The sequence below is a fragment of the Streptomyces sp. NPDC055400 genome (assembly GCF_053644375.1).
Genome location: NZ_JBSHLM010000022.1, coordinates 14,523 through 124,017 on the forward strand (window position 1 = coordinate 14,523; position 109,495 = coordinate 124,017).

108 protein-coding genes and 20 pseudogenes (1 of these 128 running past the window's edge) are annotated in these 109,495 nt (G+C 68.6%); 55 read left to right on the forward strand and 73 right to left on the reverse strand.

Going from position 1 to position 109,495, the window contains the following annotated elements; translation table 11 throughout:
- Positions 1-251: 251 nt before the first annotated feature.
- From ACWIGU_RS41275 to ACWIGU_RS41320, 10 genes are all read right to left on the reverse strand, one after another.
- On the reverse strand, positions 252-437 hold the full coding sequence (locus ACWIGU_RS41275) for a hypothetical protein (protein WP_454406963.1): 186 nt from the start codon (positions 435-437) through the stop codon (positions 252-254).
- 137 nt (positions 438-574) lie between these two features.
- A complete protein-coding gene (locus tag ACWIGU_RS41280) occupies positions 575-859 on the reverse strand; it encodes a helix-turn-helix domain-containing protein (protein ID WP_454406964.1) in 285 nt (94 codons plus the stop codon).
- Between the two features lie 87 nt (positions 860-946).
- Complete coding sequence (locus ACWIGU_RS41285) at positions 947-1,228, reverse strand: hypothetical protein (protein WP_454406965.1); 282 nt, start codon at positions 1,226-1,228, stop codon at positions 947-949.
- 214 nt (positions 1,229-1,442) lie between these two features.
- A complete protein-coding gene (locus ACWIGU_RS41290) occupies positions 1,443-2,141 on the reverse strand; it encodes a GntR family transcriptional regulator (protein WP_454406966.1) in 699 nt (232 codons plus the stop codon).
- Between the two features lie 129 nt (positions 2,142-2,270).
- The gene (locus ACWIGU_RS41295; protein WP_454406967.1) at positions 2,271-3,203 is read right to left on the reverse strand and encodes an NAD(P)-dependent oxidoreductase; all 933 of its coding nucleotides are present in this window, start codon (positions 3,201-3,203) and stop codon (positions 2,271-2,273) included.
- Positions 3,204-3,317: 114 nt separating this feature from the next.
- Positions 3,318-4,715, reverse strand: a complete 1,398-nt coding sequence (locus ACWIGU_RS41300) for a GntT/GntP/DsdX family permease (RefSeq protein WP_454407159.1) — start codon at positions 4,713-4,715, stop codon at positions 3,318-3,320.
- A 107-nt stretch (positions 4,716-4,822) separates the two neighbouring features.
- A complete protein-coding gene (locus tag ACWIGU_RS41305; protein ID WP_454406968.1) occupies positions 4,823-5,341 on the reverse strand; it encodes a ribose-5-phosphate isomerase in 519 nt (172 codons plus the stop codon).
- 73 nt (positions 5,342-5,414) lie between these two features.
- A complete protein-coding gene (locus tag ACWIGU_RS41310) occupies positions 5,415-7,124 on the reverse strand; it encodes a dihydroxyacetone kinase family protein (RefSeq protein ID WP_454406969.1) in 1,710 nt (569 codons plus the stop codon).
- A gap of 129 nt (positions 7,125-7,253) precedes the next feature.
- Positions 7,254-8,192, reverse strand: coding sequence for a sugar phosphate isomerase/epimerase family protein (locus ACWIGU_RS41315; protein WP_454406970.1), 939 nt, complete (start codon positions 8,190-8,192; stop codon positions 7,254-7,256).
- A gap of 823 nt (positions 8,193-9,015) precedes the next feature.
- Positions 9,016-9,492 carry a MarR family winged helix-turn-helix transcriptional regulator gene (locus tag ACWIGU_RS41320; protein WP_384685821.1) on the reverse strand — a complete coding sequence of 159 codons (477 nt, stop codon included), beginning with the start codon at positions 9,490-9,492 and terminating at the stop codon, positions 9,016-9,018.
- A gap of 67 nt (positions 9,493-9,559) precedes the next feature.
- Between ACWIGU_RS41320 and ACWIGU_RS41325 the strand changes: the two genes are divergently transcribed.
- Together ACWIGU_RS41325 and ACWIGU_RS41330 are read left to right on the forward strand one after the other, a co-directional pair.
- Positions 9,560-10,483, forward strand: a complete 924-nt coding sequence (locus ACWIGU_RS41325; protein ID WP_454406972.1) for an alpha/beta hydrolase — start codon at positions 9,560-9,562, stop codon at positions 10,481-10,483.
- Between the two features lie 165 nt (positions 10,484-10,648).
- Positions 10,649-11,469 (forward strand): annotated as a pseudogene (locus ACWIGU_RS41330) (transposase); the annotation flags it as partial.
- 492 nt (positions 11,470-11,961) lie between these two features.
- Here ACWIGU_RS41330 and ACWIGU_RS41335 read toward each other — a convergent pair.
- Together ACWIGU_RS41335 and ACWIGU_RS41340 are read right to left on the reverse strand one after the other, a co-directional pair.
- Entirely contained in the window at positions 11,962-12,264 is a 303-nt protein-coding gene (locus tag ACWIGU_RS41335) for a nitronate monooxygenase (RefSeq protein WP_454407160.1), read from the reverse strand.
- Positions 12,265-12,303: 39 nt separating this feature from the next.
- Complete coding sequence (locus ACWIGU_RS41340) at positions 12,304-13,485, reverse strand: YbfB/YjiJ family MFS transporter (RefSeq protein ID WP_454406973.1); 1,182 nt, start codon at positions 13,483-13,485, stop codon at positions 12,304-12,306.
- Here ACWIGU_RS41340 and ACWIGU_RS41345 point away from each other — a divergent pair.
- The 6 genes from ACWIGU_RS41345 (at position 13,464) to ACWIGU_RS41370 (ending at position 17,086) form a co-directional block, all read left to right on the forward strand.
- Positions 13,464-14,519 carry a LysR family transcriptional regulator gene (locus ACWIGU_RS41345; RefSeq protein WP_454407162.1) on the forward strand — a complete coding sequence of 352 codons (1,056 nt, stop codon included), beginning with the start codon at positions 13,464-13,466 and terminating at the stop codon, positions 14,517-14,519. The genes ACWIGU_RS41340 and ACWIGU_RS41345 overlap by 22 nt on opposite strands.
- 141 nt (positions 14,520-14,660) lie before the next feature.
- Positions 14,661-15,467 (forward strand): MBL fold metallo-hydrolase, encoded by an 807-nt coding sequence (locus ACWIGU_RS41350; RefSeq protein WP_454406974.1) that lies wholly within the window; start codon positions 14,661-14,663, stop codon positions 15,465-15,467.
- Between the two features lie 51 nt (positions 15,468-15,518).
- Positions 15,519-15,923, forward strand: a complete 405-nt coding sequence (locus ACWIGU_RS41355; protein ID WP_454406975.1) for a tautomerase family protein — start codon at positions 15,519-15,521, stop codon at positions 15,921-15,923.
- A gap of 62 nt (positions 15,924-15,985) precedes the next feature.
- A complete protein-coding gene (locus tag ACWIGU_RS41360; protein WP_454406976.1) occupies positions 15,986-16,228 on the forward strand; it encodes a LysR family transcriptional regulator in 243 nt (80 codons plus the stop codon).
- Between the two features lie 44 nt (positions 16,229-16,272).
- A complete protein-coding gene (locus tag ACWIGU_RS41365; RefSeq protein ID WP_454406977.1) occupies positions 16,273-16,848 on the forward strand; it encodes a LysR substrate-binding domain-containing protein in 576 nt (191 codons plus the stop codon).
- Positions 16,832-17,086: a hexameric tyrosine-coordinated heme protein gene (locus tag ACWIGU_RS41370; protein ID WP_454406978.1), complete on the forward strand. Its 255-nt coding sequence runs from the start codon at positions 16,832-16,834 to the stop codon at positions 17,084-17,086. The genes ACWIGU_RS41365 and ACWIGU_RS41370 overlap by 17 nt, the downstream gene beginning before the upstream one ends.
- A 94-nt stretch (positions 17,087-17,180) precedes the next feature.
- On the opposite strand, the gene ACWIGU_RS41375 is transcribed toward ACWIGU_RS41370, so the two are convergent.
- The 5 genes and pseudogenes from ACWIGU_RS41375 to ACWIGU_RS41395 all read right to left on the reverse strand — a co-directional run bounded on the left by ACWIGU_RS41375 (position 17,181) and on the right by ACWIGU_RS41395 (position 18,663).
- Positions 17,181-17,420, reverse strand: a complete 240-nt coding sequence (locus ACWIGU_RS41375; RefSeq protein WP_454406979.1) for a hypothetical protein — start codon at positions 17,418-17,420, stop codon at positions 17,181-17,183.
- A gap of 133 nt (positions 17,421-17,553) precedes the next feature.
- A pseudogene (locus tag ACWIGU_RS41380) lies at positions 17,554-17,688 on the reverse strand (DUF1622 domain-containing protein); the annotation flags it as partial.
- The gene (locus tag ACWIGU_RS41385; protein ID WP_454406980.1) at positions 17,646-17,927 is read right to left on the reverse strand and encodes a hypothetical protein; all 282 of its coding nucleotides are present in this window, start codon (positions 17,925-17,927) and stop codon (positions 17,646-17,648) included. The gene ACWIGU_RS41385 and the pseudogene ACWIGU_RS41380, both read right to left, overlap by 43 nt.
- An 11-nt stretch (positions 17,928-17,938) precedes the next feature.
- On the reverse strand, positions 17,939-18,166 hold the full coding sequence (locus ACWIGU_RS41390) for a hexameric tyrosine-coordinated heme protein (RefSeq protein WP_454406981.1): 228 nt from the start codon (positions 18,164-18,166) through the stop codon (positions 17,939-17,941).
- Between the two features lie 92 nt (positions 18,167-18,258).
- Positions 18,259-18,663, reverse strand: coding sequence for a tautomerase family protein (locus ACWIGU_RS41395; protein ID WP_454406982.1), 405 nt, complete (start codon positions 18,661-18,663; stop codon positions 18,259-18,261).
- A 519-nt stretch (positions 18,664-19,182) separates the two neighbouring features.
- Here ACWIGU_RS41395 and ACWIGU_RS41400 point away from each other — a divergent pair.
- Both ACWIGU_RS41400 and ACWIGU_RS41405 read left to right on the forward strand, forming a co-directional pair.
- A complete protein-coding gene (locus tag ACWIGU_RS41400) occupies positions 19,183-19,374 on the forward strand; it encodes a DUF6381 family protein (protein WP_454406983.1) in 192 nt (63 codons plus the stop codon).
- A 301-nt stretch (positions 19,375-19,675) separates the two neighbouring features.
- Positions 19,676-20,008 (forward strand): hypothetical protein, encoded by a 333-nt coding sequence (locus ACWIGU_RS41405; protein WP_454406984.1) that lies wholly within the window; start codon positions 19,676-19,678, stop codon positions 20,006-20,008.
- A 25-nt stretch (positions 20,009-20,033) separates the two neighbouring features.
- On the opposite strand, the gene ACWIGU_RS41410 is transcribed toward ACWIGU_RS41405, so the two are convergent.
- Genes ACWIGU_RS41410 through ACWIGU_RS41420 form a run of 3 tightly spaced genes read right to left on the reverse strand, consistent with a single transcriptional unit; the run spans position 20,034 to position 22,303 of the window.
- Positions 20,034-20,741: a B3/B4 domain-containing protein gene (locus ACWIGU_RS41410; protein WP_454406985.1), complete on the reverse strand. Its 708-nt coding sequence runs from the start codon at positions 20,739-20,741 to the stop codon at positions 20,034-20,036.
- Between the two features lie 39 nt (positions 20,742-20,780).
- Positions 20,781-21,428 (reverse strand): FMN-binding negative transcriptional regulator, encoded by a 648-nt coding sequence (locus ACWIGU_RS41415; protein ID WP_454406986.1) that lies wholly within the window; start codon positions 21,426-21,428, stop codon positions 20,781-20,783.
- A 38-nt stretch (positions 21,429-21,466) separates the two neighbouring features.
- Positions 21,467-22,303, reverse strand: a complete 837-nt coding sequence (locus ACWIGU_RS41420; RefSeq protein ID WP_454406987.1) for an EamA family transporter — start codon at positions 22,301-22,303, stop codon at positions 21,467-21,469.
- A gap of 119 nt (positions 22,304-22,422) precedes the next feature.
- On the opposite strand from ACWIGU_RS41420, the gene ACWIGU_RS41425 reads away from it, so the two are divergent.
- Positions 22,423-23,007, forward strand: coding sequence for a helix-turn-helix domain-containing protein (locus tag ACWIGU_RS41425; RefSeq protein ID WP_454406988.1), 585 nt, complete (start codon positions 22,423-22,425; stop codon positions 23,005-23,007).
- On the opposite strand, the gene ACWIGU_RS41430 is transcribed toward ACWIGU_RS41425, so the two are convergent.
- The gene (locus ACWIGU_RS41430) at positions 22,956-23,378 is read right to left on the reverse strand and encodes a hypothetical protein (protein ID WP_454406989.1); all 423 of its coding nucleotides are present in this window, start codon (positions 23,376-23,378) and stop codon (positions 22,956-22,958) included. The two genes, ACWIGU_RS41425 and ACWIGU_RS41430, sit on opposite strands and share 52 nt — an antisense overlap.
- 69 nt (positions 23,379-23,447) lie before the next feature.
- Here ACWIGU_RS41430 and ACWIGU_RS41435 point away from each other — a divergent pair, with 69 nt between their 5' ends.
- Positions 23,448-24,143, forward strand: coding sequence for a TetR family transcriptional regulator (locus ACWIGU_RS41435; RefSeq protein ID WP_454406990.1), 696 nt, complete (start codon positions 23,448-23,450; stop codon positions 24,141-24,143).
- Between the two features lie 81 nt (positions 24,144-24,224).
- On the opposite strand, the gene ACWIGU_RS41440 is transcribed toward ACWIGU_RS41435, so the two are convergent.
- Both ACWIGU_RS41440 and ACWIGU_RS41445 read right to left on the reverse strand, forming a co-directional pair.
- Positions 24,225-24,443: a putative quinol monooxygenase gene (locus ACWIGU_RS41440; RefSeq protein ID WP_454406991.1), complete on the reverse strand. Its 219-nt coding sequence runs from the start codon at positions 24,441-24,443 to the stop codon at positions 24,225-24,227.
- Positions 24,444-24,482: 39 nt separating this feature from the next.
- Positions 24,483-24,602: pseudogene (locus ACWIGU_RS41445) on the reverse strand (hypothetical protein); the annotation flags it as partial.
- Positions 24,603-25,694: 1,092 nt separating this feature from the next.
- Between ACWIGU_RS41445 and ACWIGU_RS41450 the strand changes: the two are divergent.
- Positions 25,695-26,753 carry a zinc-dependent alcohol dehydrogenase family protein gene (locus ACWIGU_RS41450; RefSeq protein ID WP_454406993.1) on the forward strand — a complete coding sequence of 353 codons (1,059 nt, stop codon included), beginning with the start codon at positions 25,695-25,697 and terminating at the stop codon, positions 26,751-26,753.
- 671 nt (positions 26,754-27,424) lie between these two features.
- On the opposite strand, the gene ACWIGU_RS41455 is transcribed toward ACWIGU_RS41450, so the two are convergent.
- The 5 genes and pseudogenes from ACWIGU_RS41455 to ACWIGU_RS41475 all read right to left on the reverse strand — a co-directional run bounded on the left by ACWIGU_RS41455 (position 27,425) and on the right by ACWIGU_RS41475 (position 30,395).
- Positions 27,425-27,919, reverse strand: coding sequence for a cupin domain-containing protein (locus ACWIGU_RS41455; protein WP_454406995.1), 495 nt, complete (start codon positions 27,917-27,919; stop codon positions 27,425-27,427).
- A gap of 305 nt (positions 27,920-28,224) precedes the next feature.
- A pseudogene (locus ACWIGU_RS41460) lies at positions 28,225-28,548 on the reverse strand (RidA family protein); the annotation flags it as partial.
- Positions 28,549-28,683: 135 nt separating this feature from the next.
- Complete coding sequence (locus tag ACWIGU_RS41465) at positions 28,684-28,806, reverse strand: hypothetical protein (RefSeq protein WP_454406997.1); 123 nt, start codon at positions 28,804-28,806, stop codon at positions 28,684-28,686.
- A gap of 223 nt (positions 28,807-29,029) precedes the next feature.
- Positions 29,030-29,467: a hypothetical protein gene (locus tag ACWIGU_RS41470; RefSeq protein ID WP_454406999.1), complete on the reverse strand. Its 438-nt coding sequence runs from the start codon at positions 29,465-29,467 to the stop codon at positions 29,030-29,032.
- Positions 29,468-29,783: 316 nt separating this feature from the next.
- A complete protein-coding gene (locus ACWIGU_RS41475) occupies positions 29,784-30,395 on the reverse strand; it encodes a TetR/AcrR family transcriptional regulator (RefSeq protein ID WP_454407001.1) in 612 nt (203 codons plus the stop codon).
- A 144-nt stretch (positions 30,396-30,539) separates the two neighbouring features.
- Between ACWIGU_RS41475 and ACWIGU_RS41480 the strand changes: the two genes are divergently transcribed.
- The 4 genes and pseudogenes from ACWIGU_RS41480 to ACWIGU_RS41495 all read left to right on the forward strand — a co-directional run bounded on the left by ACWIGU_RS41480 (position 30,540) and on the right by ACWIGU_RS41495 (position 34,398).
- Positions 30,540-31,274, forward strand: a complete 735-nt coding sequence (locus ACWIGU_RS41480) for an SDR family NAD(P)-dependent oxidoreductase (protein ID WP_059133328.1) — start codon at positions 30,540-30,542, stop codon at positions 31,272-31,274.
- Positions 31,275-31,307: 33 nt separating this feature from the next.
- A complete protein-coding gene (locus ACWIGU_RS41485; RefSeq protein WP_454407004.1) occupies positions 31,308-31,931 on the forward strand; it encodes an NADPH-dependent F420 reductase in 624 nt (207 codons plus the stop codon).
- A gap of 22 nt (positions 31,932-31,953) precedes the next feature.
- Positions 31,954-33,117, forward strand: a complete 1,164-nt coding sequence (locus tag ACWIGU_RS41490; RefSeq protein WP_454407163.1) for an MFS transporter — start codon at positions 31,954-31,956, stop codon at positions 33,115-33,117.
- Positions 33,114-34,398: pseudogene (locus ACWIGU_RS41495) on the forward strand (RNA-guided endonuclease InsQ/TnpB family protein). Before ACWIGU_RS41490 ends, ACWIGU_RS41495 begins: the two are co-directional and overlap by 4 nt.
- A gap of 119 nt (positions 34,399-34,517) precedes the next feature.
- Here the strand turns inward: ACWIGU_RS41495 and ACWIGU_RS41500 are convergent.
- Positions 34,518-35,621 carry an Lrp/AsnC family transcriptional regulator gene (locus tag ACWIGU_RS41500; RefSeq protein ID WP_454407006.1) on the reverse strand — a complete coding sequence of 368 codons (1,104 nt, stop codon included), beginning with the start codon at positions 35,619-35,621 and terminating at the stop codon, positions 34,518-34,520.
- A gap of 123 nt (positions 35,622-35,744) precedes the next feature.
- On the opposite strand from ACWIGU_RS41500, the gene ACWIGU_RS41505 reads away from it, so the two are divergent.
- The 4 genes and pseudogenes from ACWIGU_RS41505 (at position 35,745) to ACWIGU_RS41520 (ending at position 39,139) form a co-directional block, all read left to right on the forward strand.
- The gene (locus ACWIGU_RS41505; protein ID WP_454407008.1) at positions 35,745-37,181 is read left to right on the forward strand and encodes an MFS transporter; all 1,437 of its coding nucleotides are present in this window, start codon (positions 35,745-35,747) and stop codon (positions 37,179-37,181) included.
- A 152-nt stretch (positions 37,182-37,333) separates the two neighbouring features.
- On the forward strand, positions 37,334-38,530 hold the full coding sequence (locus ACWIGU_RS41510; RefSeq protein ID WP_454407010.1) for a M20 metallopeptidase family protein: 1,197 nt from the start codon (positions 37,334-37,336) through the stop codon (positions 38,528-38,530).
- On the forward strand, positions 38,527-38,670 hold the full coding sequence (locus tag ACWIGU_RS41515) for a hypothetical protein (protein WP_454407012.1): 144 nt from the start codon (positions 38,527-38,529) through the stop codon (positions 38,668-38,670). The genes ACWIGU_RS41510 and ACWIGU_RS41515 overlap by 4 nt, the downstream gene beginning before the upstream one ends.
- 132 nt (positions 38,671-38,802) lie before the next feature.
- A pseudogene (locus ACWIGU_RS41520) lies at positions 38,803-39,139 on the forward strand (transposase).
- Between the two features lie 8 nt (positions 39,140-39,147).
- Here ACWIGU_RS41520 and ACWIGU_RS41525 read toward each other — a convergent pair.
- A complete protein-coding gene (locus ACWIGU_RS41525; protein WP_454407014.1) occupies positions 39,148-39,459 on the reverse strand; it encodes a hypothetical protein in 312 nt (103 codons plus the stop codon).
- Between the two features lie 392 nt (positions 39,460-39,851).
- Positions 39,852-40,373: a hypothetical protein gene (locus tag ACWIGU_RS41530; protein WP_454407016.1), complete on the reverse strand. Its 522-nt coding sequence runs from the start codon at positions 40,371-40,373 to the stop codon at positions 39,852-39,854.
- A 121-nt stretch (positions 40,374-40,494) separates the two neighbouring features.
- On the opposite strand from ACWIGU_RS41530, the gene ACWIGU_RS41535 reads away from it, so the two are divergent.
- Positions 40,495-40,779 (forward strand): hypothetical protein, encoded by a 285-nt coding sequence (locus ACWIGU_RS41535; RefSeq protein ID WP_454407018.1) that lies wholly within the window; start codon positions 40,495-40,497, stop codon positions 40,777-40,779.
- Positions 40,780-41,055: 276 nt separating this feature from the next.
- On the opposite strand, the gene ACWIGU_RS41540 is transcribed toward ACWIGU_RS41535, so the two are convergent.
- A complete protein-coding gene (locus ACWIGU_RS41540) occupies positions 41,056-41,868 on the reverse strand; it encodes a class I SAM-dependent methyltransferase (RefSeq protein ID WP_454407020.1) in 813 nt (270 codons plus the stop codon).
- 320 nt (positions 41,869-42,188) lie between these two features.
- A pseudogene (locus ACWIGU_RS41545) lies at positions 42,189-42,974 on the reverse strand (GNAT family N-acetyltransferase).
- Between the two features lie 287 nt (positions 42,975-43,261).
- Here ACWIGU_RS41545 and ACWIGU_RS41550 point away from each other — a divergent pair.
- Entirely contained in the window at positions 43,262-43,432 is a 171-nt protein-coding gene (locus ACWIGU_RS41550; RefSeq protein WP_454407022.1) for a hypothetical protein, read from the forward strand.
- 278 nt (positions 43,433-43,710) lie between these two features.
- On the forward strand, positions 43,711-43,911 hold the full coding sequence (locus ACWIGU_RS41555; RefSeq protein ID WP_454407024.1) for a DUF6381 family protein: 201 nt from the start codon (positions 43,711-43,713) through the stop codon (positions 43,909-43,911).
- 274 nt (positions 43,912-44,185) lie between these two features.
- On the opposite strand, the pseudogene ACWIGU_RS41560 reads toward ACWIGU_RS41555, so the two are convergent.
- The 6 genes and pseudogenes from ACWIGU_RS41560 to ACWIGU_RS41585 all read right to left on the reverse strand — a co-directional run bounded on the left by ACWIGU_RS41560 (position 44,186) and on the right by ACWIGU_RS41585 (position 47,312).
- Positions 44,186-45,035, reverse strand: a pseudogene (locus ACWIGU_RS41560) (IS5 family transposase).
- A 44-nt stretch (positions 45,036-45,079) separates the two neighbouring features.
- Entirely contained in the window at positions 45,080-45,418 is a 339-nt protein-coding gene (locus ACWIGU_RS41565; protein WP_454407026.1) for a hypothetical protein, read from the reverse strand.
- A 283-nt stretch (positions 45,419-45,701) separates the two neighbouring features.
- Positions 45,702-45,902 (reverse strand): annotated as a pseudogene (locus ACWIGU_RS41570) (cold-shock protein); the annotation flags it as partial.
- Between the two features lie 166 nt (positions 45,903-46,068).
- Entirely contained in the window at positions 46,069-46,212 is a 144-nt protein-coding gene (locus tag ACWIGU_RS41575; RefSeq protein WP_454407171.1) for a hypothetical protein, read from the reverse strand.
- A gap of 17 nt (positions 46,213-46,229) precedes the next feature.
- A pseudogene (locus ACWIGU_RS41580) lies at positions 46,230-46,424 on the reverse strand (transposase); the annotation flags it as partial.
- A gap of 33 nt (positions 46,425-46,457) precedes the next feature.
- Positions 46,458-47,312, reverse strand: a complete 855-nt coding sequence (locus tag ACWIGU_RS41585) for a class I SAM-dependent methyltransferase (RefSeq protein WP_454407028.1) — start codon at positions 47,310-47,312, stop codon at positions 46,458-46,460.
- A gap of 62 nt (positions 47,313-47,374) precedes the next feature.
- Between ACWIGU_RS41585 and ACWIGU_RS41590 the strand changes: the two genes are divergently transcribed.
- The 3 genes and pseudogenes from ACWIGU_RS41590 to ACWIGU_RS41600 all read left to right on the forward strand — a co-directional run.
- Positions 47,375-48,010 (forward strand): TetR/AcrR family transcriptional regulator, encoded by a 636-nt coding sequence (locus ACWIGU_RS41590; RefSeq protein ID WP_454407030.1) that lies wholly within the window; start codon positions 47,375-47,377, stop codon positions 48,008-48,010.
- 196 nt (positions 48,011-48,206) lie between these two features.
- Positions 48,207-48,338: pseudogene (locus tag ACWIGU_RS41595) on the forward strand (IS481 family transposase); the annotation flags it as partial.
- Positions 48,339-48,524: 186 nt separating this feature from the next.
- A pseudogene (locus ACWIGU_RS41600) lies at positions 48,525-49,346 on the forward strand (RNA repair domain-containing protein); the annotation flags it as partial.
- A 342-nt stretch (positions 49,347-49,688) separates the two neighbouring features.
- Here ACWIGU_RS41600 and ACWIGU_RS41605 read toward each other — a convergent pair.
- The 11 genes from ACWIGU_RS41605 to ACWIGU_RS41655 all read right to left on the reverse strand — a co-directional run bounded on the left by ACWIGU_RS41605 (position 49,689) and on the right by ACWIGU_RS41655 (position 64,303).
- Positions 49,689-49,913 (reverse strand): hypothetical protein, encoded by a 225-nt coding sequence (locus tag ACWIGU_RS41605; RefSeq protein ID WP_454407032.1) that lies wholly within the window; start codon positions 49,911-49,913, stop codon positions 49,689-49,691.
- Positions 49,910-52,636 (reverse strand): SpoIIE family protein phosphatase, encoded by a 2,727-nt coding sequence (locus tag ACWIGU_RS41610; RefSeq protein WP_454407033.1) that lies wholly within the window; start codon positions 52,634-52,636, stop codon positions 49,910-49,912. Before ACWIGU_RS41610 ends, ACWIGU_RS41605 begins: the two co-directional genes overlap by 4 nt.
- Before the next feature lie 1,031 nt (positions 52,637-53,667).
- Positions 53,668-53,916, reverse strand: coding sequence for an MmyB family transcriptional regulator (locus tag ACWIGU_RS41615; RefSeq protein ID WP_454407034.1), 249 nt, complete (start codon positions 53,914-53,916; stop codon positions 53,668-53,670).
- 246 nt (positions 53,917-54,162) lie between these two features.
- Positions 54,163-54,549 carry a hypothetical protein gene (locus ACWIGU_RS41620; RefSeq protein WP_454407036.1) on the reverse strand — a complete coding sequence of 129 codons (387 nt, stop codon included), beginning with the start codon at positions 54,547-54,549 and terminating at the stop codon, positions 54,163-54,165.
- Positions 54,550-55,571: 1,022 nt separating this feature from the next.
- Entirely contained in the window at positions 55,572-56,690 is a 1,119-nt protein-coding gene (locus tag ACWIGU_RS41625; protein ID WP_454407038.1) for an FUSC family protein, read from the reverse strand.
- Positions 56,691-56,796: 106 nt separating this feature from the next.
- On the reverse strand, positions 56,797-57,000 hold the full coding sequence (locus ACWIGU_RS41630) for a hypothetical protein (RefSeq protein ID WP_454407040.1): 204 nt from the start codon (positions 56,998-57,000) through the stop codon (positions 56,797-56,799).
- 425 nt (positions 57,001-57,425) lie between these two features.
- A complete protein-coding gene (locus tag ACWIGU_RS41635; protein WP_454407042.1) occupies positions 57,426-58,364 on the reverse strand; it encodes a hypothetical protein in 939 nt (312 codons plus the stop codon).
- A 12-nt stretch (positions 58,365-58,376) separates the two neighbouring features.
- The gene (locus tag ACWIGU_RS41640; protein ID WP_454407044.1) at positions 58,377-59,972 is read right to left on the reverse strand and encodes a GMC family oxidoreductase N-terminal domain-containing protein; all 1,596 of its coding nucleotides are present in this window, start codon (positions 59,970-59,972) and stop codon (positions 58,377-58,379) included.
- A complete protein-coding gene (locus ACWIGU_RS41645; protein WP_454407165.1) occupies positions 59,969-60,538 on the reverse strand; it encodes a DUF5987 family protein in 570 nt (189 codons plus the stop codon). Before ACWIGU_RS41645 ends, ACWIGU_RS41640 begins: the two co-directional genes overlap by 4 nt.
- A gap of 146 nt (positions 60,539-60,684) precedes the next feature.
- On the reverse strand, positions 60,685-61,281 hold the full coding sequence (locus ACWIGU_RS41650; protein ID WP_454407046.1) for a hypothetical protein: 597 nt from the start codon (positions 61,279-61,281) through the stop codon (positions 60,685-60,687).
- A gap of 781 nt (positions 61,282-62,062) precedes the next feature.
- The gene (locus ACWIGU_RS41655; RefSeq protein WP_454407047.1) at positions 62,063-64,303 is read right to left on the reverse strand and encodes a M4 family metallopeptidase; all 2,241 of its coding nucleotides are present in this window, start codon (positions 64,301-64,303) and stop codon (positions 62,063-62,065) included.
- Positions 64,304-65,155: 852 nt separating this feature from the next.
- Between ACWIGU_RS41655 and ACWIGU_RS41660 the strand changes: the two genes are divergently transcribed.
- From ACWIGU_RS41660 to ACWIGU_RS41670, 3 genes and pseudogenes are all read left to right on the forward strand, one after another.
- Positions 65,156-66,247: a helix-turn-helix transcriptional regulator gene (locus tag ACWIGU_RS41660; RefSeq protein WP_454407049.1), complete on the forward strand. Its 1,092-nt coding sequence runs from the start codon at positions 65,156-65,158 to the stop codon at positions 66,245-66,247.
- A 323-nt stretch (positions 66,248-66,570) separates the two neighbouring features.
- A protein-coding gene (locus ACWIGU_RS41665) for an IS5 family transposase (RefSeq protein WP_454407051.1) occupies positions 66,571-67,502 on the forward strand; the annotation gives its coding sequence in 2 pieces (ribosomal slippage) (positions 66,571-66,912 and positions 66,915-67,502; 930 coding nt in all).
- 563 nt (positions 67,503-68,065) lie between these two features.
- Positions 68,066-69,350, forward strand: a pseudogene (locus ACWIGU_RS41670) (RNA-guided endonuclease InsQ/TnpB family protein).
- A 284-nt stretch (positions 69,351-69,634) separates the two neighbouring features.
- Here the strand turns inward: ACWIGU_RS41670 and ACWIGU_RS41675 are convergent.
- From ACWIGU_RS41675 to ACWIGU_RS41685, 3 genes are all read right to left on the reverse strand, one after another.
- Positions 69,635-70,402, reverse strand: a complete 768-nt coding sequence (locus tag ACWIGU_RS41675; RefSeq protein WP_454407166.1) for a glucose 1-dehydrogenase — start codon at positions 70,400-70,402, stop codon at positions 69,635-69,637.
- A gap of 110 nt (positions 70,403-70,512) precedes the next feature.
- Positions 70,513-71,529 carry a zinc-dependent alcohol dehydrogenase family protein gene (locus tag ACWIGU_RS41680; protein WP_454407053.1) on the reverse strand — a complete coding sequence of 339 codons (1,017 nt, stop codon included), beginning with the start codon at positions 71,527-71,529 and terminating at the stop codon, positions 70,513-70,515.
- Between the two features lie 11 nt (positions 71,530-71,540).
- Positions 71,541-71,969: a hypothetical protein gene (locus tag ACWIGU_RS41685; RefSeq protein WP_454407055.1), complete on the reverse strand. Its 429-nt coding sequence runs from the start codon at positions 71,967-71,969 to the stop codon at positions 71,541-71,543.
- Between the two features lie 227 nt (positions 71,970-72,196).
- On the opposite strand from ACWIGU_RS41685, the gene ACWIGU_RS41690 reads away from it, so the two are divergent.
- Positions 72,197-73,099: a helix-turn-helix transcriptional regulator gene (locus ACWIGU_RS41690; RefSeq protein WP_454407057.1), complete on the forward strand. Its 903-nt coding sequence runs from the start codon at positions 72,197-72,199 to the stop codon at positions 73,097-73,099.
- Positions 73,100-73,155: 56 nt separating this feature from the next.
- Here ACWIGU_RS41690 and ACWIGU_RS41695 read toward each other — a convergent pair whose 3' ends face one another.
- Together ACWIGU_RS41695 and ACWIGU_RS41700 are read right to left on the reverse strand one after the other, a co-directional pair.
- Positions 73,156-73,500 (reverse strand): hypothetical protein, encoded by a 345-nt coding sequence (locus ACWIGU_RS41695; protein ID WP_454407059.1) that lies wholly within the window; start codon positions 73,498-73,500, stop codon positions 73,156-73,158.
- Between the two features lie 91 nt (positions 73,501-73,591).
- Positions 73,592-74,041, reverse strand: coding sequence for an aldo/keto reductase (locus ACWIGU_RS41700; RefSeq protein WP_454407167.1), 450 nt, complete (start codon positions 74,039-74,041; stop codon positions 73,592-73,594).
- A gap of 96 nt (positions 74,042-74,137) precedes the next feature.
- Between ACWIGU_RS41700 and ACWIGU_RS41705 the strand changes: the two genes are divergently transcribed.
- The 5 genes from ACWIGU_RS41705 (at position 74,138) to ACWIGU_RS41725 (ending at position 79,023) form a co-directional block, all read left to right on the forward strand.
- Positions 74,138-75,529, forward strand: coding sequence for an RraA family protein (locus tag ACWIGU_RS41705; RefSeq protein ID WP_454407061.1), 1,392 nt, complete (start codon positions 74,138-74,140; stop codon positions 75,527-75,529).
- On the forward strand, positions 75,526-76,863 hold the full coding sequence (locus tag ACWIGU_RS41710; protein WP_454407063.1) for a TRAP transporter large permease subunit: 1,338 nt from the start codon (positions 75,526-75,528) through the stop codon (positions 76,861-76,863). The genes ACWIGU_RS41705 and ACWIGU_RS41710 overlap by 4 nt, the downstream gene beginning before the upstream one ends.
- A gap of 27 nt (positions 76,864-76,890) precedes the next feature.
- On the forward strand, positions 76,891-77,166 hold the full coding sequence (locus tag ACWIGU_RS41715) for a hypothetical protein (protein WP_454407065.1): 276 nt from the start codon (positions 76,891-76,893) through the stop codon (positions 77,164-77,166).
- Between the two features lie 106 nt (positions 77,167-77,272).
- Positions 77,273-78,031 carry an IclR family transcriptional regulator gene (locus ACWIGU_RS41720; RefSeq protein ID WP_454407066.1) on the forward strand — a complete coding sequence of 253 codons (759 nt, stop codon included), beginning with the start codon at positions 77,273-77,275 and terminating at the stop codon, positions 78,029-78,031.
- Positions 78,032-78,057: 26 nt separating this feature from the next.
- Positions 78,058-79,023, forward strand: coding sequence for a cyclase family protein (locus tag ACWIGU_RS41725; protein WP_454407068.1), 966 nt, complete (start codon positions 78,058-78,060; stop codon positions 79,021-79,023).
- A 141-nt stretch (positions 79,024-79,164) separates the two neighbouring features.
- Here the strand turns inward: ACWIGU_RS41725 and ACWIGU_RS41730 are convergent, their stop codons facing one another.
- Positions 79,165-79,311 carry a hypothetical protein gene (locus ACWIGU_RS41730; protein ID WP_454407069.1) on the reverse strand — a complete coding sequence of 49 codons (147 nt, stop codon included), beginning with the start codon at positions 79,309-79,311 and terminating at the stop codon, positions 79,165-79,167.
- 355 nt (positions 79,312-79,666) lie between these two features.
- Positions 79,667-80,437: an alpha/beta fold hydrolase gene (locus ACWIGU_RS41735; RefSeq protein ID WP_454407070.1), complete on the reverse strand. Its 771-nt coding sequence runs from the start codon at positions 80,435-80,437 to the stop codon at positions 79,667-79,669.
- 162 nt (positions 80,438-80,599) lie between these two features.
- Between ACWIGU_RS41735 and ACWIGU_RS41740 the strand changes: the two are divergent.
- Positions 80,600-81,521 (forward strand): annotated as a pseudogene (locus tag ACWIGU_RS41740) (IS982 family transposase).
- Between the two features lie 146 nt (positions 81,522-81,667).
- Here ACWIGU_RS41740 and ACWIGU_RS41745 read toward each other — a convergent pair.
- Complete coding sequence (locus ACWIGU_RS41745) at positions 81,668-81,940, reverse strand: hypothetical protein (RefSeq protein WP_454407172.1); 273 nt, start codon at positions 81,938-81,940, stop codon at positions 81,668-81,670.
- Between the two features lie 148 nt (positions 81,941-82,088).
- Positions 82,089-82,325 (reverse strand): annotated as a pseudogene (locus ACWIGU_RS41750) (glycogen/starch/alpha-glucan phosphorylase); the annotation flags it as partial.
- Between the two features lie 631 nt (positions 82,326-82,956).
- Here ACWIGU_RS41750 and ACWIGU_RS41755 point away from each other — a divergent pair.
- The 5 genes and pseudogenes from ACWIGU_RS41755 (at position 82,957) to ACWIGU_RS41775 (ending at position 84,847) form a co-directional block, all read left to right on the forward strand.
- Positions 82,957-83,346, forward strand: coding sequence for a hypothetical protein (locus tag ACWIGU_RS41755; protein ID WP_454407072.1), 390 nt, complete (start codon positions 82,957-82,959; stop codon positions 83,344-83,346).
- A 182-nt stretch (positions 83,347-83,528) separates the two neighbouring features.
- On the forward strand, positions 83,529-83,732 hold the full coding sequence (locus ACWIGU_RS41760; RefSeq protein ID WP_454407074.1) for a helix-turn-helix domain-containing protein: 204 nt from the start codon (positions 83,529-83,531) through the stop codon (positions 83,730-83,732).
- Positions 83,733-83,868: 136 nt separating this feature from the next.
- Positions 83,869-84,075: pseudogene (locus ACWIGU_RS41765) on the forward strand (helix-turn-helix domain-containing protein); the annotation flags it as partial.
- Between the two features lie 196 nt (positions 84,076-84,271).
- On the forward strand, positions 84,272-84,496 hold the full coding sequence (locus ACWIGU_RS41770) for a hypothetical protein (RefSeq protein WP_454407076.1): 225 nt from the start codon (positions 84,272-84,274) through the stop codon (positions 84,494-84,496).
- A gap of 156 nt (positions 84,497-84,652) precedes the next feature.
- Positions 84,653-84,847, forward strand: a complete 195-nt coding sequence (locus tag ACWIGU_RS41775) for a DUF6381 family protein (RefSeq protein WP_454407078.1) — start codon at positions 84,653-84,655, stop codon at positions 84,845-84,847.
- A gap of 233 nt (positions 84,848-85,080) precedes the next feature.
- Here ACWIGU_RS41775 and ACWIGU_RS41780 read toward each other — a convergent pair whose 3' ends face one another.
- From ACWIGU_RS41780 to ACWIGU_RS41800, 5 genes and pseudogenes are all read right to left on the reverse strand, one after another.
- Positions 85,081-85,341, reverse strand: coding sequence for a hypothetical protein (locus ACWIGU_RS41780; protein ID WP_454407173.1), 261 nt, complete (start codon positions 85,339-85,341; stop codon positions 85,081-85,083).
- Between the two features lie 2 nt (positions 85,342-85,343).
- Positions 85,344-85,912, reverse strand: a pseudogene (locus ACWIGU_RS41785) (transposase); the annotation flags it as partial.
- 157 nt (positions 85,913-86,069) lie between these two features.
- Entirely contained in the window at positions 86,070-86,897 is an 828-nt protein-coding gene (locus ACWIGU_RS41790) for a citryl-CoA lyase (protein WP_454407080.1), read from the reverse strand.
- Positions 86,897-88,102, reverse strand: a complete 1,206-nt coding sequence (locus tag ACWIGU_RS41795) for a CaiB/BaiF CoA transferase family protein (protein ID WP_454407082.1) — start codon at positions 88,100-88,102, stop codon at positions 86,897-86,899. Before ACWIGU_RS41795 ends, ACWIGU_RS41790 begins: the two co-directional genes overlap by 1 nt.
- Positions 88,099-88,860 carry an IclR family transcriptional regulator gene (locus tag ACWIGU_RS41800; protein WP_454407084.1) on the reverse strand — a complete coding sequence of 254 codons (762 nt, stop codon included), beginning with the start codon at positions 88,858-88,860 and terminating at the stop codon, positions 88,099-88,101. Before ACWIGU_RS41800 ends, ACWIGU_RS41795 begins: the two co-directional genes overlap by 4 nt.
- 159 nt (positions 88,861-89,019) lie before the next feature.
- Between ACWIGU_RS41800 and ACWIGU_RS41805 the strand changes: the two genes are divergently transcribed.
- Positions 89,020-90,387: an MFS transporter gene (locus ACWIGU_RS41805; protein WP_454407086.1), complete on the forward strand. Its 1,368-nt coding sequence runs from the start codon at positions 89,020-89,022 to the stop codon at positions 90,385-90,387.
- Positions 90,388-90,440: 53 nt separating this feature from the next.
- Here the strand turns inward: ACWIGU_RS41805 and ACWIGU_RS41810 are convergent, their stop codons facing one another.
- Together ACWIGU_RS41810 and ACWIGU_RS41815 are read right to left on the reverse strand one after the other, a co-directional pair.
- Positions 90,441-90,590 (reverse strand): hypothetical protein, encoded by a 150-nt coding sequence (locus tag ACWIGU_RS41810; RefSeq protein WP_454407088.1) that lies wholly within the window; start codon positions 90,588-90,590, stop codon positions 90,441-90,443.
- A 103-nt stretch (positions 90,591-90,693) separates the two neighbouring features.
- Positions 90,694-91,083 (reverse strand): hypothetical protein, encoded by a 390-nt coding sequence (locus ACWIGU_RS41815; RefSeq protein ID WP_454407090.1) that lies wholly within the window; start codon positions 91,081-91,083, stop codon positions 90,694-90,696.
- A gap of 70 nt (positions 91,084-91,153) precedes the next feature.
- On the opposite strand from ACWIGU_RS41815, the pseudogene ACWIGU_RS41820 reads away from it, so the two are divergent.
- Positions 91,154-91,636, forward strand: a pseudogene (locus ACWIGU_RS41820) (IS982 family transposase); the annotation flags it as partial.
- A gap of 103 nt (positions 91,637-91,739) precedes the next feature.
- On the opposite strand, the gene ACWIGU_RS41825 reads toward ACWIGU_RS41820, so the two are convergent.
- Positions 91,740-93,017, reverse strand: a complete 1,278-nt coding sequence (locus tag ACWIGU_RS41825; RefSeq protein WP_454407091.1) for an IS701 family transposase — start codon at positions 93,015-93,017, stop codon at positions 91,740-91,742.
- 245 nt (positions 93,018-93,262) lie between these two features.
- Positions 93,263-93,532: pseudogene (locus tag ACWIGU_RS41830) on the reverse strand (DUF4307 domain-containing protein); the annotation flags it as partial.
- A gap of 248 nt (positions 93,533-93,780) precedes the next feature.
- On the opposite strand from ACWIGU_RS41830, the gene ACWIGU_RS41835 reads away from it, so the two are divergent.
- From ACWIGU_RS41835 to ACWIGU_RS41865, 7 genes are all read left to right on the forward strand, one after another.
- Positions 93,781-94,656, forward strand: coding sequence for a VTC domain-containing protein (locus ACWIGU_RS41835; RefSeq protein WP_454407093.1), 876 nt, complete (start codon positions 93,781-93,783; stop codon positions 94,654-94,656).
- Positions 94,653-95,330, forward strand: a complete 678-nt coding sequence (locus ACWIGU_RS41840) for a DUF4956 domain-containing protein (protein ID WP_454407095.1) — start codon at positions 94,653-94,655, stop codon at positions 95,328-95,330. Before ACWIGU_RS41835 ends, ACWIGU_RS41840 begins: the two co-directional genes overlap by 4 nt.
- Positions 95,330-97,060 (forward strand): CotH kinase family protein, encoded by a 1,731-nt coding sequence (locus tag ACWIGU_RS41845; RefSeq protein WP_454407096.1) that lies wholly within the window; start codon positions 95,330-95,332, stop codon positions 97,058-97,060. The genes ACWIGU_RS41840 and ACWIGU_RS41845 overlap by 1 nt, the downstream gene beginning before the upstream one ends.
- A gap of 158 nt (positions 97,061-97,218) precedes the next feature.
- A complete protein-coding gene (locus ACWIGU_RS41850; protein WP_454407098.1) occupies positions 97,219-97,971 on the forward strand; it encodes a response regulator transcription factor in 753 nt (250 codons plus the stop codon).
- Positions 97,968-99,677, forward strand: a complete 1,710-nt coding sequence (locus tag ACWIGU_RS41855; RefSeq protein ID WP_454407099.1) for a sensor histidine kinase — start codon at positions 97,968-97,970, stop codon at positions 99,675-99,677. Before ACWIGU_RS41850 ends, ACWIGU_RS41855 begins: the two co-directional genes overlap by 4 nt.
- On the forward strand, positions 99,646-100,461 hold the full coding sequence (locus tag ACWIGU_RS41860; RefSeq protein WP_454407100.1) for a fumarylacetoacetate hydrolase family protein: 816 nt from the start codon (positions 99,646-99,648) through the stop codon (positions 100,459-100,461). The genes ACWIGU_RS41855 and ACWIGU_RS41860 overlap by 32 nt, the downstream gene beginning before the upstream one ends.
- 44 nt (positions 100,462-100,505) lie before the next feature.
- A complete protein-coding gene (locus tag ACWIGU_RS41865; RefSeq protein ID WP_454407168.1) occupies positions 100,506-101,477 on the forward strand; it encodes a WD40 repeat domain-containing protein in 972 nt (323 codons plus the stop codon).
- Between the two features lie 171 nt (positions 101,478-101,648).
- Here ACWIGU_RS41865 and ACWIGU_RS41870 read toward each other — a convergent pair whose 3' ends face one another.
- The 4 genes and pseudogenes from ACWIGU_RS41870 to ACWIGU_RS41885 form a co-directional block, all read right to left on the reverse strand.
- Positions 101,649-102,047: a VOC family protein gene (locus ACWIGU_RS41870; RefSeq protein ID WP_454407102.1), complete on the reverse strand. Its 399-nt coding sequence runs from the start codon at positions 102,045-102,047 to the stop codon at positions 101,649-101,651.
- 117 nt (positions 102,048-102,164) lie between these two features.
- Positions 102,165-102,797: an SDR family NAD(P)-dependent oxidoreductase gene (locus tag ACWIGU_RS41875; protein WP_454407169.1), complete on the reverse strand. Its 633-nt coding sequence runs from the start codon at positions 102,795-102,797 to the stop codon at positions 102,165-102,167.
- A gap of 1 nt (position 102,798) precedes the next feature.
- Positions 102,799-104,025, reverse strand: a pseudogene (locus ACWIGU_RS41880) (IS701 family transposase); the annotation flags it as partial.
- A gap of 419 nt (positions 104,026-104,444) precedes the next feature.
- Complete coding sequence (locus ACWIGU_RS41885; protein ID WP_454407103.1) at positions 104,445-105,047, reverse strand: endonuclease domain-containing protein; 603 nt, start codon at positions 105,045-105,047, stop codon at positions 104,445-104,447.
- Between the two features lie 194 nt (positions 105,048-105,241).
- Here ACWIGU_RS41885 and ACWIGU_RS41890 point away from each other — a divergent pair, with 194 nt between their 5' ends.
- The 3 genes from ACWIGU_RS41890 (at position 105,242) to ACWIGU_RS41900 (ending at position 108,055) form a co-directional block, all read left to right on the forward strand.
- Complete coding sequence (locus ACWIGU_RS41890) at positions 105,242-106,480, forward strand: IS256 family transposase (protein WP_454407104.1); 1,239 nt, start codon at positions 105,242-105,244, stop codon at positions 106,478-106,480.
- A 250-nt stretch (positions 106,481-106,730) separates the two neighbouring features.
- A protein-coding gene (locus ACWIGU_RS41895) for an IS5 family transposase (RefSeq protein ID WP_454407170.1) occupies positions 106,731-107,590 on the forward strand; the annotation gives its coding sequence in 2 pieces (ribosomal slippage) (positions 106,731-107,076 and positions 107,076-107,590; 861 coding nt in all).
- 162 nt (positions 107,591-107,752) lie between these two features.
- Positions 107,753-108,055, forward strand: a complete 303-nt coding sequence (locus ACWIGU_RS41900; RefSeq protein ID WP_454407105.1) for a hypothetical protein — start codon at positions 107,753-107,755, stop codon at positions 108,053-108,055.
- Positions 108,056-108,095: 40 nt separating this feature from the next.
- Here the strand turns inward: ACWIGU_RS41900 and ACWIGU_RS41905 are convergent, their stop codons facing one another.
- Positions 108,096-108,533, reverse strand: coding sequence for a hypothetical protein (locus ACWIGU_RS41905; RefSeq protein WP_454407106.1), 438 nt, complete (start codon positions 108,531-108,533; stop codon positions 108,096-108,098).
- A gap of 407 nt (positions 108,534-108,940) precedes the next feature.
- On the opposite strand from ACWIGU_RS41905, the gene ACWIGU_RS41910 reads away from it, so the two are divergent.
- Positions 108,941-109,495, forward strand: partial view of a DUF6042 family protein gene (locus ACWIGU_RS41910; protein WP_454407107.1) — the 5' portion only. It continues 150 nt past the right edge of the window; only the first 555 of its 705 coding nucleotides appear in the window; the start codon lies at positions 108,941-108,943; the stop codon falls past the right edge of the window.

Consider the following 109,495-nt stretch of genomic DNA (forward strand, 5'->3'; position numbering starts at 1 on the left):
GCCTTTTTCCACCTATTCACACCCAAACTCCTAACCCCACTCACCTTGTTGGGGGGGGGGCGGGCCCCCCCGGGCCCCCCCGCCCCCGGGACATGAGAACGGGGTGGCCCCAGTGCCGTTTCAAAGTCCGGTTGCAGCCGCTGGAGCTCCTCTTCGGTTCCCTCTCCGCCCGCCCGGTCGTCCCGGTCTTCGTCAACGGCGTCGTTCGCCCGTTCACGTCCAGGCGCCGCATCCGATACACCTGTCCGGTTTCACACCCAGAACTTGATGGGCGCGGCGTAGCGCTTGCGGGCGTGGTGACCGCGCCGTCGCAATGCCCAGGTGACCGCCCTGGCAGCGGTTCTGCGCGACCCGAAGTCCAGCACTGCGCGGCAGGTGAACCAGATCGGCACCAGCAGTGAGGCGTTGTAGTCGGGCTGCCCAAAGCCGACGCGCATGAGCGCTCTCCACGCTTCCGATGGTCCAGTCGTCCTCGCTGGCGCGGCCGCAGTAATGACGCCGCGCGGCCCGTACAACCGATACAGGAAGTGGTGCGGGCAGGGAAGGGGGTGACCCGCGCTCAGCGGCGCGACAGCTACGAGGTGATGCTGCGGTGGCTAACCGCGCTGGCGCCGGGCGCCAGCGATGACCAGCAGTAACTGGATGGGCGCTTCGCCGCCCGCCGGCTAGGACCGCAGGTCTCCATGCGCCCGGAGCGGGGCCCGTCGAACAGGCCCGCCACGCTGTCGCCGCGCTGGTGACAGCACTCCCGCCAGGTGCGCGCAGTGGGCACCGTGCAGCCGAACCGCCGGGCAATGCGCGCGCCGGACATCCCTTGGGCGGCCAGCAGCGCGATGCCGGGCCCGATGTTCAGGTACAAGCTGAGAGCCTGTACCTGAACCTCGTGCCTTCTGATCAGGGCGTCGTTCGGCGGATCAGGCTGAGGGGCTACCGTTCGCCGAAGCCGTCACTGTGACTGTTGCGCGAACGGCTCGCAGGGGAGTTGTCGGTTTCTCCGCCGCGTGGTGATCCCATGGCTGATGAAGAGGACGATGCCAAGGGTGCCAAGACCCACCCCCGCGTAGCCGACGAGTTCTCCCCGGGCTTCATTCTTCCTCTCCTCGTCGTAGCTGAGGGTTTCGCCGCCGCTTGCGCTCGCGCACCACTGACCGGGTGTCATCGGGCTGCCGTCGCACTCGACGGCGTCACCATTGACGAAAGCCTCGGCGTTGATGAAGAACATGGTCATGCCGACGATGACCAGAGCACCGGCAAGAACTTTGAGCCATGGACGAGTCGTCAGAAGTCCCGCGGGCGCGGATCAGGAGGTGGCCGGTGGGGAGGGACGTCCCGGAGTCGGCCATGCCGTCACACCAGTGGGCGGCCCTCACTCGTTTCGAGGCCCGCCCACTGACTTTCCTGGCCGATGACGCACCGCTCGCCGCGCCAACCGCTGCCCTGCTCTACGTCGGATCCGCTGCAGTCTGGCCGAATGACCGGTGAGCCACGCCGTGAAGGTGCGTGCGCATGGCTGCTTCGCACGCCGCCGCGTCATTCTCTTCGAACGCCCGCAGCACCGCGGAGTGCTCGTCGAGCGCCTCCTCGGTGTCGTTGATGCGACCGCCGGTGAAGCGACGGAACCGCTGGATGTGGGCTCCCAGTGGGTCGATGGCCGCGGAGAGGAAGCGGTTGCCCGCGGCCGCGGCGATGGCGGCGTGGAAGGCGGAGTCGGCCTGCAGGTAGGCGCGGAAGTCGTCCGCCTCGTGCTGCTCCGCTGCCGCCGTCATCTCCCGGTGGTGCTCGGCCAGGACCTGCGCGGTTCCGGCCGCGTCCCGTTCACAGGCCTGTCGGGCGCTGTAGGGCTCGATGAGCAACCGTGCCGCCATGAGTTCGCGGAATCCGCCGTCGTCCAGGAGCGGCGCCACCGTGTAGCCGCGGTGCGGCACGCGCTGCACGAGGCCCGTGTTCTCCAGCTTGGCCAGCGCCTCACGGAGCGGTGTCGGCGAGACGTTCCAGTCCTTGGCGATGGTGTCGATCCGCAGAGGCGTCCCCGGATCCAGGCCTTCGTCGAGGATGAGGGCCAGCAGGGCCTCGTAGGCCTCGTCCATCAGGACCGTCCTGCCCAGCCCCGCCGGGCGCGCCGACCTGCCGACTGCTCCCATCGTCGTCGCCTCTTTCCGATGTGACCCCTGCCGCGGGGCCTGTTGTCCCAGCTGAACGCGCCGCATGCCGCGGCCGTCAGCTTATCCGGGGGAAGGGTCGGTCCTGTGCGCGGACCTGCTGGCCCCGGCTCACTTCGCGATGCGCGGGGAGAGCAGCGTCACGAGTGTGGAGTCGTCCTGTTCCCCCAGGCCCTGGCTCATGGCGAGCTGATAGAGCTGGTCGGCTGCGGCGGCGACCGAGGTGGCCACGCCGGCCTTCTTGGCGAGGGACACCACGATGTTCATGTCCTTGCGGATGATGTCGAGCCGGGATCGCAGTTCAGGACCGCCGGTGCCGTCCTCGGCGACCTCGTACTGCTGGACCATGCGCGGTCCGCGGTCGGCGAGCATGAACGAGGCCGCCGCGCCCTGGCCGAGGACGTCGACGGCGCGGTCCAAGTCGATGCCGAGCGCGCGGGCCAAGGCCAGGGACTCGGCAGCCGCCGCCGTGTGGATGCCGCACAGCAGCTGGTTCACGGTCTTCATGATCTGGCCGTCGCCGATGCGCGGGCCGACGATGTGCAGCGTTGAGGCGAGCCGGTCCAGGACAGGGCGGGCGGCGTTGAGGGCGGTGTCGTCGGCACCGGCCATGATCAGAAGGTCGCCGGTCCCGGCGCGCACCGCGCCGCCGCTGACGGGGGCGTCGACGAGGTGCACGCCCTGCTCGGCGAGGCGGGCGGCCACGGCCTGGACCGCGTCGACGCCCACGGTGGAGGTGACGACGACGACCGCGCCCTCGCGCAGTGCGTCCGAGGCACCCTGTTCGATGAGGCCGCCGCCGAACAGGCAGGACTCCAGTTGCTCCTGATCGCGTACGGCGATGACGACGACATCGGCGCCCTTCGCTGCGTCGGCGGGCGTCGTGGCGAGGGTGGCACCAGCGTCGGCGGCGAGCGTGCGGCGCTCCTCGAAGACGTCGAAAGCGTGGACCGGGAAGGCGCCGGCCAGGCGGGTGGCCATGGGCAGGCCCATGGCGCCGAGGCCGAGGACGGCGGTGACGGGAGCGGTGGTGTCAGCGGACATGAAGAGCTTCTTCCGTGCGGGTTGCGGCCGGGCGGGGCCGCGGGAACATTTTCTCTCGACGCCTGGTGCACGACGGCCGCGACCCGGGTGCAAGGTGCCGGAGCCGTCGCGGTGTCAGACGAGAACGGCGTACATGAGGAGCGACATGGCCAGGCCCATCACGGCGACGATCGTCGAGAGCACGGACCAGGTCTTGATGTTCTGGGCGACGCTCATGCCGAAGTACTCCTTCGACAGCCAGAAGCCGGCGTCGTTGACGTGCGAGAAGAACAGTGAGCCTGCGCCGACAGCCAGCGCGATGAGGGACGCCTCCACCGGCGGGGCGCCCGACGCCATCGGCGCCATGATGCCTGCGGCGGCCGTGGTGGCGACGGTGGCGGAGCCGGTGGCAAGCCGGATCAGCACGGCCAGCAGCCATCCCAGGACCAGGATCGGCATATGTGCCTCGGCGGCGGCCTTGCCAATGGCGTCCGCGACGCCGGTGTCCACGATCAGCTGCTTGAAGCCACCGCCCGCGCCGACGATGAGGAGGATGCCGGCGACGGCCGGCAGGCCTGCGGTGACGATCGTGCGGACCTCGGCCTTGCTGCGGCCGAGTCCCCAGCCGAAGAAGGCCATGGCGACGAGCACGGCGATGAACATCGCCACGAGCGGCGTGCCGAGGAAGTCGAGCAGGTGGTTGTACCAGGCGTCGCCGGGCACGGCGATGTCGACGATCGACTTCGCGAGCATCAGGACGACCGGCAGGGCGATCACGCCGAGCGAGCTGCCGAATCCGGGCCTGCGTGCCGCCGCGCCGTCCGTCTCGCGGGCGGCCATCAGCGACTCCACCAGTTCGGCAGGAGCCTCAGTGTGTACGCGCCGGGAGATGAACTTCGCGTACAGCGGGCCCGCGACGACGACGGTGGGGATCGCCGCGATGATGCCGAGCCCGAGCGTGGTGCCGATGTCGGCCTTGAGCGCGCTGACTGCCACGAGCGGGCCGGGGTGCGGAGGTACGAACGCGTGCAGGGTACCGAGTCCCGCCAGCGCGGGGACGGCCAGCAGAACAAGCGGCGTACGGGTGCGCTTGGCCATGACCACGATGATCGGGATCAGCAGCACGAGGCCGACCTCGAAGAACATGGGCAGGCCGATGATCGCGGCGATGAGCGCCATGGACCACGGGAGCAGGCGGGGGCCGGAGCGTGAGCCTATGGTGTCGACGATCTGGTCGACGCCTCCGGAGTCCGCGAGCAGTTTGCCGAGGACCGCGCCGAGGGCGATCAACGCGCCCGTGGAGCCGAGGGTCGCGCCCATGCCGTTGCTGAACGACTCCACGACCTTGGCCAGTTCGGTGCCGGAGCCGACGCCCAGGACGATGGATCCGCCGATCAGGGCGATGAAGGGGTGGAAGTCGAAGAGCGTGATGAGCAAGACGATCACGGCGATGGCGACGGCCACCATGGCGATGAGCCTTGAATCGTGCCCGGTCCAGGGCGCGGCTGCCAGTGGCACAGCGAACGGGGCCATCATGCGGGGTTGTCCTTACGTCGTTGTAAGAGGTGTCCAAAAGAGAGGGGTGAGACTCCCGCCCGGCAGCGGTCGGCCGGATCGGGGAGGTACGGATCCGGGCGTGGTCAGCGGCCGGAGCGGACCTCGCCTGCCTGGTCGGCGGCGCCGGTGTCGTAGGCATCGAGGGTCTGGACCTTCTCACCGGAGGGCGACGAGGCGTCGAACCGGTATCCGAGCCACTCACGGACCAGGCGGCGCGCCAGCTCGAGACCGATCACGCGCTGGCCCATGGTGAGTACCTGGGCGTCGTTGCTGAGGACGGCCCGCTCGACGGAGAAGCTGTCGTGGGCGGTCACGGCGCGGATGCCGCGCACCTTGTTGGCGCTGATGGCGACTCCCAGGCCGGTGCCGCAGAACAGCAGCGCGCGGTCCGCGCCGCCCTCGGCCACGAGCCGTGCCGCCGCGACGCCGATGTGCGGGTAGGCGGTGTGCTCGTCCTCTCCGACGCCGACATCGCTGACCGAGGCGACGCGCGGGTCGGCCTGGAGATCGGCCTTGAGGGCTTCCTTGTACGCGTAACCGGCGTCGTCGCTGCCGATGACGATGTGCAGCGGGGCAGGGGTGGAGTGGTCGGAGTGACCCATCGTCGGTTCCTGTTCGTGGTGGGTGGACCGGGGTGGTGAGTGCGGCACTGGACCGCGGTGTCCGGTGGGGCTGTTACTCGGCGAAGAGCTCGGCGGCGGTGCGCGCGCACAGGGCCAGGGAGAGGGCGCCGGCATCCGGCGTGCCGATGCTGCGTTCGGCCAGTGGCCGGGCACGGCCCAGGCGTGGGGTGAGCGCGGCGGTCGCCTCGGCGGCGGTGCTTGCTTCGGCGGCGGCCCGGGCGAAGGCGGTGACCGCATCATCCCCGCGCCCTACGGCCGCAGTGAAGGTGTCGACGAGTGGGGCGAGAGCGTCTACGAGTGTCTTGTCGCCCGGCTTGGCACCACCGAGGGAGGTGACGGCGTCGAAGGCGGCGCGGGCGCCGGTGGCCGCGCGCACCGCGTCGATCGGTGCGCTGTCGCCGAGTTCCTGGGCGAGAGCACGCAGCCCCACGCCCCACAGCACTCCGGAAGTGCCGCCGGCTTCGTCGGCCCAGGCATCGGCAGCGGCGCTGAGCAGCGAACGCGCCCCGGCCGCCCGGGAATCGGCCTTTTCGGCAGCGCGCACGGCGGCGTTGACGCCCTTGGTCATGCCGCGCCCGTGGTCCCCGTCGCCCGCCACCGCGTCGATGCGGCCGAGTTCGGCGGCGGCGTCGTGCAGTGCGGTCTGCAACGTGCGCAGGGTCGTGAGGATCGTGGTCGCGGCATGGCGTGACGGTTCGTCACCCTCGACGATCGGGGTGTCCGGCACGGCCTCGAGCAGCGCGCGCGGCTCGGCCGGGGCCTCGGGCAGCGGGATGCGGCGGAAGCCGGGGGCGTCGGCGGGCGCGCACCACCAGCGCTCGAGATCCTCGTCGAGCCACATCAGCGTCAGCGAGCAAGCGGCCATGTCCAGGCTGGTGACGAGTTCGCCCACCTCGGGCCGCACCACGGTGAGCCCGGCCGCGGTGAGGGCCTGCGCCACATGTCCCCACAAGAGGAACAGCTCTTCGTACTTGGTGGCACCGAGTCCGTTGAGGATCGCGGCGACGCGCGTGCCGGCCGAGGCCGGGCGCTCGGCGAGCAGCCGGTCCACGAGGATGCGGGCGATGTCCGGTGCCTCGGCCATGTCGGTGTCCTCGACGCCGGGTTCGCCGTGGATGCCGAGGCCGATGGCCATTTTTCCGTCGGGCACGGTGAACAGCGGGACGTCGGCGCCGGGCATCGTGCAGCCGGCGAAGGCGATGCCGAACGAGAACGTGGCGGCGTTGGCGTGACGCGCCGCCGCCTCGACGGCGTCCAGGGCGAGGCCTTCCTCGGCCGCGGCACCCGCGACCTTGACGACAGTGAAGTCGCCCGCGATACCGCGCCGTTCACCGTCCTGTTCAGCCGGAGCACTCGCCACGTCGTCGGTGACGAGCACCGTGCGGGTGTCGATGCCGGTGTCGTGCAGTCGCGCCTGCGCCATGCCGAAGTTCATGCGGTCGCCCGCGTAGTTGCCGAAGCAGTAGAGGACTCCGCCGCCGGCGTCGGCAGCCCGTGCGACGGACTCCGCCTGGCGGCTGGACGGTGACGTGAAGATGTTGCCGACGACGGCGCCGGCGGCCAGTCCGCTGCCGACCAGTCCGCTGAAGGCCGGGTAGTGCCCCGAGCCCCCGCCCACGACGACGGCGACCTGCCCCGCGGAAAGCGGCCTGCTGCGTATGACGCCGCCGGGCACGGGGGTGACGTGCTCAGGGTAGGCGGCGGCGAATCCGCGCAGCTGGTCCTCGCTGAAACGGGCGGGGTCGGAATACAGCCTGGTCATGGCGGGTGGGTCCTTGTCGGGAGGTGGGGTGCGCGCGTCGGTGCGCGCAAGGCAGGGCTCAGCGCGCCCGGATCCGGTGGCGGGTCCGGGCGGCTGTGCCGATGGGGCGGCGTCGGCGGCCGGTCGGGCTCAGGCCGCGGCTCGGCCGGGGAGGATGCGCCGCAGGTACTCGCGGTTGGCGGCGGAGACGCTGAGGCCGTCGCCGCCGTAGTGCTCCACACAGAACGCGCCGTTGAAGCCGTGAGCGAGAGCGATCTTGACCGCCTGCCGGTAGCTGACGAATCCCGACTCCATGGGAGCGGGGGACGTCAGCACGGTGCCTGTGGCGGGGTCCTCGACGCGGTAGTAGCTCTTCACGTGCCAGTAGTTGGCGTGCGGCAGCGTCTTGGTGACCATCGACTCCCATGACTCGATGGGGCGCTGCATACGGATGAGGTTGCCCAGGTCCGGATTGAGGCCGACGTTCTCCCGGTCGATGTCGGTGAGCAGGTCGACGGCCGAGTCCGCCGTGCCGAGGTACGTGTCCTCGTACATCTCGAGGGACAGCTCGACGCCCACCGAAGAGGCGTGGTCGGCGAGTTCGCGCAGCCGGGTCACGGCCTTCTGCCACGTCTCCCGGTCCCCGATCGGATCCTGAGGGCCCGGCACTGTCCAGAACCAGAGCACGGCCTGCTGCTCGGGCGTGAGCGGTCGGTGCAGACCGAAGGACACCAGCGGGACACCGAGAGCTGCGGCGGCGTCGATGGTGCGGTGAGAGTAAGCGAGGTTGGCGTCGCCGTCGACGGGATCGATGACGCTGCGGCGGATCGCGGAGATGGCGGGGGCGGTCAGGCCCACCTTGGCGAGCGCGGCGCGCAGTTCTTCGAGCCGGGCCGGGGCGAGGTCGCCGGGGCGCAGCCAGCCGTCGGTCAGATCGACCTCGGTGAACCCTGCGTCGACCACCTCCTGCAGGCTCTGCGCCCACTGTTCGGAGGTCTGGTCCTGGGTGGGGACACCATCAGGTCCGGTGTCAGGAAACTGCAGGAGGGCGGCGGCGATCGGCCAGGTCTCTGCGGTGTGAGTCAGCATCGGCTCCCTTTCTCTATTTCCTATAGGATCTATGATCGTGTCGGCTGTCAAGTGCGATCCACGTCGCATGGGGCACCCTGGGGGGTGACTCGAAATGATCTGTTCCGCTCGACCGAAGAAGATGCGCCACACCTCTTGACCTGTGACTTTCCGCGGGTGCATGCTTCCGGCGTCGTTTTGTAAACGCCGTGAACGTATCCGTCGGGCGGGCCCGCGCGCCTGAGGCGCCGCTGGTGGGCAGGCCCCCGATGCGGGAGCCCCCTGCATCTCTGGAGCGACACTTCGCTCTGTGCGGGGGACCCGGGTCCGAACACCCTGGCCGAGATAACCGGACCGTACGTCTGCGTCGGCACCGTCGCCCTCGCGACCTCATCGGCCTGGATCACGGCCAGAGCGACCAGCGCGACGTTGGAGAGGCGGAGCGGGATCCCGGCCGCTGGCCTGGCCGGGGCCAGCCTTCGGCCAGGTTTTCAACAGGTCTTCGCTCTTCACGAAGTGCGTGGTCGTGAGGGTGTCCAGGTCGGCTTCCATCGAGCCTTCGGGCCTCGAACGTCGGGCGGAGCGATGCCAGGCCTGGCATCGCGGTGATCAGCGTGGCGAGCCGCGTGAGGGTAGGAGACGGGGAGATGGGGGATATCAGTCCGTGAGCTTGAATCGCCGGGCAATCTCCTCGATGAGCGGCAGGCGTTCCGCCCATGTGGTGCTGCCCAGGCCTAGGGCTGGCCTAGGGCGCGTATCGAGTCGTGATCAATCCGCGGGATTCACCCTCGTAACGAACGCTGATCACGCGGCTACGGGCAGTCGCACTGGATGCGCAGGCCGGTCAGCCTGTGGGCAGGCCGATCTGGTCGCGTTCGAGTACAGAGCGCAACTCCGAGAAGATCTGTGCGGCGGCCAGTCCTGAGGGGCCGCCCAGGACGTCTGCGGTCAGCTCGGCCAGTGTTTTGGTGAAGGTCGCCTCCGCCGCCTCGACGAGTTGCAGGCCCCCGGCGGTCAGGTCCAGCAGTGATGAGCGGCGATCCGATGGATTAGTTCGCCGTATGACCCATGCCTGCTTCTCCAGGCGGTCGATGCCCTTGCTGGTCGCGCCGATCCCGATGGCGAATTCGGTGGCGAGGTCCGCGACCCGGGACCCGGGGTGGTCGCGCAGGAAGCGCAGGAACTCGAACTGCGAGGTGACGATCCCGTGCCGCTCGCGAAGGCGGTCGTTCAGCGCGTTGTAGAGGCGTGTCTCGCAGCGGACGAGATCGGCGAAGAAGCCCGGGAGGTCGATCGGGCCACGGCTTGACTTAGATGCCATGGCATATATTCTAACCTATATGCCTAGGCATATAGTTCTTTGGCATGCACTCGCGATGGAGGCGACAATGAGCAGGCAGCAGCGCGCGGAGATCGACGCGATGGTCCGACGGCCTCAGCCGGAGGCCCTTCGGTCGGTGGAGGAGATCCGCGCCGGGTTCAGGGCGATGATGGGGGAAATGATCGTCCCGGCTGGGATCCGTACCCGGACTGCGACGCTCGGCGATCGCCCCGCGGTGCTCGTCGAGCCGCTCGGCACTCCGAAGGCCGGGTCGATCCTCTACTTTCACGGCGGCTCTTACGTGGTCGGTTCACCGGAGACGGCGATGTCGCTGACGGGGAACCTGGTGACCAAAACAGGGTTCAGGGCGTTCTCCCTGGATTACCGGCTCGCCCCTGAGTATCCGTTCCCGGCCGCGATCGAGGATGGAGTGAGCGCCTACCGCGCACTTCTCGACAGCGGCGAAGACCCTTCGGCGATCGCGTTCGCCGGGGACTCCGCCGGCGGCGGCCTCACCGTCACCACCTGCCTCGCCGCCCGCGATGCGGGCCTGCCTATGCCCGCCGCAATCGTGGCGTTCTCCCCCGGACTCGACATGACCCGGACAGGCGAGAGCATGGACACCAAGGCGGGCATCGACCCGTTCTTCACGCGTGAGGGCCTGGAACACACCGGGACCATGTACCTTGCGGGACAGGATCCGCGTCAGCCCATGCTCAGCCCCGCCGCCCTCGCCGACCTGACCGGCTTCCCTCCGATGCTTCTGCAGGCGGGCACCAACGAAATACTCCTGGACGACTCCATACGCATGGCCACGCGCGCGAGGGAAGCCGGAGTGGACGTCATCCTGGACATCACCGCTGACGTTCCACATGTCTTCCAGGCGTTCACAGGCGTCCTGGACGAAGCCGACGAGGCACTGGACCGCGCCGCTCTCTTTCTCAGTCAGCACATCCGCATCAGGGGCACGGCACGCACGTCGGCGGGCTGAAGCCCGCAGGCGGTCTCATACGGACCACGGTCCGAACCCCAGGCCCTGGCTCGCCGTTCCTATTCCTGGCGGCCGGCACCCCACCTCGCTCCGAGGGCCGTTCAAGACTCCGGGGGTGCGTTCTCCGTGGGCGGTGGCTCATGCGGGGATGCTAGATCTTCTTACGTGACGCGAGTGCAACTGACCGACAACGAATGGGAGTTCGTCGAGCCGTACCTGCCGATCGGCGAGTATGGCCCGTACCCCGAGCGGCTGCGACAGCAGTTCGAGGGCGTGATCTGGCGGTTCAAGACGGGCGGGCAGTGGCGGGAGATGCCGACCGAGCTCGGCGCCTGGTCGACCGTCCACAACCGCTTCCGGCAGTGGCGTGACGCAGGCGTCTTCGAAGCCCTGCTGGACGGACTGATCACCGAGGCCGCGAAGCGGGGTGGGGTGGACCTGTCCCTGGTCAGCGTCGACTCCACCACTGTGCGCGCTCACCACGACGCTGCCGGGATGCATCTGGGCCAGGACGTCATCACCGCGCTGGAGAATGCCGCCGAGGAGGAGAAGGCCAGGCAAAAGGGGGCGACCCCGAAGGACAAAATGGGCAGGATGGCGGGATCGGACCCGAGCGGGAAGAGCGGCGACGCGTCCGACGGCGGCAGAAACTCCGCCTGAAGGCCGCGTTCCTCGGACGCTCCAGGGGCGGGCAGACCAGCAAGGTCCACCTCGTCGCCGACCGGAAATGCCGCCCCCTGGTGTTCGTCCTGACCGCAGGCCAGGCCGCGGACAGCCCGCAGTTCATCCCCGTGCTCAAGAAGATACGGGTCCGCGGGGCCGTCGGCGGCCCCCGCACCCGGCCGGGCGCTGTCGCCGGGGATAAGGCCCACTCGTCCCGCGGTAACCGGGCCCACCTGCGCAAACGCCACATCAGGGCCGTCATCCCGGAGAAGAAGGACCAGGCCGCCAACCGGAAGAAGAAGGGCTCCCGCGGTGGTCGGCCCGGACACCTGTCCCGCTGTGCAGTTGCCAGTGCAGTTGGTATTCCAGTCCAGATTGATGCCACCGAGCGCGGGGTCGATCGAGACTGCTGTAATGGTGATCCGCTCGTCGATCGACTTGCTGTCCGGGGCGAGCTGGAGCTGTTGATCCACGTTGAACTGGGCCTCCATCGGTGTGTCGTCCTTGACGACCGCAAACGTGAGAGGTGTCGTGCTCTTCAGGCACGCGGTATAACGGTCGTACACCGAGCCGGTGATGGGGCAGGAGCCCCAGGTGGCCTGAGCGACCATGGTGGCGGGGTCTTGACGGTCTTACTGACTACCGTCCCGCCGAAGTTCGCCGGAGGGCCGAGGTGACGCTCTGCAGCACGGTGCTCCCGGGCGGTGCGCAGGGCGCTGATGAGCCTGCGGTCGTGGATGTCGAAGGTGAAGGACACCCAGGGGACGGGGTCGGAGGTGAGCAGGTCGATCTTGTCCCTCCAGTGGTCGTCGTCCTCAATCGTGTGCGCGGGCAGGGTAAGCCCCTAACGGTCTGCCTCGGCCTGCATTGCTCGGGCGTAACTCCGGTATGCGCCATCGGAGATGGGGCCGGGTTGGGGGCGAACAGGTTGACGCCGAAGGCGACGCCTTCGGCGCGGGTGGTGTGGATCTGCCCGGCAAGGGCCGCACGGTCTTGTAGCTGCCGGCAAGGAATCCGAGGTCGCCTGCGCGGGCTGAGGCAGCAACCAGGGCGGGGGTGCTCGGTCCGCCAGCCATCGGGGCCGCGAGGAGGGGAAGGTCGGCGTCGAGGTCGGACATCAGGGCGCTCACGTCAACTCCTTGTGCAAGTTGGCGAGGTCAGGCCGCTGCGGATGCCGGGGCGAGGTGATGCGGGAAGCGGATGCAGACCGCAGCGGACGCGGCCGCGGCGGCGAGGACCATCACGCTGCCGAGCAGCAGTGCCTGCTGGTAGCCGTGGTGGAGCAGTGGGGCGGCCAGCAACGGGCCGAGGATCTGGCCGATGCTGTATCCAGCGGTCAACAGGGCCACAGCGCGGGGCACTTGAAGATGGCTGCCGATGGACAGGGCGATGGTGCTCACCCCCATGAACGTGGCGCCGAACAGGACGGCGGAGACGAGCGCGGACGTGGCGCCGCCGAGCAGTGCGGGCAGGGCGATGCCGACGGCCTGGATGGTCAGCGAGGTGAGGAGGAGGGCCGGTCGGGACCAGTGGCGGGCCAGGCGGGTCCACAGGGCACAGGAGGGCAGGGCGGCGAGGCCGACCACGATCCAGGCTCCGCCGCCGAGCCAGCCGCCTACGCCCTGTTGGATGGCGGCGACCAGGAAGGTACCGGCGATGATGTAGCCGATGCCCTCGAAGGTGTAGCCGGCTAGCAGGGCGAGGAACCAGCGGTGGGTGCGGGGCCGTTCGGTCTGCCCCGCTGCATGAGCCGTGGTAGGGGCGGCTTCCGGCTGCAGGGACAGCTGCCAGGCCAGTGCGCTCAGTGCCGCGGCGAGTGCGGCGCAGGTCCACCAGGCGGCCTGCCAGGTGGCGGCGGCCTGCACGGCGGCGACGAGCAGACCGGAGAGCGCGATCCCGGCACCGACTCCGCCGAAGGCCCAGCCGACCAAGTGGTGGGCGTGGGCCTGGAGGCGGGCGAGCATCGCGCTGGCGGCGATCACGAAGACCAGCGCGCTGGCGGCTCCGGCCGAGAGCCGCAGGATGCACCAGGCGTTGCCGTCGTGCGTGACCGGCATCAGCGCCATCGTCGCCACCAGGACAAGGAGCGATGCGCGCAGCGCCAGGGCGGACCGTACGAGACCCGGGGCGACGATGCCGGCCAGGGCGCCGGCGAGGTAGCCGACGAAATTCGCCGTGGCCAGGTTCGCCCCGAGCGCCGAGGAGAGCCCCGCCTGCTCGTGCATGAGGGGAAGGATCGGCGTGTAGACGAACCGGCCGATCCCCATCGCCACGGCGAGGGCGGCCGCCGCCTGAGCGACGATCGCCCACGGTGACGATGTTCTCGGGCTGGGCGGCATGGCCGGCGCTTTCCCGGTCGTGGGTGATGGCACGGCTGCTGACGACTTCACTGCTGGGGCACCTTCCTGGCGGCGTTCACGGGCCGCTGTCGACGCTAGGCAGTGCACGCGTGGCTGTGAAATGCTGGTTACGCTGCCGCTATGCGTCGCAGGCATGGATGAGCGAGAGGGCCGTCGAGGGTATGGATGTGGAACTGCGTCACCTTCGGGCCTTCACATCCGTGGCCCGCCACCGCTCGTTCTCCCGGGCCGCCGAGGAACTCCTGATCACGCAGCCGGCGCTGAGCCGTACGATTGCGCAATTGGAGGGCAAACTGAGCGTGCGCCTGCTTGATCGCTCCTCGCGGCATGTCGAACTGACCGACACGGGCGCGGAGTTCCTCGTGCAGGCCGAGCGGGTGCTCGCGGCTCTCGACGACGCGCTCGCGGTGGTCAGTCACCGCGTCACACTGCGGCTCGGCTTCAGCTGGCTGCTGCCCGACCCCTGGGCGCAGCAGACCGTCAGCCGCTTCGAGGAGAGCACGGGTGGGTCGGTCGCCCTGACCCGCACCGACGATCCGCTCCAGGCCCTGCGCCGGCACACCGTCGACATCGCCCTCGTACGTGGCGATGTCGACGTACCGCTAGGGGCGCGCGCCGTACGTCTGGCCGACGAGCCGCGTATCGCGGTGTGCTCCGAGCGCTGTGCGTTGGCGCGTGTCGGCTCTCTGGCCTGGTCGGACGTGCGGCACTGGCCTCTGGTCGTGAACACGGTCAGTGGCACCACCGGTCCCTGGTCGTGGCCGGCCGACCAGCGCCCGGACCAGATCATCGAGACGGCCAACTACGACGAGTGGCTGGAGACGGTGGCCGCGAACCGTGGCATCGGCATCGTTCCCGAGGTCGCGCAGCGCCGGACCCAGCACCCCGCCCTACGTTTCGTGCCCCTGACCGGCGCGCCACCGAGCCCGGTCAGCCTCGTCTACCTGGCCGACGCCCAGCGCACCCTGATCCGCCGGTTCCTGGACGCCGCCCTTGGGGCGGATTCGCAGTGACGCAGGTGGCGGCTCGCCCGTGAACTGCATCCATGCCTGTTATGCATGCGAGCGCCGTGCCAGGCATTTCCGGCCGGGCCAGGCAGCCACTAGCGTCGACGGGGCGACCGACAGCCCCCGGACCCTGCAGCGAGGACACCGATGAGCACGACACCACTGCCCCGCCAGGAATGCGCGATCACCATCCTGGGTGGCCCCACAGCCGTCATCGACCTCGGCGGGCTGCGCATCGTCAGCGATCCGACCTTCGACGAGCCCCGTGATTACGGGTATCTCGTCAAGACCATCGCTCCCGCCGTCGACGAGGACGGGGTGGGACCGGTCGACCTCGTCCTGGTCAGCCACGAGGCCCACGCGGACAACCTCGACGAACGAGGCCGCCTGTTCGCCAAGACCGCCCCGATGGTGCTCACCGGGCCCGCGGCCGCCGAGCGCCTGGGACCGCCGGCGGCCGGACTCGCCCCGTGGGCCAGCCACGGCCTGCCGCGCCCGGACGGCGGCGGCGATCTGACCGTGACAGCGGTCCCCGCGGTCCACGGCCCCGAGGACGGCGAACGCGACGCCGACGGGTACGTCAACTGCCAGGTCATCGGCTTCGTATTGTCCGGGCAGGGGCTTCCCACCGTCTACGTGAGCGGCGACAACGCCTCGATCCGTACGGTCGCGGAAATCTCCCGCAAGGTGCCGCGCATCGACGCCGCCGTCCTGCACGCGGGCGCCGCGCGCGTCCCGGCGAAGTTCGACGGCCGGCCGCTGTCCCTGGACAGCCGCAGCGCCGCCGCCGCGGCTGCCGTCCTCGGTGCAGACCTCGTCATCCCGGCCCACTACGACGGCTGGGCCCACTTCTCCGAAGGGCGGGCCGAGATCGAGCACGCCTTCTACGAGGCCGGTCTGTCGTCCTCACTGGCGGCCGCCGGTCACGGCACATGGGTGCACCTTCCTCGCTGACCTGCCCACCCCACAGGCCCTCCCGTATCACACGACTAAGGAGCCACCGGCATGCCTTTGGTGCGTATCGATCTCATCCGCGGCCGTCGCCCCGCCGACCTGCGGGCGATCGCCGACGCGACGCACCGAGCCCTGGTGGACGTCCTTGCCATCCCCGAGCGGGACAGGTTCCAGATCGTCACTGAGCACGATGCCGACCACGTCATCGCCCTCGATGCCGGACTCGGCTTCGAGCGCAGCGACCGGCTTGTGATGATCCAGATCTTCACCCAGGAAGGGCGCACCACCGAGGTCAAGCAGCGCGTCTTCCACACCATCGCCGAGCAGTTGGAGCCTCTCGGCATCGGCGGCGAGGACGTCTTCGTCTCCGTCGTCGAGAACGGGTCCCAGGACTGGTCCTTCGGCTTCGGCCGCGCCCAGTACACCGAGGGCCTTCTTCCGGTGCCCGGCCGCTGACAGCAGCGGGCCGGGTCGCGGCCCGCAGGAATGTTCTGGCCCCGGTTCGTGCGGAGGTCGACATGGAGCTTTCCGACCTGCGGGTCTTCCTGGCGGTTGCGCGCACGCGCGGGATCACCAGGGCCGCTCAGGAACTGCACACGGTGCGGTCCAACGTCAGCGCCCGCATCCACGCGCTGGAGAAGGAGCTCGGCGCCCGCTGTTCCGGCGCCACGCACGGGGCGTCGCTCTCACTCACGCGGGAGAGCAGCTGCTGCCGTACGCCGAGCGCATCAGCAGGCTCGTCGGCAAGGCGCACCATGTGATCGGCGACGACAGTGATCCGTGCGGGCCGCTGCGGATCGGATCCATGGAGAGCACCGCGGGACTTCGGCTTCCGGCGGCGCTCGCGGCCTTCAGCCAGGAGTGCCCCCGTGCCGACCTGTCGCTGATCAACGGCCCGACCGGGCAACTCGTCCGGGACGTCCTGGAGTTCCGCCTCGACGGCGTACTGGTCAGCGACCCGGTGCGGCGGCCCGATCTGATGCAGACCCCGGTGTTCGAGGAGCGCCTCGTCCTCGTCACCACACCCCGGGTCGCCGACCTGGACGCCGTGCTGCAGGACCCACGGATCCTCGTCTTCCGCACCGGCTGCTCGTATCGCAGACGCCTGGAGAGCATCCTCCACGCCCGCGGCGCGGTAGGCGTGCGCTGCACGGAGTTCGGCACGCTGGACGGGATCCTCGGCTGTGTCGGAGCCGGTATGGGCGTCAGCCTGTTGCCCGCCGCTGTAGTCGAGCAGCACACCACACACGCTGTATCCGGTTGTCAGCAGAGCCACCGCGCGGGGTGCTTGTCCTACTACACCGCCTACCGACCGGCCGCGTGTCGCTGCAGGCCGGCCAGGTCTCGGCGCCATGCTTGGGGACATGACTCGAGTTCCTGACGAAGGCTTGGTCCTCGTCCCCGGCGGATCTCTGCTCACTTCGACCCCTGAAAAGGGCCGTGCGCTGGCCCTGACCCTGGCCCGCCACACCATCCACAACATCCAGCCTGACCTGGACATTCTGAAGGGTGGCAGGCCGAACTACTCCACCACGCCGGACAGCCTCACCGCCGCGGCGCATGTGGTCGCCACCGAGTTCCAGACGATCGCCGCGGCCAACAACTACTGGCGGTCCTGACGGCCGGACCACTGAGGGAGCTGAGTTCGCGATCGTGGCGGAGTAGTTCGGCCGGTGTTCTGCGAGGCACTCGTGTTGCCCGTTCGCCGCTCGGCTACCGCTTCGACTGGGCGCGAAGGCTGGAGTTAACCAGTAGTCGTACGCCGATGATGGCTGCGGCGGTTGCCAGGGAGGTCCAGGAGGGGCGGCCGGCGAGGTGGATGAGGCCGTCCGCCACGAGAAAATCCGTGAGCACCCCCACGGCAGGCGGTACCCGGCGCATCCGGACGGCGACGCACACGGCACTGACCAGTCCGAAGGCCGTGACCACAATGGCAGCCTGCGCCAGCAGCATGATCTCGGGGCGGTTCCTGCGGACGTGGCGTCGTCCCTGGGGGGAGCCGCTCGATCTCCCGACGCTCTTGCTCGATCTCGCGGCCGAGGAAGTAGTTCAGCGCTGTTCGGATCGTGGTGATCGCGGCTAGCTGGCCGATCTCCGCGAAGGAAGGCGCGATGGCCGTCCGCAGGGTGTCTCCGGCGAGCTGGAACTCAAGCCCCAGGGCCAGGAAGCGGCCGAGAGTCAGCCGGATCCGCTTGAAACCGAAGGCAGCGGCCTCGGATATCCGCGGCTGCGCAGCCGGTCGGCGCCATGCCGGACGAACTGCATGAACGCCCAGGCCGCGCCAGCGAAGATGACCAGTGCGTCGGCGAACTCGACCAGACGCACGGCCAGGTCGACGACATCACGCAGGGTGGATTCCGGCAGTAGATCCGTGCAAGTAGCGGCATCGTCGGCTCGCGCAGGCGCCACCATCTGCGTGTTACCCCCGCGGTGTGCGGCGATCGTGAATGACATCGACATGGCCGGAACGGTCAGCGCCAGTATTCGTCGGCGGCCGCGATGGTCGCGAACTCGATGGCGACCACGTGGGCGACGGCGATGAGCGAGTCGAGGTTCTGCGCATACTCGGGACGCAGCCGGGTGCGCACCGCGTCGTCGGGCTGGGTCGCCTTGATGACAAGTCGGGCCAGCTTGAGGGCGAGTTCGCGGCCCCCCTGGGGCGTGGCGGTCTTGAGGGAGTTGTTGGGGACACGTTCCATGCCGCCGGTGCTCCTGGAGGTGTGTGGGGATGGGCTGGCTGGTGGGGTATCTGCGGCCGGTGCGGCAGTTAGGTCGGCTACGGCGTCAGGGTTCAGCGTCCGGGGATGGGGAGGTCACCCTCGATGTACTGGGCACGGCCGTCGGCGAAGGACCAGTCCTCGGGTCCGTTCTCGAAGTAGCTGACGAACAGGTCCTTCCCGTCGACACCAGCTTCGGCGAGCTGCTTGGCCAGCGTGCGATACACGAGCTGCTTGTCCTCGGTGCCGCGGCCGCGCTGGGTGAAGATGTGGACGATGACCGTGTCGGAGGTGCGCTCGAAGCCCAGACCGGCGTCCAGGGCGATGATCTCGTCGGGCTCGTGCTGGGTGACGATCTGGAAGCGGTCCCGCTCGGGGATCTTCAGGACGTCGATGAGCGACTGCTGGACGGCGTCGGCGATGGCCCGGATGTTCTCAGGGCTGCGACCGCGGATCATGTCGATGCGTACGAGGGGCATGGCGAACTCCTTCGGGTGATGGTCGGTCAGGGCTTCAGGGGAGGACAGATGCGGTGTTCGGCGATGCGAAGGACACGGTTCGCAGTCCGTCTCCGGCGATGACCAAACTGACAACCTGGCAGCTGGTCTCGTCGTCCGGGTCCCGCTCGCCGTCCTCGGGGCTGTGGACGGCTGGCACGGCGGTGACAGTTAGCTCGTCGGTCGAGTCAGGGAATGGGACGGTGCTGGGGTGCCAGGTGTCCGCGCCGGCCCATCCCCTACTTGGTCGACCGTAGCGAGCCAGCGAGAGCAAACGGAAATACCGCTTCGGTTGCAGCTATGCCTCACCTGCATGGGTGCAGGTCACGGCCGGGTCGCGGCCATCTTGAGGTGGCTGATCGGTACTCCCCGGGCTGTGTCGTCGTTCCGGGAGGGCTTCCAACTGCGTTGATAACAGTGGGTGATTGATCGAGATGCAGGGGGTGTTGGGTCCTGTTTCTCTGATGGGGCCCGCTCTTCCTCATCACCCAAGGAGTGATCATGAGCGCTGCAGGCGAGTCCGGTCGTACCCAGCAGACCCGTCCCCGGGCCCAGGACCTCGAAGAGACCGCGGCACGTGACGCTGACCCGCAGGAGCGTCAGCGCCTGAAGGACCAGGCCCGCCAGCTCAAGGAGCAGAGCGAGCACGCATGCGCCCCGGGCCAGCCGGACTTCGACCCGGCGTACCGGTAGTTCCCAGCACAGACACCGGCCGGTGGCCGGCCTCCGCGGCTTCTGCCACGCGAGAGGCCCCCGGCGGTCACTGCTGCTCCGCTCAAGAACAACGCCTCCTCCGCCGACGACGCCGGCAAAGGATCACCGCACCTCCGGGGAGTACCGCGAGCGGTCCCGCCAGCCACTCAGCTACTCAGCCGCCCTGGTGCGCGCGTGCGGCTCGCACCGACTCCTCCAGCGCGGCCATCAAGTCCACCGCCGGCCCGGGCTCGGGCGGCGCGGGCGACTCGTCGACGGCGGGAACACGACGCTCATCTGGGTGGCACTGCTGGTCGCGCTCGGCATCGGGCAGTCGGCGATCCTCGGCTCGCAGCCCGCGTTCTTCGCGGAACTCTTCGACACGAAGGTGCGGTTCAGTGCGGTCGGTGTCGCCAACAACATCGGCACCGTCCTGACCGGCGGGCTCGCGCCGATGCTCGCCACCGCGCTGCTGCTCTGGTTCGACCACAGCGTGATGGGCGTCGTCGTTTTCATCGCGCTGATGAGCGCCCTCACGGCGGGCACCGTGGCGTTGGCGAGGGAGACGCGGCACGTGGAAGATCCCACGGCGCGGTCCGCCGCCCCCGCCCCCACGCCGATGTCGAGCACCTGACACAGCAGGGTGGCGCCCGTTCAGCTCAGGCCGTGACCGCGGGCTGCTGGGGACTGAGGTAGTGCACCTGGGCCTGCGCGGCACGGGGCAGGAGCAGGCCCTGGAGCTCCTCGGCGGCCGCCTTGAGGAGGTGGCCGTCGCGGGCGGCCTGGAGGGTTTCGAGGACGAAGGCCACGCGGACGGAGTCCTCGGTGACGCGGGTGCGGTGGGCGTCGCGATGGTTCCAGTGCCGGGTCAGCACGCCGGTGGTGTCCGTGTAGATGACCTCGCCGGGCTTGGGGTTCTCGGTGGTGTCGGGCTCGCCGAGCGGGGTGAACTCCTCGCTGCCGTCCGCGTAACGGATCTCGACGTCACCGGTGACCTGGTCGAGGTCGAAGGCCCCGGCGGGCAGGCCGTGCCGTACGGAGACCGCGTTGTAGGAGTCGACGGCTGCATTGATGCGCGGCAGGCTGCCCTTCTTGGCCATGCGACGGCCGAGGGCGTCGACGCTGGGGCGGATCCGGCGCGGGTTGGTGCCGAAGGAGCGGTAGGCGGTGTGCCACGCCTCGATGCGCTGGTCGGTCTCGTCGGCGGGGGTCCAGGTGCCGGCGGCGAGCTGCTGTTCCAGGTCCTCAAGTGCCGCGGCCGTGTCGGGCCAGGGTTCGTGGCCGCGCAGGCCGGTGGCGGTGACCACGGCGATGAGGGTGTCGGGGAAGGCGGCGGCGACGGAGTGGGTGATACGGAAGGTGGTCATGGGCGGGGCTCCGTTCCGAGGGGGCGGGGATGGGCGGGGTCAGGGTTTCCAGGGGCCGATGCGGTCCAGGCGGCGCCGTTGCTGGTGCGCTGTGGGCGCGTCCAGTGCCTGGCCGCGGGCGGTGAGGCGGTCGGCGACTGCGGCACGGTGCTCGACGGGCTTGTGGTCGTCGTACTTGAACTTGGCCCGCACCTCGGTCACGTCAAGGACCAAGCCGCGGATGCCCGGCAGCATCCGCCCGTACGGCGCCTGGTCGACTTCGACCGGCGCATGGTCGCCGTCGGGCTGGAAGTGGGCCAGCTGCCGGCGCAGCAGCTCGGCCTTGGCCTCCGGCTCGTCGAGAATGCGGGCCTGGCAGACGAACTGGACGGCCGCGTAGTAGCTGGTGGGCACGCCGTCGGCGGGCGGAGTGCCGGGCTTCGCGCGCCAGGGGCCGGGGACGAAGGAGTAGTCGCCGATCACGGTGAAGGTGACGTTCGGGTCGTACTCGATCGACTCCCAGACCGGGTTCGGGCGGGCCAGATGGATCAGCAGCCGGTCGCCGTCGGGGACGAAGTGGGTGGGCACGGTGGTGGGTGCGTGGCCGAGCGGGCCGTTGACGCTGAGCAGGCCGAAGTCGTGACCGTCGGTGATCCAGGTCTGCCATTCGGTCTGGTCCAGAGCCGCGTCCCAGGGCTGGATGAACATTGCTGAGGCTCCTTGAAGTACGGGGACTGCGGGACTGCTCAGGTGAGGGCGAGGAGGCTGACCGCGACCGCGGCCGTGCCCAGGCCGACGAGCTGGCTCTTGTGGATGCGTTCGGCGAGCACGCTGCGGGCGAGCAGTACCGTCCCGGCCGGATAGAGGGCGGTGATCACGGCAACGATGGTGAGGTCGCCGCTGCGCGCGGCGAGCAGGAACAGCAGGTTCGCCAGCGAGTCCAGCACACCGGCGGTGGCCGACAGGGCGTAGGCGGGCTTCTCGTGGCCGAGCCTGCGGTGCAGCAGCCCCGCCGCGGTCAGCGTGACGGCGGAGGAGACCGCCCTGCCGATGATCAGCGGGGCCACGCCGCTGTCGGACGGCGCCTGGTGCAGGAAGACCAGCTGCAGGGCAATGGCGGCGCCCGCGCCGAGGGCCAGCAGCAGCGCCGTGCGCGACGGGCGGGAGGAGCCCGTGCCGTGTCCGGCGCTGACCAGTACCACCGCGAACAGCGCGAGCGGCAGACCCAGCAGTCCGGCCATTCCCAGGTGTTCGCCCTGCAGGAGGCCCACCGTGACCGGGAGCGCGGCGGAGACCAGCGCGGTCACCGGGGAGAGCACGTTCATCGGGCCGATGGCGAGCGTCTTGTAGAGCAGGGCGAAGGCGGCGGCCGAGGACACTCCGGAGGCGGCGCCCCAGCCGAGCGCGGCAGGGCTGAACGAGGCGCCGAGCACGGGCCACAGCAGCAGCTCGACCGCGAGGCTGGCCGGGGCGGCGACCATCACGGTGCGCAGCACGTGGGCCTTTCGAGCCCCCAGACCGCCGAGGAAGTCGGCACATCCGTAGGCCAGTGAGCTGCCCAGGGCCAGCAGCAGAGCTATCACGAGTTGATCCCTTACGCTTACAATGGAACGACTAGACCGTACAGCAAAACGACCAGTCGATGTCAACCGAACGACCGAGTGGCGCAGTCCACTGACCGACGAGTGAGGATGATGAACGGGTGACCGAGACAGAGGCAGCCCTGCGCACGCTCGCGAACAACGTCCGGGCGGCCCGCGCCCGCGCCGGCCTGTCCCTGGACGAGCTCGGGCGCCGCGCCAAGGTGAGCAAGGGCGCGTTGGTCGGCCTGGAGAAGGCGCAGGGCAACCCGAATTTCGCCACGCTCGTGAGGCTGGCCGACACGCTCGGCGTCTCGGTGTCCGCCCTGATGGAAGGACCGGCGCAGGGCCGGGTCCGTGTCGTGTCCGCGGACACGGTGATGCCTCTGTGGGAGGGTGAACAGGGCAGCGAGGCCCGGCTCATGTTGACGACCTCGGGCCCTGCTCCGGTGGAGGTGTGGCGCTGGCGACTGCAGCCCGGCGAGGAGTACCCGAGCCACCCGCATCAGGCCGGCGTCGTCGAGACCGTCAGCGTCACCGAGGGCCGCATGGTCCTCGTCGTCGACAGGACCGAGCACCCGGTCGAGGCAGGTCAGACCGCCACGTTCGACGGGGACTCCCCGCATACCTACTGCGGGGCGGGCGACACGACCTGTCACCTGATCATGACCGTCCACCTGCCGCCGGGCCCGACACCCACGTCCTGATGCCCGCCGTCGCCGAACTCATGGCGGTTCACGCCGGCAATGGTGGCGTGAGCAGCAACCAACCCGGTGGGTGACGGCGGCACCAGATCTGGCAGCCTGCATTTCCCCGCACCGGGCACAGGCGCGGGCGGCCCTTTCAGGCGAACCGCACGATGCGTGGCGCACAGGCCGCCTGTGGACCGGCGTTCGGGCAGGCGATCACCGACTGTCCCCCCGCTCCGCGGCCCGACGGTGGTTCTGGCCCGGTTAGAGCGCTTGGGGCGCAGGGTGCTTCCCTGTCGCAGGTTGCCGTTCTCGTCGAGGTCGTTGAGCACCGCGGGGAGGCCCTGGGTGAGCACCTTGGTGCGGACGGTGCCAAGAATCTTGGCCATGAGGAAGCCTCCGATCCCGGTGAAGCCGACGTGGTCGTAGGTGAAGCGCGTTCCGCTGCCGTGCGGTTCATGCGGACTGTGGACTGGACGGCACTGCACCGCGACGACGAGCCCGCCACCGAGGGGCTGTGGGCTCGCAAGAAGCGCCTCCTGCGGCGCCAGCTGACCGACACCGCCACCGAGATGTTCATCGAACGGGGCTTTGACGCCGTGCGGTGCGCCGAGATCGCGGACGCCTGCGGGGTGTCGGAGAAGACGGTGTTCAACTACTTCCCGACCAAGGAATCTCTCGTCCTTGACCTGGGGGAAGCCACATTGCACGCCCTGCGGACAGCCCTCGCCGATCCGAGTCTGCCGCCGGTCGAGGCGGCGTTGGAGATCCTTTCTGGCGAACTGGGCGGCATCATCTCGTGGTTGAGTGCTCAGGACGACCCGGCCCACGCCAGGGCCAGGTTCCTGAGCTTCGGCATGCTGCTCAGATCCACACCGTCCCTGCGCGCCTACCAGCACGACATGACCGAACAGCAGGTCGCCGTAGCCGCCGAGGTCCTGGCGCAGCGCACCGGGATGAGCCCGGACGACCCCGAACCGCAGATCGGCGCAGCCGCCCTGGTGGGGCTGTGGCCTATCCAGTTCCAGGCCCTGCGCAGGCACCTCAACCGCACCCGCACGCCCGAGGAACTGCACACAGCCGTCAGCGCCGACGTCCGGCGTGCGGCTCAGCTCATCTACACGGGGCTCAACACTCTCACCCGGCATCGATAGCCACGCAGATCTCGCACCGGCCCCAGCGGGATCCGTGGGCAGCCCGGCGAGCGGTTTCGCTCGGCGGGCAGCCCGCCGAGGTCACGACTGACCGGCTGCCGGCGGTGCCGCGGAGTACGGGCGCACCTCGATGCGCATCGGCGGCTCCGCAAGGAGGCCGATGATCTCGTCGGCCAGCGGGCTGTTCTCGTAGGCGTCCTTCGCCTCGGTGGACTTGAACACCTCGACATTCCACAGCACATCGGGGTCGTCCACGTCGCGCACGATGGTGAACCGGTCCGAGGCGCCCGACTTCTCCATACCGATCGTCGCCAGCTCGGGTACCTGTCACTGTTGCCCGGCTGATTTCTCGAGCCCGAACCGTTCGATGATCTTGTCGTAGACCTTGAGGCGGCGGGCGGGCTCCACGTCGAGGTCGATGTCCGGCAGCGAGGTGCGCCGCTCACTGAGGAAGCGCTCTTTCTTCCGAACGTCGAAGTGTCCGTGATGGGGGCTGAGCTGGGCTGTCGCGTCGCGTAGATGTCCGTGACGCGGCAGTTCAGTCGTCAGATCTCAGCTTTGGCTGCCGCAGACGGACGGCAGCTTGCCCTGACTCCTGGCGGATCAACGGGTGGTGAACGCACCTCCGTTGACGTTGATCGTCTGCCCGGTGATGTGCCGTGCTCCCTGCGAGGACGTGATTGAGCTCGGGCAGGCGGGTGGGCGCTGGCATGTACTGGTGTACGTGAGTGGTCGCGAGCGGGTCCGTGAACTGGCCGAGCGGGAAGTCCCGGTCCATGCCGAGCGCTGCCTGCTGCAGTTCTGGCCCGCGTGACATCTTCCGGTCCCCGCCGGGGCGGGGACCGGGGGAGTGGTGGCGTCAGGAAACCTTGATGGTGCAGCCGTCGTCGGGGCCGTCGATGATGCGGTTGAGGCGGTAGAAGTCCGCGGTGATACGCCCGTCGGCGCCGTTGTCCTCCTTCGGGATCGGCCGTGGTGAGAAGTTGTTCTTCGGGGCCTTGTGCTGCGGGTCGTATTTCGTCCGCCTGCGGCAATACGGACTGGCGACCAGGTTGGAGCCGTCGGAGGCTGGATTGCAGGGCCTGTCCGTGGCGCTTAGCGTGATGTCGGGGACTCCAGGGGCTCTCGGGTGCGGTGCGTGCGGCAGACTTCGCAGGCCGTGCGCCCGGGGTTCAGTCCATCGAGGTGATCAATGATGACTGACAGCACGCAGACGCTCGTCAAGAATCTCGCCGGTACCTTCGGGCATCCGATCCGTTTGGCGATCCTCCACTCTGAACTCAGATTCAGTGCGCTGCGGCGACGGTCCTGATCACGGACCTCGATAGGCGGCACGAACCAGTGCGCTCACATGATCAGGCTGGGCGAGTCGGTAGTGGGCTAGAGGGGGCCCGACGCCGATGTCGCTCTGCGCACGGGCCTGCTCCATCGAGGAAAAGAGGGGTTCGGAGCCTGGTCGCCGACGAGGATGCTGGCACCGGCATTGTTCCTGTCCAGAAGCCCACCGAGTTCGTCGGGCGCTGAGAGACGAGGTCACTCATGCCACAATCCATGCGCGCGCTCGTAGCCGGAAAGGTGGGCGAGCCGACCGACGTCCTGCGGCTGGAATCCCGGCCTGTTCCCACACCAGAGGCCGGTCAGGCGTTGATCCGTGTGAAGGCGACTCCGGTTCACGCCAGTGATCTGCACGTGCTGCGTGGCCGCTACGGTTTCTCCCCCGAGTTTCCCACTGTTGGGGGGAACATGGAGTGCGTGGGCCGTATTGAGGCCCTGGGCCCGGATACCGAGGGGCTGAAGATCGGCGAGCGCGTGGTGAACGTTGCAATCCCGGCGGTACCCGGGCCGCATGTGGCCGGCACTTGGCAGGAATATCTTGTTGCCGATACACGACGGCTCCTGCCGGTCCCCGATCATCTGAGCGACTCCGACGCATGCCAACTCGCCGTCAACCCGTTGACCGCGCTGCTCCTGGTGACACGCGAACTCGGCGCACAGCCGGGGGAGTGGCTGTTGCAGACGGCCGCGGGCTCCACCGTCGGCCGGCTCGTTATTCAGCTGGCCAGGCATCTGGGCATTCCTACGATCAATGTCGTGCGGCGGCGCGATGCCGTTGAGGAGATCAAAGCGCTTGGCGGTGACGAGGTCATTTGCACTGAGGACGAGGACCTGATGCAGCGTGTGGCTGAGATCGCAGGACCGGCCGGCGTGCACAAGGCCACCGACTGTGTCGCGGGCCACGTGGGTGCCCAGGTATCCCAGGCATTGGCTCCGGGAGGAGAGGTCGTGGTCTACGGCGCGCTCTCCACCCATCGGCAAACTGACCCGGCAGCGCTGACGATCCCCCTGCAGGCACGCTCGGTCATCTACGAGGCCAAAGCAGTCCGTGGCTTCTGGCTGAACCGCTGGTTCGGCAGTGCCTCACCTGCGGATGCGCTGTACGCGCTGTCCGAGGTTCGCGCTCTCGTCGCAGATGGAGTGCTGACCATCCCCCACGGCCAGCCGTTCCCGCTCGAACGCTTCACTGAAGCCATCTCGCTCGCCGAAACACCCGCGCACGGCGCCAAGCCACTATTCGTCTTCGAAGACGGCCGGGACGAAGACGACAGGTAGGATGCGGCCCGGCCGGTACTGGCGCCAGTCTTCTCCTGGCCGAGTGGTCTCGGTGGGCATATGCCGTCTCCCGGGGCGAACTCCTCATGCGGTGGTCAACGCGAGCGCTGTACAGCAGCGAAGTACAGCAACCGGCGCAACCGCGATCGCCTCCGACCAACTTCAGACACCCGACCGACCGGCCAAGCAGACCTCAACGACCGAACCGGCCACAGTTCGCATCGAGGGGTCGTGGCACTGTCCTCGGGCCGTGTCACTCTCGTGCCAGAACGGACGGGGACTCACGGGGAATCGGGGTTGAAAGGGGTGACTTCCGTCGGGCTGATCAGGCCAGGGAATGCGCAGGTCACGCCTACGATCACCTAATCTCGCTCCTCAAGCGGTGCTCACGCCCAAGCGCCCTCCCGGGCCGACCTCCGGCCCTGGGGAGGGCGCTGGACGATGACCAGTGCCGACAACTGCCGAGAGCTCAGGGGCAGGTCAGAGCGTGATCGATGAGGCGGTCGCAGCTCACGGGGCGCCGGTGATCCGGCCCCGGCCAGGGCCTGCGTCCTTTCCGGGACCCGGACGCACCTGAAGACACCGATGACGGGGACTGACGGGCCGCACCGGCCAGGCCGCTTTCGGGCGTCCCGGGCGTGTGATGCAGGGACCGCAGCACTCAGTGCAGCCTAGTCGTCGGGCATGTCGGTGGTGTTGTACTGGTCGTGCCTGATCCGGAAGGCTTTCAACTCTTCGGGGCTGCGTTGTGAGTACTCCGCCACCTTCTCGAAGTACTCCTCCCTGGAAGCTCCCGGTGTGAAGAGCAGCAGAAACGACACCGGGTCGTCGCTGTCGTTCTGGAAGGCGTGGAGCCCGCCGGGCGGTACGTAGAGGAAGTCTCCCTCGCCTGCTGTGACCCAGCGTTCGCCGTTGTAGAGCCGGACCTCGCCGGACAGGACGTAGAAGGACTCGGAGATCGTACGGTGGAAGTGTTCCCTGGCGCCCAGGGTCTTCGGCGCCATGTCGATCTTGTACAGGCCGAACTCGCCGTTGGTGTTCTCCCGCTTGGCCACGTAGCTGATGTTGGTGCCGCCCGAGCCGGTGTCGGGGTGCGAGGGTGCAGGTCGGAACAGTGCGCTGGACTGGCCCCTTTCGCCGAGGTAACGGGGCTCTGGGTAGGACATGGCGACTTCCCGATTCGTGAGTGGGTGGTTCCAGGCCAGCCCTTTGACGGATTGGTGGACTGACGGGTCCGGGCAGGTTTCGCAGCGGCGGGCGCTCGCCGAAGTTCGACCGCGTGGGCTGAAGAGACGGATTGTCCCCACGCCTCTGGCCGCTGCTGCGGCCAGAGGCGGCACGAGAGGTACGGCAGCGCGACAGATGAACCAGGGGAGGCAGGCCGACTCCGGCCTATGGCTTCACGTCGAGACGCACGCGCGCCGATCTCCACCGACTGGTCCGGAAGTGCCAGGTCAGAAACACCCATGACTGTGCTGGTCGGCCGCTGTTCCCCGAAGTGCCCGGCGTGAAGGCGTGCGGTCGCATCGAAGTTCTCCCGCAGGTTCCTCACCAGCACCGTGCTTTCCACGATCTGGCCGCGCTCGGCCCCGAAGTGCTTCAGCATCAGGTCCAGATCGGCCAGCGTGGTTTTGACCTGGAGCTCGAAGTCGCCGGCACCTACGAAGTTGCCGCCACGGTCATGAGACATCTGCCCGGACAGGTACACCGCGTCACCGGCCTGGATTGCCTGGATGTATCCGTAGAGCGACGCCCACGGCATGTCAAAACCGAATCTCTTCGCCTGGACAGGCATGACTCACTTCCTGGTGAGACGACGCGTGGCGCTGCGAGTCACGGACAGTCCTCGTTCGAGGAAGAAGGTATGCCGTGATTACTGAGGAAGGCCTGGGACATGCCGTACAGGAGGGCCGGGGTTTCAAGGCAGGCGTCATGCACACCCCACTGAGCCGACGCCGATCGAATCGACCGGCAGTGTGTCCTCTCCCTCCACCGCGTTGCGGCGTAGCTCCAGCCGCTCCAGCAACAGCGCGAGATACAGCACGTTCGCCATGCAGTGGAGGTGCGGCCGATGCCGCGGGTGCCGGCCGCGTCGATGTACAGCTGAACACTGCGCAGCAGGTACTCCTCGCGGCCGGCGAAGTCCAGCGAGGGAGCAAGGCCAGGGCGAGGGCCGGCCAGCGCGATGACGCGGTCGGTGGGCTGCTGGGTCAGTTGTTTGACGTTGGCGTCCTCGGCGAGTTGGGCGGGCCTTCTTCATCGCAGCGAGGGTCTTCTCAAGGTTCTCCGGTGCTGGCCGGTTCTGCGTACCGGAACAGCTCGTCGCAGCAGTTCACGGCACGCTTCACCTGTGGGTGGAAGGGCTGACTCACTGGCACGTTGGCATGAGTCAGCGGTCCATGGTTGACCCGCGTCGGCCACTCGCCGCTCGGCAGGCTGTTCCACGCGGAAAGTCGACGAGCACGCGGACCAGTTCGTGTGCTGGGACCCCGGCCGGTGACGGCCTCGAAGTCCTGAAGCCACGGCCAGGGGCAAAGGAGCTGTCCCTGATCAGAAGCTTCCAGTGCCCTCTCATCGTGGTCGCGGAGCATCCGCATGACGGTGGCCGCTGACGGGTGCTGGCTCTTCTTCTTCCCGGTGGAGATGACGAGTCGCTCGGCGATCTCCCGCAGGCTCAGTTCCTGGTCGCAGAGGGGGAGCGCGACGGTGAGCATGGCGTCGTCGGTGACGGCGGCCCCGCCGATCGACTGCTGCCGCCCCGATCGTCTCGTCTGAGCTGTCCGGTAGAGCGCTGAGGTTGTTCAGCACCACGGCAGCGTGCGGGGCCAGCAGCTGCCAGGCCGACCACGTCGGCGGGTCCTCGGGGGTCGCCGATCTCCCCGGCGGCTTCTGCCGTGGTCTTCAGCAGACGGGCGGCCAGTTCCGCAAAAGCCAGCAGGTCGGGGCCGGGTGCCGGGCGGCTGGTGTCGCGTACCAGCGGGTGCAGCCGCGCGACCGGCAGCGCGTCCAGCCCGGCCGCGGAGTGCCGAGTCAACTCGACACTTCCTCCCGTCGCCGGTCATCGCTGGCTGTGGCGGGGATGGCGTTGTCGATGAGGACGGCGGCGATGGCGGCGGCGGTGGGGAAGGCGTCGGTGTTGAGGACCCGGGTGCGGGCCGCGGCGCCGTCGATGAGGAGCGCGAGCTGCTCACCGAGCTGTTCAGGGTCGGCGGCGCCGGCTTCGCGGGCGGTGTCGGCGAGCCGCGCGGCGACGGCTTTCTTGTAGTCGCGTGCGTACTGGGATGCGGGGTGCTGGGGGTCGTGGAGTTCGACGGCGGCGGCGATGTAGGGGCACAGGGGGGTAGCGGCGGGGATGTCGAAGGCGGCGAGGAGCCGTTCGCGGGGCGTGAGGTCGGTGCGGTCGAACACGCCGGACAGAACGGAGGGGTCGAACCGGCGCAGGTACTCGGCGACGAGTTCGTCCTTGCTGGTGAAGTGCTGGTAGGCCGTGCGCTTGGACACCTCGGCCGCCGCACAAAGCTGGTCCATGCCGGTGCGGTTGATGCCCTGCTCGCGAAACAGCTGCTGGGACGCACTGAGGATGCGCTCGCGGGCGCCCCGGCCGCGGCGGCGGCCCGTGGGGCCCTTCTCCAACTCCGTCATGGGTCCATCGTACCGCGGCTAGGTAACGACCGGTGTACATAGTTTGCGTCCCGGCCGCCCGCCCCGTACCGTAAGCACACAGGGCGGTGTACTTAATATCGTCGCCCCAGGTACACACGGCACCACCGACCCAAGGGAATGACTATGGGAAAGCTCGACGGCAAGGTCGCGGTCATCACCGGCGGCACCACCGGCATGGCGCTGGCCGGCGCGAAGCTGTTCGTCGACGAGGGAGCGCACGTCTTCATCACCGGCCGCCGCCAGGAGGCCCTGGACGAGGCCGTGAAGCAGATCGGCCGCAACGTCACCGGCGTCCAGGGCGACGCCGCCGACCTGGACGACCTGGACCGCCTGTACGACACCGTCAAGCGGGAGAAGGGCAGCCTCGACGTACTGTGGGCCAGCGCCGGCGGGGGCGAGCCCGCCCCGCTCGGCGAGATCACCGAGGCCCAGTTCGACACCTGGTTCGGGCTCAACGCCCGCGGCACCCTGTTCACGGTCCAGAAGGCCCTCCCGCTCTTCAACGACGGCGGCTCCATCCTCATGACCGGCTCCAACGCCTCCCTCGGCGCCTTCCCCGGCTGGAGCGTCTACGCCGGCAGCAAGGCCGTCCAGCAGGCCTGGGCCCGTATCTGGCTCAACGAGCTCAAGGACCGCCGCATCCGCGTCAACGTCCTGACCCCCGGCCAGGTCGCCACCGCCAAGCAGGAAGAACTCTTCGACGAGGCCACCAAGCGCCAGTTCGAGTCCCTCATCCCCCGCGGCCAGATGGGCCGCCCCGACGAAATCGCCACCGCCGCCCTCTTCCTCGCCTCCGACGACTCCAGCTACGTCAACGGCATGGAACTCGTCGCCGACGGCGGCACCACCGCCCTCTGAACCGAACAACACACAACCAGGGCAGGACATCTCATGAGCAACATCAGCATCATCGGCACCGGGAACATGGCCCGCACCATCGGCGCGCGGGCGGTAGCGGGCGGCAACACCGTCGAGGTCATGGGCCGCGATCAGTCCAAGGCCGCTGACCTGGCCAAGGCTCTCGGCGGCGGCGCCACGACGGGAGAATGGGGCACCGCCCCGGCCGGGGACATCGTCATCGTGGCCCTGCTGTACGACGGTGTCGTGCCGGTCGTAGCCCAGTACGGAGACGCTCTCGCGGGCAAGGTCATCGTCGACATCAGCAATCCCTTCAATTCCACGTTCGACGGGCTGGCCCACCGCGAGGAGACCTCGATCGCGCAGGAAGTCGCCAAGGCGGCCCCGGCCGGCGCCAGCGTGGTGAAGGGGTTCAACACCGTCTTCCGTCACGTCCTGGAGAAAGGTCGGCCCGACGTCTTCATCGCTGGCGACCATGCGCAGGCCAAGGCGAGTGTGGAGGCGTTCATCGAGAGCCTCGGGCTGCGCCCGCTGGACGTCGGCGGCCTGAAAATGGCGCACTGGCTGGAAGGAGCGGGCGTGGTCACGGTGGGCCTCGCCAACCACGGGGTGGGGAACTTGGACTTCGCCCTCAGCATCACCGAACTTCCCGTCTGAGCAAACGGTTGACGGGCTGCCGCTGACCTGGGCGCTGTCCGCCGAGTATGCGCCCAGGCGGTTCCGTGTCACCGGAGTGTCGATCATCATGGTCGGCTACACCCTCGGCGGTGCCGCGGGCGGCCCGCTGTCCAACCTCCTGGTCCCCGACCACGGTTGGCGCTCCGTCTTCGTGCTGGGCGGGGTCTGCTCCCTGCTCACCGTCGTGGCGGTGTGGATATGCGTCCCGGAGTCGGTGAAGTTCCTCGCGGTACGAGCCCGCGGCGGCAGCGACGAGCGGATCGCCCGCATCCTGCATCGCCTCCAGCCGGGCCTCGACCTGGCACAGGGCACCCGCTTCACCACCGGCGACCACCAGCAGCAGTCCGCAGTCAAGGGATTCGCTCTGGCAGCCCTCTTCCGCGGCCCGCTGGTTCGTATCACCCCCCTGCTGTGGCTGGTGTACCTGCTGTCCTCCGCCCTGATCTACTTCATGGTCTTCTGGACGCCGATGATCAACGAGGGGATGGGGTTCAGCGTCGACGCTGCGGCCACCATCGCGGCGGCGGCCAGCGTGGCGGGAGCCTTCGGGCAGTTCGCGATTAGCCGTTTCGTCGACCGGAAGGGCGCCGGCGTCATCCTGTGGATGCCGCTGGCCGCCGTCGTCTGCATGCTCACTCTCGGCCTGGGAGCCCTCGCTCCGACCGTGTATGTGGTGGTCGTCATCTCGGCCAAGATGTTCATCAACGGTGGTCACGGCGGCATCACCAGTATCGCCGGCACCTTCTACCCGACGGCCGTTCGCGCCAACGGGGCAGCCTGGGCCTCTTCGGTGGCCAAGGTCGGTGCGATGATCGGGTATGAACACGCGCCTGTGACGCGAACGGCGTGGAGGGGGCGAACCGGTCGGCGCATCGATCTAGCGGGCCGCGGACTGACACGGTGTCGGGTGCAGTTGCCAAAGCTCATGCCACCAAAGGGCCGGGGATTCTCCACGCCGAGTGCCGATAACCCGATTCAGCGTGCTCTTGCGAGGAACCCCGGGGGTTCACCCCCGGGAGGAATCGCATCCGGTGACGGCGATGCGGAGCATCGCCGCGACAACGGGCGCGGAGAGTCCGCAAGAAACCGGGCCGAAGTGCCCGGTGAGGAATGTGCGCTGTTCGAATGCCGGTACGTCGGGTGGCAGGTAACGTCGCGGTCGTGAAGTTGACTGTGCAGGTGAAACTCCTGCCGACGCCTCTGCAGGCGGCGGCACTTGAGGAAACCCTGCATGCCTGCAACGAGGCCGCGACCTGGGTGTCGCAAGTGGCGTTCGAGAAGGACATCAAGCGCAACTTCGCGCTGCGTGAGCACACCTACACCCAGGTCAAGGACCGGTGGGGGCTCAGAGCTCAGGCCGCCCAGCACGTCATCAAGAAGACCTGCGACGCCTACCGCACGTTGAGGGCGAACCTGCAGGCAGGAAACCTCGGCAAGCCGGGCTCGCAGCGTTACCGGCGGGCGGTCGAGAAACCGATCGCCTTCCGCCCAGCAGGTGCGCAGCCGTATGACGACCGGATGCTGTCCTGGCAGTACACAGAGCGCACCGTGTCGATCTGGACCCTGTCGGGCCGGATGAAAGAGGTGGCGTTCACAGCCGCCCCCGAACACCTGGCCCGCCTGGCCCTGTACCGCAAGGGCGAGTCCGACCTGCTGTACCGCGACGGCATGTGGTTCCTGACCGCCACCTGCGAACTCCCCGAAGCCGAACTCAACACCAGCGTCACCCAGTTCCTCGGGATCGATCTCGGAATCGTGAACATCGCCACCACCTCAGACGGTCAGATCATGGCCGGACGCCAGCTCAACCGTGGGCGCCTGCGCGAGCGCACACTGCGTACGAAACTCCAGCGTAAGAACACCCCGTCCGCCAAACGGCGCCTGAAGAAGCGGCGCCGCAAGGAGTCGCGGCGGGTGAAGGACATCAACCACAAGATCGCGAAACATGTGGTGGCCGAGGCAGAACGCACCGGACGCGGAATCGCCCTGGAAGACCTCACCGGCATCCGCGCACGGGTACGGCTTCGCAAGCCTGGGGGTACCTCCCACGCCCTTAAGGCAGTGGGGGAGGGCCACCCACTCCAGCTGGAGCTTTGCCCAGCTCGGAGATTTCATCGCGTACAAGGCCCGCAAGGCAGGGGTACCCGTGGTGCACGTCAATCCGGCGTACACCTCCCGCACCTGCGCCCAATGCGGGCACATCGACAAAGCGAACCGGGCCTCCCAGGCCCGCTTCGCATGCTGGTCCTGCGGATTTGTTGATCACGCAGACCGCAACGGCTCCCGCAACATCCGCCACCGTGCGGAAGAGTTGTGGAGATGCGGGGCGCAGTCAACCGCCCCAGACCCACCCCCGAAAACCAGGAGTGGGACAGGACGCAAACGCAGCACCACAACCAGTGGCGCCCGTTGTGCAAGCCCGGGACTTTCAGTCCCGGGTCGTTGACCCATGGACAAGGGGCAAGGGACAAGCCCTGTCCCTAACTTCGGCTCGCCCCTCCCAGCCCGGCCGCAGATCGGGCCCGGGCACGGGAGTGCTCAGCATCGGTTCCGGCAGCGTCCACGTCACACGCGATCCTTTCCACCGAGTGCTCCGGTGCGTCCTAGCTGGGGCGCGGCGATCTGAGGAAAACTCGATCTGTCTGCGGCAGGCCTGTGGGATCCCGGGCGCAGGGCGCGTCCCCGGTCGTCCAGCAGTTGGCCCATGCGCTTCACGGCCCGGAGCGCGGTGAGCCAGCGCACGATACGAACGCCGGGAAAGCGCTCGGTGAGCATCGCAGCGAACGGATGGGAGTCGCCGAGTGCGGGCAGCCACACGCTGACGACGAGGTCGGCCTCGCCGACGCAGGTGGCGACGAGCCGGGTGTCGGGCAGGGCGGCCAGAGCGCGGGCCGTCTCGTCCAGCCGCTCGGCCGGGACACGCAGCGCGAGCGTGGTGTGCACCGGCCAGCCCGCAGCCTCCCAGGCGACGTCGCAGCGCACGGCGAGCCGGCCGGACTCCAGCATCCCGCGCAGCCGTCGACGCACCGTCGGCTCGCTGATCCCGGCGGCCTCGGCGAGCGCGGCGTATGAGGCACGGCCGTCCTCGGACAGGGCGTCCACGATCCGCTGGTCGACCTGGCCGAGGAGGGTGCGGCGGTCGTGGGGTGCGGTGGTACGCGGTTCGGTCAGCTCCCGCAGGCGGCGTACCTGGGCGGGGCTGAGTGCGCGCAGCCGCCATTTGCTGCCTTCCTTGTAGAGCCGGGTCACCCAGCAGGTACTGGATTGCAGCAGTCCGTCGAGGTCCGAGTAGCGGTCCAGCATGTAGTCGGCGAAGGCGTGCCGGTCGCGCTCGGCGATCGTGAGGTGGAGGTCTCCGTCGCCCGACACCAACTCGACCGAGAGCACCTGCGGGTGTGTGGCGAGCTGTGCGGCGACGGCGGTCAGCCGGCTCGGCGTACAGGTGGCGGTGACCAGTGCGTTGGTGGGGTCGCCGAGCCGTCCCGCCAGGTCGGGGCGGTAAGCCGTGACCCAGGCCAGCCCTTCCTCGCTGAGCCGCGCCCAGTGCCGGGCGGCCGTGGACGGGCTGATGCCGAGGACCTGGCCGAGCACGTTCCAGGGGGCGCGGGGGCTGACCTGGAGCGCATGCAGCAGCTGTAGGTCGGTTTCGGACACGGTGACGGATTCCACCTGGCGGAGCGTAACAGTTGACGGATTTCGGCCAGATTCACGACCACTTCACCGCAGTGCCGCACGGTGTTCCGCAATCCCGCCACCACCGGTGCCCGTCGACTCCCCTGCCTAGGAGCCCGTATGAGCGTGTCCCCGCCTTCCCCTGCCAGAGCGCGGTCCGCACCGTCCGTCGCCCCGGTCCGCATCGGCGCCGTCGTCGGTTTTCTGGCGTTCATCGAGCTGACCAGTGGCATCTTCCAGGGCTTCCTGCCGCCGCTGCTGCCGTCGATCGCCGCGCTGCACCAGGTGAGCGCCGGCGATATCGGCCTGGTCACCAGCCTCCAACTGCTGGCCGCCGCGGTGTGCATACCGGTACTGACCAAGCTCGGCGACATGTACGGCCATCGGCTGATGCTGCGCGTCTCCCTGGCCCTCTCCGTGGCCGGTGCAGCGCTGGTCGCGTTCGCGCCGTCGTACGAACTCCTGCTGCTCGGACGGGTGTTGACCGGACCGCAGTCGGCTTGGCTGCCGCTCAACATCGCGATCACCCGCGACAAGGTGCAGGGCGATCAGGGCAGGCGTGCCATCGGCCTGCTCGTCGGCTGTCTCACAGGCGGTGTCACGCTCGGCTCCCTCATGTCGGGGTTTGCGGAGGATCTCCTGGGCGGCGTGCGTCCGGCGCTGCTCGTCCTGGTCGTGCTCGCCGCACTGTCGCTGGCCTGCGCGTTCTTCCTGGTGCCCGAAACGACGCTGCGGACGCGGCAGCGGATCGACACGGTCGGCTTCATGGGTCTGGCGCTCTCCCTGCTGCTTCTGCAGTACGGCCTGTCGCAGACGTCGAAGCTCGGCTGGGGCTCGTCCACGGTCCTCGGTTGTCTGCTCACCGGGCTCGTCGTGCTCGCAGTCTGGGCATGGTGGGAACTGCGGACCCCGGAGCCCGCTGTCGACCTGCGGGTCATCGGGCACCGCTCGATGTGGCCGGTGCAGCTCGCCGCGATGCTGTTCGCGATCGCGCTGTTCGGCTCGCAGTCCGCCAACTCGACGTTCCTGGCCACGGGCCGGGGCACGACGGGGTACGGCTTTGGTCTTGACACGACGGCGATCGCGCTGACGACCCTGCCCAGCCAGATCGCCTCGGTGATCGGCGCCTCGCTGCACTCCCGCGTCGCCGCGCGCCTCGGGTTGCACCGCACGATCGCCTGGGGCGCGGCCCTGCTCGCCGCGGGCTACGGCGTGCTGTGCGTCCTGAACGACAGCCGTACGTCCTTCGCGGTCACCGTCACGGCCGTCGGGCTCGGCATCGGCCTCATGTCCGGCGGCTTCCCCTCACTGGTGGCCGAGCGCGCCCCGGCCGGGCAGACCGGTATCGCGGCGGGCATCTACAACACCGTACGCACCCTGGCGGGCGGCATCGCGGGCGGCTTGTTCGCGGTGGTGCTCAGCAACGTGCTGCTTGCGCACTCACAGCTGCCCTCCGTGGCCGCGTACCGCATCGTCTGGCTGACCTGCGCGCTGTCGGGTCTGCTCGCGGCGGCCCTGATCCTGTTCGCACGACGCCGCACCACCGAACTGCTCTAGCGCCGCCGCACCACCGAGCACCACCGAACTGCTCTAGCGCCGCCGCACCACCGAACTGCCCCAGGGTCTGTCGTCAGAGGTGACGCCCGCCGCGCGACGTCGCCTTCGACGACAGGGCTCTGGCACCGACCCATGTGAGGAGCCGCACGACCATGACCCACTCCTTCCGCGAAGCCGCTGAGGCGATCGCCCCCGAACTGACCAGGCTGCGCCACGCGTTGCACCGCGAGCCCGAGATCGGTCTGCAACTGCCGCTCACCCAGGCGAAGGTGCTGGACGCGCTCGACGGGCTTCCGCTGGAGATCACGCGCGGCAAGGCGCTCGGCTCGGTCGTCGCCGTGCTGCGAGGCGGGCGCCCCGGCCCCGCGGTGCTGCTGCGCGGCGACATGGACGCACTGCCGCTGCAGGAGCTCGCGGACGTCCCCTACAAGTCCCGGATCGACGGTGTGATGCACGCCTGCGGGCACGATCAGCACGTGGCGATCCTGGTGGGGGCGGCGCAACTGCTGTGCGCGCGGCGGGAGGAGCTGCCGGGCACGGTGGTGTTCATGTTCCAGCCCGGTGAGGAGAGCTACGACGGGGCGCGGCTGATGATCGAGGAGGGGTTGTTGGAGGCCGCGGGCCACCCGCTCGCGGGCGCCTACTCGGTGCATGTCGCGTCCAACGGGGCCGAGTGCGGCATCTTCCATGGGCGCGCGGGGACGCAGACCGCGAGCAACGCCGAGCTGAAGGTGACCGTGCAGGGCAAGGGCGGCCACGGTTCGACCCCGTACACGGCGGCCGACCCGGTGCCGGTGGCCGCGGAGATGCTGCTGGCGCTGCAGAACCTGGTCACGCGAACCACGTCGGTCTTCGACCCGGTGGTTCTGACGGTCGGGCTCTTCCAGGCCGGCACGAAGCTCAACATCATCCCGGGGACGGCCAAGTTCGAGGCGACCGTCCGCGCCACCTCGCCGGAGGCCATGGCCGGCTTCCTGCCGCGGGCGGTGCGGCTCGTCGAGGGGATCGCCGAGGGGTGGGGCATGGCGGCGGACGTGACCGCGGAGGAGATCTACCCGGCGATGATCGCCGCGCAGGAGGCCCTGGATCTGGCTCGTGGCGTCGTGAGCGACCTCTACGGCGAGGACCGCTGGTTCACCGCGGAGCATCCCATCATGGCGTCCGAGGACTTCTCCCGCCTCACTGCCGTCGCCCCCGGCATCCAACTGGGCCTCTCCGCCTGCCCCTCCGACACCGACCCGGCGGACGCGCCCTTCAACCATTCCCCGTACGCGGTCTTCGACGACGCGGCGCTGCCGGCGGGGGCGGCGGTCCTGGCGGAGATGGCGTGGCGACGGTTGTCGTCGTGAATACGGCGAACAGCTTCCACGGGCAGTGGCAGGGCCGGCCATCCAAACTCGACGCCTTCAAGCCCTACCTGGATGACCGCTGGAATCAGGGCTGCACGAACGCCTGGACGGTGTGGGAGGAGATGGTGCCGCTCGGCTAACAGGGCAGCGACCAGCGGGTTCGCGTCTATTTCCGGGCGAAGCGGCTCTCGCCGGGCCCCGTCACGGCTCGGCCACCGTCACCCAGGGGCGTCGCCGGATGGATCCTCCGCCGGCCGGAGACCCTCACCGGGATGGAGAGCCTTCGGCTCAAGACCGTTCTGGTCCACTGCCCTGAACTGGACGCCCTCACCGGCCACGTCCGCTCCTTCGGCCAGATGCTCACCGAGCGCCAGGGCGAACGGCTGCCGCAGTGGCTCGATGCCGTCCGGCGAGACGCCCTTCCCGGCCCCCACACACGCGCCGCAGGCATCGACCGTGACCGCGATGCAGTCATCGCCGGCCTCACCCTGCCCTGGAGCTCCGGGGTCGTTGAAGGACACGTCAACAGGATCAAGATGCTCAAACGCCAGATGTTCGGCCCGGGCCGGCTTTCATCTCCTCCGTAAGCGCCTCCTGCTCTACTCGTAGAGCACAGGTCAGACCACATCATCAACGAGCTCGAAACCTTCCGGGAATCCTTCCAGGAACTCCCGTCGCGCGGGGTCGGACTCGGCTTCAGCCATTGTCCTGAGCAGGTCGATCAGTTCGCTCCGCTGGTCGCTCGACAACTGGCTGACCAGGTGGGCGACACCCTCCAGAAAATGAGCCAGAACCCGAGAGCGGGCTCCGGTTCTGGCCGAGGGCCTGGCCGTGCGCCAGGACGTCGACGTCGTGCACGTCGCCGATGACGCGGTGGCCTCGGCCGCTCGCCTCCGACGTTTCAGGCCGTTGCCGTCGGCTGCACACACCCACGGCTCAACAGACCCTCTGACGTGGTCATTCGGCCCGTGGAGAAGTACCTGGAGGTGAAGGGAGTCTTTCGCCGCCAGCTCTCGCCTTTGAGATTGGACCACTGCTCACCGTCAACGTCGTGGGAGTTCCGCTGACTTGCATTCAACGAACCGCAGCAGCAACGCTCAGAGTCTGAGCGACTCAAGCGACCCGACTTCACTGGTACGGACTGAAGCGACTCTGTGTCAGACACGGGCCCATCTCGGATGATGGACGCGCTCGCCGGCCCGGGGCGCGGGCCTGCACGAAGTGACATGGAGCGAAGTTCTTGTTGCCCGCGCTCGGCAAGGCGGCGCCCGAGGAGGACGGCTAGCTGTGCCGTCACATGACGCTGGTGCCATGGTCACGATCACTGCGCGGCGGGGTTGTTGTAGTCGTTGAGAAGGGGGCTGTGGCGTTCGGTGAGTGGGCCCACGCCGAGATCTTCACGCATGAGCTTGCGCATCATGGCAGCTGCTTTGCCGCGCGCCTCCCAACGGGCGCGATCCTCTGGACTGCTGACAGTGGTGCCGTCGATGTAGCCGTCGCAGATGCGGCGCAGGCAGTGGTACACGCTGTTGGAGGCCTTGACGACGGGTTGGGGCGCGATGAGCCACATCCGTTCTGATGCGATGGCTATGCCTGAATCCCGGAAGGCTTCGCGCAGTGCAAGCGCTCGATCGTCGTCGGAAGGGTGCTCTCGTTTGGCCAAGGCCCGTAGGGTCTCACCGAGGACCTTCACGGTGGTGGTGTACTGCGTGTAGATGTCGAGCCGCAGCCGAAGAGCTTCTTTGACATCGTCGTGCTTCCACCGATTCCGATCGGCGATGAGGGTAGCGACGATGCCGATCGCGGCACCGGCCAGGGTGGAGAGCAGTGGCAACCAATCCATGCGGGCCAGTTTGGGCCATGCCGTGACAGCGGCACCAGGCGGACTTCAAGGACGAACCACCCGACGCTGACCCGTAACCAATCTCCCGGGACAGCACAGCTAGCACGGACGCGGTCACGGAGTGATCAAACCCGCCTCACAGCCTCTGCCCGCGCTCCAGGACGTCATCAAGACCGCCGTCACCGTCATCACACTGATCGGTGTCGTCCTCGCCGGCCTGTACGCCTACCGCAAACGGCTCCTCTCCGAAGGCGACTCACATCGCGCGGACGCAGACCAGCTCGCCGAGCGGTGCTCGAAAGCGGCCGAGCAGCTCGGCCACGACCAGCGCAGTGCCGTCCCACCCCGGGCTTCACATCGGCTTTTGGGAGCACGGTGGTCCGCTCAGACCGGGTGCTTGCGGTAGTGGCAGCCGGCATTGGGCTCGGCGCCGACGTGTCATGGCGGGAAGACAGTCTCGCCGTGCTCCCGCGTCCATGTCCTGAGCACCTGCGGCCGGCGCCGCCTGCGGCCGACGCCACGTCACCGAGGCCGGACCCTATTGATCGTCCTCACGGAATGTGTGCCTGATCCAGCCTCTCGCTCAGCAGACGATCTTGTGAGGGAGGTCTGTGCTCCCAGGGGCTTCACGTCTGTCCAAGCACGGGGGCCCGCATACCCGATCTACGCTGGATCGAGTGGCTCAAGCCTTTTCGGCGCGGATCGAATAGGTGAGGGGGATCCGCGGAGCACCTTCACGATGCCGGTAGATGTCGCCGTCGTGGCGCTCAAGCGACTGGCGTTGGAGGTAGAAGGTGTGGTCGTGCTCGTGAAGGAACTGGATTCGTAGCCCAGCTCCTGCGATCGCCGAGACAACGGTCGACAGACTGTGCCGCCACTCGACGGTCTCGTTGTGCTCGGTTGTTGCCGCCTCGTCGGCGTAGGTGCCGGAGCCTCCCGAGGCTTCCGGACCTTCGTCGAAGTAGTCGTGCGTGACCGCGCTTCCCGTCTCATCGTCGAGGACGAAGCTGAAGGGATGGAACTCCGCAAGGTACAAGCACCCGGCGGGAGCCAGTAGTTCAGCGACCACCAACGCCCAGCGGCTGATGTCGGGAAGCCAGTTCAGCGCGCCGAAGCTGGCATAGACAATGTGGAAGGTCTCCCCGTCGACCGCCGAGACCGCGTCGTAGACGTCGGCGGTCAGGAAGCGTGCGTCGATGCCGAGTTCGACCGCGAGCTGTGAAGCCGCTTCGATCGCGGGCGGAGAGAAGTCCAGCCCGGTGACCTGCGCTCCTCTTGCCGCCCAGGACAGTGTGTCCCTGCCGAAGTGGCACTGCAGATGGAGCAGGCTCTTGCCCCTGACATCCCCCACCTCGGCTGTCTCGAAGTCCTTCAGCGAATCGGGCAAGGCGCGGAACCCCTCCATGTCGTAGAGGGCAGCGCTCAGATGAATGGGCACCCGCTCGTCCCAGTACGCCTTGTTCAACGCCCGCCAGTGCCCTGCCAGGTCACCCATGAACCCGGACGATACAGGGAGGCGGACTGACGCACTACGCTGCCGGACTCGCCAGCCCTTCGGCGGTCACCAGCATCTCGAACGGCTCTCGAAATCCAACTCCGGATGCGCGTGCGGGGAAGGCTCCGCCAACGCACGGTTGATCTTCGGCGCCCGCTGCGCGGCACGTGCGGGCTCTCGGCGTGGGAATGCCGCCGAGCTCAAGCGGCGATGACCCACCCCCCCCGCACGGCGTGACCTGGCGGACGGTGCGGAAGGCGCTGGATTCGTGTTGGCCGGAGCCGCGCACGAGCCGAAGCGCCTGCCAAGGCCGGCTGGGCTCAGGGCGACCAGACATACGGTGTCGTCGTAGTGACCGCGTGCAGGCCAAGACGGGTGAGGATCGGGGCGCTGTCGGCTGAAGCGTCGACGTAGACGTAGGGGACATCGCGAGCAGCAGCGAGTTGGGCTCGGTGGGCGACCAAGGCCCGGTAGATGCCCTGTCCGCGCCACTTCTTGAGCGTTGAGCCACCCCAGAGCCCGCCGAAGTCGACGCTGTCCTTGAACACCAGCCAGGCGGCGCAGACGACTTCGGTGCGTGCCTCGGCGACGAGCACAATGACGTTTTCTGGGGCGTTCTCGATCCGGGCGGCCAGGTCGTCGGCGAGCCAACCCCCAGTCCTCGCCCCAGACGACGCTCTCCATAGCGGCGATGCGCTCGAGGTCTGATCTGGCGGTGACACGGCGGAGGGTCACGCCGTCGGGCAGGACGGGGGCGGCGGCAAGGCGTGCGGACTGCCCGATGAGCACGGTCTCGCTGTCCTCGGCGACGAAGCCGGCCTCCGTGAGTCGGCCAGTGAGGTCGGCGGGAAGATCGTGGGCGCGAGTCTTCCATTCGACCGCCTCACCACGGGCAGCGTAGAAGTCACGCTGCCGCGCTATGAGCGTGTCGAGTTCTGCCCCGCACACACCGAGGTCGCGGGGCCCGTGACGAAGCCACGGTGCCAACCGACTACACGGGTCAGTGGGCCGTCCTTCTCGATGCGGGCGCTGCCGCCAGGCGGGGTGACACCACGGAGTTGGGCGTCATAAGCGCTGCGGAGTTCGTTGATCAGGATGTCCTTCACTCGAACACCGTACGGACCGGGTCAAGTGATTGAACACCGGTCGAAAACGCGAGAACACCAACGGCCGCAATCTCTCACCGAGCCACCAGAGATCAGAGACAGTACTGACCTCTGCCGCTACCGGCCGTCCCCACGCTTCTCATCCACATTCCAGAGCCGGTAGATCACCAACTGCCTCCGGCAACCGTCGACACACGCTGTTCTCAAAGATCAACGAAGCCACGGCTGCTTTCCTGGTGGGTCCCGTGCGCGGAGGGGCGCACCGGGCCTGGACGGGGGAGCAGCCCATGGTGCAGGTGAAGGAGTACGTACGCGCGGACGGCACGAAGGTCCGGGCGCACTCGCGATGGCCGCCCGGCGCCCGGCGGGAGATGAGTGTCCTGGCCACCATCGCCCTGGTGGTCGTCGACTTCGCCGGCACCACAGGGAGTGGCAGCACAGACGGCTCCGGAAAGTAGCCGGCCCGGCCCCGGTCGACGGCCGTGTATCCGGTGAAGTTCCCGGACTGGGACAGGCTGCGGCCCCGGCCGACACCGACCGTCTCGTATCCGCTCCCGGGGGACCGGGGTCACTGAGCGAGAGCACCCCACAACGTGAGCAGGGTCCGGCACGTAAGTCGTTCAGCGAGGCCTTGCCAACTGCGTAGATAACAATGGGTGATTGATCGAGATGCAGAGGGCGACGGGTCCTGTTTCTCTGATGGGGCCCGCTCTTCCTCATCACCCAAGGAGTGATCATGAGCGCTGCAGGTGAGTCCGGTCGTGCCCAGCAGACCCGTGCTCGGGCCCAGGACCTCGAACAGGCCGCGGAACGCGCCACTGACCCGCAGGAGCGTCAGCGCCTGAAGGACCAGGCCCGCCAGCTCAAGGAGCAGAGCGAGCACGCAGGCGGCACACGCACGCCGGACACCGACCAGACGGTCTCGTCCCACCGGTAGTTCCGAGCACAGACACCGGCCGGTGGCCGGCCTGCGTGCCTTCCTGGCACGCAAGTGGCCCCCGGCCGGTCACCGCTGTCTCCGCTCGGCGGTACTGCACTGCCTCAGGGTGCACCTACTATCGGGACATCGCCTTCGAGGAGACGCTGGTCCTGAATCCACGCATCGCCATCGCGATGCGGTACGCCTCGGACGAGGTCACGCTCCTCGCCGTCCAACCCGGCGGCAGCCTGCCTCCGGAGGTCAAGGCCCTGAGACGAGGCTAGGGCCCTTCTTATGGATCATAGGGCGGACCAGATGAAGATGCCGCGATGTGAAGTCCAGCTCGGAAGACTGTGGTGGTCTTCTCGTAGCGGGTGGCCAGGCCTCGCCAGTTCTTCAGGCGGTTGATGCAGCGTTCGACGGTCTTGCGTCGCTTGTAGGCCTCGCGGTCGAAGGCAGTCGGGCGGCCGCCGCAGCGGCCCGTGCGCTTTCGGTGGGCGATCTGGTCGCCGGGCTGTGGGATCACCGCCCGGATGTTGCGCCTGCGCAGGTGCTCTCGGATGGCTCGGGAAGAGTAGGCCCGGTCCGCCAGGACCACGCGGGGCCTGATGCGCGGTCGGCCGATCGCTCTGGCACGCGCAGTGCGGCCATGATGTGCTCGAACGCGGGTGCGTCGCCGGCATGGCCGGGCGTGAGGACGAAGCACAGCGGGCGGCTGCGGCCGTCGGTGGCAAGGTGGATCTTGGTGCTCAGGCCACCGCGGGAGTGCCCGATCGCATGGTGGTCGGGCTCGTCGGGCGGGGCCCCTTCTTGTGGGCCCCGGCCGCGTTCTGATGCGCACTCACGATGGTCGACTCGACCGAGACGACCCAGTCCAGATCACCCTCGCCGTCGGCCTGGGGGAGCAGGGCGGTGAAGACACGCTCCCAGGTGTCATTGATCGCCCAGTTCCGAAGCCGGGTGTAGACGCCCTTCCATGAGCCGTACTCGACGGGTAGGTGCACCCACTGTGAGCCGGTCTGAAGTTTCCACGCGATCGCGTCGATCACCCGCCGGTGATCGCGCCACCGTCCACCCCGCTTCGGCGTCCGGTCGGGCAACAACGGCTCTATTGGCGCCCACTGCCCGTCAGTCAACGGCACGACCGGACCAACGATCGCATGGTCGGAACGGCACGCTACGCGGATCAGCCGATCGCTGAAGGCCGGTCAAGGTCGAGCGCTGGGGCTGGCCCCAGATCGAACTCGCAGATCTCCATCCCGGCGAACGAAGTCCGGGCTCGGTCGAATTGCAGCCACACACGGGGCGCTTCGTCGTCGAGATGAATCCAGGTGCTGTCGGCAGAGCTGACCGGAGCCGTTCGAAGGTACGTGCAGGTCGGGCTGCACCCGCACCACCCGTGAAAACGCAACCCCGCCACGGCCTGGGCCAGGGCGGACTCACCCTCAGAGGCCAGCGCCGCATGCAGGAACGACACCAGCGCGGGATAGACGTCCGCAAGCAGCGGCGGTTCAGTCCCGCTCACGCAATCAGGCTAGCTGCCCCCAACGTGCCCGAACGGCACACCTGGCGCCCGGCTCCCCTGCACGGGACTGGTGCGTTGGGGGCAGGTTGCCCTCGAAGTCCAGGGTGAGAGTGTCAAGGGTGTCGTTGAGCCGGTACAGCACGGTGGTGATGTGCCCGGTATGGCGAGGAGTCTGAGTTGCTGGGGATGGCATCGCGTACTTCTTCGACCCTGACCTGATGGGGTCACTGACGGACGGAACGTCAGGACGAGCGTGCCCGCCCAGCCATGCAGGCGTATCTCGGCCGCGGATGATGTTCTCGGCCTGGGGCCCCTTGGTTCCCTGGCCGATGTCGAAGGAAACCGTCTCGCCTTCGCTGAGTTCGCGGTAGCCGTTGCCACAGATGTTCCTGCAGTGGGCGAAGACGTCGGGTCCGCCGCCGTCCTGCTGGATGAAGCCGAAGCTCTTTTCGCTGTTGAACCACTTCACGGTGCCGCTGGCCATTCTGCTGTCCTTCTGCAATGCCCGCTTATGGCGCGGAGTGGCATGGAAATGGATCCTGCCCGCTGATCGCGCGCAGGTCCGTCCGTCCTACCCCGGTGTCACGCCGCGTATCAGCACGCGAGACGTATCACCGTAGGCATTGCGGAGTAGGCACCAGTTGGAGGGATCAGCCGTGGTGGGTGTGTTGGGCGCCCGAGGGCCGCTTGGATGCGGCTGGCTTACCGCGCGCGGGGCGGGCGTGTGCGCAGGCGGCGTCCCAGTCGATGCCGTCCTCGGCGTCGACCTGGGCTTGGACATGCTGCAGCAGCATGTCCAAGCCCAGGTGCCGTCGGCTGACCACAGCGCGTGCCGCTTGTGGACGGTCTGCCCGGGTCCGAAGCGTTCCGGCAGCTCACGCCACTGAGCACCGGTGCCCAAATGGTGGATGCCGTTGATCACGTGGCGGTGGTCTCGCCGCCGGCCGCACCGGCTGTTGCTCACCGGCAGTAGCGGCTTCAGCAGCGCCCACTCATCGTCCGTCATATCGCCCCGGCTGATCCCTTCTGGAACGATGCGTCACTTGCTCGAAGGGATTCGCTCACGCGTCGCTGTGACAATCCAGACTGCCCCAGGGATGCAGACACCGTCTGCGGTCTCGAACTCCGCGAGCGCGTCGCGTACTTCGGCACGGACGCGGGTGATGGTTGTCGCGTCGACATTGTGCAGGTTGTAGCGCGTCGGGCCCATGGAGAAGATGAAATCGGCGGCGTTGTCCGCGTTGGTGCCGAAGGTCATGGGCGCCTCGACTGGAGCCACCTCGATGTCGGTGAACCCACTGGCGGTGAGCACATGGCGGATGCGCGCGGGGTCGAGGAGTGACCCCATACCCCTGGAGGCGGGGGATGCCTCGTGCAGGAACGGCGAGAGTGCGGCGGTCGCGCGGGCGTAGGCGCTGTCCGGGCCCGCGGGCTGCGGGCCGAGGAACGCCAGACGGCCGGCTGGCAGGAGAGCGTGGTTGAGATGGGTGAAGGCCGCGACATGGTCGGCGAAGAACATGACTCCGCCGCGGCTGATGAGGACATCGAACCCGCGGTCGGGGAATGGATGCACCTGTGCGTCGCCCTGCTCGAAGGTGCAATTGTCGAGGCCTTCCGTGGCTGCGTCACGGCGGGCGCGTTCCAGCATCGGCGCGGACAGGTCGATCCCCACCACGTTTCCGTCGTACGCCCGTTGCGCTGCAATGCGCGTCGTCTGGCCGGTGCCGCAGCCGACGTCGAGGACCCAGTCCTGTGCTGTGATGCCCGCGGCGGCGAACAGGGGTGCGTTGAACGCGCCCATCATCCCGTTGTAACGCTCTGGGCGTTCGGCCCAGAGGACGCCCTCCCAGTCGTTCCATGCTTCTGCCTGCTGACGGTTAGCGATCGTGTGCACGGCTTGCCCTCCATCGCTTAGAGTTTGCCTCTAGAGTTCAACTCTAGATATAGACTCCAGGCATGCATGAGGGCAAGGGGAAACAGGGCAACAAGGCCCAGGCGACACGGCGACGGATCATCGAGGCGGCCGGCGTGCTCTTCGTCGAGCAGGGCTACGGGGCGACAAAGTTGCAGGAGATCGCCGACCGGGCAGGCGTGGCGGTGCAGACGATCTACTTCGTCTTCCGGAACAAGCCCTCGCTGCTCAAGGAACTTGTCGATGTCGCGATCGCAGGCGACGACGAACCCGTGCCGACGATGGACCGGCCCTGGTTCGCGGAGGTCACGACCGCTCCTGACGCCGAGGCCGCACTGGTCGCACTTGTTGCCGGGACCCGCAGGACACTCGAACGCGTCGCAGCCATCAATGAGATGGTCCGCGCCGCGACGGCAACCAACCCGGAGATCCGCCAGCTGTGGCCGGATCAAGCAGACCCGCGGTACAAAGTGATCTCAGCAGCGGCGAAGTCCCTGATCAAGAAGCCAGGCACCCGCCCCGCCATCCCAGTCGAAGAAGCAGCGGACGTCATCTACGCCGTCCTCAGCCCAGAGCTCTTCCTGGTACTCACCCGCGACCGTGCGTGGCCACCGACCAAGTGGGAGCAATGGGCCTACAACACCCTCAGCTCCCAACTGTTGGTCGACAACGGGCGCTGACGAACCGAGCCGTGCGGGCCACATGGTCCGCAGTCGGCCAGCGCCAATGCATCGGGGCTCTGATCGTGATCGGGGAGACAGGCCCTAGGTGTGCCGTTCGGGCACGTTGGTGACAACAGCCGTGGTCTTGCATGGGTGAGGGCCTTCTGGGTTCGGTGGGGATTTCGACATCTACCGCCGAGTGCAGGAGGCCCTCATGTGCCACCGCAACGCGCCGCTGACTCCCACCGGCAGACTGCGTCTGGCCTGGTGCAAAGTCGAGGGCGGCTGGCCTGTGCGTCGCTCCGCCGAGCGTTTCCAGGTCAGCCACACCACGGCCAAACGCTGGCGTGGATTTCGTCGGACCAGCGCAGGCGGTGCAACACGAGTGTGACGCCGTGATGGGAGTCCGGGGCGAAAGCCGCCTCTGTCTTGCGCTCTCTTGCCGTAACCGCAGCGAGGTGGGCGGGCCGGGCGTTGATTTGCAGGGCCGACCGGGCGCGCGTCACCCTGATAGTCGAGGGCAGGTGCTGATGTGCATACCAGCGACGAGATCTACCACCGGGTGCTCTGGGACCCGCGCTTCGACCCCGAGCGGTTCGTGATGGGGGTCGCCGAGCGCGGCGCACCGCCGAAGCGGGTCCTGCTGGGCGACTTCGTGCCGGGCGGGGAGATCCCGTGGCACCGGGTGGTGTTCTTCGAGGCGGACGGCCAGGTCGTCTGGGACCGCACCTCCGGCGTCGACCGGCTCGACGAGACCCTCGTCGGGCAGGTCGGTCCCGTGCCGGCCCCGGCACCCGGCGACGTCCTCGCCGTCCCGTCGACGCACCGCACCGCCGTCGCCTGGCTGCCGCCGGCAAAGTTGTGGCCGCCGATCCAGCACATTCGCCGCGAACACGACCGGCAGATCCGCCGCTGGCCGCCGCACGTCAACGTGCTCTTCGGTTTCGTCCCCGAGGCCGAGTTCGCCCGGGCCCTGCCGCTGGTCGCCGCAGCGCTCGCCGAGACGCCGCCGTTCTCCGCCCGCCTGGCAGGCGTCCACTGGTTCGGACACCGCGAGGACGCCACCGTCTGGCTCGACCCGGCCGCCGCCGACCACGAGCCCTGGGCGCGGCTGCGGGAGTCCCTGGAGCTCCGCTTCCCGCTGTGCGGATCGCACTCGCACGGCTTCACCCCGCACCTGTCCCTGGGCCGTACCCCGGACCCGAACCGCCTCGCACACAAGGTGGAGGCCCTCCTCGGCCCTATGACGGCCCGGGTCGACGAGCTGGTCGTGCTCTCCCGGCGCGGCGACGAGCTGATGCGGGTCCGGGCCCGCGTCCTGCTCGGCAGCGGCGACGTACGTCACCCCGAGGATCCGGCCCTTCCGGGCAAGCCTCCGCCTCACCGCCCGTCCATTACTCCGAACCGCACTGAACCCGGTCTGCACGATCACGCCCGGCGCGACGATTGACAGCTGGCCGCTCGGGCAGCAGCTCTCGTAGCATGGCGCGGGCCTCAAGGACTGGCCCGTGCCTGACGGAGCGCGGTACCTGCTTATGGCAGGCCTGCCATAAGCAGGTACCGCATCAAGCGGCTGCCCAGCTGAACCCGATGGCGGCGAGCCTGTTCCGCTGTCACGGTGCGATCCGGAAACGGTCTGGGATGCCTGAACTGGAAGTTCGCACCGCGACTTACTGGCTCTAACAAAAGCTGTTGATCACGCGACTGTCGGCTTGTCGGGTCGTTTGTGGTGGCTCATAAAGGATGCGCGCGGCGAGAAGACGGTGAGGTCGATGCCGAGCTCGTCCATGAGCCGGAGTCGGTTGGTCTCGATCGCTGTGCGCAGCTCGTCGTCGCTGATGTGCGGCCCGGACGGGCCGAGGCTGCGAGGGACGGGTCGGCGAGGACGGCGGTCTGGCTTTCGCGCCAGTTGCCTGCTCATTCGTCCCATTGGCCAAGGAGGATGTCGGCCAGGTCGATGCCGGGTTCTGCGGCTCCGTCGTGCAGGGCTTGTTCTGCCCAGATGATCTTGCCATGGGCGGTGTACCGGGTGCCCCAGCGCCCGGCGAGCTGGGCGATCAGGAACAGTCCCCGGCCGCCCTCGTCGGTGGCCGCCGCTCGGCGCAGATGCGGCGAGGTGCTGGAGTCGTCGGCGACCTCGCAGATCAGATTGCTGCTGTCGTACAGCAGGCGCAGCCGTATGGGCTGGGCTCCGTACCGGATGGCGTTCGTGACCAGCTCGCTGACGATCAGTTCGGAGGTGAAGGCCAGCTGGTCCAGGCCCCAGGTCTCCAGCTGACGGGTGACACCGGCGCGGACGCGGGAGACGGTCTCTGGATCGGAGGGTATGTCCCAGTCAGCGACTTGGTCGGGGTTCAGCAGCCGGGTGCGGGCGATGAGCAGGACGACGTCGTCTTGAGGGCGTTCGGGCAGCAGTGCGTCGATGACTGCCTGGCAGGTTTGGTCCGGGGTGTGGTCGTGATCGGACAGGGCGCCCCGCAGGAGGTCCAGGCTGGTGTCGAGATCACGGTCGCGGTGCTCGAGCAGCCCGTCGGTGAACAGGGCCAGTCGGCTGCCCTCGGGCAGCCGCAGTGCGGCGGTTTCGAACGGGAGAGCGCCACCGAGGCCGAGCGGTGGTGAGACGGGGGTGTCGGGGAAGGCGGCAGCGCCGTCGGGCTGGACCAGGGCGGGACCGAAGTGGCCGGCGCGCGCGATGGTGCACATACCCGAGACCGGGTCGTAGATCGCGTACAGGCAGGTGGCGCCGGTGATCTGCTGCCCCTCCTCCTCGGCGGCCTCGTCGGCGTCGATTCGGACGACCAGCTCATCCAGGTGGGCCAGCAGTTCGTCAGGGGCCATGTCCAGGGCGGAGAAGTTGTGCACGGCGGTGCGCAGGCGGCCCATGGTGGCCACAGCGTGCACCCCGTGACCGACGACGTCGCCGACGACCAGGGCCACCCGGGCGCCGGGCAGCGGGATGACGTCGAACCAATCCCCGCCCACCCCCGCCTGCGCGGGCAGATAGCGATGGGATACCTCCAGGGCGCTCAGTTCCGGCAACCTCCGGGGGAGCAGGCTGCGCTGCAGGGCGACGGCCATGGTGCGCTCGCGGGTGTAGCGACGGGCGTTGTCGATGGCCACCGCCGCCCGGGCGGCCAGCTCCTCGGCAAAGGACCGATCCTCCTCCCCGAAGGCCTCGAGGGTCTCGGCGCGCCAGAAGTCGGCCAGCCCCAGCACCACGCCGCGGGCCCGCAGCGGTACGCTGATCAGCGAGTGGACGCCATAGTCCAGGATCCGCCGGGCCCGCTCGGGATGCTGGGCCTGCCAACGGTACGCCGTACGCAAGTCGACCTCGAGGACCGCCTGGCCGCTCGCCACGTCCGACACCATCGGAGCGATGAGCGCGAGTGTGATGAGTTCTCCTACCGGTTGGAACGGCGAGTTCTGCCGGACGCCACTGACCGCTGCGCGCCGCATAGCGGTGCTCCCCTCGGGGGGCTCGTCGCCCCGCAGAACCGGCTCCAGCAGCTCGACGGTGGCGACGTCAGCGAATCGCGGGACCGCCACCTCGGCGAGTTCCTGGGCGGTGCGCGCCACATCCAGTGTGGTGCCGATCCGCACCCCCGCGTCGTAGAGCAGTTTCAAACGATCCCGGGCCGCCTCCGCCCTGCCCGCAAGCGCCCGCAGCTCGGTGGTGTCCCGCAGTGTTACCGCGCTCCCGGCAATCCCGCCGTAGGGGCCGGTCGGCCGCACGTTCACCGCCAGCAGACGGTCGCCCGCAAGATGCACTTCATCGGTCGCCTCTCGCCCGGAGACCAGCAATTCGGCCAGGGGCGGCTCCAGGCCGAGGGCCGTGACATGGCGACGCTCCGCGTCCGCGGACAGGTCGAGCAGTCGCCGTGCCTCGTCGTTGGCCAGCAGCAGCTGCCCGTCGCCACCGATGATCAGCACGCCCTCCCGCACCGAGTGCAGTACCGCGTCGTTGTGCTCGTACATGCGCGTGATCTCGGCCGGGCCGAGGCCGCGGGTCTGACGCAGCAGCCGTCGACTGAGAAGCGCCGCTCCGCCCGTGGTGACGGCCACCGCGCCGGCCGCAGCGCCCACCACGGCTGGCAACTGCGCTGTGACCCTGTCGCCGACATGCTCGAGCGTGATCCCGGCGCCGACCGCGCCGACTACCGACCCAGACGGTTCCTTGACGGGGACGAAGACCCGAACCTGAGGGCCGAGAGAGCCAACACCTTCCTCCCGTACGGTTCGGCCAGCCAACAAAGGAGCCATGTTGGTAGTGGTGTGGCTGCCGGGGCGACCGATTCGGGAGGAAAGGGCGTAGTAGATTCCGTGCCGGTTCAGAACGCCCAGGAAGTCCACGCCGGAGCCCTTCCATGCCTCGTTGACCCGCGGCTTCAGCACCGCGGTGGGGTCGGGCGACCTCAGGGCTCTCAGGAGTCCCGGAGAGCTGGCAAAGCCCTGTGCGACAGCGAGTGATTGATTGTCGGCCGCGTGGGTGCTCTCGCGCTGGGCCGTCAGTGCGAGCATCACGACGGCTCCGACGGCAAGCAGCAGTACGACCGCCACTTGCAGCACGAACATCTGGCCGACGACGCTACGGACCCTCAGCACCGAAGTCGGCCCCTTCCGCCGGCTGCCGGTGCCACTGCCCATGAATCGAGCGTCCGGGGAAGAACTGGGGCGGATGCGGAATCCGCACATACGTCAATTGTGCGCTTGCCCTTCAATTCCTGGAGGATCACATGCGCACGGTCACATACCGATGCAGGAAGTGAGATACGGCAGCGGGGCCGGCCGTGGAAGGCAGACAAGGCACACGCTGCCGTATCACCCTGCCCTTGCCGATAACTTCATCCGACCAGGTCACGCGGCATGTTCGTACTTGTGGAGGAGGCCGCGGAGTCGGTGGCGTTGTCGTATGTCGAGGTGGGTGATCTGCTGCGGGTCGGTGACCGGTTGGGGAAGTGGGTGTAGCGGGCGGGCGTTGGTGATGCCTTGATGCGGCCTGTCGGGGACTCGGCCAAGGCGTGGCGTGGGAAGTTCGCCGGGTTGTGACCGGTGCTTTCCGTCTGACCCGACAGGACGCAGTGGAGGCTGCTGCGCTCTCGCCGGTGCGGAAGCGTGCCGGTTCTCGGGATGCCCGGCAGTGGTTTTCGGGTGGGCTCAGCCGGCCGTCCCGGGCCTTGCGTCAGCGTCGTTTCGTGGGGCATCGCGGCTGATGTCCGTGGGGTGGGCGGGGACTTCGGACGCGGCGGGGATCCACGCCGGGGCCGGCCAGGCGTTGTCGTCGTCACGGGCGTGCCCGCAGGTGGTCACGGGTGTGCCCGCAGAGGGGGCGCGCTCGGGCTGCTGCTTACCGGGGTGTGTGGTCGAAGCGGTCCGGGAGGGTGTTGATCTGGCAGTGCAGCAGGCAGGTGCAGGCGTTTGATGTCGGCTACGACGTTGCGTGTACGCCGACGCCAGGGTTATGGAGTGATGGCGGGTGGCACTGCCGGGTGTGCGGCCGGCGGTGGCGGCGGCTACTGGGGTGAGTCGCTGGTGTCGGCTGCTCTGTTCCGGTGGTCTGTGGGGGAGGTGGGGGGAGGTTGTGTCTGAGGGCCGGTGGGGGGGGGGGGTGGCTGCCAGGCTGGCGAGGAGCTTGAGCCGGTCTTCGTCGGGGGAGCCCGGTTCGGCGGTGTAAATGGTCAGGGAGTGCGCCTCGCGGGTGGACAGGGGCAGGTCCAGCGGTTGGTAGGTGAGTTCCAGCGGGCCGGTGTGGGGTGGTTGAAGGATTTGACGCCACCGTGGTGGATGCGGACGTCGTGGGCGGCCCAGCGGGTGCGGAACTCGGTGCTCAGGGTGGACAGCTCTCCGATGAGTTCCCTCGCACAGCCAGCGAACCCCGCGAGTCCTCTCTCCGGCACCAAGACCTGACCGAGACCAAGCGTGCGCACGGTTGCTCGCCGAGGAGCGCGGAGACGACGTGCCGTTCGGGGCGCGTGGTCCGCGGGGTGCCTCGACAAGCGCGGCCGCGTCTTCCTGCTGCAGGCTTGAGACGCCCGGCGCCCGGCCTCTGACGGGAAGACAGTTTGTCTTCTGCTGGGGGGTGCCAGAGCTCACGGGGATTCGAAGGCCGGTCTGCGGTCATGTGTGATCGAAGCCTGCATCGGTGGTGCTGCTGGAGGCCGGTGGTGGCCGTTTCAGCGGTATGAAGGCCCCTCGTACTCCGGTACCCAGTGGTGAGGTCCGTTGTGGTCCCGGATCCATTCGATCTGGTCGCTGACCCAGCGGCGGCGGTCGTCGTCGTTCATCGGGTGACTGGCTCGGTCGTGGTGCAGGGCCCATTCGATCTGGTCGCTGACCCAGCGGCGGCGGTGGTCGTCGTCGTTGCTGTCCCGTACTGCGTCCCGGCTGCGGCCGTCGTCATGGGCGTCGAGGAGTTGTACGTGGTGGGAGACGATGGCTGTCCGGTCGCTGGTCGGGTGGGCCGCTGCCGAGGCGGGACCGGCCGTCGCGAGAAGTCCCGCCGCTGCGAACGTCACGGAAGCGGCCCCGACAGCAGCGCGGTGCGCAATGGTGAAAACCATGATCTTTTCCTCCTTGCTTACCCCGTGGCCCGTGCAACAGGCCGCGAGGGCTTGCCTTCTATCAGGCACTGACGACAGTACATCGGAGTGGTTGAACGATGAACTATTTAGAGGGTGAGGTGCGCCATGTCCCGAAAAGTCGTTGCGTCGGAATTTCCGGTAACCCGCATCGGTTGCCTGGGGCCGGGCAGCTGACCGAGAGGCTCCTTCTTCCTCACGGCGGTGCTGACGGCGGCCCGCCCCCGGCTTGGTGCCGCGTGATCTGCTCGTTGGTGTGGCGGAGCCGGGTGCTGCTGGCCCTTCAGGGTCTTGGCCGGGCCTGAGGCTGACGCCGTGCCCCATCAGCGGCTGACCGGCGGTGACCGCCGAGACGGGCGACCCGGCAGATCAGTTCCTCGGCGAGTCTGCGTCCCCCGCCCGGCCGCCGTACTGGCTCACCCCGGCGGTGCGGGCAACGGTTTGTACACCGCCGTGCCCCAGCAGCCCCGCCCCGGCCGACGCTGCCGCTCACTCAAGGACAACAGCAACACAACGCCACCGAACGCGCGGCCGGTTGACCGCGCATCACTTCGAAGGTGCTCACGCGCCGCGTACCAGACCACGAGGCTGAGCTGCTGGCGCTGGTAGTCGACGTCCCGGCGCAGACCGAGGCCGACCCGGTGGCCTGGGCAGCCGACCTGAACGCGGGCGGAGCCGCGCCGCTGATCGCTTTGCTCGCCAGTCATGACCCATTGCTGCTCTCCACCCCCGGTTGCATCGTTCGCCGTGCCTCCCGCAGCTATCGAGGCACGGCAAGACCGCTGCCAAAGAAGCCTGCGTCGCCGCCGACTAGGCACGGACGCGCCGGGACCTGCAGCCCCTTGCGGGACTGGGACGAGATCGCGGTGGATTGAAGACCCTCCTCGCCCGCCGGGTTGGAGTGCTTCCGTCCCGCGCTGGAACGAGCCTTCGGCTGTGCCGCCTTCAGGGCCGAGCTTGCCTTGCTGACCGGTCACCAGACGCCGGCCGCCCTGCGCCGTGGGTCAGGGCGTGTCCGTGCGGTCGAGGTCGGCGAGCAGTCTTTCCGCGTCGGTCATGAGTGAGCCGTAGACGTGCCAGGCGCCGGGCTTGGTGAGGGTGCCGCGGGCGATGGTGTCGGTCATGGTGTCGTGCCAGGCCAGTGTGCCGTCGATCGCTGCGCGCAAGCGTTCGCGGGGGGATGTGTCCGGTGAGCCGGTTGCCGGGCCGGGTTCGGCGAATGCCTGGACGGCTGCTCCCGCCAGTTGGAGGGTTTCGGCGTATTGGTCGAGGAACTGGTAGCCAAGGTGGTGGTCGGAGTGGTTGTCGTGCGCGTTGTCGGCGAGGGTCCGTGCGATTCCGCGCACCTGGATCGACACGCCGCGCAAGACCCTGAATGTGTCGTTGAAGGTCGTTTCCTTGCGTCGCGTGTGCGCGAGGCAGCGTGTGTTCCATCGCAGGCTCTCGTCGGCCTGCCGTACCTGTTCCTCTGCACGAGTGAGACGTTTGTCCAGGCTGCGCGCCCGGTGGAGCCAGGTGTGGGCCTTGGGGGTGAGCTGTCGCCCCAAGAGGCCGGTGCCCATGTCGTGCAGCAGTGTTCCCATGGAGCGGGCGAGATCGCGTACGGCGGAATCGGACTCGTTCAGGTAGAGCGGTGGCAGGACCAGGGCGTTGACCGCGATGCCCACGGCTGCGCCGGTGAGGGTCTGCAGCGCGGGGGATATGAGACTGCCCATGGGATCGGTTGCGGTGGCGGCCAGCGCGATGACTGCGGTGGAGGCGACCTGGAGACGGTCGTCAGCGGTGCGGCGAGGGCCCGCCAGGACCGCAAGGACCGCGATGACCGCGACGGCGCCCGCGGTCGGTCCCAGCAGCCGGGCCGTCGCGAGGGCGAGGATCAGCCCGGCGACTCTGGCCACCACATTTTGTGCCGCCTTGGTCACGGACTGGTACACCGTGGACGCGTTGACCATGAGCAGAGCCGTGGCGACCGCCAGGTAGGGGCGGTCCTCGGGGGACCAGGGGGCCGCGATGCCCCAGGTGAGCAGTGCCGCGATGAGGGTTTTGGCGCCGTGCACCACATGGCTGGCCCGCTTGGTGCGGAGCCGGCCGGCGAGGCGACGTAGCGGCCCTGCTGTCGACACCGGACTGCGTTCCAGCCGAATGGTTGAATCTTGCATAACATTGATGATGGCATCATTTGTCCGTTTTCATCTCGTGACATCGGCCACGGTCACCCGTCGCCCATTACTACTGGTCAACGGCCTGAGGTTGAGAGCAGGCGCGGCCCTTGCCGGTGGGGACCACAAGCCAGTTCTGCTCCCCGTCAAAGGTGCTGGCCAAGATGTTGGCCTCCTGCCGGTGCTCGTTGCACAGCACGAGGGAGAGGAACAGCAGGAGGGACGCCAGAGCGGCCAGGGTGGTGACGAACAGGGGCCGGGTGCGATGTCTCACCGGAGCACCTCCGGTGGCACCGAGGGCGACGGCGCGATCCCGACGCACAGCGACGAGCCGCCGGCGGTCGATGGCGAGGAGGGCGACGGTGTCGGGGCAGCCGTGACGGCGGGGGAGTCCGGCCCGAGCAGGCCATCCAGCAGGCCGGTCACGGATGTGAGCGTGCCGCCCAGCAGGGGTTGCAACACGTGCGCCGTGCCCTTCTGGCAGCCATCCGACGCATGCCGAGGCGGTTGCCGCCTATGCCGCCGATCTCCTTCGCTTGCCCTGCTACTGGCTCGCCTGAGACGGCGGCTCCGGCATCAGAGGCCCTTGCGCTTGCCGGTGGGGTTGATCAGGTCGGGCCGCAATCCGGGACTCGTCCGGGTCGCACTCGTCGACGCGGTCATAGCGCAGCAGACCGCCGCAGGCTGTGAGTACACCGCTCACGGGCGCGTTCCCACCTCCGCGTGCCCCGTGCGATCCAGATGCCAGCGGTGTTCCACCTCGAAGCGCCGTGGCCCGGTGCGGCGTTCGACGATCACGTCGACGGTGGCGCGCTCGGTGTTGGTGCACGTGGCGGTCGCTCCGTCGGGGTCGGTGTAGGAGAGCGCCACACAGTCGGCCGGGTCCTGGGTCACCGCGATCCGTACCCTGCGCCGCGCCGTGCCGCCGGCGACCGACCAGTCGGGCAGCCCGATCCGTGCGCGCAGCAGTGGAGCGGTCAGCAACGGGTCGCGCGGCCAGTCGGTGCCGCCGATCCGCAGCTGAAGCATGGGCAGCGGTGGCAGCCACCGCATCGTGGGACGGCGGGCGACGGCGGCCACCACTTCGAGTACGTCCCCGCCTCCGAGGCCCGCATGGAGCCATGCCCATCGCTGGGCGTTGCCGTGCCCGGCGATGCGGGCTACGCCTCCCACGGCCTCGGAGAGGGTGAACCGCCGTTCTGCGACGACGAGTTCCCCCTCGAAGACGGCGTCGGGGGCAGGCAGGATCTGGGCGGCGGGCAGGATTTCACGCTGCCAGGCCCAGCGCGGAAAGGTGTAGAGGGGCTCTCCGCCCCCGGTGACCGTCAGGCGCCAGGTGATCGCGCCCGCGGTGCCTTCCAGTAGCTGGGGTGTTGCCCGGACCCCGGGCACCTCGAAGTACGTCTCGCCCTGGGGCGGTGGAGAGTCCGGGGCCCCGAACCGCTCGGTGACCGGCGGTCCGTCCGGCGGGAAGACGGATATCCAGCCGTGTGCCCGGGCCGGGCCGCCGTGCTTGGGTGCGACCACTTCGTGGTGGATCCACACGCCGGTCCCGGTACGAGGATCGGTCAACGTCGCGTACCAGACTTCGAGCCGCCCTGCACGGCCGGTCATCCGCGGCGGGTAGAGCGTGTTCACGAGGGATTCCTTTCACCGGGGCGCGGGGGCCCCGTACCGTGCGCGGACGCCTGTCTCGGCGGTGCTTGCCACAATGCCGGGACAGGCCCGTTCGGCCAGCGCCGCGATCGTCAGTGAGGGGTTGACGCAGAGTGAGGTCGGCACTGCGGAGCCGTCGGTGACGAACAGGCCGGGATGGCCCCGCAGTTCGCTGCGTTCGTCGAGTGCCGAGGTGGCGGGGTCGTCGCCCATCCGGCAGGAGGCGAGGGGGTGCGCGCTCACGGACCCGGCGGCGTTCTCGCTCCAGGGCCGCACCCGCGCGAGACCGTCGCGCTCCAGCACCGCGCGGGCCTCGGTGTCCGCGGTTGCCCAGCCGCGCAGGGTGTTCGCTGTCGGCCGGTACGAGAGCGTGGACAGGCAGAGCGACGTGGCCACGCGCGTTGAGCTTCCGGTGGGCGGCGGCGGCCCGAAGACGCCCTCGTTGTCGTCCTCGGTCATGGCGAGCACGGAGAGCCACGACGGCCAGCGTGCCCGCATCTCCTTCTTGCGGACGCCGAACCAGCTCGTCGCCGGGGTGTCGGTGGCCTGGGACAGCAGGTCGGTGATGCCGGGGAAGTAGATCTGCTGAAGGGAGAAACGGGTGAACTCCGCTGACGTCGCATCGAGCCGGTCGTACGACATGGAGCCGATGGGCTTGCCGATGGGGAAGCCCTGGTACGGGATGCCCGGGGCGCGCTCGAGACCGAGCAGGTCGCGCACCTTGCCCTCGTCGACGTCGGCGATGGAGACGCGGTCGCCGTTGCCCGAGAAGTAGCGCCCGACGGCTTGCGGGACGCCGCCGAGCAGGGGAGCCGAGCGCTGCAGCAGCACCGGGGTGGCCAGAGCGCCTGCGGCCAGTACCACGGTTTTGGCCTCGATCGCGCCCGCGCCGACCGGCAGCCGGTAGTCGCCGGCGTCGAGCTGCGTGTACGAGACGCGGTAGCGGTAACCGGGTGTGGTGGCAGGCGCGATGGTCTGCGCCTCGTGGAGCGGGCGGATCTCGGCGCCGTGCGCGGTCGCGGCGGGGAGGTAGTTCAGCAGCATGGAGCGCTTGGCGTCGAAGTGGCAGCCGTTCAGCATCCAGTTGCAGTTGGTGCAGCGGGCCAGGTCGACGGCGACGGGCACAGGATTGCAGGTGCGGCCCGCACGGGCGCACGCAGCGGCGAACAGCCCTCCGGGGTAAGGGACTTGGTCCCAGCTCTGCTCGGCGACGGGCAGAGCCTCCTCGACCCGGTCGTACCACGGGTCGAGTGCCGCGCGCGTCAGGGTCGAAGGCCACAGGCGGTGGCCCAGACTGCCGCGGCGGTCGAAGACGAAACCCGGAGCCCGCAGCGAAGCGGCGAAGTAGACCACGCTGGAACCTCCGACGCAGTTCCCGGCGACGACGGTGATGCCGTCGCCCTGCACGAGGTCGACGATCCGGGTGTAGCTGCCCAGGCGCAGGTCATGGGTGAAGTCGGGTGCGGTGAGGTGCGGTCCGCGTTCCAGGATCACCACCTTCGCGCCACCCGCGGCCAGATGGTAGGCAGGGATGGCGCCGCCGAAGCCGCTGCCGATGACCAGCACGTCGGTGCGTTCGGTGGCGCTCATGCGGGGTGCCCTCCGGGGGTGGTGAGCGGATGCTCGCAGGCGAGACTTCTGCCGTACGAGTAGTCGGGGAAGCGCCACAGCCCGTCGGCGTCGGGCTCCGGGAAGCCGATCCAGGCGAGGCCCGGGTGGCGTTGGCGGATGGCCGCGGCGGTGTGCAGATGGGCTGCGGTATCGAAGGCCGCGGCGGCGAAGAGTGCGAGCAGCACATACAGCTGCCGGTCCGGCGCGCCGGGCGTGAGCAGTTCGCCGGCGAGGGCGGTGCGGTCGGTGAACCGCAGGGCGACGAAGGGAGGTCGAGTGGGCAGCAGTACCCGGCCGTGGGTGGCCGCATAGGCGAGGGCGCGGGTATTGACGAGCAGCGCCAGCTCGGGCAGCAGTATGCCGATGCCGAGGTCGGGAAGGTTGAGCAGCTCGATGGCCCCTGCCTGTACGGCGCCGGGACCGGGGGCCGCCCCGGCAATCGCCACGTCGCCGCCGTACCGCTTCTCGCCCGGGACCATGGTGTCCGCGAACGCCTCCAGCGTGACGGTCGTCGGGTCGGGGAGCGTGGGGGAGACGGGCAGCAGCCCGCCCCGAGCCGCCGGGACCGGCTCGCTGGCAGGGGCCGCCGAGGGTGCGGCTTCGGCGGTCAGCTCCCCTGCACGCAGGGCGGCGACGGCGACGGTCAGTGCGACGAGCAGCCGGCGCCGAGTGGGTTGTGCGGACGGCCCGCTCAACACAGCCCGCTCACCGGCAGTTGCACCTTGACACCCGCCGCGTCCCGCACGAGTGCGTCGGCGAGCAGGGCGTCGTACGGCCGGATCAACTTCGCGGCATCCTCGGCCTGTGCGGGCCGGCCGGCGACAGTGATGTTGCGTACCCTCGCCGCGGCGCTGCCCTCCGCCTTGTCGAACCAGTAACTGCCGTCCCAGCCGACCAGCTCGGTTCCACCGGCTGAGGCCTGCACGCTCCAATGGTCCAACTGCCAGTAACGGCAAGCCGGTACGGCTATGGCGAAGCGCGCCGGCTCGGCCAGCAGAAAGCGCGCCGCGCCGCCGTTGGTCACAGTGATGTCCCGCTTGGCGTACTCCACGCAGAGCGGGTCGGCGCCGAACAGAGAGAGCGGCGGTGTCTCGCCCTCGCCGTAGCGGTGGAAGGTGCACACGGACGCGAACGAGGGATCGGCGTAGCTGCCGACGCCCGGTTCCGCGGCCGAGGCGGAAGCGGCGGGGAGCAGCGCGGCGGCTGCCGCCACTGCAGCGAAGACGGCGAGGCGGACGCTTGTCGACAGGGCGCCGAGGGCGTTCGTCGTGTGGCGAAGTACGGGCACAGCAGGACCTTCTTCACGTTCCAGCCCTGATGGGCGGCGGTTACCGGCGGTCACATGCAGTCAGCATCTTGATCGCCGTACGCCGTCGGCACAAGACATGGGACGGAGGTGATCCAGGTCGCTGGACAGGCATGAGTGCCAGAGCGGACCCCCGTCGGCCCCGTCCCAGTGAAGATCACCGTCGAGGGAAGCAATATCGCCGACATCACGGCGCTCCAGCACCCCGGCGACCACCGCGATCAGGCTCGGCTGGGGCCGGGCGAGGGTGTCCAGCGCCCAGGTTCGTCCACTTTCCACTCCGGCGGCAGGATCCCGTCGCAGAAGACGCAGACGAAGTCGGTTTCACACACGATGTTGATCTGCCGGCAGGACGGTCACCTCGTGGGTGAAACCGGTGAGTTGCTCGTATGCCCTGACAGGCACGTAGAGCAGACTCTCCGCCCAGATGGGACGGTGGCGTACGCGACGAAGTGTGCCGGGCCCTGGTGCACGATCTCGTACGTTTCAGGTCCGGCGGCGACGACAGCGACGCGCGTGCGGAGAAGGCTGTCGCCCGACAGTTCGCGCCCGTACTCCTTGCGATCCAGCCGGCAGAACGCCCACGGCAATCGTGTTCTTCGAACCCGATGACCGCTGCGAGTGGCCCGGCAGGCGGCCGCTCCCGAGGCTGATGACCATCACCCCGGCCTCGCCGACCGGCCGCCGGCAGGCAGCAACACGTACCGCCGCGCCCGTTCGACCGGGCGCGGCGGGGTGTGCGTGGTGCGGTGGACAAGAAGGGTCAGAAGGCGAGGCTCCAACTGTCGAGGTAACCGGGGTCGACGGTGAAGATGCCGGGGGTGTTGTCCTGGACCCGAAGCTTCCAGGTGCCGTTGGCGGGGACCGCCGACGCGTCGACGGTGTAGGTGGTGTGCAGTTCGCCCTCGCCGGTGTCCCAGTACCAGTTCTTGACCGGGATCTCCGTGCCGTTCTCGCTGACCAGGCTGACCACCTGACCGCCGATCCACGGGTGGTACAGGTCGACCGTGACCTTGAGGTCACCGGAGGCGTTGCCCTTGCGGCCGCTGACGATGAGCGGGGATTCGATGGTCTTCCAGTTGGGGATGTCGAACCGGTCCGGGTTGACGAAGAAGTCACCGCCGGAGGCCAGGACGGTCCACACGAAGCGCACTGTGCGCTTGACCTTCGGGGAGTTCTTGATGGTGATGGCGGCCTTGAAGTCGCCTGCCTTCTTCGGAGTGCCGCTGATCAGGCCCGTTTGCGCGTTGATGGACAGGCCCTTGGGCAGCCCCTGGGCGGAATACGACAGGGGGCCGGGCCGGGAACTCGTCGCCTCGATCTGCCGGCTGGTCGGCTGGCCGACTGCCGACTTCCGCGTGGAGGGGGCGATCACGGCGATGTGGTTCACATAGCGGGCGCCGACGTTGACGGCCGCCCAGGCGTTGCCGACGGCCTCGTAGGCGTCGCTGGTCGGACCGAACAGGTCGGCGGCGGCCCGGAGGGTGGCGGCGCGGGCGCCCGCGTAGTCGGTGCTGGTGGTCATGTAGACGGTCAGCGCCCGGTACCAGACGGCGGTCGCGTCGCGCCGGCCGAGACCGACGACCGGGAGGCCGTCGTATGTGGGGCTGTCGTAGGTGACGCCATTGATGGTCTTCTTCCCGCTGCCCTCGGAGAGCAGGTAGAAGAAGTGGTTGGCCACGCCCGAGCTGAAGTGCGGGTCGAGCTTCCTGGTCTCGGAGGTCCAGTAGTCCTGAGAGGTGCCCTTGGCGGAGGCGTCCTTGGAGGGCTGGTCCATGTAGCGCAGCGGCTTGCCGGTGCCGCGGACGTCGGCGAGCTCGCCGATCATGTAGTCGGGGACATCTGCGGGGTTGTTCGCGGAGAACTCCACGGAGGTGCCCATGATGTCGCTGGTGGCCTCGTTCAGACCGCCGGACTCACCGGTGTAGGTCAGGTTCGCGGTGGCGTAGGTGACGCCGTGGGTCATCTCGTGCGCGGCGATGTCGAGTTCGGTGAGTGGCCTGGCGTTGTTCAGGCCGTCGCCGTAAGTCATGCAGAAGCAGCCGTTGTCCCAGAAGGCGTTGGCATATCCGTCCCCGTAGTGGACCCGGGAGTAGGCGCCGACGCCGTCGTCGGCGATGCCGTTGCGGCCGAACCGGTCGTGGTAGAAGTCCCACGTCTGCCGCTGGCCGTAGGCGGCGTCCACGGCCGCGGTCTGGAGGTTGGCCGCCGTTCCGTCGCCCCAGTCGTCGTCGCCGTCGGTGACCAGGACGCCGTTGCCGCCGACGCCGGTCAGGTCATACGTCTTGTGGCCGCCGCGCTCGGGGTCGGTGAGCTCGTAGAGGCTGCCGTTGCGCGTGGTGCCGATCGGCACCTGACCGCTGTACTGGCTGTGGCCGGTGCCTGAGTGGACCTGTTCGACGCTCTGGAGCTGCTTGCCGGTCGTGGCGTCGGTCACCACGCTCAGGCTGCGCGGGGTTCCGTCCTCCTGCACACCGCTGACGACGGTCTGCCAGGCGAGCGCGGGCTTCCTGTCTCCGAGCCAGACGACCAACTTCGGCGATCCGTCCGTGGCCGCGTCTTCGGTCTTCTCGGTCTTCGCGGCGGCCAGGGCGGACCTCTTGGCCGTCGCTGCCGTGACGGCGGCCTTGGTGGTCGGCAGCGACACCTTGGCGTCCGAGGCCTTGGTGACGGTACGGGACGCGCCCTGCTCGTGGACCACCAGGTCGCCGCCTATGACGGGCAGGCCGGCGTAGGTGCGCTCGTAGCGGGTGTGCACGGTGCCGTCTGCGTCCTTGACGACATCCTTGGGTATCAGTTTCTCCTGATCGCTCAACTTCAGCGAACGGGCGGTGGTGGCGCGTGTTTCGGTCGCGGCCTTGAGCAGCTCCTTGCGCTGCCCGGCGGAGAGTGCGACGGCCCTGGCGCCGGGTCTGGGTTCCGCCACCAAATGCCGTGGTGCTTGATCCGTGCTGGCAGAGACAGTGCCAGAGGCGGGGAGAACCGAGACGAAGAGCGTGGCCATGGAGACGGCGGCAATTGCCGCGACGCGCCCGTAACCGGAGATTCCGCGATCGGATCGATAGGATTTGTGAGGCGAAGTGGGCCTGCTGGTGCGAATGTTGTTCGGCACTGCTGTAACTCCTTCTGTCCGGACGTGCGGTGACGACCGGTGGGTGGGGAACCGGAGGCTGGGCGTGCCTCCGGTGAGAAGGGGTGCGATGCGGCGCGAGTCGTGGGTTGACGTGGTCGCGCCTGCGGTGGTGCGGGACGGACGCTTCTCACCGCCCTCGGCGAGGGCCGCGAGTGGCGGGGCCGCGGCCGCTGTCGGTTGAGGCGGCTCGGCCTTCCCCAGGACATCGCCGACGCTGTCGGCCTTCCGGCCTTCTTGCTGTCAGTACGAGGCCGTGTGCGACCGCTCGGCGATGCCGCGAAAGACATGGACTCCTGTGGCGCCGTGGCACCAACCCACTTGTCCCGATGTTGAGTCGTCTCCACGGTCCGTACGGACGGCGCACTGTCCCCCGAGCATTGCGAACACCCCGGAAGTCCGTCTCCAGCGCAGCGGTGCGGGGTTGAGCAGTGGCATGAATGTCTCCAACGTGCCGACAAGTCTCGGCTGGATCCTGAGTGACCGAACGGGCTTCGACGCCTTTGCGTCGGCGGCTCGTGATCACCCTGTCCGGAGCGCGATCCGCCGGGCAAGGAGTACCGGAGTGCGGGTCCGCGCAACTGCGCAGATGTGAACAGGAACAGACAGGAACGGAACGGGCCCGCCTCGGCCGTACGGGGATGTAACGAGCACGTGATCGCTCCGACCGACCCCACCGCGTACGATCGGCCTCGCCAGCGCGCCGAAAGGGGGACAGTTGTGGCGGTGCCGTCGGATTTGCCGTGGGCCGGGACCGGACTGGGCCCCTTGGCCGGCCGGGTACTCGAATGCCTGGTCACACAGCCTGAGCTGAGCAGCGACGCGGCCGCCGAAGCACTCGGGGTCACCTCGGCAGCCGCCGAACGCGCCCTACAGGCCCTGGAGAACGAACGCCTGGTCGTCCGCGTAGGTGACCGGCCCACACGCTGGAGCGCGGGCCCGCCCCGTTCCACCCTCGGTTCCCTGCTGGCCCAGAGGCGGCAGGAACTGGCGCGGGCGGAGCTGTACATGGAGCAGTTGCACGAGGCGTACCGCTCGGCATCGCACCGTCGGGTCACCTCCGACCTCTTCGAGGTGGTGGAGAGCGCCGAGCAGGTCGGGGTGCGTTACGCGCAGCTGCTCGCGTCCAGCCGGCACGAGGTGCTCCACCTCGCCAAACCTCCGTACGTCACCCGGTCCGTGCGGCTCGAGAGCACCTCGATGCCGACTGACCCCGCAGCCGTTGCGGACGCACCGGCTCCGGAGGTGCCCGTACATGACGGAGTGCGGCTCCGGTCGGTGTACGACACGGACGGGTTGACCGACACCGTTTCGCTGCGCACCGCCCTGAGCGGCACGGCCCGGGGCGGGGAGCTGCGGCTCTTGGCCGGGCTCCCGATGAAGCTGGTGGTGTTCGATGCGACGGCCGGCATCATGCCGCTGCGACAGGAGGACCCGTCCGCGGGTTCGCTCATCGTGCACTCGACCACACTTCTCGGAGTGCTCACCGCGCTCTTCGAAAGCGTCTGGGAACAGGCGACCCCGGTGTCGCTGGACAGCGGCCCCGGTCGACCGCCGATCACCGCGGCGGAACCCGACGGCCGGCCTCCGGGGCGGATGCGCGACATCCTCACTCTGTTGCGCGCAGGTCTGACGGACGACGCGATCGCCCGGGTCCTGGGGCTGAGCCGACGGACCATCCAGAAACACATCAGCGAGACCGCGGAACTCCTCGGCGCGCGGACCCGCTTCCAGATCGCGCTGATGGCACGCGACCGAGGCTGGCTCGAGGACGCCCCGGGCGTGGTGGCGGCTCCCGCCGAACGAACGGCCGGATGACAGAGCCGCAAGCTCGGTCTGCCCTTCGGCCATCCCGGTTCGTCTGCGTGGACACGCCCGCGTCGTCGACCTCGGACAGGTGCGCGGAGATGTCGCCGTGTGTCGGTCCCTGCGCGAACGGGAAAGGGGCACCTCGTCGACGCCGCAGTCGGCGTTGCCACTCCTTGACGGTCTGCGGCTCAAGGCCGTCCTGTAGCCCACGGCACCGCGCCCGGTGCGAGGAGATGTCGAAGCAGCAGCTTCGCGCGACTCCCGAAGAGTGGATTAGGCACTGTTTCTCGGATCTCCGGACATGAGCTGGGAGTTGGGGCCAGGCTGGCGGTATGGGCCGTGGAGATCTGACAAATGCGGAGTGGGATCGGCTGGAGTCTTTCTTACCTCGTGGTGGTACCCGTGGAGGGCGGTGGAGCGATCACCGTCGGGTGATCAATGGGGTGCTGTACCGGGTGCGCACGGGTGTGCAGTGGCGGGATCTGCCGGAACGGTTCGGGCCGTGGGAGACGGTCTACAAACGGCATCGCCGCTGGTCGGCGGACGGAACGTGGGTGATGCTGCTGTCGAAGGTCCAGGCCGCCGAGGATGCTGAGGGCCGGATCGACTGGGACGTTTCGGTGGACTCCACCGCAGTGAGGGCTCACCAGCACGCCGCGGGCGCGCGGAAGGAAGCCCCGGCCGTGCCTCCTCAAAGGGGGGCGGTGTGGGGGACGAACCGGGTCGATCCGGTGTTGCGGAAACTGGTCGTCCGACTGGAGGAGGTGGTCAGATCGGCGAATGCCTGGGCCGTTCCCGCGGAGGGTTCACCACGAAAATCCACCTCGCCGCCGACGGACGATGCAGGCCCCTCACGCTCGTTCTGACACCCGGACACTACGGTGACGGCCCTCAGCTCGAGCGGGTGCTGGCGCTGATTTCCGTGCCCCGCAGCGGAGTTGGACGGCCACGCAGCCGACCCGACCGCGTGTTGGCGGATAAGGCCTACACGTCCCGGAAGAATCGCCGTTACCTGCGACGACGCGGAATCCGGCACACCATCCCTGAACGTCTCGACCAGCAAAGACACCGGCAGAACCGAGGTTCCCGCGGCGGCCGGCCCACCGGATTCGACAGCGAACGCTACAAGAAACGCAACACCGTCGAACGCGCCATCAACCGCCTCAAGGGCTTCCGCGCCGTTGCCACCCGCTACGAGAAACGCGCCTACATCTACCTCGGCACCGTCACACTCGCAGCACTCCTGATCTGGCTCCGCACGTAATCCGAGAAACAGTGCCTAGGCGGCTGTGCCTTCCAGCAGGTAGTAAGCCGATCCTGGCTTCGGTACGGATCACGGGCGCATCATGAGCATACGGAAATCCGACGCCGGGGCTCTGATCTTCCGGGGCGCACTCGCCGACCAGCGCCTCGAGAGTCGCTCACAGCCCTTGGGTCAGGATCCTGGTGCACGCGGCACCGATCAGGACACTCGGTGCCGCGTTCTGCAGGGCACGTTCGACGGTGCGCGCCAACGAGGACAACTACGTCGGCGCTCGGCCGTTCGTTCACCTCGGTCCTGCGGCGAAGTGGCGGCGGCATGATGTGACCGCGAAGGTTCACCGGCCTGGGGCGTGTGCGTTCCCTTGAATGAGCAGACGTTCAGCGTGCTCTTGCGAGGAACCCCGGGGGTTCACCCCCGGGAGGAATCGCATCCGGTGACGGCGATGCGGAGCATCGCCGCGACAACGGGCGCGGAGAGTCCGCAAGAAACCGGGCCGAAGTGCCCGGTGAGGAATGTGCGCTGTTCGAATGCCGGTACGTCGGGCGGCAGGTAACGTCGCGGTCGTGAAGTTGACTGTGCAGGTGAAACTCCTGCCGACGCCTCTGCAGGCGGCGGCACTTGAGGAGACCCTGCATGCCTGCAACGAGGCCGCGACCTGGGTGTCGCAAGTGGCGTTCGAGAAGGACATCAAGCGCAACTTCGCGCTGCGTGAGCACACCTACACCCAGGTCAAGGACCGGTGGGGGCTCGGAGCTCAGGCCGCCCAGCACGTCATCAAGAAGACCTGCGACGCCTACCGCACGTTGAGGGCGAACCTGCAGGCAGGAAACCTCGGCAAGCCGGGCTCGCAGCGTTACCGGCGGGCGGTCGAGAAACCGATCGCCTTCCGGCCGAAGGGCGCGCAGCCGTATGACGACCGGATGCTGTCCTGGCAGTACACGCAGCGCACCGTGTCGATCTGGACCCTGTCGGGCCGGATGAAAGAGGTGGCGTTCACCGCCTCGCCCGAACACCTGGCCCGCCTGACCCTGTACCGCAAGGGCGAGTCCGACCTGCTGTACCGCGACGGCATGTGGTTCCTGACCGCCACCTGCGAGGTCCCCGAAGCCGAACTCAACACCAGCGTCACCCAGTTCCTCGGGATCGATCTCGGAATCGTGAACATCGCCACCACCTCAGACGGTCAGATCATGGCCGGACGCCAGCTGAATCGCGGGCGCCTGCGCGAACGCACCCTGCGTACGAAACTCCAGCGCAAGAACACCCCGTCCGCCAAACGGCGCCTGAAGAAGCGGCGCCGCAAGGAGGCGCGGCGGGTGAAGGACATCAACCACAAGATCGCGAAACATGTGGTGGCCGAGGCAGAACGCACCGGACGCGGAATCGCCCTGGAAGACCTCACCGGCATCCGCGCACGGGTACCGCTTCGCAAGCCTGGGGGTACCTCCCACGCCCTTAAGGCAGTGGGGGAGGGCCACCCACTCCAGCTGGAGCTTTGCCCAGCTCGGAGAGTTCATCGCCTACAAGGCCCGCAAGGCGGGGGTACCGGTGGTGCACGTCAATCCGGCGTACACCTCCCGCACCTGCGCCGAATGCGGGCACATCGACAAAGCGAACCGGGCCAGTCAGGCCCGCTTCGCATGCCGGTCCTGCGGATTCGTTGCACACGCGGACTGGAACGGCTCCCGCAACATCCGCCACCGTGCGGAAGAGTTGTGGAGATGCGTGGCGCAGTCAACCGCCCCAGACCCACCCCCGAAAACCAGGAGTGGGACAGGACGCAAACGCAGCACCACAACCAGTGGCGCCCGTTGTGCAAGCCCGGGACTTTCAGTCCCGGGTCGTTGACGAACACTCGTGCAAGGGAGCTGTCCAGGAAGGCGGCGCATCACATGCCAGCGGATGAGCCTTGTCGTCGGGAGAGGGCTAGCCTGCGTCGCTCTCGGTCGAGACGGTCCCCGACACCGTCGACCTCGTGATCGTCCCGGGCGCGGACCACGTCGACCTGTACGACCGCAAGGACCTCATCCCCTTCGACAAGCTCGACGAGTTCTTCACCAAGAACCTCGCCTGACCAACAGCGCTCCCCGGCAGGTCGGCACCGCCACCAGCCTGTCGGGGAAGGGCGGCGTTCAGTGAGTGGTGTATCCGCCGTCGACGGGCAGGGCGACGCCGATCACGAAGCTGGCGCCGGGGCTGCACAGCCACAGGGCGGCTGCGGCGACTTCCTCGGCCTTGCCGAGGCGCCCGATCGGCTGCTCGCTCATGATCGCGGCCATGGCCTCGGCCTGCCCTTCGAGCATGTCGGCGACCATCGGGGTCTCGATGACGCCGGGGCAGACGGCGTTGATGCGGATGCCCTTGGGCGCGTACTCGACCGCGGCGCTCTTGGTCAGGCCGATCACACCGTGCTTGGAGGCGTGGTAGGCGGCGCGCTCGGGCAGACCGACCAGCCCACCGAGAGAAGAGCAGTTGACGATCGCGCCGGAGCCCTGCGTGCGCATCTGGCGCAGCTCGTGCTTCTGGGCGGCCCACACGCCGCGCAGGTTGACGCTGTTGACGCGGTCGAAGTTCTCGGCCGTCTCGTCGGCGGCGTCCGAGGGCGGCACCTGGATGCCGGCGTTGTTGAAGGCCATGTCCAGGCGGCCGTAGGTGTCCACCGCGCTCTGGACCATGGCGGCGGCCTGGTCCTCGTCGGTGACGTCGCACACCACACCGATGGCCTGGTGCCCGGCGTCGGTGAGTTCCTTCGCCGCCGTCTGCACGGCGGCCTCGTTCACGTCGGCCAGCACGACGGCCGCACCGGCCTGGGCGAAGGCGCGCGCTGCCGCCAGGCCCATGCCGGAGGCCGCGCCGGTGACCAGGGCGACCTGGCCTTCGAAGTTGTACTGCGGGTTCATGCTCAAGGGTCCAATCTCTGTGGCAGGCGGGCCCGGCGTTTGGGGCACCGCTTCGTGCAGGGGGACGTGTCAGCCGCGTTCTCGCCGCGGCGGACGTGCCGATGGATGTTTCAGGGGCGCAGGAGGGTCTTGATGGCGCGGCGCTCGTCCATGGCCCGATAGCCCTCGGCGGCTTGGGCCAAGGGGAGCTCGAGGTCGAAGACCTTGCCCGGGTTGATCCGGCCGGCAAGGACGCGGTCGATGAGGTCGGGCAGGAAGGCGCGGACCGGGGCGGGGCCGCCGCGCAGGGCCACGTGGGAGAAGAACAGCTCCTGGCCGTCGATCTGCACGCCGTGCGGGACGCCGACGAAGCCGACATTGCCGCCGGGGCGGGTGGAGTGCAGGGCCTGCTGCATGGACTCGGGGTTGCCCACGCACTCCAGCACGGCGTCCGCGCCGATGCCGCCGGTCAGCTCCTTGACCCGGGCAGCGCCCTCGTCGCCGCGCTCGGCGACGATGTCGGTGGCGCCGAACTCGCGGGCCAGCTGCTGGCGGGGCGTGTGGCGGGACATGGCGATGATGCGCGTCGCCCCGAGTTCCTTGGCGGCGATGACCGCGCACAGGCCGACCGCGCCGTCCCCGACCACCGCGACGGTGTCACCGGGCTTGACCTGGGCGGCGACGGCCGCGTACCAGCCGGTTCCCATCACGTCGGAGCAGGCCAGCAGGCTCGGGATGTGCTCCTCGGTCACATCGCCGGGGACGTGGACGAGGGTGCCGTCGGCGAGCGGGATGCGGACGTACTCGGCCTGGCATCCGCCGACGAACTCGCGGTGCAGGCAGTTGGTCTGGTAGCCGTTCTCGCAGTTGGGGCAGGTGTTGTCCGAGGCGAAGAACGAGCCGACGACGAGTTGGCCGGGCTTGATGCTCGTCACCTCGCTGCCGACTTCTTCGACGATGCCGACGTATTCGTGGCCGCCGGGCGTGGGCTCGGCGATCTCGTTGATGCCTCGGTAGTCCCACAGGTCCGAGCCGCATACACAGGTGGCGACGGTGCGGATGACTGCATCGGTGGGCTGCTGGAGGGCGGCGTTGGGCCGGTCTTCGACCCGTACGTCGCGGGGGGCGTGAAGGACAGTTGCGCGCATGATTCTTTCCGTCATCGTGAGAGGAGGAGTGCGGGGCGCTGGATGGTTCCGGGCGCCCGGAGAAGGTCAGGAGGTGCGGGCGGGGCAGCGAGGCCCCGAGTACTCGTCGTCCCTGGGGTGGAGGGAGGGCGAATCAGTCGTCGCTCAGGACACTGCGGGCGGCGGTGAGCGCGGACATGGCCATGGGGCATCCGGCGTAGAACGCCATGTGGTGGCGTCGTGATCAGCTCCTTGTCGCTGAGCCTGTTCTCGCGGTTCTTGCCCACACGGAAGGCGAGCTGTTCGCTGCGGCCGCCGGTGATCGGGTTCCAGCCGCGCGGGGAGAGGTCGGGGTCCTCCCACGCCTGCTCGAACAGCATCTCCTCGCTGTATCGCGTCAGTGCCGGGGCAAGATTCCCGAACCGCTGACGCGGCCCTTCGGGCTGCTCGTGTTCCGCCATCACTGACTCCTTTCCGTGCGGAGGCCAAACGCGTTCCCGCACTCGCGCGGGAAGGGCGTCGCCTTCCATTCCGCCTTGCCTGGGCGGTGTGTCGACCTGGCGCGAGGGCGGTCGTCTGCCGGCCTGATATCGATGAAACGGCAGGTCACGCGTGTGCGGAAGGACCCGCTGTTACATGTACTGGCAGGGCACCCCTCACATGCTGCGATCGTCGTAGCCTCGAAGACATGGACAACCGAAGCGAGGTCCGCGAGTTCCTCACCAGCCGCCGCGCGAAGATCACCCCGCAGCAGGCGGGCATGCCGGCCGCCGGACACCGGCGGGTCAAGGGACTGCGCCGCGAAGAGGTGGCGATGCTCGCCGGGGTGAGCGCGGAGTACTACGCCCGTATGGAACGCGGAAACCTCTCCGGCACCTCCGAAGCCGTCCTGGACTCCCTGGCCCGTGCACTGCAGCTCGACGAATCCGAGCGTGCCCACCTCATGGACCTGGCCCGGACCGCCAGCACCACCCGCCGGCCCGCACGCCGCCGCACGGCACAGCCCATACGGCCCGCCTTGCAACAGCTCCTCGACGCGATGACCGACGCGCCCGCCTTCATCCGCAACGGCCGCCTCGACATCCTCGCCACCAACCGCCTCGGTAAGGCCCTGTACTGGCCGCTGTTCCAGGACCCCGCCCGGCCGGTCAACATGGCCCGCTACCAGTTCCTCAACCCCGGTGCCGAGCAGTACATGACCGAACTGGACCACCAAAGGGCCGCAGCCGCAGCCCTCCTGCGCACCGAGGCCGGACAGGACCCGTACAACCGTGACCTCAGCGACCTGATCGGCGAACTCTCCACCCGCAGCGAGGACTTCCGCACGTTGTGGGCCGCACACAACGTGCGCCTGCACCACACCGGTCTCAAGCGCTTCCACCACCCCGCGGTCGGCGACCTCACCCTCGCCTTCGAAGCGCTGCCCGTACCGACCGACCCCGGCCTGACCCTCACCGCCATGAGCGCCGAACCCGGCACGGCGTCGGCTGACGGCCTCAAACTGCTCGCCAGCTGGGCCACTACACTCGAGGGGAACCACCAACCGGACGGCGAACCCAGCAACGACCAAGTCGCCACACACCGGCCCTGATCGTTCGCCCCCAGCACGTGAGGGTCTCCGCCACTCGCTCTATGACGCGCGAGTCTTCAGACTTCAGGCGTGGTGGTGCATGGTGAGGCGGGGGCGTTTTCGGCAGCCCGGCACAAGCTCCGTGCAGGCCCTCTCGCCCATGTCGAGGGGACGTCGGCGGCGGCATGGGCATCGCGTGGCGCGGCCATGCGCACGGCGGCGCGGGCCTGTTGGGGGCCGAGGATGGGGCGCAGCGCCGACTCGCTGACGGACAGCGCGGCGCCGGACGGCCGGTGGCGAGCAGCGCGCTCGGGGAGGGTGACCTCATGGCCTTGTCCGGCCCGCGCGATCCCGGCCATCATTCCGGCCAAGGACCCGCCGATGACGAGCACGTGGGCGGTCGAGGCCGCATCGTGGCTCATGGAGTCCTTCCTTGCAGAGGTGGGGAGTTGAGGGCGGCGGGGCGCATCAGCCTCGTGGCCCGTGCGCCCCGCCGTCCAGCAGTCACGCCGGTCAGGCTTCCGGGATCTCCGCGCTGTGCTCGGCGAGCGTGATCGACTCGGGATCGGGTCCGCTGCGGCGGCCGGTGTCGAGCGCGTCGATCGCGGCGAGTTCGTCGCCGGTGAGGGCGAAGCCGAACACGTCGAGGTTCTCGGCGATCCGGGCCGGGTTGGTGGATTTCGGGATGACCTGGCGCCCCTGGTCGAGGTGCCGGCGCAGCATCACCGGCGCCGGCGTCTTCCCGTGCGCGGCCGCGATCTCGCCCACGGTTGGGTCGTCCAGCGTGCTGCGGCGGTTGTCGCCCCATCCGGGATAGAACGTGATGCCGCCGATCGGCGACCATGCCTGCGAGACGATGTCGTGCTCAGCGTTGGCCTTGAGGACAGCGGTCGCCGTCGCGCGGCGCCGGTCGCGCGCGTCGTCCGGCCTTCGGCGGGTCCGGCTGCCGTGGCTAATTTTGATCGATCATTCCCGAGCTCTTGACGTGCGCGTTACGCCAGAGCAACATCCTCCCGCACCTTATGAGAGAAGTTCTCATTGTATGAGAAAGGCGTGGGTATGAGGGTCGGAATTCTGGGCTTGGGTGAGGCGGGAGCTCTGTATGCGGCGGGTTTCGCGGAGCATGGCTGGGAGGTGACCGGGTTCGATCCCGGTGACGTGCCGACCCCGGCGGGTGTGACCCGTGTGGCCGCGGCGGTCGAGGCGGCCGAGGGCTGCGATCTGGTGCTGAGCCTGACGGGCGCCAAGGCGGCGCTGACCGTCGCGCAGGAGGTTGCCGGGTACTTGGGCGCGGCGACGGTGTATGCGGACATGAACGCCGGTGCACCGGAGCTGAAGCGGCAGATCGCCGGCGTCATCGCCGGGGCCTCTCAGGCGGTGTTCGCGGATGTGTCCGTGATCGGTTCGGTGCCGAAGTACCGCCATCGCACGGCACTGGTGGCCAGCGGGCGAGGGGCCTCCGTGATCGCGGACTACTTCGGTTCGCTGGGTGCCCCGGTGGAGGACCTGGGATCCGAGCCGGGTGCGGCCTCCGCGCGCAAGCTGCTGCGCAGCCTGTTCATGAAGGGGCTCGGCGCTGTGATCGTGGAGGCGGTGGACGCGAGCCGGGCGGCCGGCGACGAGCTGTGGGTGCGCGAGCAGATCGCCAAGGAACTCGTCGATGGCGAGAGCGCGCTGGAGCGGCTCTATCAGGGCACGTTCAAGCACGGTGACCGGCGAGGTCGGGAGGCTGCGGCTGCTGCGGAACTCGTAGCGGAACTCGGCCTCGATACCGGGCTGGTCCGCGAGATTAGCCAGCTGCACTTCCTGGCCGCGCGCACCGAAGGGCTACGCGACACCAGCCGGGTCACGCCGGAGCTCGTGGCCGCCTACCAGGGCCTGCCCACGGCGAACATCGGGGACGCCACCGAGCGGCTCGGGCTGCTCGACTCCGGCATCAGCGCACTGTGGCCGGGAGCGAGGGTGGTGGGGGGCGCGTTGACGGTGTGGACGCGGGCCGGTGACAATCAGGCCCTCCACCAGGCGATCAAGGTGGCCGAACCCGGCGACGTCCTGGTCGTCAACGGTGAGGGCGATGTGTCCCGCGCACTGGTCGGTGAGCTGATCGCCGAGCGCGCGCGGGCCCGCGGCGTGGTCGGCATGGTGCTGGACGGCGCCGCCCGCGACGTCGAGGTCCTGGCCGAGATGGGCTTCCCGGTGTGGGCTCGTGCCGTCACCCCGGCCGGCCCCTACAAGTTCGGCCCCGGCCGGGTCGGCGTACCGGTCGCGGTCGGCGGAGTCGTCTGCCGGCCGGGCGACCTGGTCGCCGCGGACGGCGACGGCATCGCGATCGTCCCCGCCGAGCACGCTGCCACGGTGCTGGCCGCTGCGCGCGAGGTGGAGGCCGAAGAAGCACGGCGACGCGCCGACATCCGCGCTGCCGCCGCCGCCATGCCAGGAGGTGCATCGTGACCGCTGTCTGGGCACTGGGCTGCTACATAGCGGCCATCATCGTGTGGAATGCCGTCCTCAAGCGCAATATCGGCGAGGCCCTGATCGGCGGCTTCCTGGTCACCGGCCTGTTCGCGGGCGGCGACATCGGCCACGCCATGTGGGCCGGCTTCGCCGAGGCGATGCAGGAGGAGGTCACCTTCGCCGCTCTGGCATTCGTGTTCATGAGCTACCTCCTCGCGAGAACTCCCGTCCTCGACCAGCTGCTGGGCATCCTCAACTCCCTGCTCGGCCGGCTACGGGGCGGCCCCGTCTACACCTCCACTCTCGCCGCGGGGATCTTCGGTGCCATCGCCCACGTCGGCGCGGCGGTCACCGCGGCGGTCGGCTCCGTGACCATCCCCTGGATGAAGCGCTCGAAGGTCAGCGGCGAACTCGCTGCGACCGTGGCCGCCGGCGGTGCTGGCATGGGCGTGACGTTCCCCTTCAGCTCCACCATGTTCATTCTCATGGGCACCGCCGGTGTGGCATCCCTGGCCACCACCGACGACATTGTCCTGCCCCTGTTCCTGGGCGGCCTGTGGTGCCTGGGCTACCGGATGTTCGCGGCCTTCATCATGGTGCGCCGCCACAACATCCAGCCCATGGACCGTGACGACCGGCTGCCCCTGCGCACCAGCTTCCATGCGGGCTGGACCAGCCTGTTCCTGTTCGCGGCGATCATCGTGCCGCTGCTGCTCACCCGCGGGCCGTCCGGCGGCGCCGTGACCCAGTGGGTCGGCACGAAGATGTCGGACGCCATCAGCCTGATCACCTGGATCCCGGTCCTCCTGATCGCCACCGTGCTCCTGCTGGGCCGGCGCCATCTGCCGCGCTCGAGCCGTGAGTGGTGGCAGGTGCTGGGCGGCGCCGCCCCGCAGTTCGGCGTGATCGGCGTGACCATCGTGGCCGCGTTCTCCGCCTCCAACGTCCTCGGCGAACTCGGGCTGCCGCAGCAACTGACCGACCTGCTGGCCGGCATCGACGCCCCGCTGTGGGCGATGGCCCTGATCGTGGGCGTACTCGTGGTCGGCGTGGCCATCCCGCTCACCGCCAGCGCCACCATGGCCGCCATCGGCCCCGTCGCGGTGACGTCCCTGGTCGGCGCCGGGGTACCGCCCGCCACTGCGTGCGTCGCCGTCCTCATCTTCGCTTCCACCGAGGGCGCCTCGCCCCCGTCCGGGGCGCCGATCTACGTGGCCAGCGGCATCGCCGGCGTGGACCCCTCCCGCACCTTCCTGCCGCTGGTCGCCTACTACTGCCTGCCCATCCTCCTCATCGGAGCCGGTGTCGCCACCGGCCTCCTGCCCGTCTAGCAGCCCGCACGAGAGAAAGGCAACGCCATGGCCTCCCGCCTCCTGCAGTCCCTCTTCCGCCTGAGCATCGCCGTCTTCCTGACCGGGGGAGCGGCCATCGTCCTCGGTCAGGCCGCCGGCATCGTCCGCGGCAACGCCCACTGGCTGGACCAGGTCTCGGCCACCCTCCAGCCGGCTACCTGCATCGCCGCCAGCATCGCCGGCATCCTCTCCTTCGCCCTGTCTTACCGGACGACCGAAGGCCCCGCCGCACAGAGCCCTGCGCTGCCCGAAAACACCCGCGCCGTGGGTTCCACGAAGTAGACAGGCGACCGGCCTCCTGGATGGGGCCCGTGCGACCCACCTCTGCTCGTAGGGTGAGAAGTCCTATCAAGGCACTCGACGCCGAGCAGACCATCCAGGAGCTTCCATGGCCCCCGCCCCCGCCCCCGCCTCCGCCATGCGGTCCCTCGACCGGGCCTTTGACGTCCTCGCCGTACTCGAGGACACCCGACAGCCCCTGCGCCTGAGCGACGTCGCCCGCCGAGCGGACCTCCACGTCGCCACCACCCAACGCATCCTGAACGTTCTCATCGACCGCGGCTACGCCGCCAAGGACGACACCGGCTACGTCGCCGGACCCGCCGCCGTTGCCACCGCGCACGCCTTCCTCGTCAACAATCGCCTCAGCCAGGTCGCGCTCCCCGTACTCCAGGAACTCGCCGCCACCGTCGGCCAAGCCGCCAGCCTGTACATCCGCGTCGGCCTGGCCCGCATCCTCATCGCCCGCGTCCAGAGCCGTAACCCACTGCGCTACCAGCTCCCGATCGGCGAGAAGCTCCCCCTGCACCTGGGTGCAGGAAAGGCCCTGGCCGCCTGGCTCCCCGACAGCGAGCTCCACACCCTCATCGAGCAGGTCACCCCCTTCACCCGAATCTCGGGCGAACACGTCACTGCCAAGGACCTTGAGGACGACCTCCACCAGGTCCGCAAGGACGGCTTCGCCCTGTCCACCAGCGAGCGCGTCCTCGACGTCACCGCCGTCAGCGCGCCCATCCGCCGAGGCGGCGACGTCCTGGGCGCACTCAGCATCACGGGCACCGGCAGCGAACTCAGCGAAGCCGACCACACCCGCCTCATCAGCGAAGTCCGCAGGGCAGCAGACGAGATCGCTACACGCTGCCCCTGACAGAAAGCCCCAACATCCCCATGCCTATGCCCACCTACCAACAGCTCACCCAGCGCACCGACGCACCCACGGGATCCAGCTGGCACCTGTTCAGCGAACACCCCGAACGCGGCATGGCCAACTTCGCCGGACCACATCAAATACGCCGCGCCGCCGACTGCGTCACCCGGGGCCACGCCTTCAACCTGGACTACGCGCTGGACGCCTTCGACCCACCCATGTCCAAGGCCCGCGGTATCCCCCGGCACCACATCACCGCCAAACACGACCAGGCCCGAGACGACCACCTGGACGACTTCCACCTCCAGGCCACCACCCAGATCGACGGCCTGCGCCACCGCCGCGCCTCCGGACACGGCTTCTACAACGGCGTTCCCGACGAAGAGATCACCCCACGCAGCCCCCGCCTCGGAGTCCAACTCTGGGCCGAACAACCACTGGCCGGCCGCGGACTCCTCATCGACATCGACGGCCTACTCCGCCAGCGTGGCACCCCGCTGTGCCACCGGGCCGCCCCGGCTCTCACCCCGGACCTCCTCGACGACGCGCTCGCCTCTCAGGACTGCCGCGTCGAACCGGGCGACCTCATCATGGTCCATACCGGGTGGGCCCACTGGTACCTGACCACCACACCCGAACAGCGGACCGAAACCCGGGCCGAACGACGTGCCACCGGCTTCGCCCAGACACGCGCTTTCGCCGCCTGGTGCTGGGACCACCGCATCGCCCTCATGGCCACCGACACCTTCGCCGTCGAAGTCCTCCCCGTTCTCTCCGACGGCGACTTCCACGACAGTGCCCCCGAAGACGGCGGCATGATGCACCAGGAACTCATCGCGAAACTGGGCCTCCCACTCGGCGAACTGTGGAACCTCACCACCCTCGTACAGGACAGCCGCACCACCGGACGCTGGGACAGTCTCCTGACCGTCAAACCCCTCAACCTGACCGGCGGAGTCGGCTCTCCGGCCAACGCCACCGCCCTGCGCTGAGCCAACCGGCTACCACGAGCTCTGGGCAAACTGGCCTTGTGAGCACTCCAGTTGGCGAGCTACATGACACCTGGTCGCGCCAGATGTCACTGGCCGGGGACGTGCCGTCCGGCGGCGCTGGAGGAGCAGCCGAGGGTGACCTTAGGTATCCGGATTTCGCTGTCCGGTCGAGGCGATGGCGGAGCCGTTGATGTGCGCGGCGAGGTCTGCGCTGTAGGTGTCGAGTCGGCGCCAGAGGGTCGCGTACTTGAGGGGACGGCGCTTGCTGATCAACCGAGCGAGCGCCACCGGCGAGTCGGTGGGTTTGTCGGGCGTGGCCGCGCCCCGGAGTTCAGGAGAGGGTGCAGCATGCGTTCGCCCTGAGCGACCTGGCTCCAGACGTAGATGGTGGCGGCGATGTGCAGTTCGTCGGGCCAGCTGGTCAGCGGCTGCTGGCCGCGGTTCTGGTGGTGGCTGACTTCTGTGAAGATGCGGGCCCAGCCGTCCTGCGGGAGGACCCAGGTCCCGGCATTGACGGGTTTGAGGCCCGACGGTCATCCGCAGAAGGTCGGTGAGGTGTTCGCGTTCGGTCTCGTCCATCCGCAGCGCGCGGGCCTGACCAGGACGGATATCGTCTGACAGCCTGATCCGAGGCTCCCTTGGGTCAGCCCGGATCGGACAGAAAGTCCCGCACCGCGGCGGCGAATTGACCCGGAGCGTCATGATGCACGACGTGACCGGCAGACAGCTCGACCAGGCGGGCTTTGCCAGCCCGGCGGGCGATCATTTCGTGCGCATGGAAGGCCGCCAGCTCGTCGCTGCGCGTTCCCCGAATCAACAGGGAGGGGCAGGTCACCGCCGTCCAGTCTTGCCAGTGGTCCCCGTTGAGGGCCTTCTGGGACGCCACGGTGTGTTCGATGTCGAACGAGAAGCCCCAGCCCTCTTCCGAGCGGCGCAAGGAGCACTCCAGATAGGGGGCCGTTGAACCCAGCGCCGCGATCAGCGCCTGGCGTGACGGTGCGCGGCGGGGCAGGCGCGTGGTGAACGACCAGTCGCTGTCTACGACCGCGCCAATATCCTCGACGACCAGCGCGGAGACCCGATCCGCATGCTGGGCAGCGTACTGGTACGCGTTCACCCCGCCCAGCGAGTGGCCCAGCACCGCCACCGGGCCGGTGCCCAGGTGCCGGTGAAAGGCCGCGAGGTCCGCGACGTAGTCGTCCCGCTCATAGCTGCGAGCACGGTCGGACTCGCCGTGGCCACGTTGATCGAGCGCGATCACCCTCCACTGCGGCGTCAACGCCTCGGCCAATGACGCGAACGTCGACGCCTCGTTGTAGTGCCCGTGCAGGGCCAGAAGCGGAGCACCCGGACCGCCGAAGTCCAGATACGACAGTCTCCGACCGTCAACCATGAAGAACTCACGCATACGCATGACGCGGATGGTAAGCGGCGGCACTGACACCCGGCGTCTGAACAACAGCCACCGCAGACCAGGACCCGGCCGCCTACCACTCACTCAGGAAGAGCCGCACCCTAGATGATCGATTCCAAGGGGTCGGCTGCGCGCATAAGGGGGGGAGCTCAACGTCAGTGTGTGAAGACAGAGTTGGACTCCCTCGCCACCGCCCTCTATGTGAAGACCGACGACCTGCTGAAGGCGTCGCCGCATCTGGCGCCCTGGCGCCCTGGCGTCCGGCGGACGGGATCGCTCCGCGACTGACCGATGCCGAGCTGGTCACGCTCGCGATGGTGCAGGCCATGCTGGGTTTCACCTCCGAGGCCAAGTGGCTTCGCCATGCCCGTTCCCACCTGCGGCATCTCTTCTCCTACCTGCCGAAGCAACCCGGCTACAACAAGCGCCTGCGCAAGGCCGCCGAGCTGCTGCGGCGGGTGACCCGGCTGCTGGCTACCGACACCTCTGTATGGAGCGACCACGTGTGGATCGTGGATTCCACGCCGGTGGACTGCGGACGCTCCCGCGGGACCGTCAAACGCTCCGACCTGCCGGATGGGCTGAGTACGGGTACTGCGCCAGCCACAGCCGCTTCTTCTGGGGCCTGCGCCTGCACCTGGTGTGTACCCTGCAGGGCCTGCCGATCCCTTTCGCCATGACCGGGGCCAAGGCCGACGAACGCGAGACCCTGCTGGACCTGCTCGCCGCCGAACCGCACGTCGTCGCTGCCCGGCCTGGACAGACGCTGATCGGCGACAAGAACTACTTCGGCCGCGACTTCGAGCACCAGGTGGCCGAGCAGGACATCCGGCTGCTGCGGCCAGCCCGCAATGGCAAGCCGGAACGGCCCGGGGCCCCGCTGTTCAAGCCGTTGCGGCAGGTCATCGAGTCGGTCAACGAGACCTTCAAGGGCCAGCTCAACCTCGAACAGCACCGAGGCCGCACACCGGCCGACGTGATCGCCCGCGTCATGCAGCGCATCCTCGCGCTGACCGCCGCGATCTGGCACAACGACCACACCGGCCAGCTCGTCCTGCGCTCACTGACCGCCTATGACCACTGATCCCTTGGAATCGATCATCTGAGCATCAAACCTCCACCAATGTCCTGCGAGCAGGGCATCGACGCGGGCAAGTGTCGGCGCCCTACGACCAGAACCACGCGCGCGTAGCCATGATGGTTCTGTGGTCCAGGCGAGTAAGTACAGGCTCAGGCACCGCGCTTGCGCAGTCCCGCGGCCGCCGCCACCACCGTCGGCACCGACACCAACACAGCCCATCCCAGACGTCGTGTCTGGAACGAGGCGCATGTCGTCTCCGCTCCCTTCTCCATCGACCCGTAATTGGGGGTCCATTCGGTGCCGAGGATGGAGTGGCACTTGGAGAGGGGGTAGCCCGAGCTGATGTCGGGTGCGCTGGTCAGGAGCCAAAGGGTCACACCGAACCCGGCGCACGCGATAAGCCATATGAATGGTCTGATCATGCCGTGACCCTAGAGGCTCGTTGCGGCCCGTCACAGGCTTCGAGGTCATCTCGATTGTGGATCGCAGTGAAGGCGCCCCGGCGGACTGAGCTGCTGGGAGCTCTGGTGCAACGATGCGGGTGCCTTCGCCTCCCTGGGCCTGCCGATCGGTGCCGTCCGCGGTGGGGATCGCCCAGCCGAAGTCGGGCGTGAACCACTCGTCCCACCAGCCGTCGAGGACGGAGAGGTTGAGGCAGCCGTTCAGGGCGGCCTTCATACCGGACGTCCCGCAGGCCTCCAGGGGGCGCAGCGGGTTGTTGAGCCAGATGTCGCAGCCCGGGTAGAGCTTCTGCGCCATGGCCATGCCGTAGTCCGGCAGGCACACGATGCGGTGGCGCACGCGCGGACGACGGGCTGAAGGGGCGCCGGTGTTCCCGCCGGGGCGACGCGCCGGGAGCTGGTGACCGGCGGCGGGGCGGGGCGGCCGCTCGATGGCGAGCAGTGGCGGCGGCCGCCCTGCACGACGTTGCGCAGGTCGACGTCGAAGCCGGGAGAGTGGCCGGCCCAGGAGCCGCACTGCCGTAACCCGCATGCGAGACGAGCGCACTCGCGGCCTGCGACTTGTGGAACCGGTTGCCGATCGACCGCCCGTCGCTTTCCCCCCCCGTGGGCGCGGGCAACACCTGGGTCCCCTGCCAACTGATCTCGCGCTCTGCGGCAGGGGGCCCGGCTCACGTCTTGAAAGTGTCCCCCGGGGGACACTTTTGCAGGCTGCCCGCTGGTGGCATCGGGGTTGGGCCCCGCCGCCCCAGGCAGCCCCACCAGTCCATCACCGCGGCCGGCTCGCCGGAACACCGCCCCCAGCGCAAAGCCCTGGCCCTGCCCCCGCACGGGTGCGGCCAGGGCTGTTTTCTCACGCGGTCCGGGAAGGGGAGACCGGGCCCGCTGTCGCGCACGATCTAAACGTCTGGCCTGCTACGGGGACGCGCCGCGTCACCGCACGGCGTCTTTGTCTGTGTCCTGGGAGGATGCTTGGCATGGAGCCGCTGCCGACGCCCTGCCCCGCCGAGCGGATCCCGGACGCGACCGGTCTGGACGCCCTCCGCGATGCGTGCAAGGCCGCCAAAGACCAGGGCGTCGCGTTCATCGCCGTGGAGCGCCAGGGCCCGCGGTGGACGGTCCAGGCCGACACGCTCACCGCCCCGCAGCACACCATCGACACCTCGGGGTACGACGCGGTGCGCGAGGCTGTCATCCGCCTCATCCACGCACACGAGATCCGCCCCGACTCCTTTGCCGGCCCTGTCTGCTTCGTCCTGTACGACATCGACAGCGAAGGGCGGGCCCGCGAGCTGGCCGCGGCCCTGCACGCCGCCCTCTACGGCGACGTCGAGCCCCTGGCCCGCGCCGTGCCCCCGACGTCCTGACGACGCACCCGCGCCTGGGCAGCGAGACCAATGACAGCGCCGCCTCCGGGGTCGCCGTCCCCTCTCGCAGGCATGCGCCCGCATCCGATGCGAACGGCCGGCTGTCGAACCCGGTCGACTCCCTGACAGGCCGCCGCAGGGTGCGCGATGATCGCCCTCCGGTCGCGACGAGGGAGACGGGTATGGACAAGGGCAAGCGGATCACAGGTGCGGAGCGCGACCAGCTCGCCGCCGAACTGAAGGCCGCGTACGAAGGCGGCGACTCGATCCGGAGCATCGCGGAGAGCACCGGGCGTTCGTACGGCTTCGTCCACCGCATCCTCACCGAGGCAGGCGCCACGCTGCGCGAACGCGGCGGTGCCCCCCGCAGCAAGCCCGGCTCATAACGTCTGGGCACGCCGGGTCGGCAGTCGCTCTGTACCCCCTGGAAGACCCTTGTCAGTGGCCTCAGGCATGGGAAAGCAGCCCCCTCCGGCGCTCGAGTTCTAGTGGTCGTCGCAACACCCCAGCTCAAGGGGTGCGATGGACTTCGAGATCCGCACGGACAGGAAGCCGCAAGGGGGCGGCAAGAAGCTGACCCGTGAGCGGACCGCATACTTCCAGCTCATGGAGCAGGGCTACAGCACGCGGGAAGCGGCGCGGATCGTCGGCATCAACCTGCGCACCGGCAAGCGGTGGCGCAACGGTTGGCACTCGCCGACCAAGGGCCAGAGGGCGGTTCCACCTGTCCTACCTCTGGGGCGAGGAGCATGCGCGGCTTCTGGCGGGTCAGGCGCGGCGGGTAAGAGGGCTCAGACCGTGACCGGATCTGGTCCCTGTCGAACCTCAACTCCCGACAACTTTTGATGTGTTGTCGGTGGTGGCTGCTTTCCTGGTGGGTCCCGTGCGCCCATAGCGGACCAGGGTCTGGATGGGGGAGCAGCCAGTGGTGCACGTGAATGCGTACGTCCGCGCGGACGGTACGAGGGTCCTGGCGCACTCCCGGTGGGCGGCGGGCGTCCGGTCGCAGATGTCCGCCCTGGCGGTGGTCGTCCTGGTGGTCGTCGGTTTCAGCGGCACCGGGGCCAGCAGCGAGGGCCGGCAAGGGAAGCCGGCGCCCCGGCCGACGCCGACCGTCTCGTACCCGATCCGCTGGGACACGTCCCGGTGACCGCGCGAAACCAGGGCCCGGCACACACCACGCGTGCCGGGCCCTGACGGCTTCCCAACGGCATGGATAACGGTGGGTGATTGATCGAGATGCAGGGGGTGTCGGGTCCTGTTTCTCTGATGGGGCCCGCTCTTCCTCGTCACCCAAGGAGTGATCATGAGCGCTGCAGGTGAGTCCGGTCGTGATGCCGAGCAGATCCGTGCTCGGGCTGCGGACCTGGAACAGGCCGCGGAACGTGCCGCTGACCCGCAGGAGCGTCAGCGTCTGAAGGACCAGGCCCGCCAGCTCAAGGAGCAGAGCGAGCACGCATGCGCCCCGGGCAAGCCGGACTTCGACCCGGCGTACCGGTAGTTCCCGGCAGAGACACCGGCCGGGGGCCGACCTCCGTGACTCTCCGGGCACGTGAGAGGCCTCCGGCCGGTCACTGCTGTCTGTGCTCAAGGGCAACGCCTTTGCCGCCAACGACACCGGCTGGCACTGGATCACCCGTACTCCCTGGCGGTGCTGCCGCCCCGTCCCGGCGGTCGTTCAGGCGCCGTCTTGGTGGGTGCGTGCGGCTCGCACCGACTCTTCGAGTGCGGCCATCAGGTCCACCGCCGGCGGGGCTCGGGTGGCGTGGCCAGCTGGCCGCCGGTCACCTTTGCCTCGACCAGTTGCTCGAGTGCGTGTTGGTACTCGTCTTGGAGCTGGTCGACCTCGACGCCCGTGAGTTCGCGCATCAGTATCTCGGCGAGTTCCAGTTCCCGGTGGGTGATTGGTGCGGAGGAGGCGAGGTCTCCGGGGGCGCGCAGTTCGTCCTGCCAGAGCAGGGTCTGGAGGATGAGAATGCCGGCGGGCGCCCGCACGGACGAGCGAGGGTGACGAGGTGAGGTGCGTTCACGGCCCGCCGGCGGGCCTGGGCGGACTCGACGAGCTTGAAGACCATGGCCAGAGCGGCGGCCGCGCTGCCGGCGCCCTTGGTGACTTTCGTGCGCAGGCGGACGGTGGCACGACGACCTTGCGGCCGCGCGAAGGTCGACTCGATAGGATTCGTGGTCCGCAGATGGATCAAGTGTCCGGCGGGAAAGTCGTAGAACGCCAGTAGTTCGTCCACGTCGTCGGTGATCTTCTTGACGGCCTTGACCATGGGGAACTTCGTCCCGTAGGTCGTGGAGAACGCCCCGACCGCCTCCACCTCGTGCTCACGGTCCCCGGCGTTGTACATCTCGTGCAGGGCCTTCTTCGCACCGGGCTGGGCGGACTTCGGCAGGGCGTTCGCGACATCGGCGATCTTCTGAACCCAGCATCTTTGACGGCGCGTCTCAGGGAAGACCTCGGCCAGGCCTTCCAGAAGCCAAGCGCTCCATCGCCGACCGCGAGAAAGGGAGCGCGCATTCCTCGCCGAGCGCAGTCGCGCAGGAGATCTGCCCAGGAGTCGCATCCTCGCAACCGCGTTCGCCTACGCGGGTTTCGACCGTAGGCTGCGAGATCAGCCAGGCTGACCGTCGGGTGCCACAGGGCTTGATCCGTTCGGACCGGCCGCCCCATCGCTGGACGCGATCGGGCGGCCGGTCCCTGGCCTGTGGCGGTGACGTCACCCCGCAGGGCGCCCGCGCTCCAGGTCGCGCGGTCGCACACCGTGGTACCCGGCCAGCAAGGGTCTGGGCAGCGGGCCCTTGATCCGGGTGCCGGCCTCGTGCTCCTCCCAGGCGTGCGCGAGGATGCCGACGCTGCGGGAGAGGACGAACAGGCCGCGGCCCAGTTCGGCGGGGAAGCCCAGTTCGGCGTAGATGATGGCGGTTGCCCCGTCGATGTTCATCGGCACCGGGCGGGCGCGGCCCTTTGCCAGAGCCTCCTCAAGGGCGAGTCCGGCGGCCAGCGCTCGGCCTGGTACTTCCCCTGCGCCCACCGCCTCGCGCACCAGTGCGAGCAGGGGGTCGCGGCGCGGGTCGTGCGGGTGGAAGCGGTGGCCGAAGCCGGGTACGTACGCCTTGCGTCCTCTGAACTCCGCTACCAGGTCTGCGGGCTCGGCGCCGGCGACGATGCGTTCCAGGACCTCCATGCACTGCTGGCCCGCCCCGCCGTGCGTGTCGCCGAGGAGGCCCGCGCCGGTGGCGACCGCGCTGTTGAGGCCGACCCCGCAGGTGGCGGCCATCCGTGCGGCGGCGATGGACGGTGCCTGTGGGCCGTGGTCGACGGCGGATACGAGGGCGGCCTCAAGGAGCTTTCCCTGTACGGGGGTGGGGAGTTCGCCGCGCAGCATCAGCCAGATCTGCTCGGCGAAGGTCACATGGCCGATGAGTTGTTCCACCGGGTAGCCGCGGAGCAGGATCTCGCCGGGGCGGATGCGGCTCACGGCGGTGGACCACCAGTCGGTGACCCTGTCCTGCTCGATCAGTGTGCCCTCGGTCGTTTGCATCATCACACCGCTCCCTTCGCGCGTAGTTCCTCGATCTCCCGCTTCCCGTAACCGAGTTCGGCCAGGGCCGTGCCGGTGTGCTCGCCGAGCAATGGAGGTGGGCTCCCCGGGCCGACCGGTTCGCCGTCCACCTGGAACGCGCTGCCGAGGACCTCCAGGGGCCGGTCGCGGCCGTCGGGGAAGGAGAGGTGGTGGAGGAAGCCGCGTGCCGCCAGCTGTTCCAGGCCGAGGGCGTCCGGGACGGACAGGACGCGGGCGGCGGGGACGCCCGCGTCGGAGAGGATCTCCTCCCACTCCTTGGCGGTGCGCAGCGCGAGACCGGTCTCGATCTCGGTGCGCAGCTGATCGCGGTGCGTCTTGCGGTCGGCCGGGTGAGTGAAGCGCGGGTCGGCCAGGAGGTCGTCTCGGTCGATGAGGCGGCACAGGGTCGCGAACTGCTGCTGGCGGTTGGCGGCGATGTTGAGGTGGCCGTCGGCGGTGGCGAAGGTTCCGGAGGGGGCAGCGGTGAAGTTCTCGTTGCCCATGGGCTGCGGAGTGCGGCCGGTGATCAGGTAGTTGGAGGTGACCCAGCCCATCGCCGTGAGCGCGGCCTCCAGCATCGATACGTCGAGGAAGGCGCCCTGACCCGTGCGCGCGCGGCGCACGAGCGCGGCCGCGATCGCGTACGCCGCGGCCATGCCGCCCAGGGTGTCGGCGACCGGGAACCCGGCCCGCAGCGGGGTGACGTCGGGCGTGCCGGTGACGCTCATCATGCCGCTCAGGCCCTGCACGATCTGGTCGTAGGCGGGGCGTTCGCGCATCGGCCCGGTCTGCCCGAAACCCGAGATGGCGCAGTAGACGAGGCTCGGATTCTCGCGCTTGAGTACCTCCCAGCCGACGCCGAGGCGGTCCATGACACCGGGCCGGAAGTTCTCCACGAGGACATCGGCGTCGCGCACGGCCCGCTGCAGGGACTCCTTGCCCGCCGTCTCCTTGAGGTTGAGAGTGAGAGAGCGCTTACCGGCGTTCTGTGCGAGGAACGAGGCGCCGAGCAGGTCTTCGCTGAGCTCGCGATCTGCACCCAACTGCCGGGCCAGATCGCCGGATTCGGGCATCTCGATCTTGAGGACGTCGGCGCCCTGGAGGGCGAGCTGGTAGCCCGCGAAGGGGCCGGCGAGGACATTGGTGAGGTCGAGGACGCGTACGCCCTCAAGGAGCGGCGTACTCATCGGGCGGTGCCTCCGATGCAGTCGAGGACGGTGAGTGCGGTGGCCGACTCGACGAGGAGTTTCGCGAATGCGGCGACGGTCTCCTCGGTGAACCGTGTGGTGGGCCCGCCCAGGGCGAGGGCGGCGGCGACGCGGCCGGACCGGTCGAAGACGGGCGCGGCGACACCGGACACGCCCGCCTCGCGCTCCCCGTCACTGGCCGACCAGCCGGATACGGCGGCCCGCTGCGCCCGCTCCCACAGCAGCGTGGGCCAGTCCTCGTGCGGGGCGGCCTGGGCCACCGCCTCGACGTCGGCGTGCTCGGCGCGAGAGAGCAGGACGTGACTGGCGGCGCCGGACCACAGAGGCATCTGTTCGCCGACGCGGACGACATGCCGCAGCGTGCGCGTTCCCTCGTGCCGGGCGATGCAGACGCGGGCGCCCTGCTGACGCACGTACAGATGCACGGCCTCGCCGCCGCTGGCCTCGCTCAGCTGCTTCATCAAGGCGAGCGCCGGCTCGGGCAACTGCCAGGTGGAGCTCGCCAGTTCGGCCCAGCGCAGCAGCCCGGGGCCCGGGACGGTTCGGCCGTCGCCACGGCTCCACAGCAGGCCGCACTGCTCCAGCGTGTGCACAAGACGTACGACGGTGGATTTGGCCAGCCCCGTCTCGTCGACCAGTTCACGGACGGTGCGGGCGGGGTGCTCGGCGTCGTACAGAGCGAGCAGGTCGACCGCGCGCTGCACGCTGCGTACGCCCCCTGCGTCGGACTCGGGCATGGGTCTCCTCCCGGAAACAGAACACATCGGCGCCGACCCCTTGCCACGAGGTGGGCCCCTCCATAACATCACCGAACCATTCAGCGGCACAAGAGAACCACCAGGCGGTACTACGGTGATTCTCCTCCCGCTCCAGTCATCCGGCGACGAGGGAGTCCCATGAGCGAAGTGGCAAGCAGGAGACGGCTGTTGCAGCCGAGGGTGGCGATCGCGGCGGTCTTCGGCACGACCGTCGAGTGGTACGACTTCGCGCTCTACGGCACTGCGGCGTCCCTGGTCTTCAACAAGGTGTACTTCCCCGACAGTGACCCGCTCGTCGGCACGGTCCTCGCATACGGCACCTTCGCCATCGGCTTCCTCGCCCGCCCGCTCGGCGGTGCCTACTTCGGCGAGAAGGGCGACACCCAGGGCCGCAAGAAGGTCCTCGTGGCGACGCTGCTCCTGATGGGCCTCGCCACCACCGCCATCGGGCTGCTGCCGACGTATGGGCAGATCGGCGTGGCCGCACCGCTGCTCCTGACGGCGCTGCGGTTCGTGCAGGGCTTCGCGGCGGGCGGCGAGAAGACCGGGGCACTGATCATCCTGTTCGAGAACGCACCGCCGAAGTGGCGCGGACTGCTCACCTCGCTCCCCGCCATCGGAACGGGCACCGGGACCCTGCTGTCCACGGGCGTCTTCGCACTGTGCACCGGGCTGCTGAGCGAGGACGCGTTCCTGTCCTGGGGCTGGCGTATCCCGTTCCTGCTGAGCGCGGTACTCACCCTGTTCGGCCTGTGGGTGCGCAGGTCGCTCGACGAAACCGCCGAATTCAAGGAGAACGGCGCCACCGTGGCCCGGGACCGCACCGGCACCTGGCGCGAGCGCCTTGCCCGCACCCGGTTCGTGGAGGCCTGGCGGCGTTACCCCAAGGAGATGCTGATCGTGATCGGCGCGGGCGCCGCCGAGAACGCCGGCTACTACATCTTCGGTACCTTCTCGGTGGCGTACGCCGAGGACAGAGGCATGTCGACCGCCGCACTGCTCAGTGGTATCTCGATCGCGGCGGCCGTGAAGCTGGTGACGGTGCCCGCGTTCGGCGCGCTCTCGGACCGCGTCGGGCGGCGGCCGGTGTCTATCGGCGGGGCGCTGGTGCTGCTGCTCGCGGCGTGGCCGTTCTTCACGATCGTCGACGGCGGGAACACGACGCTCATCTGGGTGGCACTGCTGGTCACGCTCGGCATCGGGCAGTCGGCGATCCTCGGCTCGCAGCCCGCGTTCTTCGCGGAACTCTTCGACACGAAGGTGCGGTTCAGCGCGGTCGGTGTCGCCAACAACATCGGCACCGTCCTGACCGGAGGGCTCGCGCCGATGCTCGCCACCGCGCTGCTGCTCTGGTTCGACCACAGCGTGATGGGCGTCGTCGTCTTCATCGCGCTGATGAGCGCCCTCACGGCGGGCACGGTGGCGTTGGCGAGGGAGACGCGGCACGTGGAAGATCCCAAGGCGCGGTCCGCCGCCCCCGCCCCCACGCCGATGTCGAGCACCTGACACAGCATTGCCGATGTCGAGCACCTGACACAGCAGGGTGGCGCCCGTTCAGCTCATGCCGTGACCGCGGGCTGCTGGGGACTGAGGTAGTGCACCTGGGCCTGCGCGGCACGGGGCAGGAGCAGGCCCTGGAGCTCCTCGGCGGCCGCCTTGAGGAGGTGGCCGTCGCGGGCGGCCAGGAGGGTTTCGAGGACGAAGGCCACGCGGACGGAGTCCTCGGTGACGCGGGTGCGGTGGGCGTCGCGGTGGTTTGCCGCGGTCAGGCGGCGGGCTGCCGGTCCTGGTTGTCGAGGTGGCAGCGGCTGGTCAGGCGTCGGGGTCGACGTCGTGGTGCGTGAACCGCACGGGCTTGCCCAGTGACCGGGCGTAGGCGATTTCGGCTCGGGTGCTGTCTCCGATGTAGTCGCCGACTACGAGGACCTCGTCAGCGAGCCGGATTTTCGCTCGGTGCAGATCGTCGAGTCGAACCTTCAGCGCTGCGGCCTCGGCAGGATCGGACCAAAGTTCGTGCGGCGACTTCATGTCGCAGCCCGATTTGACGACAATCTTTCCGGCTTTGGTCTCCCGCAGATCGGCCTCGTTCATCTCGGTCATGAAACGGGTGGAGCCGCAGATCACGACGATACGCGGGAGGCTCAGCTGCTTCTTTGCGTCGGCGAGTTTCTCCTCGGGGGTGAGCGGTTGAGGGTATGACACTGGTTCCTCCTGGTGGTGTGGTCCAAGGGGTGCCTGCGGAGACGAGAATGAAAGTGTCCAAGATCGTCTTATGGCGAACGACGTGGACACCCTCGCGACAGCACTCTGTGCGACGACCGACGACATGCTGAGGGAGCATCCCGAGCTGGCGGCGTGGCGCCCGCCGGTCGGCATTACGCCCCGCCTGAGCGATGCCGAACTGGTCATCCTCGCCACGATGCAGGCCGTACTCGGCTTCACCTCCGAGGCCAAATGGCTCCGCCATGCCCGTGCCCGCCTGCGCCACCTCTTCCCCTAACTGCCCCAGCAGCCCGGCTACAACAAGCGGGTGCGCAAGGCCGCCGGTCTGATGCGAAGCGTCAACCGGATCCTGGCCGCCACCACCTCGGTGCGGAGCGACGACGTATGGGTCGTGGACTCCACCCCGGTGGAATGCGGCCGCTCCCGCGAGACCGTCAAACGCTCCGACCTGGCAGGCTGGGCCGAATACGGCTATTGCGCCAGCCACAGCCGCTTTTTCTGGGGCCTGCGCCTACACCTGGTGTGCACCCTTCTAATAGGACTCCGTTAGGTTCCTCTGGATCTTGGGTTCTGGCTGGTGGTTGATGTTCTGGGCAGGGGGCGGTGGCAGGTGGTGCAGGTGCTGGTCCAGCAGTTCAGCAGGTCTTGGATGGTGTCGAGGATCTGGTAGAGGGTGAGTCCGCTGTATCGGCTTTTGGGGCCATGCGCTGTTCGGTGAGGAACGCTTGGGCGGCGGTGACCAGGGTGACGTGGTGATGCCAGCCCATCCAGGAACGTCCCTCGAAGTGGTCCAGGCCGAGACCGTGTTTGAGTTCCCGGTAGTCGTGCTCGATGCGCCAGCGGATCTTCGCCAGGCGGACCAGTGCGGTGATCGGGGTGCCGGCGGGCAGGTTGGACAGCCAGTAGTCGGTGGGTGCTTCGGCGCCTTCGGGCCATTCGAGCAGCAGCGTGACCTCGGGCAGGACACCGTCCCAGCAGCCCTCCCGCGCGGTGGCGGCGGCCTGGGCCAGGCGGCGGGCCCGAACCCCGGCCGGCCGCACCCGCAGTGCCAGAAAGCGCGAGCGCATCGGTCCGCGGGAGCCTTCCCGCCAGGTCACCTCGGTGAATGCCTGCCGGCCATGGCCGGCCGCCAGCGCGGCCACCGAGGACGGCTTGTCCCGGTAGCGGGACTGCGGCTTGCGGCCGTTCCCGGACCACGCCGGGGCGGTGGGCTGCGCGTCGTGCGGGTGGACAGTCACATCCGAACGGACGGCGACCACATAGCCGATGCCCCGCTCGCTCAGGCCGTCGCGGAAGTCGGCGTTCTGCCCGTAGCCGGCGTCGGCCACCACCACCGGCGGCACCAGCCCCCACCCGGCCAGCTCATCAAGGGTGTCCAGGGCCAGGCGCCACTTCTCCCGGTGCCCGACCTCTGGCAGTATCCCGGTCTTCTGCCGCCGTCCGGCGTCGTGCGCCCACTCCTGGGGCACGAATAATCGCCACTGCAGCGGACAGGACGCCGTGTCGGAGACCGCATGCACGCTCACCGCGACCTGGCAGTTGGCCTGCTTGCCCAAAGCCCCGCAGTACTGGTGCGCAACCGCCACCGACATCATCCCGTCCTTAGGGAACGACACATCATCGACCGCCCAGGCATCCGGGCCGATCAGCGGCACCATCCGCTCCGCGATCCGCCGCCGCACCGGCACCGGATCCCAGGTCGACTGGTTCACGAACTGCTGCAGGTTCTGCTCGTTGCCATCCGGCAGACGCTCCGCCATCGGCTGGATCGACTTACGCCGCCCGTCCAGCATCAGCCCCCGCAGATAACAGTCGCTCTTGGCCCGCTGATCCTTCCGCGGCACGGAGGCGAACACATCAGCCACAAACAACGCCAACTTCGCCCGAGCACGGTTCACTTCATGCGTGTCCATACCCTCCAACATGCCCCCGAATAGGACGGCGAGACAGGCCTAACGGAGCCCTACTAGCAACACCGCGATCTGATGGCCCGCTTCGCGCCCCTGCCAACAACCCGCTGCCATCCGCGAATACGCTCACCATCCGGTCCGCGACCTCCTTGCGGTACACGCGCCGGTGCCGATAGCCCGCCAGCCAGCGCACGTTCGCCATCAACACCCCGTCCGGCTCCCCACCCGCAGATAGCGCCAACCCACCATCAGGAGGCGCGGCAGCCGACCAGCTCCCCTGTTGTGCCCCGTCCTATGGTTCGCAGCGTGATCACCTTGTCGATGCGGCCGGTGTGCTCGGTGAAGTGGAAGTCGGCGCGGCCTACCTCGGCGCCGTCCTCGGACTGGGACCGGATAGTGCAGAATCCGCTCGTTCCGCTGTCCTTGCGGATCTCCAGGTGGACCTGGACATGGTCGTCGTGCGCCTTGAACGCGATGACCTCGCCGCTGAACTTGTTCCCGACGACGTAGTGCCAGCTCACTGAGTGGTTCCTCTCGCGTCACCCGTCATAACGCGGGCATGGGATCTCCCCCGGAGCAGGTCACTGTAGGTGCGGAGTGTCATCGCCTGTTCACCGAGGTCGTTCCACTTGGGCCACCTTCTTTGTTCACTTTCTCGTTGCCTGGAAGTCTCCTGGAATCTACCCGCGTTTCTCATGGGCTCCTCATCTGCCGTTGGTTGCGTGTGCGTGGCCGGTCGGTCCGCAACGTACGAGCAAGGAGGCGCATGGTGGTTCAGGAGAGGGAGGAACCCCTGCAGGTGGCCAGTCGGCTGCACGCGTTCAACAGGTTCGAGCTGAAGTACCTGGTCCCGGTCGATGAGGCGGCTGACATCCGCGACGAGCTGGCCAAGCGGATGGACGCCGACGACCACAGTCCGGTCGGCGGGTACGGCGTGTGGAGCCTGTACTACGACAGCCCTCAACTCCAGTTCTACTGGGAGAAGATCGAGGGTCTGAAGTTTCGCCGCAAGCTGCGTATCCGGCACTACGGGAACCTCGACGGGGTCACCGACGACTCGACGGTCTGTGTCGAGATCAAGCAGCGCGTGAACCGGGTCACTCAGAAGCGGCGCATCATGCTCCCCTACGGCGCGGCCCGGCAGTTGTGCGACGACCGGGAGCTGGTGGACCACTCGCCGAAGGAGCGCGCCTTCATCCACGAGGTGCTCGATCTCGTCGTACGGACCAACCTGCGGCCTGCCGCCATCACCGGCTACCAGCGCGAGGCGCTCGTCGGCCGGGCCGAGGACACCGGCCTTCGGGTCACCTTCGACCGGCGCATCCGAGGCCGTGACCGGGACTTCCACTTCGGCATCGCGACGGCGGAGAACCGGTTCACGATCCCGCCGCACCTGTCGGTGATGGAGATCAAGGTGAACGAGCGCACCCCGTACTGGATCACCGATCTGGCCGCGCGGCGCAATCTCAACCTGATCCGGGTCTCGAAGTACGTGCAGTCCATCGAGGCGTTCGGGCTCGCACCGCGTTCGATTTTCCACATCAACGAGGCGGACTGTCCCCCGCCCACCCCCATTGAAGAGCAGCCGCTGGAGCAGCGGTCGGCGCAGCCTGATGCGCCGTTGAAGGTAGGAGCAAAGTGAACTTCGATCTACAGGAACTCAGCGGCACGTTCAGCGTGGCCGATGTCGTGGCGGCGATGGCGTTGTCGTTCATCCTGACGACGCTGATCGGTTACACGTACCGGTACACGCACCGCAATGTCTCCTACAGCCAGTCCTATGTGCAGACGCTGATCATCGTCGGCATGATCGTCGCGCTGATCATGCTGATCGTCGGGTCCAACCTGGCCCGCGCGTTCTCGCTGGTCGGTGCGTTGTCCGTGGTCCGCTTCCGCAACGCGGTCAAGGAGACCAGGGACGTCGGCTTCATATTCCTGGCCATGGCGATCGGCATGGCCTGCGGTGCCCGGTTCTACACGCTGGCCGCGGTCGGCGCCGTCGTGATCTGCGTCGTCATCCTGATCATGTTCAAGTTCAACTGGTTCGCCCTGAACGTGGCGCGTCAGGTCGTCAAGGTCCAGGTCCCGGCCGGTGACGACTACACGCCGCAGATCCGTGACGTCCTCATCAAGTACACGAGCGAGTTCGAGCTCGTCAGCACGGAGACCATCCGCGGCGGTGCGCTCAACGAGGTCTTCTATACGGTGCGGTTGAAGAAGGGTGCCGAGCCGGGTGACCTGGTGGGCGCTCTTCAGGAACGTACGTCCGGCCAGCGGGTCACGGTGCTGACCGGTTACGACACGACGGACCTGTGATGAGCGGCGAGAGCTCCGTGCGGCGCAGGCGGCGGCTGCGGGACCGGTTGCCCGTACGCCTGCGCCACCACTGGAAGCCGGTCGCGGCGCTGGGCGTCGGGCTCGCCGCCATGGTCGTCTTCGCCGGTGAGGCGCGGATATCCCCGTACGTGACCTCGTCCTCCACCGCGGAGGCGGATGCCATCACGGACGACGTCCAGGGGACGGTGGACCTGTACGACACGTCGGCGCGGCACTCGATCCAACTCGCCTATCAGCAGACCGACTTCAACAAGATGATGAAGGAGTACAAGGAGGACGGGACCAAGGACTACATCGAGGCCGACCTCACCATCGACGGGGTCTACCTCAATGACGTCGGGATCCGTCTGAAGGGCAACTCCACCCTGTCGTCCCTGCGCGGCAACAAGGGCATGCCCGGTGGCGGCCGGGCCCTGCCCGGTGCCGGGCAGGGCGCCGCGGCCGGCGGCGCCCCTGGTGGCGCCGCCGGTAAGGCGGGCAGAACAGGCCAGGGAGCGGGCAAGGGCAATGCCAAGGGCGGCACGGCCGGCATCGGCGGGATGATCAGTTACGACCTCTCCGCCAAGAAGCCCGAGGAACTGCCCTGGCTCGTCAAGATCGACGAATTCGTCGAGGGCCGTGCCTACCAGGGCGAGCGGGAGATCTCGCTGCGCCCCGGGAGCAACGGCGACGTCCCGGTCAACGAGGCGTTGTCGCTGCAGCTGGCCGACGAGAGCGGGCAGAAGGCCGAGCGGTACGCCTTCACCAAGGTGACGGTGAACAACCGGCCGACCTCCACACGCCTGATGGTCGAGAGCCCGGACACCGATTACGCCGAGAGCGTCGGCGGCGGCAACGGCGTGGCCTACAAGGCGCGGGCGAGCAGCAGCTTCGAGTACAAGGGTGACGATCCGACCGACTACGAGACGTCCTTCAAGCAGCTGAACAAGATCGGCAGCCAGGATCTTGAGCCGGTGATGAAGTTCATCAAGTGGATCAACAGCGCCTCGGACAAGGAGTTCGCCCGCGATCTGCACCAGTACGTCGATGTGGACTCGCTGGCCAACTACGTCGCCCTGCAGAACCTGATCCTGAACCCGGACGACATGGCCGGACCCGGCAAGAACTACGTGCTGTGGTATGACCTGGACACCAAGAAGTTCTCCGTTCTGGGCTGGGACTACAACCTGTCGTTCAACGGGGACGCGACGTCCGGCCCCGACGACGAGGTCAGCCTCGGCTCCATGATGGGCGGCGGCGCCGGTGGCGCCGGTGCCGGGGCCGCGGGTGGTGCTGCGGGCGGGGCGGCCGGTGGTGCGGGCGACGGGAAGATGCCCGAAGGCATGCCTTCCGGTATGCCCACCGACATGCCTTCCGGCATGCCCGAGGGGATGCCCCAGGGCATGGCCGGCGGCGGCGGTCAGGGCGGTGAGGATCAGGGCCAGGCCCAAGGTCCGGGCAATGGTGCGCGCACTATGCAGGGCCACATCCTGAAGGAGAAGTTCCTCAAGTCCGACGCCTTCGACGAGGTTTACAAGAAGGCGTACAAGAAGCAGTACCAGAAGCTCTACGCCTCCGGTGCCGCGGTCGACGACCTCAAGGACGTCGTAGCGCAGGCACGCAAGGCCGGTGCCGGGTCCAAGACGCTGGACAGTGCCGTGGCCAAGCTGCAGAAGACCGTCACCCAGCGGTCCGCGGCCCTGGCCAAGGACAAGGAGGTGACCGGCTGACAGCTCCGGCATCCCGGACCGCCCACGCCCACGGCCTCGATCCCCGGTCCGGGATGCCGGATTCATTCATTTTTCAAAGGTTTCGCGGCTTCTAATGACAGGGTTGCCGCCTAGCCTGGCCCTCCTTGACCAGGATCGGTATCCAGAGGTGCCCGAACGTGATCGACCCGCACACCCCAACACGTACGCCTGCCGCCGGGCACACGGTCCTGGTCGTGGAGGACGACGCCAGCATCCGCACTCTGCTCACCTCCGCGCTGAGCGCGGCAGGCTATACCGTGGCGAGTGCCGCGAGCGGGCAGGAGGCCATGTTCGGGGTCGGTAGTCGACGGCCCGATCTGATCGTCCTCGACGTGATGCTGCCCGACACCGACGGTTTCCAGGTCACGCGCGACCTGCGCGCACAGGGCGTCTACACGCCCGTACTGTTCCTCACCGCGCGTGACGGTGTGGAGGACCGCATCATCGGGCTCAGCTCCGGCGGTGACGACTACGTCACCAAACCCTTCCACGTCCAGGAGGTGCTGCTGCGGGTCCGCGCCATCCTGCGCCGCACCGGCACATCCGCCGCCCCCGCGGGCATCCGCCCACCCGTGCGGTACGCCGACCTCACGCTGGACGAGAACACAAGGGAGGTACGCCGCGCAGACCGGCTGCTGAAGCTGTCGCCGACGGAATTCCGCCTGCTGTCCTGCCTGCTGACGCATCCCGAACGTGTCTTCGAGAAGGCCGAGATCCTGCAGCAGGTGTGGCGGTACGACTTCTCCGGCGACACCCGGATCGTCGACACCTACGTCAAGAACCTGCGCCGGAAGATCGACCGCGACGCGCCCTCGCTGATCCACACGGTGCGCGGCGTCGGCTACTGTCTGCGTCTGCCGCGCGACGAGGCCGACGCGGCGACGCGATGAGGAGGCCCAGCCTGTTGTCGCGCTTCCGGCTCAGGCTGCCGCGCCCGCGCTCCCTGCGCGGCCGCCTCGTCCTGATCGCCGGGCTGCTGGCCACGAGCGCCGTCCTTGTGTGCCAGTTCGCCGGTCTGGCCGTGCTGCGTGGCTGGCTCACCGACCAGGTCGACGACCGGCTCGCCCACTTCAGGCCTCCGGACCGGGTCTACGAGGACGTGGCCGACGGTGACCGGCTGCGGCCGCCCGCGTCGGAGAACGCGCTCCCTTCGGATTACCGCGTCTACTTCTACGACGAGGACGGCCGCCTGCTGGGCACCTCCCTCGGTAACGGACATCAGCCGGGGCCCCAACTTCCCGCCCGGGCTGCCGACGTACATCTCACAACGGGGCAGCCGAGCACCGTTCCGTCCAAGGACGGTGCCGCAGGATCGGGCTGGCGCGTGGTCGCCTACTCCGGGTCCGACGGCATGCGGGCCGTCGTCGCACTGCCCCTGGACACCGTCGACGGTGCCACCACCAAACTCCTCTGGCTCAGCCTGGGGCTCGGCGTCGCGGTCGCCGTCGGTGTCGTGGTCCTGGGCAACGGAGCCGTCCGCCTGGGCCTGCGTCCGCTCACCCGCGTCGAACGCACCGCCCAGCGCATCACCGACGGTGCCCTGGAACTCAATGTTCCCGTCACCACTCCCGACACCGAGGTCGGGCGGCTCGGCCTGGCCCTCAACACCATGCTCGACCGGCTGCGCACCGCACTGCACCGCACGGAGCACTCCGAACAGCAGCTGCGCCGCTTTCTCGCCGACGTCGGGCACGAGCTGCGTACGCCGCTCACCGCCGTGCAGGGCTTCGCCGAACTGCTCATCGAGGAACCCGGCATGGCGGACGGCCGACGCCGTGAGGCGCACGCTCTGATCGCCCACAACGCCGATCGGATGAGCCGCCTCGTCGACGACCTGTTCCTCCTCGCCAAACTGGGTGCCGGCGACAGCGGTACGCGCAGCGAGCACCGTGAACCCGTCGACCTGCTCTCCTTGGCGGCCGACGCAATCGCCACCACCGCGATACGTCACCCACGGCACGGCATCACCTTGGATCCGCTCTCGCCCGTGTCCCGGACTCCCGTGGCCGGGCGGCCGGGGGAGGCCCCGTCCACGAGCCCCGAGGGCGATCTGGACATCATTGAGGCGTCCGGGGACCCGCACCAACTGGCCCAAGTGCTGGGCAATCTGCTGACCAACGCCTGTACCCACACCCCTGCCGGCACCCGCGTCCGCGTCCGGGTCGGCGCCGCCCGCACCGCGACCCGGGGTGTCCTGGGGGCCGGTCCGCCGATGCCGCCCCACACCCCGGTCTGTGTCATCGAGGTTGCCGACAACGGACCCGGCATCAGACCCGATGAGGCTCCAAATGTCTTCGAGCGCTTCTACCGGGCCACACCGCTCGGGCCGTCGGACCCGTCTGCCGAGGCGGAAGCCGGAGCGGAAGTGGAAGCCGGAGCGGAAGTGGAAGCGGAGCCCGAAGCCGCGACCGAGGCCGAACCGGGTGCCGGGCTCGGCCTCGCCATCGCCTCGGCCATCGCCACGGCGCACGGCGGGCGCCTCGAACTCGACAATCGTCCGGGCGAAGGCTGCACTTTCCGCCTGCTCCTGCCCGACTCGACCATCGCTCCGAAGGACGACACCGATGAGGCTGACCACGATCCGGCTCACACGTGACCGCACCGCCGCCGCCCGTATCGACAAGAAGCATCTGACGCTCCTGCCTCATGCGGACGTCGGCGCCCTGATCGCGTCGGGCCCCGACTGGAAGCGCGGCGCCGCCGCCCACAGTGGCGGTGAACAGCTCCCGCTGCATGCGGCCACGCCGGCCGAGCCGCTCCTCACCGCGACGAGGGTCATCCGCGTAGGACCCAACTACCCCACGCGTAGCCGCGAGTTGAGGCAGGAGCGCCCACAGGCGCCTGCTCTGCGCATCGTGCGACCGTCCCGCACCGCGGGCGCGCAAGCCACGCTGTCACTCCCCGCCCGGTTCGGGCAGTCCCTGGACTGGGGCGTGGAGCTCGGCGTCGTCGTCGCGCGGCCCGCCCATCGCGTTCCCGCGTCCGAGGCCTTCCGGTGCGTCGCCGGATACATCGTGACGGCGCACGTCCACGACGCTCTCCTGGTCGGGCCCGTCCTGCTCACCGCCGACCAACTTCCGCCCGGCGCACGAGGGTTGACGCTCACGAGCAGGCTCGGCGACCGACTCGTCCAGAAGGCCAACACCTCGGAGCTGCACTTCGACGTCGCGACCCTCGTCTCCGAGGCCAGCGCCGTCACACCCTTGCGCCCCGGCGATCTCCTCACCACCGGCACGCCGGGCGGCACCCTCGACCGACCCCTTGGCCCCGGTGAACTTCTCACTCTCGGCATCAAGGGCCTCGACGAGATCGACATCCGCCTCAGCGGCGACCGCGACCCCGACGAGAGCGGCCGCGTCGGCAACCTGCACGCATCGTGAGGACATCTCCCACCCGGCAACAGGAAGGACCGCGCATCGTGTTGATGCGTCACGCCCTGAGTCTCGTCACCGCATTGTCGGCATCCGTTTTGTTGGTGGTGGCCGCGGGCGCGGGAGCGGCCTCCGCGTCCGTCGCGGGTGAGGACGGGTTCACGATCAGGGACCCACGGATCACCGAGTCGAGTGGGCTCGCCGCCTCGCGCGCGCATCCGGGGATCTACTGGACGCACAACGACGGTGACGACGGCACGTACTTGTACGCGATTGACGGTGCCAGTGGCGAGACGGTCGCCCGCATCACGTACACCGGCGTCGGCAAGCCGCACGACGTCGAGGCGATCTCGGTCGGCCGGGACGGCCACCTCTACGTCGGCGCGATCGGTGACAACAAGAAGAACGAGGACCACGTCTGGATCTACCGCCTCAAGGAGCCGTCGGACCTCACCGACCAGAAGGTGTCGGCCACCGAGTACCACGTGACGTACGAGGACGGGGCGCACAACGCCGAGTCGATCGCCGTCCATCCCGAGACCGGCCGTGTCTACGTCATCACCAAGGACAAGGACGGGGGCGCCCTGTACGAGGCCCCGGAACAGCTCAGCACGCACGGCGACAACGTCCTCGACCGGGTCGCCGACATCGACCTGTGGGTGACGGACGCCGCCTTCTCCCCGGACGGCACCGAGCTGGCCGTCCGGGGCGACGAAGGCGTCATGTACGCGTGGCGGGACGGGAAACCCTCCGACCCGCGGAAGTTGGAGGTGCCCAAGCAGAAGCAGGGCGAGGCGATCACGTACACGACCGACGGCAGGACGCTGCTGTACGGCAGCGAAGGCAAGAACAGCAAGGTGGTGGCGGAACCGGCACAGTCGGGCGCGGTCGTGGGCGACGCGGACGGCGGTCTCAGCGGCGTGCAACTCGCAGGCGTCGTCGCCGGCGCTGCCGCCCTCCTGATCCTGCTGCTCGGCGCCGGTCGCCTGGTGTGGCTCCGCAAGGGCTGCGAGGACAGAGCCTGAAGCCGGCTCCTCTTCGATGGCGATGCTCATCAAACGCAAGAGCCGCCGAGCTCGCCGTCGTGACCCGACTCCCTGACTTCTGTGGCCGACTGGCGCGCCGCACACCCGCCCGTCCGACGGACGCGGAGTGCTGCGCTCCCCGGGCGGCGTGAACAGGACGCTGGCCCCCGGTCAGCGGCTGACGATCTCGATCAGGTTGTCCTCGGGGTCGGCGACGAACGCGATGGTCATGCCTGGGCGGCTGCCCGCGGACGGCTCCGCCAGCGCCGTCGCTCCCAGGGTGACGAGCCGGTCGAAGGCGGCCCGTACGTCGTCGACCCGCAGGGCGAGGTGGCCGTATCCGTGGCTGAGCAGGGACGTGGCGATGTCCCACCGTGGGTGGGTGGGCCGGCTGCCTTCACGGTGCAGCAACTCCAGCCGGAAACCTGTTGAGTCGATGAGTACGGCGGCCCGCATCGCGATCGCGGGCCGGTCCACGGTGTACTCGACACGGGCGTCCAGCGCGGTCGACCACCATGCGGTCATCGTTTCCAGGTCGCCGACCGACACGCCGATGTGGTCCACGGTCATGTGCGTACTCCCTGTCCGTAGCGACTGCGAGCCGGTCGTATCAGTACGTGCTGCGCCCACCGGACAGGTCGAAGACCGCGCCGGTGGAGAAGCTGCACGCCGGGCCGGCCAGCCACGTCACCAGGGCCGCCACCTCCTGCGGGTCCCCAGGCGTCCCATCGGGATGGCTGCGCGCATGCCGTCCTGGATCTCGGGACTGTTCTCATGGGTCATCCCCGCGTCGATGCCTGCCGGCGTGACCGCGTTGACCAGGACGCCCGTCTTGGCGAGGTCCTTCCCCAGCGCCTTGGCCAGGGCGATGACGGCGGCCTTCGAGGCGCTGTACGCGGGCAGCTGCGCCGAGCCCTCCTTGCCCGCGACCGACGCCACGAGGACGACCCGGCCGTAGCCGCGCTCGACCATACCGGGCAAGAGCGCCTTGCAAGTCCGGAAGGTTCCCCCGGCGTTGACGTCCATGATCTGGTTCCACGTCGACTCGGGCAGGTCGAGCAGGCCGGTCCAGGGTCCGCTGATGCCCGCGGCGTGGACGAGTACGGACACGGGGCCGAGCGCGCGCTCCACCTCGGTCACGGCCTCGGTGAGCGAGGCACCCGATGTCACGTCCGCGACGACCGGCAGGTGCGGACCCGAGGTGTCCGGGGCGAGGTCGAGCACGGCGACCCGGTGACCCGCCTCGGCGAGGGCGTCCGCGCAGCCCCCGCCCCATCCCGCTGCCGCCGCCCGTGACCACGGCGACGTCTTGCAGTCCAGGTGCTTTTGGGGCCAGACGCTGTTCGGTAAGAAACGCGTGGGCCGCGGTCACGAGGGTGACGTGGTGGTGCCAGCCAGGCCAGGACCGGCCTTCGAAGTGGTCCAGGCCCAGTCCGTGCTTGAGTTCGCGGTAGTCGTGTTCGATGCGCCAGCGAACCTTGGCCAGACGGACCAGGTCGGCGATCGGAGTGTCGGCCGGCAGGCTGGACAACCAGTAGTCGGTGGGAGCCTCGGCCTGTTCGGGCCATTCGACCAGCAGCCAGCAGTCGGGCAGGATGCCGTCCCACCAGCCCTGTTCGGCCGAGGCGGCGACCCGAATGGGACGTTCGACGGCGTTGCTGGCAGGGCGGACGCGCACGGCCGCGAAGCGGGAACGTAGCTCGCCGCGCGAGCCCTGCCGCCAGGTGAGGGAGGTGAACGCCTCTGGCCCGAGACCGGTGGCAAGGGCTGCCACTGAGGGTGCAGGGTGGCGGTAGCGGGGCTGGGGCCAGCAGCCGACAGGGCCCTTGCGGTCCGGGGCTGTCGGTTTGGCGTCGAATGGGTGGGCGGTCATATCCGCGCGGACGGCCAACGTGTAGTCGATTCCCCGCTCTGCCAGGCCGGCCCGAAAGCGGGCATTGGTGCCGTAGGCGGCGTCGGCCACCACGACCGGCGGCCTCATGCCCCAGCCGGCCAGCGTGTCGAGCATGTCCAGAGCCAGCCGCCACTTTTCGCGGTGCCCGGCCTCGGGCGGGATGCGGGTAGCGGTCCTGCGGTCCGTGTCCGCCGCCCACTCCTTGGGCAGGAACAGTCGCCACTGCAGTGGGCAGGAGGCCGTGTCACTGGCGCAGTGGACGCTGACCGCGACCTGGCAGTTGGCGCGTTTGCCCAGGGCTCCGCAGTACTGGGGAGCCACGGCGACCGACATTCTTCCGTCCTTGGGCAACGGCACATCGTCGATCACTCAGGCCGTTGGGTTGACCAGCGGCAGCATGCGTTCGCAGATCCGGCGCTGCACCGGCACCGGGTTCCAGCTGGACTGGTTCACGAACTGCTGCAGGTTCTGTTCGTTGCCGTCCGGCAGCCGCGAGGCCATGGCCTGGATCGCCTTGCGGCGGCCGTCCAGCATCAGTCCCCGCAGGTAGCAGTCGCCTTTGGCTCGCTGATCCTTGCGCGGCACCGACGCGAACGCGTCAGCCACGTATAACGCCAACTTCGCCCGGACACGGTTCACTTCATGTGCGTCCATCCATCCAACATGCCCAGAAAGAGGCCGAGCCGAAAGACCTAACGGAGTCCTACTAATGCTGTGACCGGCAACGTTCACCGGTTTGCCATGGGTGAACGGAAAGTTGGGCAGGGCGGAACCGATGTCTGGACTACTGCGCTGAGGGAGCGCGCTGTGGGTGAGCACGGGCTGGTAGTACCCGCTGGAGGCCGGACTGTGCCAGGCGATGTTGGTGAAGCCAGCTTCAGTCACGAACTCTGTCATCTGCGGGCGCGTCAGCGCCCAGTAGGTGCTCCGGCGGACTCGGACACGCCAGGTGTTCTCCGCGGGGATGAGCTGGAAGTGCTCCAGGTCGTAGCGCTCGCCGTCCTCATGCCAGTGCCACAGGGCGCGGTACTTCATCAAGCGAGTGACTGGTCCGCCCGGCAAGGCTGGCTGCGTTAGCTGCGTGGCGGGCCGTAGCGGACCTTTACTTCAGTGGAATCGGGCGGACCTTCGAAGAGAACGCGGCGTCGAATCCAGTCTTCGAGCGCGGGGAACGAGGGGTTGCCTTCCTGCCGTATCCATGTTCCCTCGTACCAGGCGACGGCGCGCCGGTTGCAGGGAGGGCAGAGCATCCCACGGACGCACTCGACGCAGTACTGGACTGACCTGTGGCCCCTTGCGCAGTCGTGTGCATGGTCGAGTTCCCATCCCTCAGGACCGGGATCGGTGGTGCCGCAGAGGCACCGGCCTCCCTGGAGAGCGAGGATCGCGTCGCGGGCGAACTGTGAGATCCCTCGCCCGTAGTGAACGATGCACAGGCCCCGGGAGTGAGTATCTGACGCGCACTCCCAGTAACGGCATGTGGGGCCCCAGACCTTCTGGGAGACCCACCCCCGGATCGGCGTCAGCGGTTTCCCATCGTCGAGCTGCTGAGCGTGTGTCCCGCAGTACCCCTTCGACGAATGCTTCCTGTCGCAGCCGGGGAAGAAACAGCCGGTGTACTGACCTCGCTTGACCATCGGCTTGATCGGACGAAGAGGTCTGCCGGTGCGAGCCATTTCGTAGTGGCTCTTGCAATACAGCACCCCCTCGCGTCTGTTCTTGCCCGGTCTACCGCAGGTTGCGTCCTGGGAAGTGGTGTACGGGTTCGACCTGATCCGGGGGTTTGCTCCGGCATCGGGATGGTGCCCGCATAGATGAACGGCCACCGGCTGATCTTCGAAGTGTCGAAGCCTCGAAGGAGATCAGCACGATGACCGCACCAGACAGTCTGCCCCTGCATGCCCTCGCGGAAGACAACCTCGCCACGGCGAGTCCCGATCTGCTGCGCGCGATGGTGAAGACGTTCGCCGACGCGCTCATGTCCGCGGAGGCGGACGCCCTCTGCAACGCCGAATACGGGCAGGTCAGCGACGAACGCGTCAACCACCGCAACGGCTACCGCCCACGCGAGTGGGACACGAGGGCCGGCACCGTCGAACTGGCCATTCCCAAGCTGCGCCAGGGCAGTTACTTCCCGCACTGGCTCCTCGAGCGGCGCCGGCGGGCCGAACAGGCTCTCATCTCGGTGGTCGCCACCGCCTACCTGCTCGGTGTGAGTACGCGCAGAGTCGAGAAGCTCGCCGCGTCCCTCGGCGTCACCCAGCTGTCGAAGTCCCAGGTCAGCGCGATGGCCAAGCACCTGGACGAGCAGGTCGCCGCCTTTCGCAACCGGCCCCTCGACGCCGGGCCCTACGCGTTCGTCTGGGTCGACGCACTGACTCAGAAGGTCCGCGAGGGCGGCCGCATCATCAACGTCCACGCACTGATCGCGGTCGGTGTGAATGCCGACGGACACCGCGAGATTCTCGGCCTCGACGTCGCCACCTGCGAGGACGGTGCCGGCTGGCTTGCCTTCCTGCGGTCCCTGATCGCCCGCGGCCTGTCCGGCGTCCAACTGGTCGCCTCCGACGCACACGCCGGCCTCGTCGACGCGATCGGTGCAGTGCTGCCCGGAGCTTCATGGCAGCGATGTCGCACCCACTACGCCCGCAACCTGCTCAGCCAGGTTCCGAAATCGGCCCAGCCCTGGGTGGCCACCTTGCTGCGGACCGTCTTCGAACAGCCCGACAGCGACGCGGTCCAGGCCCAGATGCGGCACGTGCTGGACGCCTTGGAGGCCAAGTTCCCCAAGGCCGCAGCCCACTTGGACACAGCCCAGCACGATCTGCTGGCGCTCGCCGCGTTTCCCCGTGAGATCTGGCGGCAGATCTGGTCGAACAATCCGCAGGAGAGGCTGAACAAGGAGATCCGCCGTCGCACCGACGTGGTCGGGATCTTTCCCGACCGCACCGCCCTGATCCGGCTGGTCGGCGCGGTGCTGGCCGAGCAGAACGACGAGTGGACCGAGGCCCGCCGCTACATGGGACTCGACCTGCTGGCCAAGGCCCGCCTCCACCCGATCGAGTCAGAAACCGACGACACCGACCTGCCGACCGAACTCACCGCATAGCCTCAAATCGAGATCACCGAGTGGCCGTCAATACACCACTCCCGCGGACGTGACCCTACCGCACGGGCGGAAGGCGCACAGCTCCACTGATGTCGTCAACTTGCCCACCCCTCAAGGACTTAGCGACGGTGAACCTACCGGGCAGCACTGACAAACCACGGTCGATCTTCGCTGTTCGCAGTCACGTGGAGACCCCCGCGAGCCCGGGGCGGCGGGACAGAGCCCTAGGCCGTTTCGTTCGGATCATCTGATCGTTGGTCCGGGTGTGCCGTTGACTGACGCGCAGTGGGCGCGGATCGAGCCGTTACTTCCGGACCGGACGCCGAAGCGTGGTGGCCGGTGGCGGGACCACCGTGAGGTGATCGATGCAATTGCCTGGAAGTTCCAGACCGGATCGCAGTGGGTCCACCTGCCCGAGAAGTACGGCAACTGGAGAGGCGTCTACAACCGGCTTCGCATGTGGGCCGTCGATGGCACCTGGGAGCGTGTGTTCACCGCGCTCATGGCCCAGGCTGACGCCGACGAGGACCTGAACTGGGCAGTCTCCGTGGACTCCACGATCGTTCGTGCCCACCAGCACGCGGCCGGAGCCCGCAAAAGGGGGCCCCGGCCGGCGAGCCGGACGACCATGCCATCGGCCGGTCCCGCGGCGGGCTGACCACGAAGATTCATCTCGCGGCCGACGCCCACTGCCGGCCCCTCGCGTTTGTTCTCACCGCCGGACAGGCCGGAGACGCTCCCGTCTTCACGCATGTGATGGCCCGCTTACGGGTTCCCCGGCGGCGCGGACGGCCCCGCACCAGACCCGATGTGGTCCTGGCCGACAAGGCCTATTCCTCCCGTGCCATCCGCGAGCACCTGCGCAAGCGCGGTATCCGGACGGTGATCCCTATTCCGGCCGACCAACGCAACCACCGCAAACGCCGGGGCAGCCATGGCGGCAGGCCGCCCGCCTTCGACCGCGAGGCATACAAACAGCGCAACACCGTTGAGCGGTGCATCAACCGCTTGAAGCAGTGGCGAGGCATCGCCACCCGCTATGAGAAGACCGCGACCATCTACCTGGCCGGACTCCATGTTGCGGGCATCTTCCTCTGGTCCGCTCGCTGATCCAAACGAAACGGCCTAGGCGTCAAGCCCAACAACAGCAGCATCTCCGAGCGGCTCGGCGAGAGCGCGGCCCGCTATCACGTAGTCCCAAAGGAGTTCCCGGGTGCCGAGTGGATCCCGCTGCCCCCCAGTACCCCCAATGGCTCCGATGCGTTCGATCAGTTGTACCAGCTCAAGGACGGCGATCTGCTCGTTGTCGAGGCGAAGGCGCCAACGGGTGACCTCGGCTGGCGTCAGGGAAAGGGCCCTCACAAGAACAAGATGGTCCAGCAGTGCACCAGGGAGTACGCACAGACGATCATCGAAGCGATGAGGGAGCGTGCGGCAAAGTCCCCGCGGGACGGCAAGCTGGCGGACGACCTGGAGGAGGCGCTGAAGCAGGGCAAGCTCCGCTACGTCGTTGTGAAGGCAGAGGACGGCGGCAGCTCCTACGCCGGTGCCACCCTTCGGGAATGCGCCATGTAGTAGCCCGGAGCTGAGGACGACGCCTTCCCCCAAGGCCCGCTCACAGGCCGATCCCGATCAGGGCGTTGTCCTCCCACATGCCGCCCTCCTCGATGTAGCCCTCCAGCGTCGGCGAGCCCGGCCGGTGGCCTGACTGGCGGGCGATGACCTTGCGGTCGATTCCGGCGCGGGCTGCCTCAGTGATGTCGCCGCGGCGGGCGGAGTGCCCGGTGTGCTTCACGCCGCGCTCGGCATCCTCACTGGACTTGGTGACGACCGCGCCGACGGACTTGGGGTGCAGTCCGCCGGCGAGCGGCTTGAGGGTGCGCCAGTGCAGCGCGCGGCAGGGTGCTGGCAGGATGGTGGCCTGGAGCAAGCCGAGCACTTCAGGCCGCTGAGAGGAACCAGCCCTGTGGCGGGCGGCGGCCCAGTGACTGGTGCGGGCGAGGACCGAGGTCAGGAGCGTGGCGGCGACCAGGCTGACCAGGCTCCAGCGCATCCAGGAGTTCCAGCAGGTCCCCTGTCCTTGATCCAGTCCGGTCAGGGACTTGGCGGTGGCGAAGTCCCTGACCGGACTGGATTGAGCAGGATCCTGGGACGGTCGGTGTGGTGCGCCGGTGTCACTCTTGGCATTCCTATACGGGGTTTCCTGCCGTGTCGCGCCACTTCTTCCCGTCGAAGTAGATGACCTTATTCAGTGTGGAGTCCACGATCGTCTTACCCGTATACCCATCTGGGCGGTTTGCTGTCGTGTACGTCCTGAGCCCGAGGTTGGTCTGGGAGTAAAGAATTGCGGATGACTGAGAATCCGTGCCTGCCCGGGCCGCGCCGGGACTTGGCGATGCACAACGACTGGTGGGCCTCTGGCTGGGACCATGTCCTGCCCCGCCAAGGCTTCCCGCTGCGATGCTGATCGGGACGGCGAGCCAGCCCGGCTTCACCGGCTCCCTGGACGACCTCCTGCAGGAGGTGTTCGAAGGGCACTGGGACATGATCGGCGGCGACCTGGACGGTGCGCTCACGTTCTCGTGGCCCGACGAGGAATGGGACTACGACGAGGCGCCGGAGGGACGCGAAGCATCCGAGGCCAACCGCTGGGAGACGTTCGCCACCATGCTCACGGCCGCCGGGTTTTCGGTGCCCACGACCGTGCGGGATCTGTCCGAGCTCTATTTGACGTGGGGCCTGGCGTTCCGCGAGGAGACGCCGGGCGGCTCCCGATGGTCAATGCCCGCCGCGCTGCCGCTGCCCGGCGACCTGCTGCCTCTGGATGCCGACCTCGCCAAGCGGCTCGACTGGATCCGGTGGACGATGCGCACCGGCCCGCTCGTCGGCCTCATCACGTACCTGGTCGATGATCTGGGCGAGCCGCAGGAGGTGCTCACTTCCCTGGACCGCCTGGCGGCTGCCACAGGTCGGGATGCCAATGATGTCCGCATCGCCCCTGCGGAACTGGTTGAG

Bases quoted from the DNA above. Each gene is read 5' to 3' on its own strand.
- ACWIGU_RS41275 (WP_454406963.1), bottom strand. From the start codon at position 437: ATGCGCGTCGGCTTTGGGCAGCCCGACTACAACGCCTCACTGCTGGTG.
- ACWIGU_RS41285 (WP_454406965.1), bottom strand. From the start codon at position 1,228: ATGACCATGTTCTTCATCAACGCCGAGGCTTTCGTCAATGGTGACGCC.
- ACWIGU_RS41290 (WP_454406966.1), bottom strand. From the start codon at position 2,141: ATGGGAGCAGTCGGCAGGTCGGCGCGCCCGGCGGGGCTGGGCAGGACG.
- ACWIGU_RS41295 (WP_454406967.1), bottom strand. From the start codon at position 3,203: ATGTCCGCTGACACCACCGCTCCCGTCACCGCCGTCCTCGGCCTCGGC.
- ACWIGU_RS41300 (WP_454407159.1), bottom strand. From the start codon at position 4,715: ATGGCCCCGTTCGCTGTGCCACTGGCAGCCGCGCCCTGGACCGGGCAC.
- ACWIGU_RS41305 (WP_454406968.1), bottom strand. From the start codon at position 5,341: ATGGGTCACTCCGACCACTCCACCCCTGCCCCGCTGCACATCGTCATC.
- ACWIGU_RS41310 (WP_454406969.1), bottom strand. From the start codon at position 7,124: ATGACCAGGCTGTATTCCGACCCCGCCCGTTTCAGCGAGGACCAGCTG.
- ACWIGU_RS41315 (WP_454406970.1), bottom strand. From the start codon at position 8,192: ATGCTGACTCACACCGCAGAGACCTGGCCGATCGCCGCCGCCCTCCTG.
- ACWIGU_RS41320 (WP_384685821.1), bottom strand. From the start codon at position 9,492: ATGGCATCTAAGTCAAGCCGTGGCCCGATCGACCTCCCGGGCTTCTTC.
- ACWIGU_RS41325 (WP_454406972.1), top strand. From the start codon at position 9,560: ATGAGCAGGCAGCAGCGCGCGGAGATCGACGCGATGGTCCGACGGCCT.
- ACWIGU_RS41335 (WP_454407160.1), bottom strand. From the start codon at position 12,264: ATGTCCGACCTCGACGCCGACCTTCCCCTCCTCGCGGCCCCGATGGCT.
- ACWIGU_RS41345 (WP_454407162.1), top strand. From the start codon at position 13,464: ATGTTCTCGGGCTGGGCGGCATGGCCGGCGCTTTCCCGGTCGTGGGTG.
- ACWIGU_RS41340 (WP_454406973.1), bottom strand. From the start codon at position 13,485: ATGCCGCCCAGCCCGAGAACATCGTCACCGTGGGCGATCGTCGCTCAG.
- ACWIGU_RS41350 (WP_454406974.1), top strand. From the start codon at position 14,661: ATGAGCACGACACCACTGCCCCGCCAGGAATGCGCGATCACCATCCTG.
- ACWIGU_RS41355 (WP_454406975.1), top strand. From the start codon at position 15,519: ATGCCTTTGGTGCGTATCGATCTCATCCGCGGCCGTCGCCCCGCCGAC.
- ACWIGU_RS41360 (WP_454406976.1), top strand. From the start codon at position 15,986: ATGGAGCTTTCCGACCTGCGGGTCTTCCTGGCGGTTGCGCGCACGCGC.
- ACWIGU_RS41365 (WP_454406977.1), top strand. From the start codon at position 16,273: ATGGAGAGCACCGCGGGACTTCGGCTTCCGGCGGCGCTCGCGGCCTTC.
- ACWIGU_RS41370 (WP_454406978.1), top strand. From the start codon at position 16,832: ATGACTCGAGTTCCTGACGAAGGCTTGGTCCTCGTCCCCGGCGGATCT.
- ACWIGU_RS41375 (WP_454406979.1), bottom strand. From the start codon at position 17,420: ATGCTGCTGGCGCAGGCTGCCATTGTGGTCACGGCCTTCGGACTGGTC.
- ACWIGU_RS41385 (WP_454406980.1), bottom strand. From the start codon at position 17,927: ATGTCGATGTCATTCACGATCGCCGCACACCGCGGGGGTAACACGCAG.
- ACWIGU_RS41390 (WP_454406981.1), bottom strand. From the start codon at position 18,166: ATGGAACGTGTCCCCAACAACTCCCTCAAGACCGCCACGCCCCAGGGG.
- ACWIGU_RS41395 (WP_454406982.1), bottom strand. From the start codon at position 18,663: ATGCCCCTCGTACGCATCGACATGATCCGCGGTCGCAGCCCTGAGAAC.
- ACWIGU_RS41400 (WP_454406983.1), top strand. From the start codon at position 19,183: ATGAGCGCTGCAGGCGAGTCCGGTCGTACCCAGCAGACCCGTCCCCGG.
- ACWIGU_RS41410 (WP_454406985.1), bottom strand. From the start codon at position 20,741: ATGACCACCTTCCGTATCACCCACTCCGTCGCCGCCGCCTTCCCCGAC.
- ACWIGU_RS41415 (WP_454406986.1), bottom strand. From the start codon at position 21,428: ATGTTCATCCAGCCCTGGGACGCGGCTCTGGACCAGACCGAATGGCAG.
- ACWIGU_RS41430 (WP_454406989.1), bottom strand. From the start codon at position 23,378: ATGGCCAAGATTCTTGGCACCGTCCGCACCAAGGTGCTCACCCAGGGC.
- ACWIGU_RS41435 (WP_454406990.1), top strand. From the start codon at position 23,448: ATGCGGACTGTGGACTGGACGGCACTGCACCGCGACGACGAGCCCGCC.
- ACWIGU_RS41440 (WP_454406991.1), bottom strand. From the start codon at position 24,443: ATGGAGAAGTCGGGCGCCTCGGACCGGTTCACCATCGTGCGCGACGTG.
- ACWIGU_RS41450 (WP_454406993.1), top strand. From the start codon at position 25,695: ATGCGCGCGCTCGTAGCCGGAAAGGTGGGCGAGCCGACCGACGTCCTG.
- ACWIGU_RS41455 (WP_454406995.1), bottom strand. From the start codon at position 27,919: ATGTCCTACCCAGAGCCCCGTTACCTCGGCGAAAGGGGCCAGTCCAGC.
- ACWIGU_RS41465 (WP_454406997.1), bottom strand. From the start codon at position 28,806: ATGGCGAACGTGCTGTATCTCGCGCTGTTGCTGGAGCGGCTGGAGCTA.
- ACWIGU_RS41470 (WP_454406999.1), bottom strand. From the start codon at position 29,467: ATGCTCACCGTCGCGCTCCCCCTCTGCGACCAGGAACTGAGCCTGCGG.
- ACWIGU_RS41475 (WP_454407001.1), bottom strand. From the start codon at position 30,395: ATGACGGAGTTGGAGAAGGGCCCCACGGGCCGCCGCCGCGGCCGGGGC.
- ACWIGU_RS41480 (WP_059133328.1), top strand. From the start codon at position 30,540: ATGGGAAAGCTCGACGGCAAGGTCGCGGTCATCACCGGCGGCACCACC.
- ACWIGU_RS41485 (WP_454407004.1), top strand. From the start codon at position 31,308: ATGAGCAACATCAGCATCATCGGCACCGGGAACATGGCCCGCACCATC.
- ACWIGU_RS41505 (WP_454407008.1), top strand. From the start codon at position 35,745: ATGAGCGTGTCCCCGCCTTCCCCTGCCAGAGCGCGGTCCGCACCGTCC.
- ACWIGU_RS41510 (WP_454407010.1), top strand. From the start codon at position 37,334: ATGACCCACTCCTTCCGCGAAGCCGCTGAGGCGATCGCCCCCGAACTG.
- ACWIGU_RS41530 (WP_454407016.1), bottom strand. From the start codon at position 40,373: ATGGATTGGTTGCCACTGCTCTCCACCCTGGCCGGTGCCGCGATCGGC.
- ACWIGU_RS41540 (WP_454407020.1), bottom strand. From the start codon at position 41,868: ATGGGTGACCTGGCAGGGCACTGGCGGGCGTTGAACAAGGCGTACTGG.
- ACWIGU_RS41550 (WP_454407022.1), top strand. From the start codon at position 43,262: ATGGTGCAGGTGAAGGAGTACGTACGCGCGGACGGCACGAAGGTCCGG.
- ACWIGU_RS41555 (WP_454407024.1), top strand. From the start codon at position 43,711: ATGAGCGCTGCAGGTGAGTCCGGTCGTGCCCAGCAGACCCGTGCTCGG.
- ACWIGU_RS41575 (WP_454407171.1), bottom strand. From the start codon at position 46,212: ATGCTGCTGCAGCATGTCCAAGCCCAGGTCGACGCCGAGGACGGCATC.
- ACWIGU_RS41590 (WP_454407030.1), top strand. From the start codon at position 47,375: ATGCATGAGGGCAAGGGGAAACAGGGCAACAAGGCCCAGGCGACACGG.
- ACWIGU_RS41605 (WP_454407032.1), bottom strand. From the start codon at position 49,913: ATGAGCAGGCAACTGGCGCGAAAGCCAGACCGCCGTCCTCGCCGACCC.
- ACWIGU_RS41610 (WP_454407033.1), bottom strand. From the start codon at position 52,636: ATGGGCAGTGGCACCGGCAGCCGGCGGAAGGGGCCGACTTCGGTGCTG.
- ACWIGU_RS41620 (WP_454407036.1), bottom strand. From the start codon at position 54,549: ATGGTTTTCACCATTGCGCACCGCGCTGCTGTCGGGGCCGCTTCCGTG.
- ACWIGU_RS41640 (WP_454407044.1), bottom strand. From the start codon at position 59,972: ATGAGCGCCACCGAACGCACCGACGTGCTGGTCATCGGCAGCGGCTTC.
- ACWIGU_RS41655 (WP_454407047.1), bottom strand. From the start codon at position 64,303: ATGGCCACGCTCTTCGTCTCGGTTCTCCCCGCCTCTGGCACTGTCTCT.
- ACWIGU_RS41675 (WP_454407166.1), bottom strand. From the start codon at position 70,402: ATGAACCCGCAGTACAACTTCGAAGGCCAGGTCGCCCTGGTCACCGGC.
- ACWIGU_RS41680 (WP_454407053.1), bottom strand. From the start codon at position 71,529: ATGCGCGCAACTGTCCTTCACGCCCCCCGCGACGTACGGGTCGAAGAC.
- ACWIGU_RS41685 (WP_454407055.1), bottom strand. From the start codon at position 71,969: ATGGCGGAACACGAGCAGCCCGAAGGGCCGCGTCAGCGGTTCGGGAAT.
- ACWIGU_RS41690 (WP_454407057.1), top strand. From the start codon at position 72,197: ATGGACAACCGAAGCGAGGTCCGCGAGTTCCTCACCAGCCGCCGCGCG.
- ACWIGU_RS41695 (WP_454407059.1), bottom strand. From the start codon at position 73,500: ATGAGCCACGATGCGGCCTCGACCGCCCACGTGCTCGTCATCGGCGGG.
- ACWIGU_RS41705 (WP_454407061.1), top strand. From the start codon at position 74,138: ATGAGGGTCGGAATTCTGGGCTTGGGTGAGGCGGGAGCTCTGTATGCG.
- ACWIGU_RS41715 (WP_454407065.1), top strand. From the start codon at position 76,891: ATGGCCTCCCGCCTCCTGCAGTCCCTCTTCCGCCTGAGCATCGCCGTC.
- ACWIGU_RS41720 (WP_454407066.1), top strand. From the start codon at position 77,273: ATGGCCCCCGCCCCCGCCCCCGCCTCCGCCATGCGGTCCCTCGACCGG.
- ACWIGU_RS41725 (WP_454407068.1), top strand. From the start codon at position 78,058: ATGCCCACCTACCAACAGCTCACCCAGCGCACCGACGCACCCACGGGA.
- ACWIGU_RS41735 (WP_454407070.1), bottom strand. From the start codon at position 80,437: ATGCGTATGCGTGAGTTCTTCATGGTTGACGGTCGGAGACTGTCGTAT.
- ACWIGU_RS41745 (WP_454407172.1), bottom strand. From the start codon at position 81,940: ATGATCAGACCATTCATATGGCTTATCGCGTGCGCCGGGTTCGGTGTG.
- ACWIGU_RS41755 (WP_454407072.1), top strand. From the start codon at position 82,957: ATGGAGCCGCTGCCGACGCCCTGCCCCGCCGAGCGGATCCCGGACGCG.
- ACWIGU_RS41760 (WP_454407074.1), top strand. From the start codon at position 83,529: ATGGACAAGGGCAAGCGGATCACAGGTGCGGAGCGCGACCAGCTCGCC.
- ACWIGU_RS41775 (WP_454407078.1), top strand. From the start codon at position 84,653: ATGAGCGCTGCAGGTGAGTCCGGTCGTGATGCCGAGCAGATCCGTGCT.
- ACWIGU_RS41790 (WP_454407080.1), bottom strand. From the start codon at position 86,897: ATGATGCAAACGACCGAGGGCACACTGATCGAGCAGGACAGGGTCACC.
- ACWIGU_RS41795 (WP_454407082.1), bottom strand. From the start codon at position 88,102: ATGAGTACGCCGCTCCTTGAGGGCGTACGCGTCCTCGACCTCACCAAT.
- ACWIGU_RS41800 (WP_454407084.1), bottom strand. From the start codon at position 88,860: ATGCCCGAGTCCGACGCAGGGGGCGTACGCAGCGTGCAGCGCGCGGTC.
- ACWIGU_RS41805 (WP_454407086.1), top strand. From the start codon at position 89,020: ATGAGCGAAGTGGCAAGCAGGAGACGGCTGTTGCAGCCGAGGGTGGCG.
- ACWIGU_RS41825 (WP_454407091.1), bottom strand. From the start codon at position 93,017: ATGGACACGCATGAAGTGAACCGTGCTCGGGCGAAGTTGGCGTTGTTT.
- ACWIGU_RS41835 (WP_454407093.1), top strand. From the start codon at position 93,781: ATGGTGGTTCAGGAGAGGGAGGAACCCCTGCAGGTGGCCAGTCGGCTG.
- ACWIGU_RS41845 (WP_454407096.1), top strand. From the start codon at position 95,330: ATGAGCGGCGAGAGCTCCGTGCGGCGCAGGCGGCGGCTGCGGGACCGG.
- ACWIGU_RS41855 (WP_454407099.1), top strand. From the start codon at position 97,968: ATGAGGAGGCCCAGCCTGTTGTCGCGCTTCCGGCTCAGGCTGCCGCGC.
- ACWIGU_RS41860 (WP_454407100.1), top strand. From the start codon at position 99,646: ATGAGGCTGACCACGATCCGGCTCACACGTGACCGCACCGCCGCCGCC.
- ACWIGU_RS41865 (WP_454407168.1), top strand. From the start codon at position 100,506: ATGCGTCACGCCCTGAGTCTCGTCACCGCATTGTCGGCATCCGTTTTG.
- ACWIGU_RS41870 (WP_454407102.1), bottom strand. From the start codon at position 102,047: ATGACCGTGGACCACATCGGCGTGTCGGTCGGCGACCTGGAAACGATG.
- ACWIGU_RS41885 (WP_454407103.1), bottom strand. From the start codon at position 105,047: ATGGCTCGCACCGGCAGACCTCTTCGTCCGATCAAGCCGATGGTCAAG.
- ACWIGU_RS41890 (WP_454407104.1), top strand. From the start codon at position 105,242: ATGACCGCACCAGACAGTCTGCCCCTGCATGCCCTCGCGGAAGACAAC.
- ACWIGU_RS41905 (WP_454407106.1), bottom strand. From the start codon at position 108,533: ATGCGCTGGAGCCTGGTCAGCCTGGTCGCCGCCACGCTCCTGACCTCG.